Raw genomic sequence first — 110905 nt, 5'->3', positions numbered from 1 at the left:
ACGTCTCTCATGGTGCGGGGGGCGGCAGGAAAGGGCAGGTACGCGGCATGACGATCATCAGCTGGATCATTCTGGGACTGCTGGCCGGAGCGGTGGCGAAGTTCCTGCTGCCCGGCCGCGACCCGGGCGGCCTCATCGGCACGACGCTGATCGGCGTCGCCGGTGCGTTCATCGGCGGCTGGATATCGGCACGTTGGCTCGACCACCCGATCACCAAGGACTTCTACGACGGTGCCACCTGGGCCGCCGCGATCGGCGGCTCGCTGGTCCTCCTGATCGCCTACCGCATCCTGTTCGGCCACTCCCGGAACTGACCGGCCACCGCGCACCGGACCGCGGCCGGCAGGCGAGAAGGGTGGTCACCGCGCGGGTGCCCACCCTCCCCCGTGCCCGTCCGGCACGCCAACGCGCCGGTCCCGGACCGGTCGGCCGGACCTACCGGTAGTTCACGAACTGCAGCGCGAAGTCGAAGTCCTTGCCCTTGAGCAGCGCGATGACGGCCTGCAGGTCGTCACGGCTCTTGGAACTGACCCGCAGTTCGTCGCCCTGCACCTGGGCCTTCACGCCCTTCGGGCCCTCATCGCGGATGATCTTCGCGACCTTCTTCGCGTTCTCCTGGGAGATGCCCTCCTCGATCGACGCGAAGATCTTGTACTCCTTGCCCGAGAGCTGGGGCTCACCCGCGTCCAGGGCCTTCAGGGAGATGCCCCGCTTGATCAGCTTGGACTGGAAGACGTCGAGGACAGCCTTCACCCGGTCCTCGGAGTTCGCCTCCATGAGGATCTTCTCCCCGGACCACGAGATCGAGGCACCCACGCCCTTGAAGTCGTAGCGCTGCGAGATCTCCTTGGCGGTCTGGTTGAGGGCGTTGTCGACCTCCTGCCGCTCGACCTTCGAGACGATGTCGAAACTGGAGTCGGCCATGTCCTGTGGCTCCTTGTATCAGGGTGCGTACCGGGCTGCGCACCGGATGCGTACCGGCGTACGTGAAGCGGCCCCCGAGCCCGGCATCGGTCCCAGGCCGCATCCGGACCAGCCTAGTCACCCCCGGGCCCCCGGGCGGCGATCAATCAGGTGGCGAAGCACCCCTGTCCATCGGGTATTGTTTACGTCGTTGCCAGGGAGCACCGCCGAAAGGCGGTTCGACGGCAGCAACCCCGGCGGTGTGCCCGAGCGGCCAAAGGGAGCAGACTGTAAATCTGCCGGCTCAGCCTTCCCAGGTTCGAATCCTGGCGCCGCCACAAGACCGAAAGGGTCTGTGACCAGCAGCAATGCTGATCGCAGGCCCTTTCGGCGTTCACGGGCGCGATCTGGTCGCTATAGGCGCTTTTTCCCAGTGTGTCTCACCCTGATTCGGGTGCTGACCAGTCCGTGTGGGGCAGGCGTGGGGCAGCCTCGGCCCTCCTAGCCGCCGTTCCTCAGCGCCCGCTCGATCCGGGCGTTCGCCGTGGCCGCACCGCCGTCCAGGCACTTGGCGTACACCCGGAACAGCACGGCCACGCTGTGGCCGGCGCGCGCGGCCACCTCCTGCGGTTCCACACCGGAGCTGAGCCACGTGGACACGGCGGCGTGGCGTAGATCATATGGGCGCTTCGCCAGCAGCGAAGCGCACTGAGCGGGCGTGAGAGCGCGTGTGCGGGCCTCTGCCCACACCTCGCCATATCCGGTGTCTTGGATGAGCCCGCCGCGTTGCGTCCGGAACAGCCGCCCGTCGGGAGCGACGCCGTATGCGGTGACGTGCCACCGGAGCAGGCTCACGAGATCGGGCGGGATCGGCACGGTGCGGACTGCTTTCCGGGGCCGGTGCTTGAGCCCGCGCCGGTCGTGTGCCTCACCGCTGTCCGTCCAGGCTGAACCCGAGCGCGGGCGGGTCTCTCGGAGTCGCAGAGTGCCCCACCCTTGCCGGGGCAGGTCGCAGTCCTGGAGACGGAGACCGATGACTTCCGCTGGCCGTGCCGCCGCGTAGTACATGCAGCCGAAGAACGCGACCAGGCGCCGCCCGCGAGGGCTCTGCGTCCGTACGGCATCGAGCAGCGCGAGAGCCTGCCGGGGGTCTGGCACCGAGGCGGGGTCCAGTTCCTCCGCTACCTGCTCCGGAGCCTTCCACTGCACCTGTGGCAGAGGGTTGTCCGTCAGGCGACCGGCGTCGACGGCGTAGCCGAGGGCGTTGTGGAAGATGGCTCGCTTCCGCCGGATGGTCGACGCGGACGCCGTGGTCCCGTCCAGCTTCTTGGTCAGGGCGTCCAGAGCCGCGCGCACGTGCATCCGGTCGGCCAGAGCGGACGTGGGCAGCGACTTGCGCTCGAACCATGCCAGCACGGCGGCCACGTCGTCCGGGAGTTCCTGATCACGGCGGCTCATGTTGAACGCCCAGCTATAGAGAGCTGTCCGCACGGTCTTGGCGTCGGCCATTCCCTTGGTGTTCGTGACAAGCGCCGGCGTCACCGTGGCCATGGCTTCCGCGAGCGTCCGACGCGTCGAGCCGGGGGAGTGCTGCCACTTCATCTCGATGTATTCACGTGCGTGCTGGTACCAACTCACGTCGTTGCGCTTCCGCAGCTCGGAGACCGGCACCCCGGTGGACTCGTCGAACGGCTCGCCAGCGTGCGCCGCCCGCAGCAGCTCGGCGCGTCGGCCGTCCGCGAGGGTCTTGGTGCGGAACGTCTGAGAGTGCGGAGTCTCGCCCGTCTTCCAGCGGAGTTCTGCAGAGGTCTGTCCGCGGTCCTTCCGTTGCCGGACGGACCAAATCCGAACGTCGTACGTCTTCCCCATCGGAACCTTTCGTGGGAAGGGGCCCAGCATGAGCCGGGCCCCTGGGGTGGTGTCGGTGAGCCGATGTGTTCAGTAGGCGGGGCTGTCCAGGTTGCTGAGCCAGTCGTCTAGGTCGTTGCGGCGAACCCGCAGGTGACCGTTGGGCAGCTTCACCAGCCGCGGCGCCTGCCCGCGGGCACGCATGCGGTAGAAGGCGGCGCGGCTCATGCCGATCTCGGTGAGAACTTCGGGGAGCTTGAGCATCTTGGTGCTGGCCAAGGTGGTGACTCCTTCTCGGGAAAGGGCGTCGGGGGTCCCTCTGAGGGGCGCTACTTCCGCTACCGCCGCTACCTCGCAGTTCAGGGGCCTGTCGGGGGTAGCGGGAAGGGGTAGCGGTAGCGGATAGGTAGCGGCGGGGTAGCGGCACGCGGTGACGTTTGCCGCTACCCCGTTGTGGCTGGTCAGGCGGCGTTTTCGGTGCCCGGTAGCGGAAGTAGCGGACTTTCCGGGGGTGGGGGGCAGTAGCGCTGCCATGCGTCGTGCAGATCGGTGGCGTAGTAGCCCTTGAGCACGCTCCCGGCGGTCTTGATGTTGCGGGAGGCGATCGGCTCGTTGTCGGCCGTCATGTACTCCGCGAGCATCCGCGACAGGCGCCGGTTGTCGAGCGGCTTGCCGTTCAAGTCCGCCCACGGGGCGTCATCGAGGGCGTTGAGCCGGTCCAGGATGGCGACGGTAGGCAGGCGGTCGATACCGACCATGACGTGGTCGCGCAGGTCGGTCAGCAGCCGCACGCCCAGGCTGCCCTTGTCGTTGGCCTTGGACGCCTTGACCAGGGTCACGCACGCTTGGCGAGCCCGTTCGGGCCAGTGGCCACCGACCGCGTCGGCGACGGCGAGGAGGGGTTCCCACACGTCCGCCGGCCGGTCGGTCACCCCGTCCGGCATGTCCGGCCACGCCCCCATGACGTCCCCGCGTGCCTGCTCCGCCCACGCGGCGAGCCGGTCCCGCAGCGCGTTCCCCTCGGCTTCATGGACACGGGCCCGGAACGGCTCCACCTTCTCGTTCCTCGCCCGGCGCCGCATACGGATGACGACGGAACGGCTCAGGATCGTGTCCGGCAGTGAGCCGAGACCGGCGACCGCGATCGCGCAGTACGACGGGAAAGCCTGAACGGTCTGCTGTCCGCCATCGCCGATGCACCGGTACGTGACCCCGGTGCGGCGGTGTCCAGCGTTGAGGAACCCGCGCAACTCCTCGTTGTCCCCCGCCTTCGGTCCGAAGACGGTGTCGATCTCGTCGAACAGGATCGTCGGCTTGCCCGTGCCGGCGGAGACGGACCGGAACAGGGCGGCGGCGGAGGCGTTGACGGCCGTCATGGGCTGCGGCACCAGCGTCTCTACGATCTCCAGCGCCCTCGTCTTGCCGGACCCTGGTTCGGGGGACAGGAAGGCGATGCGCGGGGTGGAGTCGAAACAGTCGAGCAGATGCGCGTGAGCGTCCCACAGCGCGACGGCGACGAACGCGGCCTCGGTGGGAAAGACGTTGAACCGTCGGTGGAAGGCTTCCACCTCGTCCAGCAGCGCGGCCCCATCGATGGTGGTAGGGGTCATGCGGCGTTCCTCCGTTCCGGCGTGGCGGGGGTTCCGGCACAGCCGGAACGGTGGGCGGCGTACTCGGTGACCAGCGCGGCCACGGCGTCCTGTCCGCGGGCGGTGGCGGTCTGTCCGCAGGGGCAGGCGTAGGCGGCGGTGGGGATGCCACCGTGCCGGGTGGACCAGCGGGCCCCGTCGTAGTGGTGGCGGTAGACCGGCGGGGCGTAGATGCGGAGACCGGGCCGCTCCGGCGTCGGGTCGGCACTGGGGTGCGCTCCGTCGGCGGGGAACCGGTTCGAACGAAAAGCAGTGACGACGCCCTGACGGGCGGCGCCTGCCGGCTCGCCCACGGCCGACCGGGCGCTGCTCGGTCCGGCGGCGCGCGGGCCGGTGGTCGGGGCCGGTTGGCCTTCCAAGCGGGGGCGGGGCGGGGTGCTCATGCCGCCTCCCGTGGCCGGGCGGTGCGCAGGGAGCTGTCCAGGGCGCTGCGGATCGTGGTGCGGCACTCGGCAGCGGTGAGTCCCACCGCTTCCCCTGCTGCTTGGAAGGCGTCCTCTGCCACGTTGCGGGGGAGGTCGCCCCATGCGACGAACCGCCCCACCTTGAACGCGCTGCGGTTCAGCGTGGTGTTGCGCAACCCGTCCGGCGCGGCGGCCACGACGGCGCACTCGGCTTCCAGCGCGGCCACGGCCGCCCGGCTGCCGTCGACTGCCGGGCGCCTGAACGGTCCCGTAGGCCGCGCAGGGGCCGGTTGCAGGATGGTGAGCAGCCATCCGGGGAGAGGTGCGGTCACAGAGCCGCTCAGCGCTTCGTACTGTCCGGCGGGGAGGGTGCTGCCCGCGGCGACGACGTAGCCGCCCCACGCACGGGTATCCACGGCGTCCGCGACGGTACCGGCTGTGTTGGGCAGCTGGACGCCGTGCGGGGCGGTGAAGTACAGGTGCGTCCCACCGCTTGCGGTCCGGGTCCGGTAGGTGTCGGGGACGGCGTGGCCGGCGCGCTCGCAGAGCGCTGCGAAGGTTGCCGCGCCGTCAGGCGCGTCCGAACTGCCCTTGTGCTCGGGCGTGTCCAGGTCGACCACGACCAACCCCGACGGGCCGGTGGCGATGCCGACGTTGAACGGCGCCCGAGACCAGGCCGCGCGGATGCGGTCCGGGTCGGTGGTGGCGCGCTGCTCCCACTTCCGATGGCCAGCTGCGCACGGCCCGGTGCCGGTGCACGTCTTCTCACCGTGCAGTGCGGGAACCTTGCTGCCGGGACGAAGCGGGAACACCCGCCAACCTCGCTCGGCAGCGTTCAGAGCGGCGCGCGTCAGGTCCTCGCTCATGCCGCCACCTCCCCCGCCGGCTTGGCCGCAGTCGTGCCGAGCAGCAGGCCGTAGGCGTGGTGGGCCTGGCGGGGCACGACGCCGTTGCCGAGGATCTTGAGTTGTTCCTTGCGGGGGATGCCGGGCACGGCGGTGACCCATCCTTCGGGCAGGCCCATCATCCATTCGGTGAACAGCGGTGACAGGCGCCGGTTGCCGCGGGTGCCCGGTTCGGTCGGGCACGGCGCCGGCCGTCCGGTAATGCGCTCCCACCGACGGACGGCGGGCCCGTAGTCGGTGCCATCGGCGGCCACCCACCGTTCGTCCAGCGGGACCGGCCCGGACGGCGTGGTGTCGACGTTGGCGAGCAGGTTGACGGCCACCTCGTTGAGCGGCCGGGCGTTGCGGTCGAGCAGGTTCGACGCGCCGGACTTCCAGTCGCGGGCCGCTGGTGTGGGCAGCAGGCTCACGACTCCGAGGGCGCCGGGAGCTTCGTCACCGCAGTGCGGAGGTTCATCCCGCCCTTGCGCTTCGGCGAGGTTCCGGGGCCGCCAGTGCCGTCCGAGCTGGTGGGGGTCGGCATCAGCGGGATGGGCAACTGCGAACCAGCGGTCGCGTTCGTGAGGGGCGCCGGTTTCGGGGTCACCAGCGCGTACGCATGTCCACCGGAGGTCATACCGGAGCGCGGCCAGGTCCGCGGCGACGACGTCCAGCCCCCGCGAGCGGAGCGCCGCCACGTTTTCCAGGAAGACGAGGCGCGGTCGAAGGTGGCCCACAGCCTCAGCGACGTTTTTCCAGACCCGCGACCACTGCCCATTGATCCCGTCCCTTCGTCCAGCGTTGGAGGTGTTGCGGCAGGGGAAACCGGCGCCGATCACGTCCGGCCGGAACACGTCCCAGACGCGGTCCCAGTCGACGGCGCGGATGTCCCCGAGGTTGGGCACCCCGGGGTGCCGGTGGGTGAACACGGTCGCGGCGTGCGGGTCGTTCTCGGCGAAGGCGGCGACTTGGCCGCCGATGCGGGCCCGGATCGCCGCTTCCAGTCCGCCGTAGCCGGCACACAGGGCGACGATCGTCGGCGGCGAGCCGGACACTCGCCCGATGGTGGTGGGTTGCGTCATGCTGGGAGACCTCCACAGGTCAGTCGATGGCAGGTGGACAAGGGCGGCCCCGGTTCTTTGGCGAGAGAGGGGCCGCCCTTGGCGTAGCTAGGTGTGCTTGCCCCGGGCGAGCCGGAGACCGATGCCGCCGATGCCGATAGGGCCGGCAGCGGCGCCGATGGCGGCGGCGGTGTGGGCGGCGAAGTCGAGCAGCGCGAGGAACGCGGCCACGAGTCCGAAGATGCCGATCACTCCCGCGCCGGCGACGGCGATCGGGAACAGGTAGTGCCGCAGCGGGCGGCCGGTGCGGTCGGTGTGGTGGACGACGATGACGACCGGGGCGCCGGCGGTTTCGGCGCGGCGGTAGGTGTCGGCGGGGATGTGCGGGGCGATGATCCCCGGCGGGTCGCGGTGGGTCACGTTGGGCTCCCTCGGGTATGCCGCGGGCCCGCACCAGCGTGTGGCGCGGGCCCGTGCGGGTGGAGTGTCAGACGCGGGTGTCAGGGGGTGTCACGGCCGGGTGTCAGGGGCGCATGACAGCGCGTCTGCCTAGGGGTTTGACTGTCAGGCGGCCGTGACGGTGTCAGGTGTCAGGCGGCGGCCATGGTGGGGACGATGCGCCACCGGCCGGTGGTGTTCGTCGGCTCCAAGCGCCCCTCGATGGCGGCTTCCTTGAGCCGCGCGGAGACCCACGGGCGGGAGAGGTGGTGCCGCTCGCACCAGTCCATGAAGTCCTTCGGACCGACGATCATGCGGCCCTCTTCCTCGAACTCCTGAAGCGCGCGGGCGAACAGCTCCCGCGCCTCCTCGGGGGAGGGCTTGTGGCCGCTCTCCTGCCCGAAGATCGGGGCGTCGTCGCCCTCCTCGGCCCCGGGCAGGTCCGCCTCGGGGTCGATTCCGGCGTCCTCGGGGTCGACCAACAGCCCACCGTGGTTCATGTCGTCCTCCTCGCGGACGGCCCGCAGCGCCGCCGGTCCGTCAGCAGTGGTCCGGCCGGTGTAGGCGGTGCCGGCCACGCCCACCGCGGCCCCGGCGGTGATCGGGTCGGCGGTGGCGCCGTTGCGCTGTGCCCAGGTGGCCAGCAGCTCCATGACCGGCACGGCCCGGTGGGTGAAGCGGCGGGTACGTCCCGGGGACGGGTAACGGTCCTCCGGGATACCGGGCGAGACGACGTAGCAGTAACCGGGCCGCCGGTTGCCCCACGCGCCCGGGTGGGCACCCGCGGCCAGCACCTCGTCCGGCAGACAGAACCCCTCATCGCGCGGGTCGCAGCCGAGCGCGATCACGGACGGCAGCGACGCGCGGGTGGAGGTGGACATCTGGTCGTACGAGGGCCGCTGAAGCGACACGATCAGCGAGATTCCCGCGGACCGGGCCTCCTGCGCGATGCCGGTGAACGCATCGTCGCCCAGCGCACGGAGAGTGTTGGCGGCTTCCTCGAACCAGGTGACCAGGAACGGCATCCCCGTACAGCCGCACGCCGTGCCGTCGCTGCGGCAGGTGTGCTCCGGGCCGGTCTGCTGCTCCGCAGCAGCGGGCACCCACTGCCGGTAGCCGTGCGCCCCGAGCCAGCGGGTGCGGGCGGGGATGACCTCCTGGACGGCGGCCACCATGACCTCCGTCTGTGCGCCGCCCTCCGCAGCCCAGTCCAGGCCCGGCCGCAGGGGCGCGAAGTCCTGGAACGCCTTGGGGTCGGAGAACCACACGATCACATCCCGGCGGGACAGGATCTCGGTCAGGAGGTTCAGGGCGGTGTCGCCCTTGCCGGAGCCGGTGCCGCCGGCGATGAGGGCGTGGGTGGAGTTGCGGCCCGCGTCCGGGTCGCCGGGCAGCCACATGACCAGCGGCGCGCCGTCGTCGTACCGGCCGATCACCAGCGGTTCCGCGATCGACCCGCCCAGGTTGGAGGGGCCGTCGTACTCCACCGTCTGGGCCAGCATGTCTTCGGGGACGATGACCAGGTCTCCGCGCCGGTTGGAGTCGGGGTCGGGGGTGTAGCGGACGGCGGAGGTCGGCAGGTCCAGGGCGGAGGCGATGTTGCCCAGTGCCTTGGCCATGTCGTCGTTGGTCTGCTCACCGGGCGCGAGGGCAACCGGTGCGGTGACCCGGTTCGGTTCCACCTTCGCCGCACCGATCTGCGCCCGCGCCAGACCCACCTTCTCCAGCAGGCCCTTGTCCGAGCTTTCGCCGGGGGCGTCGTTGTGGCGCAGGACCATTCGCACGTTCCACGACAGGGCCAGCGCCGGCCCGCCCATCAGATACAGGTCGTCGAGCGGGCCGGCGGTGGGACCGGCCAGGCATGCGGCGGTCACCCACGCGGAGCCGGCGGCCACGGTGATGGCGGAGTGCAGGCGCCGCTGTGAGCTGGTGTTCTTACCGGCCCACCAGGTGACGCCGGTCAAAGCGACCGACGCGAGGGTGAGCCCGACGCCGGCCGCGGAACTGTCGGACCACCGCCAGTTCCCCAGCGCCCCCGCGAGACCGGCGCCGCCGACGGCGAGCCACGGGGGCAGGTGCGGCTTGGCTCGGTTCAGCAGGTACGCCCGGACGGAGCCGCCCGTGCCGGTGTTCGTGTCGGTGGCGAGGGCGAGCGGGTACGCCCGGCCGTCCTGGTCGGTCCACTTGCGTGCCATGGTCGTACCTCCCTTACTGCTGGGCCCAGTTCATGACCGGCTGCTGCGGCTTGCGGGCACGGTGGCGCACCCGGTTGATCTCCTCCTCGTATTCCTGCTGGAAGGCCGCGTAGCAGGCGGCGGCGTTCTTCGCCGCGTCCCGCAGGGCGTCCGCGGACCGCTGCATCTTGCGCGCCACCTTCGCGGCCCGCACCCGGGAGCCGAACGCGCGGCCGTCGGGGTCGGGCACTGCGGCGAGGACGCCCTTGAGGATCTCGGCGCCCATCGCCACCTCGATCGAGAGGGTCACGGCGGCGGCCCGCAGGGTGTTGCAGTAGTTGCGCACCTGCGCCGGCGAGGTGAATTCCGGGGCCGGCAGCAGGGACTCGGCGTGCGTACGGCCACCGCCCCCACGGTTGGCGCCGCGGTTGTTGTTCACGGTCACGTTGACCGGGGGGACGAACGAGCCGCCCAGGGCGCCGACGAAACCGCCCGCGGCGGCGCCGGCGTTGGCGAACTTGTTGCCCTTGTTGCTGGCACCGTTGGTGCCGCGTGTCGGGGTTGCCATCGAAGGTGTCTCCCTCGGGTCAGTGGGTGCGACGGACGATGAGCCAGGCGGTCTGAGTGGTGATCAGGGTGAGCAGCCACCACAGCTCCAGCGCGCCGGCGAGCGGTCCGAAGCCGGCCGCGACGGCGAGCCAGGCGAGCGCGGACGACGTGAGCGCGGCCAGGCCGATGCGCCAGGCGAGGACGGAGCCGGTGGCGGGGCGGCGGCGCTGCGTGATCAGCAGCCAGGCCAGCGGGCCGGCGGCGGTCGGGGCGAGCAGCAGAGCGGACCACCACGCGATGACGTGCAGCAGGGCGGCCACGACCAGCGCGAGGACGGCGAGAGCGGTCGGGGCGAGAGCGCGGCGCGAGCGCCACAGCCACCCACCGACCACGGCGAGCGCCTCACGGGTCAGGGACGGGCGTTCGGGGACCACGACGACGAACGGGGCGGCGCCGCGGCGGCCACGCTGGCGGGGGATACGGACGGTGTGGACACCCGCGGTCGTCTTGGCGCCGCGGGCACGGATACGACTGGACACAGCGAAACTCCCAGGAAGTCGGAGAGGGGTTCAGGCGGCGCGCTGTTCGTCGGGGAAGGCACACGGGGTGCACATGCCGAGCGAGGGCGGGATGACGTACCCGGCATCGAGCCGGCATGCGGGGCAGGTGCGGCGGGCGGCGTTCGCCTTGGCCAGAGCCGCCCACTTCGCCGGCGTCATCGGCCGTACGGGCTTCGCGGCGTCGACGCGGTAGAGGTAGGCGACCAGCGGGCCCCGCCGTCGGCGGGGTCGCTCGATCTGCGCGGCCACGTCCTGCCCGCCGGGCCGCAGCCCAAGGGCGCGCAGTTGCCGGCGGGTGGCCAGACCGTCCGGGGCGAGCCGCCACCGGTAGACCGGGAGGGCGCCCATCACCGGCTCGCGACAGCCAGCTCAGCACCACCAGCGGCGGCCGGCTCGCGGTGTTCGGCGTAGCGGGCGGACACCCACCCCACCGACCAGCCACACAGCTCCGCGGCGGCCCGCACCGGCAGACCGGCATCGAACGCGGCCCGCACGGTCGCCCGGGCCCGGTCCTCGGGGAACTTCTCGGCGGCCGGGCCGGCGGCCAGCAGCGCGGCGCGTTCACGCTCGGCCCGCTCCGCACGTTCCTGCCGTTCGCGCTCGCGCCGCTCGGCTTCCTCGCGCTCGGCGCGTTCACGCTCCAGGCAGATGCGTTCACGCTCACGCTCACGGCGTTCACGCTCCGCCTGCTCGGCCCGCTCCCGGGCCGCCTCCCGCTCGGTCTGCTCACGGGCCAGGCGGGCTTCGTGTTCACGCTGTTCACGCGCCAGCATCGCGGCGTGCTCGCGCTCCTCGCGCGCCAGCCGCTCCATCCGCTCGCGTTCCTCCCGGGCGGCCTGGCGTAGGGCCTCCTGCTCTGCCTGCTGCCGTTCCTCCAGCGCGGTGACGGCGGCGGTGATGGCCCGCCGGTAGGCAAGCCCGGTCTCCGCCGTGACGATGAGCAGCAGCGGAGCGACCGCGTGCACGGCCACGCCCACCAGGTCACCTTTCAGGGCGGAGTCGGCGACGTTCAGGGCCAGGGTCATGCCGCCGGTCATCCAGCGCAGCACCACCGGCCAGCGGCCCCCGTGCCCGCCCAGCCGGGCCAGCACCGCATCCAGGCGGACCACGATGACCACGGCCGCGTCGACCACGAGGGGGAGGATCGGCGCCGTCCAGTCCCACTCATCGGGCGTGTGCTTGGCCGCGAGCGGGGTCACGGTGAGGATGGAGTACAGCATCGCGCCCGCCACGATCAGCCACGTGCCGACCGACAGCGCACGCTCCGCTGAACGGATCTGAACGTCGTTCATGCGGCCACCCCCGTCCGTGAACGCACCCGGATCGCGGCGATCAGCACCACCGGCGACGCCGGGTCGTCAACGTTGTCGCGGTCCTCCGTCCACTGCCACTCAGCGCCCGGTACCGGCTCGAAGCCGAGGACGCTGAGCGCGTTCACGCGCTCGGTGAACGTCGGCACCGGCAGTGCCCGGTCGAAGCCGTACTCGGGCCACCGCTCGGCGGTGTTCAGCAGCACCACGTACAGGCGCCACCGGCCGCGGTGCGTGGACATCTGCGCGGTGAACTCCCGGGCCATCACGCCACCTCGGGCGCGTCGGCGCCGCTCTGGTTGAGCAGCGCGACCCGCGCGGCGAGGGCGCGGCGGCGGGCCCGGCGGATGCGGCGGTTGTCCAGCTCGGTCGGCGTGCGGTCCAGCGTGGTGATGTGCGCGTCCAGCAGGTCGACGTCCGCCAGGATGACGGGCATCTCCTGCTCGATCGCGTCCAGCTCGGCGTTCGTCGGCTCCATGAAGTCGGCGAACGCAGTAACAGCGTCCTGAACAGTGACGATGTGGTTCATGGGTCGTGGTCTCCCTTGCAGGTGAAACGGCCCGAACAGAGCCCCCGGTGTTCGCGCACCGGGGGCTCACGCCGTTGGAGTCGGTTCCGGCTCCCCGCGCCCCCGCCCGTACGTCCTCGCGCGGTGCGCGGAACGGACGGGCGGGAGAGGCAGCCGGCCGCAGCGTCAGCGCTGCGAGACCAGGAAGAGACGGACCGGAAAGTCGAACGGGTGCCGCTGGCCGGTCCAGCCTCCAGCGGCACCCCAGGTATGTCGTCGGTTCACGCCGAACCCCCGTTCATCGCGGGGAATCGGCTTGATCTATCGCGGCTCCGAACTGCGCCTTGCTCCGCCTCCCTTGGCCGGCGCGTCGTTGCCGTGCCGCTCAGTCGTCACTCGCTGAACGGCGCTCCCATCCCTCGCGGGTGTCATGGACCGGGTGCAGCCCAATCACCGGGGTCCCCGTGATCCGGTCCCTGGGTCTACGCCCGAGGGTCAGACCAGCGGCTTAGCCGATGACACCGATCGATCCGTGAAGACGACGGACTTCTACGTCTCCCGTGCCGCGCGGGCCGCGTGTAGGCGGGACCGCCGGGGTCGTTCCACGCACCAGGGACCGGAGCCAGCTCCGTAATCTGGTGCGCACCAGTAGATTGCATCTGGTGCGCACCAGAGTCAAGGTGGTTCGCCGTTTCGGGTGGCGTTCGCTCTCTGTGGTGCCTCTCCAGAAGACCGCTTAGGGCAGGGCTGCCGGTAGCCAACAGCGCTTAACATCCGGCCTGTTAACCCCTGTTGACCTGCGGCAACGTGCGGCATGCTGAGAGAGCCAGTGAGGGCTTTTACCGTCGGACGGTGATCTGTGGGCGCAGGACTTCGAAGCGCGCGGGCGGCGCGAGGCTGGTCTCAGGAGCGATTGGTTCGCGAGATCGAGCAGTACGCCCGGCGGAACGTCACGGACGTGGCCTCAACCGCGAGTCTGCGGGTGTACGTGTCCGAGTGGGAGAACGGGAAGCGCACGCTCTCAGACCGGTATGCGGGCATTCTGCGGAAGCTTCTCGGTGTTACTGACGCGGAGTTGAGAGGCGCTGGACCGGTGCCGGTGGCCGCTTCCGTTGACGGCTACGACGAACTACTCAGCCGGATCGACGCGGCCGGCAGTGTCGGTGAGTCCATGGTTCAGGCGTTCAACGATCAGACGGAGTTACTCCGCACCATGGACAGGCAGAGGGGCGCGGCCGGTCTGGTCGACCAGATGACGGGGCACCTTGCCGCCCTGGAAGACGCACTCAACTTTGCTGTGCTGCCGACCACACGCCGCCCCGTCGCGCTCGCCCTCGCGGGTGCGTCGACCCTCGCAGCGTGGCAGGCCATCGACTCGGGAGCGGTCGAACGGGCGTGGCGGCACTACGAACTCGCGAAGCGAGCTGCGCGTGACGCTGAGGCTCCGATGTACCTCGCCCACGCCATGGCGGAACAGGCGTACGTGCTCTGTGAGGCCGGTCGGCCCGCCCTCGGGGTCGACCTCGTACGGGACGCGCGGCGCACCGTTGGCCAGTCGGGTTCCGCCCGGTTGCGGGCGTGGCTGTATGCAGCCGAAGCGGAGATGTGTGCGTACGCCAGCATGCCGGATGACTCTCGACGCGCGCTCGATGCGGCTCTGGCCGCCATCCCACCGGGCCCGGAGGACAGGGACCCGGACATGCTGAGCATCTTCCTAAACGGCACCCACCTTGCGCGGTGGCAAGGCAACGTGCTCGCCATGCTTGGTGACGGCGACGCGGTCACGAGTCTGTACGGAGCGCTGGAAGACATGGACCCGTCATTCGTCCGGGCGCGCGCTGGACTGCACACGGACTTGGCGCACGCGCACTTGACGCGAGCCGAGTACGACGACGCCCACACCCATCTGAGGCAGGCCCGGCTACTGGCGGGCCGCACCGGTTCGGTGCGGCAACGCCGTCGCGTCGACATGCTCAGTGCGCGGCTGTGACCCCCTGCGCGCGCCGGTTGGCCAGGATGTGCAGCAGGGCAACGAGGGTGCCGGAGCCCATCAGCTCACCGCGGGCCATAAGCCCTGGAATGTCGGCGAGGGGAACCCACTCAATGTGGCCCGCTTCCTCCAAGTCGGTCGGTTCACCGACCCTTTCCGCCCCGTAGCCGACGAAGATGTCGTGGGGTGAGTCGACCATGCCGACCATGGGCTGATAGGTCACAACGTGTTCCAGCGCCTTCGGGCGCCACCCGGTCTCTTCGACCACTTCCCGCAGTGCCGTGTCCACCGGTTCCTCGCCAGCGTCGACGATGCCGCCCGGGAGTTCCCAGCCGAACTGTCGGGGCACGAAGCGGTAGCGCCACATCATGAGCACGCGATCTTGGTCATCCAGAACAGCGGTGACGGCCACGTGGTGCAGCTTCACCACGTGATGCTCAAAGGACTTCATGCCGGGCGGCTCCACATCCCAGAGCTGAAGCTTCACCCATCGGTTGTCGTACAGGTCGCGCTCACCGTGGATACGCCACGGCTCTACCCCTTCCGGCTGCCTGACGCTCACAGCGCCCGGGACCCGGTACGAACTACGGCCGCGTACCTCCAACGCACCTTCGGTAACGAGGCGGGCCAGCACTTGCCGTAGCGCCGTCCGTCCGATGCCGAGTTCTTCGACCAGTGCGCGTTCCGAAGGGAGCTTGTCGCCGGCGGCGTACTCGCCGGCGGCGAGCCGCTTTCGAAGCGTCTCGTATACCTTGGTCGTCTTCGGTCCCATCCGCGGAGCACTCTCCGTTCTGCCGTGGTGCGTACCAGCGTAGCGGGCGGTCCTCTAAGTTCCTACTGCGAGTGCGTACGCGCGATAAGGGGTCACTTAGGTTGTTTTGTCTGTGCGCGTCTGGATTCGTTATCCTCGATAATCCGTTGAATTCGGGGGTCTGAGGCGAGATGCGCCGGAAGCTTCGTGCTGCGATAGATGAATGCGTCTGCGAGTTGTTCGACTGTCAGTCCTTGTGCGTCTCCGAGGCCAGCATCCTCCTGGCGTTCTTCTGCCGACTGTGTCATCCAGCTCCCAGCTTGAGTCTCCGTGAAGTTAGTGTTGGCCAGTTCGGCCCATACGAGATCCGCTCCGGTCAAGTCGGCTCCCTTAAGCGTAGCGCCGCTGAGGTCGGTGCCGCTGAGGTCGGAGTTTACGAGGTTGGCGCCGGTGAGATTGGCGTTAACTAGCTGCGCAGAACTCAGCTTCGCTTGTTCTAGGTTCGTTCGTCGCAGATTAACTCCCCTGCTCTTCACTCCGCTTAGGTCTGCTTCCCTGAAGTCTGCCTTGGTAAATTCGGCGTAGGTTAGATCTGCGTAGCGGAACTTCGCCCTTCTGAAGGATGCTTTGGGAAGAGTAATCCGCTGAAGCCTTAGGCCGTAAACTCGGTTATTTATGACCGTCGGAACTGCCAGGTTAGTGAGGGGGGCATCGCTGATTTCAGGGCGCCTCCCGAGTACCGAGATGGCAGCCTGAATATCTTCGCTTGGGTGAGTGGTCAGGGGGTCTGCATCGGCAGGAATCGAAGGCCTAGCCCGATCTCGAATGAAGGCCGTTAGGACTTCCGTCACAGTCGGGTGATCCTTCTCGCTGTCGCGCATGATGCGTTCGAGTGAGTAGATGCCACCCAGTCGTTCTGTAAGATTATCGGATCCCAGAAGCTTGATGGCTTGTACGTATCTTTCCGTAACCTGTCCTTCTCGGCTTATCTCGGCCTGTTCTCGGTCCTTTTCTCGCGTGTGGTCAAACAGCTTTTCCGTGTGCTGATGATTCTTGTGTGTGTAGTAAAGGCCAAGTGCTGCAACGAATCCAGCCCCGAGCGCGACCAGCATTGTCCTGAAACCCGTGATCACGACGCCATCTGCGGGCTGAAGATCATTTCGCCTCAGGTGGGCACCATCGAACCACCATGGTCCCTGCCAGAGGAGCAGGCCGTACACCGCGAACGACAGGGCGAGGCAGCCGGTGAGCGCTATCCGCTTTATTTTTGGCGTCATGCCGACAGGATGCTCACCCGGGGTGGGTGAGGTCTTCGGACTTCCCACTTGCAGAGGGAGATTTGAGGTTCCGGTGCGGGCATCCCCCGTCGTACGGGCGTAGCAGTCATAGGTGTCCGGTATGCCAGCTCTGGGGCATCCGTGGGGTGTTGAGCCGTCATTCAACTGGACTTCGAGGTCAGGTGCCATCCACCGCGCGGACTGTAAATCTGCCGGCTCAGCCTTCCCAGGTTCGAATCCTGGCGCCGCCACACTGGGGAAGACCCCCTCCGAACTGCGGAAACGCAGAACGGAGGGGGTCTCTTCATGTCCGTGGGCGCTTCCTGCCCGTGAGCGGGGGCCCCGGGGCACACTGGCTCCATGTCGTCCCGTCGCCGCCCCTGCCCCGAGTGCCGTCGTGAGATCGCCGTCGTCGCCGGGCGGTACGCGCGCCACGATCCGCCCGGCGCCCGGGGGAGCGGGGAACTGACCTCGTGCCCCGGGTCGCGCAGGCACGCCCCGCTCGGTGCGGAACAGCCGTCGCTGGACGGCTACGCGGTCCCGGAGTTCCCCGGGCAGATGCCCCTCTTCTAGCCCGGCCGGCTCAGTTGCCGGCCACCGACTTCACGGCCACCGACACCGGCGCGGGACCGCTGATCAGCTCCAGGGTCAGACCGGCCGTCGCGGGGGTGTCCACCAACTCCGCCAGTACGGCGGCCACGTCGTCGCGCGGGATCGGGCCGCGGCCCGTGTGGGCCTCCAGGCGGACCAGGCCGGTGCCGGCGTCATTGATGAGCTGGCCGGGCCGCAGGATCGTCCAGTCCAGGGCGTCCAGACCGCGTACGTGGGCGTCCGCCTCGCCCTTGGCGCGCAGGTACGCGTCGAAGACCTCGTCGCCCTCGTGGGCCGGGTCCGCGCCCATGGACGACACGATCACGAAACGCCGTACGCCCGCGCGGACGGCCGCGTCGGCGAAGAGGACCGCCGCCGCCTTGTCCACCGTCTCCTTGCGGTCCACCCCGCTGCCCGGACCGGCGCCCGCCGCGAACACCGCGGCGTCCGCGCCCTCCAGCCGCTCCGCGACCTCCTCCACCGAGGCCGACTCCAGGTCGAGGACGACCGGTTCGGCACCCAGTCGCCGCAGTTCGTCGGCCTGTTCGGGTTTGCGGATGATGCCCGCCACCTCGTCCCCGCGCGCGGCGAGCAGCCGCTCCAGCCGCAGCGCGATCTGACCATGACCACCAGCGATGACAATGCGCATGCCTCCGACCGTACGCCGGGGCGACCGCATCCGCCGAACAACGCCCCGGGGCCCCGTCCGGCCCTACCCGCCGCCCCGGCCCTGCCTGGGCAGTCCCGATTCCGCCTCCGCCGCCGACGCCGCCGGACCGCAGTACTCCCGCACCGCGCTCGTCCGCGCCACCACCCGCCCCCCGTGCACCACGATCCGGCCGTACCCCAGCGACAGCGCCCCCGGGAGCCCGTCCCCGCGGACCGCCAGCAGCTCGGCCGGGAAACCCGCCTCCACGCGCACCTCGGGCAGTCCCAGGGCCGCCCGCGCCGACCCGCTCACCGCGGCGTAGGCGTCCTCGGCGGACAGCCCGTGGCGGGAGGCCAGCAGGTACGCGGCCTCCAGCGGGTCGCCGCGGCCCACCGGGTTCGACACGTCCCGCAGGGCACCGCTCCCGGCGGCCACCCGCACCCCCGCCGACCGCAGCAGCCGTACCGGCGCCGTGCCCCGGCGGTCCACGGCGCCGCAGCCGCCCTGCGGCAGGCACACCACCGTCACCCCGGCCGCCGCGAGCCGGTCCGCGGTCCGCGCGGCCGGCTCGGCGTCCAGCCGGGCGAGACCGCCGCACGGGCCGAGGACGACCCCCGGCCGCAGTCCGCCCGCCATGGCCGCGAACCGGGCCAGACGGGCGGGGTCGGCGGCGTCCGTGTGCAGGTCGACGGGGCAGCCGTGTTCGGCGGCGACCTCCAGGACCGCCTCCACGTACCCCGTGGGATCCGGGTCGAGGTCGGGGCAGCCGCCCACCACGGACGCCCCCATCTTCACCGCGTCCCGCAGCACCGCGAGCCCGTTCGCCCCGGCCACCCCGGTCAGCACCCGCGGCACCGCCACCGTCGTCAGCTCGGCCAGCCCGCGCAGCGAGCGCTCCGCCCGCAGCACGGCGGTCAGCGCGCCGAGCCCGGCCACGTCGCCCACGCGCACGTGCGCCCGCAGCGCCGTCGCGCCGTGCCCGAGCTGGAGCAGCGCCGCCTCCGTCGCGCGGCGCTGGACGTCCCGGGGGTCGTACGAGACGGGGCCGCCGTCGTCGGCGGACAGGGCCGTGTCCGCGTGGGCGTGGGGCTCCGCGGGGGCCGGCAGGAGCAGATAGCCGGTGAGATCGACCTGCGCGCCGCACGCGCGCGTGCCGTCCGCCGCCAGGCTGCCGGCCGTACCGACCGCCTCGATGCGTCCGCCGCCCAGCCGTACGTCCACGGTCCGGCCGTCGGTGAGACGCGCGCCGCACAGCAGCAGCGGGGCCGGATCGACCGGAACCGGGACCGGCCCCGAGGACGCGGGCGGGCGGGGAGGCGGCTGCGGCCGGGTGTCGGGCATCGCGTTCCAGGGGCTCGGGCTGCGCACGGAGGGGAAGGGCACGCAGGCAAGATCACGCAAAGTGAGTCGAGCCTAGGCCGGGGGCCCGCCCCCCGCCGGGAGGAGCCCAATAGTCGTACCGGTGTGGTCCGCCCGGGAGAGGGGGGCCGAAACGGATTTGGGCGATCGGCGGCGGACCGTGTAATGTCTTCATCGCTCGCCCCAATAGCTCAGTCGGCAGAGCGTCTCCATGGTAAGGAGAAGGTCAACGGTTCGATTCCGTTTTGGGGCTCTGGTGTGTGAGGTTCCCGCCGCGAGGCGGGGCCCGATCGCATCAAAGCGGTGTAGCTCAGTCGGTAGAGCAAGCGGCTCATAATCGCTGTGTCACCGGTTCAAGTCCGGTCACCGCTACAGACAGTAGCCGATTGCGGGGTCGGTCCTTCGATCGGCTACTCTTCTTGCGTAAATACAGTCAATCCGTTCGTCAAGGAGCACTCACGTGGCTGCCACCGACGTCCGCCCGAAGATCACGCTGGCCTGCGTGGAGTGCAAGGAGCGGAACTACATCACCAAGAAGAACCGGCGTAACAACCCGGACCGTCTTGAGATGAAGAAGCACTGCCCGCGTTGCAATGCGCACACCGCGCACCGCGAAACGCGATAAAACAGGCTCGTACACGAGGCCGTCCCCCCAGCCAGGGGGGCGGCCTCGTGTCGTTTTCCCACCGGTCGGACACGGTCAGGACCGGCCGACCGCAGCTCAGACACAGGAGGTGCCGCGCGCATGGCGCTCGACCAGTCCTTCGTGGGGCGGACCTACCCGCCCACCGAGCCCTACGAGGTGGGCCGGGAGAAGATCCGAGAGTTCGCCGAGGCGGTGGGGGACGCCAACCCGGCGTACACGGACGTGGAGGCCGCCAAGGCGCTCGGCCATCCCGATGTGATCGCCCCGCCCACCTTCGTGTTCGCGATCACCTTCAAGGCCGCCGGGCAGGTCGTCGCCGACCCCCGGCTCGGCCTCGACTACAACCGGGTGGTGCACGGCGACCAGAAGTTCGCCTACGTCCGCCCCGTGCGCGCCGGTGACCGGCTCACCGTCACCTCGACCATCGAGAAGATCAGGTCGATGGCCGGCAACGAGGTGCTGGACATCCGCGGCGAGGTGCACGACCAGGCGGGCGAACACGTCGTGACCGCCTGGACCAAGCTGGTGGCCCGCGCGGCCGAGGAGGCGTGAACAACACCATGACGGCGAAGATCTCCTACGCCGACGTCGAGGTCGGCACCGAGCTGCCCGCACAGACGTTCCCCGTGACCCGCGCCACCCTCGTCCAGTACGCGGGCGCCTCCGGCGACTTCAACCCCATCCACTGGAACGAGAAGTTCGCCAAGGAGGTCGGCCTGCCCGACGTCATCGCGCACGGCATGTTCACCATGGCCGAGGCCATCCGCGTGGTGACCGACTGGGTGGGCGACCCGGGCGCGGTCGTCGAGTACGGCGTCCGCTTCACCCGTCCGGTCGTCGTCCCCAACGACGACCGGGGCGCCACCATCGAGGTCAGCGGCAAGGTCGCCGCCAAGCTGGACGACCACACGGTCCGCGTGGACCTCACCGCGACCCACGGCGGACAGAAGGTCCTGGGAGTGTCGCGGGCGGTCGTCCGGCTGGGCTGACCCGAACCGGCCGGGGGAGCGGGGCCGTCGGTGCCGTCTCGTAGTCTTGGGCCCGTGCAGGAACTCCACGACGCCCCCCTCGCCCCGCTGACCACCTTCCGGCTGGGCGGCCCCGCGACCCGGCTGGTCACCGCGACGACCGACGACGAGGTGATCGCCGTCGTCCGCGAGGCCGACGACAGCGGTACGCCGCTGCTGGTCATCGGCGGCGGCTCCAACCTGGTCATCGGCGACAAGGGCTTCGACGGCACCGCCCTCGTCGTCGCCACCGAGGGCCTCACCCTGGACGGCACGCGACTGGAGCTGGCCGCCGGGGAGGTGTGGAGCGACGCCGTCGCCCGCACCGTGGAGGCGGGCCTCGCCGGCATCGAGTGCCTGGCCGGCATCCCCGGCTCGGCGGGCGCCACCCCGATCCAGAACGTCGGGGCGTACGGCCAGGAGGTCTCCTCCACCGTCACCGAGGTCGTCGCCTACGACCGCCGCGCCCGCGAGACCGTCACGCTGAGCAACGAGGAGTGCGCCTTCTCCTACCGCCACAGCCGCTTCAAGGCCGACCCCGAGCGGTACGTCGTCCTGCGGGTGCGCTTCGCACTGGAGGACGCGGGCGGCCTCTCCGGCCCCGTCAAGTACGCCGAGACGGCCCGCGTCCTCGGGGTCGCGCCGGGCGACCGGGTACCGCTGGCCACGGCCCGCGAGACGGTGCTGAAGCTCCGCGCGGGCAAGGGCATGGTCCTGGACCCCGAGGACCACGACACCTGGTCGGCCGGTTCCTTCTTCACCAACCCGGTCCTCGACGACGAGGCGTTCGCGGCCTTCCACGCGCGTGTGCGGGAGCGGCTCGGCGACGGCGTCGAGCCCCCCGCGTACCCCGCGGGCGAGGGCCGCACCAAGACCTCCGCGGCCTGGCTGATCGACAAGGCCGGCTTCACCAAGGGCTACGGCCGGGGCCCGGCCCGCATCTCCACCAAGCACACCCTCGCCCTCACCAACCGGGGCGAGGCGACCACCGAGGACCTCCTGGCGCTCGCCCGCGAGGTCGTCGCCGGCGTGCGCGAGGCCTTCGGCGTCACGCTGGTCAACGAACCGGTCACGGTGGGCGTCAGCCTGTAGCGGCCGCATCCCCGTGCGGCCCCGGCACCCCTGCGCCGCACCTCACCGCGCGCCCCGGCGGCGGACGCCCCTACCGGGTCCCGGCCCGCTTCACGCCCCGTCCGCCCCGTGCCCGCCTCGAGCGGCCGGGGCGGTGAGCCAGTCGTCCACGCCCGACAGCAGCTTCGCCTTCACGTCCTCCGGGGCCGCCGAGCCCCGTACCGACTGCCGGGCCAGCTCCGCCAGCTCCGCGTCCGTGAAGCCGTGGTGGAGCCGCGCGATCTCGTACTGCGCCGCCAGCCGGGAGCCGAACAGCAGCGGGTCGTCCGCGCCCAGCGCCAGCGGTACGCCCGCCTCGAACAGGGTCCGCAGCGGTACGTCCTCGGGCTTGTCGTACACGCCCAGCGCCACGTTCGACGCCGGGCACACCTCGCACGTCACCTGGCGGTCCGCGAGCCGCCGCATCAGCCGCGGGTCGTCCGCCGCCCGCACGCCGTGACCGATCCGGTGCGCCTCCAGGTCGTCCAGGCAGTCCCGGACCGACGCCGGCCCCGCCAGCTCGCCGCCGTGCGGCGCCGACAGCAGTCCGCCCTCCCGCGCGATCGCGAAGGCCCGGTCGAAGTCGCGGGCCATCCCGCGCCGCTCGTCGTTGGAGAGGCCGAATCCCACGATCCCCCGGTCGGCGTACCGCACCGCCAGCCGGGCCAGCGTGCGCGCGTCCAGGGGGTGCTTCATCCGGTTGGCCGCCACCAGCACCCGCATCCCGATCCCGGTGTCCCGCGCCGCCGCGTCCACCGCGTCCAGGATGATCTCCAGCGCCGGGATCAGCCCGCCCAGCCGGGGCGCGTACGACGTCGGGTCCACCTGGATCTCCAGCCAGCCCGAGCCGTCGCGCAGGTCCTCCTCCGCCGCCTCCCGCACCAGCCGCTGGATGTCCTCGGGCTCCCGCAGACACGAGCGCGCCGCGTCGTACAGCCGCTGGAAGCGGAACCAGCCGCGCTCGTCGGTGGCCCGCAGCTTCGGCGGCTCCCCGCTGGTCAGCGCGTCGGTCAGCGCCTCGGGCAGGCGCACGCCGTGCTTGTCGGCCAGCTCCAGCAGGGTGGTGGGCCGCATGGACCCGGTGAAGTGCAGGTGCAGATGGGCTTTCGGCAGCTCAGAGAGATCACGTACACGCGGGGGGTTCGGGGGGTACCCCCCTGAAGAGCTCAGCATTCGCTGATCCTGCCGCACTGCCCGGCCGTCCCGGTAGCGCTTTCCCCTTTCGTGGTCTTGCTCGCACAAACGAACAGGGGCGCCCGGGGAAACCCGGACGCCCCTGCGGCGGAAGGACGACGTCAGTCGCGCGCCTCCGCCAGCAGCTTCTGGATCCGGCTCACGCCCTCGACGAGGTCCTCGTCGCCCAGCGCGTAGGACAGCCGCAGGTAGCCGGGCGTGCCGAACGCCTCGCCCGGCACCACCGCGACCTCGGCCTCCTCCAGGATGAGCGCCGCCAGCTCGACCGAGTCCTGCGGCCGCTTGCCCCGGATCTCCTTGCCGATCAGCGCCTTCACCGAGGGGTAGGCGTAGAACGCGCCCTCGGGCTCGGGGCAGACCACGCCGTCGATCTCGTTGAGCATCCGGACGATGGTCTTGCGTCGCCGGTCGAAGGCCTCGCGCATGGTCGCGACCGCGTCCAGGTCGCCGGAGACGGCGGCGAGTGCGGCCACCTGGGCGACGTTGGAGACGTTCGACGTGGCGTGCGACTGCAGGTTGGTAGCGGCCTTCACCACGTCCTTCGGGCCGATGATCCAGCCGACCCGCCAGCCCGTCATCGCGTACGTCTTCGCGACGCCGTTGACCACGATGCACTTGTCGCGCAGCTCGGGCAGGAGCGCGGGCAGCGACACCGACACGGCGTCGCCGTAGACCAGGTGCTCGTAGATCTCGTCCGTCAGCACCCACAGGCCGTGCTCCACGGCCCAGCGGCCGATCGCCTCGGTCTCGGCCTCGCCGTAGACCGCGCCGGTCGGGTTCGACGGGGAGACGAAGAGGACGACCTTCGTCTTCTCGGTGCGGGCCGCCTCCAGCTGCTCCACGCTCACGCGGTAACCGGTGGTCTCGTCGGCGACGACCTCGACCGGGACACCGCCGGCCAGCCGGATCGACTCCGGGTACGTCGTCCAGTACGGCGCCGGGACGATCACCTCGTCGCCCGGGTCGAGGATCGCGGCGAAGGCCTCGTAGATGGCCTGCTTGCCGCCGTTGGTGACGAGGATCTGGGAGGGGTCCACCTCGTAGCCGGAGTCGCGCAGCGTCTTGGCGGCGATCGCGGACTTCAGCTCCGGCAGACCGCCGGCCGGCGTGTACCGGTGGTACTTCGGGTTCCTGCAGGCCTCGATCGCGGCCTCGACGATGTAGTCGGGCGTCGGGAAGTCGGGCTCACCGGCGCCGAAGCCGATCACCGGTCGCCCGGCGGCCTTGAGGGCCTTGGCCTTGGCGTCCACGGCGAGGGTGGCGGATTCGGAGATCGCGCCGACTCGGGCGGAGACCCGGCGCTCGGTGGGAGGGGTTGCAGCGCTCATGGGACCCATCGTTCCAGACCGGAAACCCACGCGGCACGGGGGTTTCACGTACTGAACAACACCGGGCAAACCCCTGAACACCAGTCCGGATCGACGCCGCCGGCCCACCGCGGTCGGGACGATCTTCGGCCGGGGCGGTCCTCCCGGGCACTTTCTGTTCGACGCCCGGCCCAGGAACACGTACACTCTCACCTCGTTGGCCTTCAGCGGTCCGCACTCAGCCGGTGCACACCAAGCATCCGGTCGTATGCGGTACGTTGGGGAGCGCACAAAGGGTCGTAGCTCAATTGGTAGAGCACTGGTCTCCAAAACCAGCGGTTGGGGGTTCAAGTCCCTCCGGCCCTGCTACACACACCTTCGCCAGGATGTGTGCGCATGTACGTACAGCAATGCACCGCCGTGCGGGCTCGGACCGGGCGCGGCACGGCCACGACCCGGAATCAGGTGAGGACGAGTGACGGACGCCGTGGGCTCCATCGACATGCCTGATGCCGAGGACGAGGCTCCGGACTCCCAGAAGAAGACCCGCAAGGGCGGCAAGCGGGCCAAGAAGGGTCCGCTGAAGCGCCTCGCGCTCTTCTACCGCCAGATCATCGCGGAACTCCGCAAGGTCGTCTGGCCCACCCGCAACCAGCTGACGTCGTACACGACCGCCGTGATCGTCTTCGTCGTCCTGATGATCGGTCTGATCACCGTGATCGACTATGGCCTCAGTCACGCCGCCAAGTACGTCTTCGGCTGAGCCGAGAGCGAAGAGCGCCGAGGTATCCGGCGCTCCTTTTCGCATGTTCCACCCCTTGTATCCAGGAAGAAGCAGCCACCGTGTCTGACCCGAACGTGAACGACGCCGTTGAGCCTTACGGCGAAGGGGCCGAGTCCGCCGAGGACGCGCCCGTCGCCGCCGAGGGCGCGGACGTCGAGGACACCGAGGCCCCCGACGAGGCCGAGGCTGCCGACACCACCGCGGACGAGACCACCGAGGCCGTGGAAGCGGCCGAGGAGGCCGAAGAGCCCGAGGACGACCGCGACCCGGTCGAGAAGCTCCGCGAGGAACTGCGGACGCTGCCCGGCGAGTGGTACGTCATCCACACGTACGCGGGCTACGAGAACCGGGTGAAGACCAACCTGGAGCAGCGCGCCGTCTCGCTGAACGTCGAGGACTACATCTTCCAGGCCGAGGTGCCGCAGGAAGAGGTCGTCCAGATCAAGAACGGCGACCGCAAGACGATCAAGCAGAACAAGCTCCCGGGCTACGTCCTGGTCCGCATGGACCTGACGAACGAGTCCTGGGGCGTCGTCCGCAACACCCCCGGTGTCACCGGCTTCGTGGGCAACGCCTACGACCCGTACCCGCTGACGCTGGACGAGATCGTCAAGATGCTCGCCCCGGAGGCCGAGGAGAAGGCCGCCCGCGAGGCCGCCGAGGCCGAGGGCAAGCCTGCCCCGCAGCGCAAGGTCGAGGTCCAGGTGCTGGACTTCGAGGTCGGCGACTCGGTCACCGTCACCGACGGCCCGTTCGCCACGCTGCAGGCGACCATCAACGAGATCAACCCCGACTCCAAGAAGGTCAAGGGCCTGGTGGAGATCTTCGGCCGCGAGACGCCGGTCGAGCTCTCCTTCGACCAGATCCAGAAGAACTAGTTCTTCCGGCACACAGCTTCCGGGCAGGTCAGGCAGGCGTGCGAGCGTCCGTCTGACCTGCTCGGTTTTTGGCCGCGCATCCATACCCGTTATCGTTGTGCGGTATGCCTGCGTCCGGGTTGTCCCCATGACGCGGGCAGGACCCGAATCGAAAGGACCCGGAGAGCCATGCCTCCCAAGAAGAAGAAGGTCACGGGGCTCATCAAGCTCCAGATCCAGGCCGGTGCCGCGAACCCGGCTCCGCCGGTCGGCCCCGCGCTGGGTCAGCACGGCGTGAACATCATGGAGTTCTGCAAGGCCTACAACGCCGCGACCGAGTCGCAGCGCGGCTGGGTCATCCCGGTGGAGATCACGGTCTACGAGGACCGTTCCTTCACCTTCGTCACCAAGACCCCGCCGGCCGCCAAGATGATCCTCAAGGCCGCGGGTGTGGAGAAGGGCTCCGGCGAGCCGCACAAGACCAAGGTCGCGAAGATCACGCGTGACCAGGTCCGTGAGATCGCCACCACCAAGATGCCCGACCTCAACGCCAACGACCTGGACGCCGCCGAGAAGATCATCGCCGGCACCGCCCGTTCCATGGGCGTCACGGTCGAGGGCTGACCTCCACCCCCGTAAGCCAAGCAGTAGTGGCAGGGCCTGCTCGGCCCGGACCACGACTCCTCAGATTCCACAGGAGCTTTCAGTGAGCAAGCGCAGCAAGTCTCTCCGCGCTGCGGACGCCAAGATCGACCGGGAGAAGCTGTACGCCCCGCTCGAGGCCGTCCGTCTCGCCAAGGAGACGTCCACGACCAAGTTCGACGGCACCGTCGAGGTCGCCTTCCGTCTGGGTGTCGACCCCCGCAAGGCCGACCAGATGGTCCGTGGCACCGTGAACCTCCCGCACGGCACCGGCAAGACCGCCCGGGTCCTGGTCTTCGCGACCGGTGACCGTGCCGAGGCCGCGCGTGCCGCGGGCGCCGACATCGTCGGCGCCGACGAGCTGATCGACGAGGTGTCGAAGGGCCGTCTGGACTTCGACGCCGTCGTCGCCACCCCGGACCTCATGGGCAAGGTCGGCCGCCTCGGCCGCGTGCTCGGTCCCCGTGGCCTGATGCCGAACCCGAAGACCGGCACCGTGACCCCGGACGTCACCAAGGCCGTCAACGACATCAAGGGCGGCAAGATCGAGTTCCGCGTCGACAAGCACTCGAACCTGCACTTCATCATCGGCAAGACGTCGTTCGACGACAGCAAGCTGGTGGAGAACTACGGTGCGGCGCTGGAGGAGATCCTCCGTCTGAAGCCGTCCGCCGCCAAGGGCCGCTACATCAAGAAGGCCGCCATCACCACCACGATGGGCCCCGGCATTCCGCTCGACCCGAACCGCACCCGCAACCTCCTCGTCGAGGAGGACCCGGCCGCCGTCTGAGCCGGGCGGGCCGGGTGACCGGCCCGTGCACACCGCGAAAAGCCCGTCCCCGCGTCTCGTCCGAGGCGCGGGGACGGGTTTTTTCGTACGACTGTGTCAGTGGCGTGGGTTACCTTTCTTCCGACTTCACAGGTGTGACACAGCGAAACGACCAGGGGTGGGATTCATGGGCATGGCCGCATGGAAGCGCGTGGGTGTCTGTCTGACGGCCGCGGCCGTCGTCGCGGGCGTCGCGGGCTGTCAGGACGGTGACGGGGGCGGGACGAAGAAGAAGGCCGCCGACTCGGCGGAGTCCGGGGTCCAGACGCAGAACGAGATGACCGAGGTCCTCCAGGCCGCCTTCAAGAAGACCTCGGAGGCCAAGTCCTCCAAGGTGCGCATGACCATGTCGATGCCGGCCGCGATGGACGGCGGCGGCACCATGGAGCTCTCCGGCGTGCAGGGCTGGGACCCGGCCGTCATGGACGTCACCATGAAGGGCTCCGTGCTCACGGCGGGAGACCCGGACGCTCCCGAGCAGGTCCGCATGGTCATGCTCGACAACGTCATGTACGTGGACATGGGCGCGAAGCAGGCCGCCGAGATGGACGGCAAGCGCTGGATGAAGATGGACTTCGCCGCCATCGCCGAGGCGTCCGGCGACGCCGAGATCCAGAAGCAGATGACCGGCGGCCTGGAGAACATGAACCAGGACCCGGCGCAGCAGCTCGCCCTGCTGCTGGAGTCGCCGAGCCTGAAGCACGTCGGCCCGGAGAAGGTCGACGGCGCCCGGACGCAGCACTACAAGGGCACGCTGAGCTTCGAGGAGATGCTCGACGCCAACAAGGCGGCGGACGGCCTGCTCTCCGTGAAGGAGCGCGAGGAGCTGATCGCCAACGTCGAGAAGGCGGGGCTGAAGGGCTACGACACCGAGGTCTGGGTCAACGAGGACAACTACCCGGTCAAGATGGCCGTCGGCATGGAGTTCTCCCGGGGCACGATGAACATGACGGCCCACTACTCCGACTACGGCGCCGAGGCCGAGGTCGAGGCCCCGTCGGCGAAGGACACGTTCGACCTCATGGAGATGCTGAAGGAGCTGGAGGACCTCGGGGCGGACTCCGAGGCCGGCATCGCCTCCTGAGGGCCCTGACGCTCCCGATGCCCCCGATCGGCCGATTTGCTTGACGCCGATCCGTTCGCGTACTCTTCCACGGAAGCCAAAGACCGCTGGTCGTTGCCGTGTGCTCGTCGGAGTTCACGGTGGCCGAAGGATCCGCTGAACTGCGGACGACCCGCGCAGGTGTCAGTGGAAGAGTTCCCGGAGTTCGCTGCCGCAAGGACGCGAGTGACCGGTTGAGCTACGCCCCGTGCGCCTGCGCCCGGGGCGTTTCGTTTTCCCCAGTCCTCCTTCGGGTCCGCGCGGTCCGAATCACCCGGAAGGAGGCCGAGGCTCTATGGCGAGGCCCGACAAGGCTGCCGCGGTGGCCGAGTTGACGGACCAGTTCCGCAACTCCAACGCCGCCGTGCTGACCGAGTACCGCGGTCTCACCGTGGCCCAGCTCAAGCAGCTGCGCCGTTCGCTCGGTGAGAACGCCCAGTACGCCGTGGTGAAGAACACGCTGACCAAGATTGCGGCCAACGAGGCCGGGATCTCGACGCTGGACGACCTGTTCAACGGTCCGACGGCAGTCGCCTTCGTCACCGGTGACCCGGTGGAGTCGGCGAAGGGTCTTCGTGACTTCGCCAAGGACAACCCGAATCTCGTCATCAAGGGCGGTGTCCTTGACGGCAAGGCGCTGTCCGCCGACGAGATCAAGAAGCTTGCGGACCTCGAGTCCCGCGAGGTTCTGCTCGCCAAGCTGGCGGGCGCCTTCAAGGGCAAGCAGACGCAGACTGCTCAGCTCTTCCAGGCGCTCCCCTCGAAGCTCGTCCGCACCGTGGACGCGCTCCGTGCCAAGCAGGACGAGCAGGGCGGTGCCGAGTAATTCGGCTCGCTTTCCGATCCTCGCCGCGTGAACCGCACGCGATGAGGGTCGACGCGGGCCCGACGTACGCCCGCCTCACCCCGTACATCCGGCACCTGCCGAATTAGTGGAAGGACCGCCATCATGGCGAAGCTCAGCCAGGAAGACCTGCTCGCGCAGTTCGAGGAGATGACCCTCATCGAGCTCTCCGAGTTCGTGAAGGCCTTCGAGGAGAAGTTCGACGTCACCGCCGCCGCCGCGGTCGCCGTCGCCGGCCCCGCCGGCCCGGCCGCCCCGGCCGAGCAGGCCGAGGAGAAGGACGAGTTCGACGTCATCCTCACCGGTGCCGGCGACAAGAAGATCCAGGTCATCAAGGTCGTGCGTGAGCTGACCTCCCTGGGTCTGAAGGAGGCCAAGGACCTCGTGGACGGCGCCCCGAAGCCCGTCCTCGAGAAGGTCGCCAAGGACGCCGCCGAGAAGGCCGCCGAGTCCCTCAAGGGCGCCGGCGCCTCCGTCGAGGTCAAGTAAGACCTTCCGGGTCCGCCAGGGCCCGCTACGCGTCCCACGGGACGTGTAACGCTCAAGCGCTGAGGAGCGATCATCCATCCGGGTGGTCGCTCTTCGGCGTATGAGGGGTCCGGCGGCGGCTGCCTTGCACCCGTGACGGCGGGGAGTAGGGTGATCTTCGTCGTGCCTCCGGGGGCCACGAGGATGTGCCTGGTGACAGACGGTTCCGGCAAGGAGGGCCTTGACGAACCGCACGCATCGCGCAATTCTCAGGACGCGTCGTCGCAAGGATCCGAATCCGAGGCATGGATCGACGGCAAAGAGGGCAGTATCAACGTGCGTTGAGGGCAGCGCCTTGTCGCAGGAGTTGAGAAGAACGAGGGCCTCCACCGGCTTCGTAAACCGGCATTGGACATCAGTGTGCCAAGTGGCTACACTGACCCTTTGCGCTGCCTGTTAGCTGTCCCCTGCCCGTCACCAGGGGCATGCCCTCGCTCGAGCACCGACGACTAGATCATCTCTGACCTGGGATGTCTGTCTCTCTGCCCAGTGGGGGGCCGGTACGCGCGTAGTGAGTCCGAGCCCTCGGAAGGACCCCCTCTTGGCCGCCTCGCGCAACGCCTCGACCGCGAATACGAACAACGGCGCCAGCACCGCCCCGCTGCGCATCTCCTTTGCAAAGATCAAGGAGCCTCTCGAGGTTCCGAACCTGCTCGCGCTGCAGACCGAGAGCTTCGACTGGCTGCTCGGAAACACCGCCTGGCAGAGTCGGGTCGAGGAGGCTCTCGAGAACGGGCAGGACGTCCCCACCAAGTCCGGTCTGGAGGAGATCTTCGAAGAGATCTCCCCGATCGAGGACTTCTCCGGGTCGATGTCGCTGACCTTCCGCGATCACCGCTTCGAGCCGCCGAAGAACTCCATCGACGAGTGCAAGGAGCGCGACTTCACGTACGCGGCCCCGCTCTTCGTCACCGCCGAGTTCACCAACAACGAGACCGGCGAGATCAAGTCCCAGACCGTCTTCATGGGCGACTTCCCGCTCATGACGAACAAGGGCACGTTCGTCATCAACGGCACCGAGCGTGTCGTGGTGTCCCAGCTGGTCCGTTCGCCCGGTGTCTACTTCGACTCCTCCATCGACAAGACCTCCGACAAGGACATCTTCTCCGCCAAGATCATCCCGTCCCGGGGTGCCTGGCTGGAGATGGAGATCGACAAGCGCGACATGGTCGGTGTCCGCATCGACCGCAAGCGCAAGCAGTCCGTCACCGTCCTCCTGAAGGCGCTCGGCTGGACCACCGAGCAGATCCTCGAGGAGTTCGGCGAGTACGAGTCCATGCGCGCCACCCTGGAGAAGGACCACACCCAGGGCCAGGACGACGCGCTGCTCGACATCTACCGCAAGCTGCGTCCGGGCGAGCCCCCCACGCGTGAGGCCGCGCAGACGCTCCTCGAGAACCTCTACTTCAACCCCAAGCGCTACGACCTCGCCAAGGTCGGCCGCTACAAGGTGAACAAGAAGCTCGGCGGGGACGAGCCGCTGGACGCCGGCGTGCTCACCACCGACGACATCATCGCCACCATCAAGTACCTGGTGAAGCTGCACGCCGGTGAGACCGAGACGGTCGGCGAGTCCGGTCGCTCGATCATGGTCGAGACCGACGACATCGACCACTTCGGCAACCGGCGCATCCGCAACGTCGGCGAGCTGATCCAGAACCAGGTCCGTACGGGTCTCGCCCGTATGGAGCGCGTCGTGCGCGAGCGCATGACCACCCAGGACGTCGAGGCGATCACGCCGCAGACCCTGATCAACATCCGGCCGGTCGTCGCCTCCATCAAGGAGTTCTTCGGCACCAGCCAGCTCTCGCAGTTCATGGACCAGAACAACCCGCTGTCGGGGCTGACGCACAAGCGTCGTCTGAACGCCCTCGGCCCGGGTGGTCTCTCCCGTGAGCGGGCCGGCTTCGAGGTCCGTGACGTGCACCCGTCGCACTACGGCCGCATGTGCCCGATCGAGACGCCGGAAGGCCCGAACATCGGTCTGATCGGTTCGCTCGCCTCGTACGGCCGGATCAACCCGTTCGGCTTCATCGAGACGCCGTACCGCAAGGTCGTCGAGGGCCAGGTCACCGACGAGGTCGACTACCTGACCGCCGACGAGGAGGACCGCTTCGTCATCGCGCAGGCCAACGCCCCGCTCAACGACGAGATGCGGTTCGTCGAGAACCGGATCCTGGTCCGCCGCCGTGGCGGCGAGGTCGACTACGTCCCCGGTGACGACGTCGACTACATGGACGTCTCGCCGCGCCAGATGGTGTCGGTCGCGACCGCCATGATCCCGTTCCTCGAGCACGACGACGCCAACCGCGCCCTCATGGGCGCGAACATGATGCGCCAGGCCGTGCCGCTGATCAAGAGCGAGTCCCCGCTCGTCGGCACCGGCATGGAGTACCGCTCCGCCGTCGACGCCGGCGACGTGGTCAAGGCCGAGAAGGACGGTGTGGTCCAGGAGGTCTCCGCGGACTACATCACCACCGCCAACGACGACGGCACGTACATCACGTACCGGCTGGCCAAGTTCTCGCGCTCCAACCAGGGCACCTCGGTCAACCAGAAGGTCATCGTCAACGAGGGCGACCGGATCATCACCGGCCAGGTCCTCGCCGACGGCCCGGCCACCCAGAACGGCGAGATGGCGCTCGGCAAGAACCTGCTGGTCGCGTTCATGCCGTGGGAGGGTCACAACTACGAGGACGCGATCATCCTGTCGCAGCGCCTCGTGCAGGACGACGTCCTCTCCTCGATCCACATCGAGGAGCACGAGGTCGACGCCCGTGACACCAAGCTCGGCCCCGAGGAGATCACCCGGGACATCCCGAACGTCTCCGAGGAGGTCCTCGCCGACCTCGACGAGCGCGGCATCATCCGCATCGGCGCCGAGGTCATCGCCGGTGACATCCTCGTCGGCAAGGTCACGCCCAAGGGCGAGACCGAGCTGACCCCCGAGGAGCGCCTGCTGCGCGCGATCTTCGGCGAGAAGGCCCGTGAGGTCCGTGACACCTCGCTGAAGGTGCCGCACGGCGAGACCGGCAAGGTCATCGGCGTCCGCGTCTTCGACCGCGAGGAGGGCGACGAGCTTCCCCCCGGTGTCAACCAGCTGGTGCGCGTCTACGTCGCGCAGAAGCGCAAGATCACCGACGGTGACAAGCTCGCCGGCCGCCACGGCAACAAGGGCGTCATCTCCAAGATCAACCCGATCGAGGACATGCCGTTCCTCGAGGACGGCACCCCGGTCGACATCATCCTCAACCCGCTGGGCGTCCCGTCCCGAATGAACCCGGGACAGGTCCTGGAGATCCACCTCGGCTGGCTCGCCAGCCGCGGCTGGGACGTCTCCGGTCTGGCGGAGGAGTGGGCCGAGCGGCTGCAGGCCATCGGCGCCGACAAGGTCGAGCCCGGCACCAACGTCGCCACCCCGGTCTTCGACGGTGCGCGTGAGGACGAGCTCGCGGGTCTGCTCCAGCACACCATCCCGAACCGCGACGGCGAGCGCATGGTGCTCCCGTCCGGCAAGGCGCGGCTGTACGACGGCCGCTCGGGCGAGCCGTTCCCGGAGCCGATCTCGGTCGGCTACATGTACATCCTGAAGCTGCACCACCTGGTCGACGACAAGCTGCACGCGCGTTCGACCGGTCCGTACTCCATGATCACCCAGCAGCCGCTGGGTGGTAAGGCTCAGTTCGGTGGCCAGCGGTTCGGCGAGATGGAGGTGTGGGCACTCGAGGCGTACGGCGCCGCCTACGCGCTCCAGGAGCTGCTGACCATCAAGTCCGACGACGTCACCGGCCGCGTGAAGGTCTACGAGGCCATCGTCAAGGGCGAGAACATCCCCGAGCCCGGCATCCCCGAGTCCTTCAAGGTGCTCATCAAGGAGATGCAGTCCCTGTGCCTGAACGTGGAGGTGCTGTCCAGCGACGGTATGTCCATCGAGATGCGTGACACCGACGAGGACGTCTTCCGCGCTGCGGAGGAGCTCGGCATCGACCTGTCCCGGCGCGAGCCGAGCAGCGTCGAAGAGGTCTGACGGGAGTGGGGCGGCCTTCCCCGTGAAGGCCGCCCGCCCCAGGACCCCCGTTTCAGACCCCAAGACTTACAACCCTGAGAGGGATTGACGCATAGTGCTCGACGTCAACTTCTTCGACGAGCTCCGGATCGGCCTGGCCACCGCTGACGACATCCGTCAGTGGAGCCACGGCGAGGTCAAGAAGCCCGAGACCATCAACTACCGCACCCTCAAGCCCGAGAAGGACGGACTCTTCTGCGAGAAGATCTTCGGTCCGACCCGGGACTGGGAGTGCTACTGCGGCAAGTACAAGCGCGTCCGCTTCAAGGGCATCATCTGCGAGCGCTGTGGTGTCGAGGTCACGCGCGCCAAGGTGCGCCGTGAGCGGATGGGCCACATCGAGCTGGCCGCGCCCGTCACGCACATCTGGTACTTCAAGGGCGTTCCGTCGCGTCTGGGCTACCTGCTCGACCTCGCCCCGAAGGACCTGGAGAAGGTCATCTACTTCGCGGCGTACATGATCACGTACGTCGACGAGGAGCGCCGTACCCGCGACCTGCCCTCGCTGGAGGCCCACGTCTCCGTCGAGCGCCAGCAGATCGAGAACCGCCGCGACGCCGACCTCGAGGCCCGCGCCAAGAAGCTCGAGACCGACCTGGCCGAGCTGGAGGCCGAGGGCGCCAAGGCCGACGTGCGCCGCAAGGTGCGCGAGGGCGCCGAGCGCGAGATGAAGCAGTTGCGCGACCGCGCGCAGCGCGAGATCGACCGCCTCGACGAGGTGTGGACCCGGTTCAAGAACCTCAAGGTCCAGGACCTCGAGGGCGACGAGCTGCTCTACCGCGAGCTGCGTGACCGCTTCGGCACGTACTTCGACGGCTCGATGGGTGCCGCGGCGCTGCAGAAGCGCCTGGAGTCCTTCGACCTCGAGGAGGAGGCCGAGCGTCTCCGCGAGATCATCCGCACCGGCAAGGGCCAGAAGAAGACCCGTGCGCTCAAGCGGCTGAAGGTCGTCTCCGCGTTCCTGCAGACGTCCAACAGCCCCAAGGGCATGGTGCTCGACTGCGTGCCGGTCATCCCGCCGGACCTGCGTCCGATGGTGCAGCTGGACGGTGGCCGCTTCGCGACCTCCGACCTGAACGACCTGTACCGCCGCGTCATCAACCGCAACAACCGCCTGAAGCGGCTTCTCGACCTCGGCGCGCCCGAGATCATCGTGAACAACGAGAAGCGCATGCTCCAGGAGGCCGTCGACGCGCTCTTCGACAACGGCCGTCGCGGCCGCCCGGTGACGGGCCCCGGCAACCGTCCGCTGAAGTCGCTGTCCGACATGCTCAAGGGCAAGCAGGGCCGCTTCCGTCAGAACCTGCTCGGCAAGCGGGTCGACTACTCGGCGCGTTCCGTGATCGTCGTCGGCCCGCAGCTGAAGCTGCACCAGTGCGGTCTGCCGAAGGCCATGGCGCTGGAGCTCTTCAAGCCGTTCGTGATGAAGCGCCTGGTCGACCTGAACCACGCGCAGAACATCAAGTCGGCCAAGCGCATGGTCGAGCGCGGCCGCACGGTCGTGTACGACGTGCTGGAAGAGGTCATCGCGGAGCACCCGGTTCTGCTGAACCGTGCGCCCACGCTGCACCGCCTCGGCATCCAGGCCTTCGAGCCGCAGCTGGTCGAGGGCAAGGCCATCCAGATCCACCCGCTCGTCTGCACCGCGTTCAACGCGGACTTCGACGGTGACCAGATGGCCGTGCACCTGCCGCTCTCCGCGGAGGCGCAGGCCGAGGCCCGCATCCTGATGCTGTCCTCGAACAACATCCTCAAGCCGGCCGACGGCCGTCCGGTGACGATGCCGACCCAGGACATGGTCCTCGGTCTGTTCTTCCTCACCACCGACGGCGAGATGCGCGACCTCAAGGGCGAGGGCCGTTCCTTCGCCTCGGTCGCGGAGGCGATCATGGCCTTCGACGCGGGCGAGCTGTCGCTCCAGTCGAGGATCGACGTCCGCTTCCCGGTCGGCACCATCCCGCCGCGCGGCTGGACCCCGCCGGCGCGCGAGGAGGGCGAGCCCGAGTGGCAGCAGGGTGACAGCTTCCGGCTGAACACCACCCTGGGCCGCGCGCTCTTCAACGAGCTGCTGCCCGAGGACTACCCGTTCGTCGACTACGAGGTCGGCAAGAAGCAGCTCTCCGAGATCGTCAACGACCTCGCCGAGCGCTACCCGAAGGTCATCGTGGCGGCGACGCTCGACAACCTGAAGGCGTCCGGCTTCTTCTGGGCCACCCGCTCCGGTGTCACCGTGGCCATCTCCGACGTCGTCGTTCCCGAGGCGAAGAAGGAGATCGTCAAGGGCTACGAGGCGCAGGACGAGAAGGTCCAGAAGCAGTACGAGCGCGGTCTGATCACCAAGGACGAGCGCACCCAGGAACTGATCAACATCTGGACCAAGGCGACCAACGAGGTCGCCGAGGCGATGAACGACAACTTCCCGAAGACCAACCCGATCTTCATGATGGTGAACTCGGGCGCACGAGGCAACATGATGCAGATGCGTCAGATCGCCGGTATGCGTGGTCTGGTGTCGAACGCGAAGAACGAGACGATCCCGCGGCCCATCAAGGCCTCGTTCCGTGAGGGTCTGTCCGTGCTGGAGTACTTCATCTCCACGCACGGTGCCCGTAAGGGTCTGGCGGACACCGCTCTGCGTACCGCCGACTCGGGTTACCTCACCCGTCGTCTGGTCGACGTCTCCCAGGACGTCATCATCCGCGAGGAGGACTGCGGTACCGACCGCGGTCTGCGTCTCAAGATCGCGAGCCGGGACGCGGAGGGCGTGCTCCGCAAGGAGGGCGACGTCGAGACGTCCGTGTACGCGCGCTGCCTCGCCGAGGACATCGTGGTCGACGGACAGGTGCTGGCCCCGGCCGGCACCGACCTGGGCGACGTCCTCATCGAGGAGCTCGTCTCCCGCGGCGTCGAGGAGGTCAAGACCCGCTCGGTCCTGACCTGCGAGTCCGCCGTCGGCACCTGCGCGATGTGCTACGGCCGCTCGCTGGCCACCGGCAAGCTGGTCGACATCGGTGAGGCGGTCGGCATCATCGCCGCCCAGTCCATCGGTGAGCCCGGTACCCAGCTGACGATGCGTACCTTCCACACCGGTGGTGTGGCCGGTGACGACATCACCCAGGGTCTGCCCCGTGTCGTCGAGCTCTTCGAGGCCCGTACGCCGAAGGGTGTCGCCCCGATCTCCGAGGCCTCCGGCCGCGTGCGGATCGAGGAGACCGAGAAGACCAAGAAGATCGTCGTCACCCCGGACGACGGCAGCGACGAGACGGCGTTCCCGATCTCGAAGCGCGCCAAGGTCCTGGTCTCCGAGGGCGACCACGTCGAGGTGGGCCAGCAGCTCACCGTGGGTGCCACCAACCCGCACGACGTGCTGCGCATCCTGGGTCAGCGTGCCGTCCAGGTCCACCTGGTCGGCGAGGTCCAGAAGGTCTACAACTCGCAGGGTGTGTCGATCCACGACAAGCACATCGAGATCATCATCCGGCAGATGCTGCGCCGCGTGACGATCATCGAGTCCGGCGACGCCGAGCTGCTGCCCGGCGAGCTGGTCGAGCGCTCCAAGTTCGAGACCGAGAACCGTCGTGTGGTCCAGGAGGGCGGTCACCCGGCCTCCGGTCGTCCGCAGCTGATGGGTATCACCAAGGCCTCGCTGGCGACGGAGTCCTGGCTGTCGGCCGCCTCCTTCCAGGAGACGACCCGAGTCCTGACGGACGCGGCGATCAACGCCAAGTCCGACAGCCTCATCGGCCTCAAGGAGAACGTCATCATCGGTAAGCTCATCCCGGCCGGTACGGGCCTGTCCCGCTACCGCAACATCCGGGTCGAGCCGACCGAGGAGGCCAAGGCCGCGATGTACTCGGCCGTCGGCTACGACGACATCGACTACTCGCCGTTCGGCACCGGCTCCGGCCAGGCCGTTCCGCTGGAGGACTACGACTACGGTCCGTACAACCAGTAAGGCGTACGCCTGAAGCACTGAGGGGCGGTCACTCCGTACGGGGTGGCCGCCCCTCGGCGTTGTGCGCCGAACCCGTGCCGGAACGTCTCCCGGAGCGCATCATGGAGGGACCCGGTGCGACGGGAAGGTGGTGCCCGGTGTCGTATGCGCCGTATCCGCAGGGGCAGCCCTGGCAGCAGGGGCAGGGCGTGCCGCAGCCGTGGGGCGGACAGCCGTGGGACGGCCGGGCCGTCCCGCCGATGCTCGCCTCGCACGCCGACCGGGAGCGAGCCGTGGACGTCCTCAGAGCCGGGTACGGGGAGGGGCGGCTGGAGAAGCCCGAGTTCGACCGGAGGGTCGCGCGGGCGTACGCGGCCCGTACGGTGGGGGAGCTGGCGCTGCTGGTGGCCGACCTGCCGCAGGGACCCGTACCGCATGCCGCGCACGCCGTGCCGGCGGTGTTCCTGCCGGCGCCCCGGGCGTGGGTGAACGGCAAGGCGGTCGCCTCCGCCGTCTGCGGCGGGCTCTGCCTGCTCACCTTCGGGTTCACCGGCATCCCGGCGGTGATCCTGGGACACGCGGCGCGGGCCGAGATCAGACGCACGGGGGAGGAGGGCGACGGGCTGGCGCTGACCGGTCTGGCGCTCGGCTGGCTGGCGAACGGGGCGTGGGCGGTCCTGATGGTCCTGTCGTTCGCGCTCGCGCTGGCCTCCGGTTGACAACCGGGGAGGGGCGTGTTCCGCGCGGCGGCGCGGGCCGGGCCCATTTGTTTTGACCGCAGCGAATGCGGTAGGTACGCTCAGACCTTGTGCCTGGGGTGTGCCCTGGCCTTCGTGCGTGCCATCACACCGCACCGGGGGCTGCGAAACGGCCACCGCAATCCACACGTTCTTTCTGCCTTGCGGCGGAAGTCCGCGGGATTCGACACACCCGACCGCGTGGGTCGGTGACGTTCCAGGTTAGCTTCACCATTCGGCACACAGAAACCGGAGAAGTAGTGCCTACGATCCAGCAGCTGGTCCGCAAGGGCCGGCAGGACAAGGTCGAGAAGAACAAGACGCCCGCACTCGAGGGTTCCCCCCAGCGTCGCGGCGTCTGCACGCGTGTGTTCACGACCACCCCGAAGAAGCCGAACTCGGCCCTGCGTAAGGTCGCGCGTGTGCGTCTGACCAGCGGCATCGAGGTCACCGCTTACATTCCGGGTGAGGGACACAACCTGCAGGAGCACTCCATCGTGCTCGTGCGCGGCGGCCGTGTGAAGGACCTGCCGGGTGTTCGCTACAAGATCATCCGCGGTTCCCTCGACACCCAGGGTGTCAAGAACCGCAAGCAGGCTCGCAGCCGTTACGGCGCCAAGAAGGAGAAGTAAGAATGCCTCGTAAGGGCCCCGCCCCGAAGCGCCCGGTCATCATCGACCCGGTCTACGGTTCTCCTCTGGTGACCTCCCTGATCAACAAGGTGCTGCTGAACGGCAAGCGCTCCACCGCCGAGCGCATCGTCTACGGCGCCATGGAGGGTCTGCGTGAGAAGACGGGCAACGACCCGATCATCACGCTGAAGCGCGCGCTGGAGAACATCAAGCCGACCCTCGAGGTCAAGTCCCGCCGTGTCGGTGGTGCGACGTACCAGGTTCCGATCGAGGTCAAGCCCGGTCGTGCCAACACGCTCGCGCTGCGCTGGCTGGTCGGTTACTCCCGCGCCCGTCGCGAGAAGACCATGACCGAGCGTCTGCTCAACGAGCTTCTCGACGCCTCCAACGGCCTCGGCGCCGCTGTGAAGAAGCGCGAGGACACGCACAAGATGGCCGAGTCCAACAAGGCCTTCGCGCACTACCGCTGGTAGTCGCTACCCACATCGAGACCGAGAGAAGACTGAAGCCTCATGGCTACCACTTCACTTGACCTGGCCAGGGTCCGCAACATCGGGATCATGGCCCACATCGACGCGGGCAAGACGACCACCACCGAGCGGATTCTGTTCTACACCGGTGTGTCGTACAAGATCGGTGAGGTCCACGACGGCGCCGCCACCATGGACTGGATGGAGCAGGAGCAGGAGCGTGGCATCACGATCACGTCCGCTGCCACCACCTGCCACTGGCCGCTCGAGGACAACGACTACACGATCAACATCATCGACACCCCGGGGCACGTCGACTTCACCGTCGAGGTGGAGCGTTCCCTGCGTGTGCTCGACGGTGCCGTGACCGTGTTCGACGGTGTCGCCGGTGTCGAGCCGCAGTCCGAGACGGTGTGGCGTCAGGCCGACCGTTACGGCGTTCCGCGCATCTGCTTCGTCAACAAGCTGGACCGTACCGGCGCCGAGTTCCACCGCTGCGTGGAGATGATCTCGGACCGTCTGGGCGCCCAGCCGCTCGTCATGCAGCTCCCGATCGGTGCCGAGGCCGACTTCAAGGGCGTCGTGGACCTGGTCCGCATGAAGGCGCTCGTGTGGTCCGCCGAGGCCGCCAAGGGCGAGATGTACGACGTCGTCGACATCCCGGCCACGCACACCGAGGCCGCCGAGGAGTGGCGCGGCAAGCTGGTCGAGGCCGTCGCCGAGAACGACGAAGAGATCATGGAGCTGTTCCTGGAGGGCCAGGAGCCCACCGAGGAGCAGCTGTACGCCGCGATCCGTCGCATCACCATCGCCTCCGGCAAGTCCAGCGACACCACGGTCACCCCGGTGTTCTGCGGCACCGCGTTCAAGAACAAGGGCGTCCAGCCCCTGCTCGACGCGGTCGTGCGCTACCTGCCGACCCCGCTCGACGTCGAGGCCATCGAGGGTCACGACCCGAAGGACGCCGAGACCGTCGTCAAGCGCAAGCCGTCCGAGGACGAGCCGCTGGCCGCGCTCGCGTTCAAGATCATGAGCGACCCGCACCTCGGCAAGCTCACCTTCGTCCGGGTCTACTCGGGCCGCCTGGAGTCCGGCACCGCCGTGCTGAACTCCGTCAAGGGCAAGAAGGAGCGCATCGGCAAGATCTACCGCATGCACGCCAACAAGCGTGAGGAGATCGAGTCGGTGGGCGCCGGCGACATCGTCGCCGTCATGGGCCTGAAGCAGACCACCACCGGTGAGACGCTGTCCGACGACAAGAACCCGGTCATCCTGGAGTCCATGGACTTCCCGGCGCCGGTCATCCAGGTCGCCATCGAGCCCAAGTCGAAGGGCGACCAGGAGAAGCTGGGCGTCGCGATCCAGCGCCTGGCCGAGGAGGACCCGTCCTTCCAGGTCCACTCGGACGAGGAGACGGGCCAGACCATCATCGGTGGTATGGGCGAGCTGCACCTCGAGGTGCTGGTCGACCGCATGCGCCGTGAGTTCAAGGTCGAGGCCAACGTCGGCAAGCCCCAGGTCGCCTACCGCGAGACGATCCGCAAGGCCGTCGAGCGCGTGGACTACACCCACAAGAAGCAGACCGGTGGTACCGGTCAGTTCGCCAAGGTGCAGATCGCGATCGAGCCGATCGAGGGCGGCGACGCCTCGTACGAGTTCGTGAACAAGGTCACCGGTGGCCGCATCCCGAAGGAGTACATCCCTTCGGTGGACGCCGGTGCGCAGGAGGCCATGCAGTTCGGCATCCTGGCCGGCTACGAGATGACGGGCGTCCGCGTCACGCTCATCGACGGTGGCTACCACGAGGTCGACTCCTCCGAGCTCGCGTTCAAGATCGCCGGTTCGCAGGCCTTCAAGGAGGCCGCGCGCAAGGCTTCGCCCGTGCTCCTGGAGCCGATGATGGCCGTCGAGGTCACCACGCCCGAGGACTACATGGGTGAGGTCATCGGCGACATCAACTCCCGCCGTGGCCAGATCCAGGCCATGGAGGAGCGGGCCGGTGCCCGCGTCGTGAAGGGTCTCGTGCCCCTCTCGGAGATGTTCGGCTACGTCGGCGACCTGCGCAGCAAGACGTCCGGCCGTGCCAGCTACTCCATGCAGTTCGACTCCTACGCCGAGGTTCCGCGGAACGTCGCCGAGGAGATCATCGCGAAGGCCAAGGGCGAGTAACGGACTCCGTTTAACGGAACCCCGTGCACACGCTTTAGGCTTGACCCCGGAGCCTGCAGGGGACATTCCGCCGTCACCCCGGCGGAATGTCCCGGGCCCGGGTTTCCCAGCAAAGATCACCTGGCGCCGATGAGTAAGGCGTACAGAACCACTCCACAGGAGGACCCCAGTGGCGAAGGCGAAGTTCGAGCGGACTAAGCCGCACGTCAACATCGGCACCATCGGTCACATCGACCACGGTAAGACGACCCTCACGGCCGCCATTACCAAGGTGCTGCACGACGCGTACCCGGACCTGAACGAGGCCTCGGCCTTCGACCAGATCGACAAGGCTCCCGAAGAGCGCCAGCGCGGTATCACCATCTCCATCGCGCACGTCGAGTACCAGACCGAGACGCGTCACTACGCCCACGTCGACTGCCCCGGTCACGCGGACTACATCAAGAACATGATCACGGGTGCGGCGCAGATGGACGGCGCCATCCTCGTGGTCGCCGCCACCGACGGCCCGATGCCGCAGACCAAGGAGCACGTGCTCCTGGCCCGCCAGGTCGGCGTTCCGTACATCGTCGTCGCCCTGAACAAGGCCGACATGGTGGACGACGAGGAGATCCTGGAGCTCGTCGAGCTCGAGGTCCGTGAGCTGCTCTCCGAGTACGAGTTCCCGGGCGACGACCTGCCGGTCGTCAAGGTCTCCGCGCTCAAGGCCCTCGAGGGCGACAAGGAGTGGGGTCAGACCGTCCTCGACCTGATGAAGGCCGTCGACGAGAACATCCCGCAGCCCGAGCGTGACGTCGACAAGCCGTTCCTGATGCCGATCGAGGACGTCTTCACGATCACCGGTCGTGGCACCGTCGTCACCGGTCGTATCGAGCGTGGTGTCCTCAAGGTCAACGAGACCGTCGACATCGTGGGCATCAAGCCGGAGAAGACCACCACCACGGTCACCGGCATCGAGATGTTCCGCAAGCTGCTCGACGAGGGCCAGGCCGGTGAGAACGTCGGTCTGCTGCTCCGCGGCATCAAGCGCGAGGACGTCGAGCGCGGCCAGGTCATCATCAAGCCCGGTTCGGTCACCCCGCACACCGAGTTCGAGGCCCAGGCCTACATCCTGTCGAAGGACGAGGGTGGCCGTCACACCCCCTTCTTCAACAACTACCGCCCGCAGTTCTACTTCCGTACGACGGACGTGACCGGCGTCGTGACCCTCCCCGAGGGCACCGAGATGGTCATGCCGGGTGACAACACCGAGATGAAGGTGGAGCTCATCCAGCCCGTCGCCATGGAGGAGGGCCTGAAGTTCGCCATCCGTGAGGGTGGCCGGACCGTGGGCGCCGGCCAGGTCACCAAGATCAACAAGTGAGCTTGCTGATCTGACCTGGTAGCTCCTGCCGCGAGCACCTGAGAGGGCCCGTACGACTTCGGTCGTGCGGGCCCTTTCGCCGTGCGGGCGTCAACTCCGCCGCCGTATCGGTCACTCGATCGCGGGAACGGTGGTGCATGTGTGCATGGCACATGCCGTTCCGCCCGTAGCTTCGCCTCATGGTCAGCTCATCCCATGAGGCCCTGCACCGGATCTTCCAGCAGGAACCGGGCCTCTTCGCACGCGTCGCCAGGAACCTCGGCGTCGCCTTCCCCCCACCCGTGTCCGCCTCCGAACTCTCCACCGACCTCACGGAGACCCGGCCGCTGGAACGGCGGGTGGACACGTTGCTGCGCATGGACACCGAGGACGGCAGTTTCGTCCTGGCCGTCGAGTCGCAGAGCAAGCCGAGCCGGCACAAGCCGGCCAGCTGGGCCTACTACCTCTCCCACGTGTACGCCAAGTACTGCGTTCCGCCGGTACTCCTCGTCGTGTGCCCGGACCGGAAGACGGCTGCCTGGGCGGCCCAGCAGTTCGACATCGGCCCACGCCAGTGGCCCTCGCTCACGCTGCGGCCATTGGTCCTGGGGCCCGACGACCTGCCGGTGATCCACAGTCCCGACGAAGCGGCTCGTGACATCCCGCTCACGATCCTGTCGGCGGCACTTCACCGCTGCGAGCCGGAAGCCGATGCCATACTGAACGCGCTGGCAAAGGCGCTGAAAAGCCTGTCGGCCGACGACGAGAACACCGCAGGCACCTTCATCGAACTCATGGAACAAGGCCTCGGCACGACGCGGGCCGCGGATCTCTGGAGGCATCTCATGGCCGTCGACCTCTCGTTCTTCCAGTCGCAGACCGCCCAGCAGCTTCGGGCCGAGGGCCGGGCCGAGGGTGAGGCGAAGGCCCTTCTGCGTCTGCTGGATCACCGGGGCGTCGAGGTCGGCGAAGAGGACCGGGAGCGGATCGTCGGCTGTGGTGACCCTGACGTACTGGACCTGTGGTTCACGAGGGCCCTCACCGCGACGTCGACGGCGGAGGTCTTCGCGCCGGCCGGGGGAGCCGGAACCGCGGACTGATGGACCTGTCGTGGTTCCAGTCGGAGACCGCTCAGAAGCTCCGCGCGGAGGGGCAGGCGAAGGCCCTGCTGACCCTGCTCGGTCATCGGAGTGTCGAGGTTTCCGAGGAGGACCGGGAGCGCATCGTCGGTTGTGGTGACCCCGGTGTGCTGGATCTCTGGTTCTCCAAGGCCCTTACCGCCACGTCGATGGCGGAGGTGTTCGCGTCGGCGGGGGAGACCGAGGCCGCGGACTGACGGACCCGTCCTGGTTCCCGTCGTAGACGGCTCGGCCGATCCGGCCGGTGACACCGCTGCCCTGCCCGGTGTCGAATCCCGGCACAGGAAGCGGTACCGGACTCCGCCCGGCGCGGTGGTCCGTGCCGCGTACCGATCCGTTCGAACAGTTCGCCGTTCAGAGCGCGTTCGGTTCATCCGCGCCTCGTCCCGGTCCGTACCGGGGCGAGGCGCGTCGGCGTGCGGACCTTCGCACGGGTATTGACGCGCCGTTCGGCCAGACCTTAACGTCCGCCCATCCCTTATGTTTCGGATCCAGTTTCGAAACATTCGAGAACGACGATGGGAATGAGACTCCCCGCATGAGATCCATTCGTTTCGCCACCGTGGCCCTCGCCACCACCGCCCTGGCCCTGCCGCTCATGACGGGCACGGCCACCGCCGGCCCGGCGGGCGGCGAGAAGGCCGCGCCGCACTCCCACGCCGCGCCCGACCGGCTGCGCTCGGCCGCTCCCGAGGGCTTCGTCGTGGGGACCGCCGTGGCAGGCGGCGGCCACCACCTGGAGCAGGACTACCCGGACCCGTTCACCTACGACAGGGAGTACCGGAAGATCCTGGGGCGCCAGTTCAGCTCGGTCTCCCCCGAGAACCAGATGAAGTGGGACCACATCCACCCCGAGCGGGACCGCTACGACTTCGCGCAGGCCGACGCCATCGTCGAGTTCGCCAAGCGCAACAAGCAGGTCGTACGCGGCCACACCCTGCTGTGGCACAGCCAGAACCCGGCGTGGCTGGAGGAGGGCGACTTCTCGAAGGAGGAACTGCGCGCCATCCTGCGCGAGCACGTCACCACCGTCGTCGGCCGCTACGCTGGCCGGATCCAGCAGTGGGACGTCGCCAACGAGATCTTCGACGACCAGGGCAACCTGCGCACCCAAGACAACATCTGGATCCGCGAGCTGGGCCCCGGCATCGTCGCGGACGTCTTCCGGTGGGTCCACGCGATCGACCCGAAGGCGAAGCTGTTCTTCAACGACTACAACGTCGAGAGCGTCAACGCGAAGAGCGACGCCTACTACGCCCTCGTCCAGGACCTGCTCGAACAGGGCGTCCCGGTGCACGGCTTCTCCGTCCAGGGCCACCTGAGCACGCGGTACGGCTTCCCCAGTGACCTGGAGGACAACCTGAGCCGGTTCGACGCGCTCGGCCTGGAGACCGCCGTCACCGAGCTGGACGTCCGCATGGACGTCCCGGAGGGCGGCGCGCCCACCGAGGCGCAGGAGCGGAAGCAGGCCGACTACTACCGGCGGACCCTGGAGGCGTGCCTGGCCGTCGACGGCTGCAACTCGTTCACCATCTGGGGCTTCACCGACAAGTACTCGTGGGTGCCGGTGTTCTTCGAGGGCGAGGGCTTCGCGAACGTCATGACCGCCGACTTCGCCCGCAAGCCCGCCTTCTACGCGCTGCGGGACACGCTGAGGGAGGCGGCCCGGGAGGAGGACTGCAAGGAGGACCGCAAGCACCGGAAGGGCTGAGTACGCCCGGCGGGGCCGCCCCGGGCGGGACGCCGTTGGCGCATCCCGTCACCGTTCGGTGAGGGGAGCGTCTCTCCCGGCCCGACGCCGCTTGCGCGGTGTTTCGCTGGGAGGAACGCTCCCCTCATGGTGCCGGGACGGGTGCCCGGCGGCCGTCCGACGGATCCGCCAACGGCATCCGGTCGGGGGCGGCCCCGCCGGCCCGCTCCGCGAGGCGAGGGCTCATACCTTGCGGGCCACCGCCACGTACGCCCCGCTGTGGACGCCCTCCTGCCCGGGGACCGGCTCACCGAGCTCCGGGTGCCACTCCTCGGCCGCCACGATGCCGGGGGTGACGATCTCCAGGCCCTCGAAGAAGCGGGCGAACCGGTCCCGGCTGCGCATGTCCATGGTGAGCCCGCCCGCCCGGTAGAGGTCGATCACCTTCCGCGAGGCCTCTTCCGGGTGGAAGTCGGGGGTGAGGTGGGACATGACCAGGTAACTGCCCGGCGCCAGCGCCTCCTTGAGCCGCTCCACCAGCTCGTACGCCCCGTCCTCGTCGCCGATGAAGTGCAGCAGCGCGATCAGGGAGAGCGCGACCGGCCGCTCGAAGTCCAGCGTCCCGCGGGCCCGCTCGACGATCGCGGCGGTGTCACGGGCGTCCGCCTGCACGTAGTCGACGGCCCCCTCGGAGGTGCCCCGCAGCAGCGCCTCGGCGTGGACCAGGACGATCGGGTCGTTGTCGCAGTACACGACCCGTGCGTCGGCGGCGATCCCCTGAGCCACCTGGTGCAGGTTCGGCTCCGTCGGGATACCGGTCCCAATGTCGAGGAACTGGCGCACCCCCTGGCCGGCCACCCAGCGGGTGGCACGGTGCATGAACGCCCGGTTCATCCGCGCCATGACCGGGATGGGCGGCGCGAACCCCACGAGCTGCCTGCCCAGCTCCTCGTCCACCGGGTAGTTGTCCTTGCCGCCGAGGAACCAGTCGTACATCCGCGCGGGATGCGGCTTGCTGGTGTCGATCCGTACGGGAGCGGCCATGCCGGAGTTCTGCTGATCCACGTCGATTCCCCTTGCCACGCGCGGCAGTTGACCTTATTCAGTCGTGATCGCCACGATAACCGCGCCCCGGCCGGCGCGATGCGCCGGGCGCCCGTTGTCCCGGGCTCCCCTTCAGCGGGGAGGAGGGCGGGGCGGTGCGGGCGGCTTCCTCGTCGTCGGCGCGGGCTGTCGCGATGACGCCCCGCCCGCGTCCGCGGCTCCGGAAACGGCACGCGCCCCGCGCCTTCGCCTGACGGGCGGCAGCTCCCCGGACCCCGTACGTCCTGCTCACACAGCGGATGATCCGACCTGCCTCTTGGTATCGCGTTAACACAGGGGTAACACTGGGAGGGTCGGCCGACCCGTCGTATACGACCGGGGCGGCCGCCGTCCTGCGCGCGGCAACGGCGCCGAGCGCCCATCACCGGCTATACGTATCGGTGTCAGCCGCGCCAGAAAGGGACCCCGTGACCTCACGACCCGACCCCAAGGCCTCGCTCGACCTGCTCCGTGCCGAGATCGAGCGCCGCAACCCGGCGGAGCCCGAGTTCCACCAGGCCGCGCGCGAGGTGCTGGACACCCTCGCCCCGGTGCTCGCGGCGCGCCCCGAGTACGCCGAGCCGGGGCTCGTCGCGCGGCTGGTCGAGCCGGAGCGGCAGATCATGTTCCGGGTGCCGTGGCAGGACGACCGGGGCCGGGTCCACGTCAACCGGGGCTTCCGGGTCGAATACAACAGCGCCCTCGGCCCCTACAAGGGCGGCCTGCGCTTCCACCCCTCGGTGAACCTCGGCATCATCAAGTTCCTCGGCTTCGAGCAGATCTTCAAGAACGCCCTGACCGGCCTCGGCATCGGCGGCGGCAAGGGCGGCAGCGACTTCGACCCGCAGGGCCGCAGCGACGCCGAGGTCATGCGCTTCTGCCAGTCCTTCATGACCGAGCTGTACCGGCACATCGGTGAGTACACCGACATCCCGGCCGGCGACATCGGCGTCGGCGCCCGAGAGATCGGCTACCTGTTCGGCCAGTACCGGCGGATCACCAACCGCTGGGAGGGCGGCGTGCTCACCGGCAAGAGCGCCGGCTGGGGCGGCTCGCTGATCCGCCCGGAGGCGACCGGATACGGCAACGTGCTCTTCGCGGAGGCCATGCTGCGCGCCCGCGGCGAGGACCTCGAGGGGCAGACCGCGGTCGTCTCCGGCTCCGGCAACGTCGCGATCTACACCATCCAGAAGCTGACCGCCCTCGGCGCCAACCCGGTCACCTGCTCCGACTCCGGCGGCTACGTCGTCGACGAGAAGGGCATCGACCTGGAGCTGCTGCGCCGGATCAAGGAGGTCGAGCGCGGCCGGGTGAGCGACTACGCGGAGCGCCGGGGCGCCTCCGCGCGGTTCGTGCCGGGCGGGCGGGTCTGGGAGGTCCCCGCCGACGTCGCCCTGCCGTCGGCGACCCAGAACGAGCTGAACGCCGTCGACGCCGACGCACTCATCCGCAACGGCGTGAAGGCGGTCTCCGAGGGCGCGAACATGCCGACCACGCCGGAGGCCGTGCAGCTGTTCCAGCGGGCCGGCGTCGCCTTCGGCCCCGGCAAGGCGGCCAACGCGGGCGGGGTCGCGGTGAGCGCGCTGGAGATGACGCAGAACGCGTCGCGCACGTCGTGGAAGGCCGGCCAGGTCGAGGACGAGCTGGCCCGCATCATGACCGACATCCACACCACCTGCGCCGAGACCGCCGAGCGCTACGGCGCCCCCGGCGACTACGTGACCGGCGCGAACATCGCCGGCTTCGAGCGGGTGGCGGACGCGATGCTCGCGCAGGGCGTCATCTGACACACGGGTGGGCCCGCCGCCGGCCCCGTGCGGGGCGCGGGCGGCGGGTACCGGGACGAGCGGCGGGACGGTCGAAGCAGCCGCTTCCGCCGCCGGCCCGGGCCCTGTGGGCCGGCGCCGTCCCGCGGCCGTGCGCCACCGCACCGGCGCCCGGCGGCCGGCCGACCGGGGACCGTCCGGTCTCCGACGGTGGGGCGCGCGGGGAAGGGCGCGCGTGGAGGGACGCACGGGGAAGGGCGTCAGCCCGACGGCTCGACGACCTCCTGTGTCCCGACCACCGACAGCAGATCCAGCAGCCCCGCGCTGTCCGTCCCGACGGCCGGGGTGAACCAGAGCAGCCGCTGACGCCCGTCCTCGCTGAACAGGTGCAGACAGTTGACCTCGATCAGACCCAGCGTGGGGTGGACGAGCCGCTTCCGGTCGTCCCGCCGGAAGGCCACGTCGTGGTCGGCCCACAGCGCGGCGAACTCCGGTGAGACGTCGAGCAGCGTCCGTATCATCGCCCCGGCCTGCGGGTCCTTCGCGTCCCTGCGGGCGACGGCGGCCCGCAGGTCCGCGACGAAGGAGCGGGAGTGCCTCTCGTGGTCGGCCTCGGGGTACAGGTCCCGGGCCGCGGGCTCGGTGAACCACCGGTGGACGAAGCTGGCCCGGGGGCCCCGGAAACGGGACTGGTCCCCGAGCAGCGCCACCGCGAGCGGATTCTGCACGAGGGTGACGTGCAGGTCGGTGATCACCTGCGCCGGCGTCGAGGCCAGGCGGCCGAGCAGGTCCAGCATGCCGGGGTGGACGTGCGAGGCGGCCCCGCCCTGCACCGGCACCGGGCGGTCCGCCAGGCGGTACAGGTAGTCGCGCTCGTCGGCGCTCAGCCGCAGCGCCCTCGCCAGCGCGGCGATCATCTGCTCGGACGGCTGGGATCCGGCCCCGCGCTCCAGCTCGTTGTAGTAGTCCACCGACGCTCCGGCGAGCTGGGCCACCTCCTCGCGGCGCAGCCCGGGCACCCGACGCCTGGGCCCGGCCGGCAGACCGACGTCGGCCGGCCGGATGCGTTCCCGCCGCGAACGCAGGAACGTCCCCAGCTCGGCGTACTTCGCAGCGCTCATGACGCCCATTGTGCGTCCGGCCGGGCCGCCGACCCAGGGGATGACATCCCCTGGCTGCGCCGGCCGCCGCCGCGCAGGGTGGAGGCATGACCACGAACCAGCACCGCAGTCAGGACACTTCCGCACCGGCAGCCGTACGCGTCGCCGTCGTCACCGGCGGATCGCGTGGCATCGGCCGGGCGGTCTCGCGCAAGCTCGCCGAGGACGGCCTGGCCGTCGTCGTGAACTACACCCGTGACGAGGCCTCCGCCGAGGAGACGGTGGCGGCGATCACCGAGGCCGGCGGACGGGCGGTCGCCGTACGGGCGGACGTGGCGGAGGAGAAGGAGGTCGCCGCGCTGTTCGACCGGGCGGAGGAGGAGTTCGGCGGCGTCGACGTGGTCGTGAACTCGGCCGGGCGGATGGTCCTGTCGCCCATCGCCGACCTGGACCTGGCGGCACTCGACGCCATGCACCGCACCAACATCCGGGGCACCTTCGTGGTCGCCCAGCAGGCGGCCCGGCGGCTGCGCGCGGGTGGCTCGTTCGTGGCGTTCTCGACCTCCGTGGTCGGCACGCAGTTCCCGGCGTACGGGGCGTACGCGGCGAGCAAGGGCGCCGTGGAGGCGATGACGCTCATCCTGGCGCGCGAGCTGCGCGGACGGGACGTCACGGTGAACACCGTGGCCCCCGGCCCGACGGCCACGGACATGTTCCTCACGGGCAAGACCCCCGATCAGGTCGACCGGCTGGCCAAGACGCCGCCGCTGGAGCGACTGGGCACGCCCGACGACATCGCCGCCGTGGTCGCCTTCCTCGGCAGCCCCGCGGGGCACTGGGTGAACGGCCAGGTCCTGCGCGCCAACGGCGGCATGGTCTGACGACGGCGCGACCGCACGACAACGAACCCATCACCACCCCCTGTCAGGAGACACCCATGCCTTTCGCCCAGTTCAAGGTCCCCGCGGGCACCCTCACCGCCGAGGACAAGAGGAAGCTCGTCGAGCGCACCACCGACCTCTACGCGGAGATCTACGGGGAACGGGCCCGCCCCACCACCGTCGTCCTCGTCGACGAGGTCCCCGACGGCGGCTGGGGCGTCGCCGGCAACGTCCTCACGGCCGCGATGCTGAACGGCGCCGCCTGACCGCCCCCGAGGCCGCGGACTCAGGTCCGGCACGCCGTCACGGCGTGGGGATGCCGGCCGGCCGGGCCGGGCGTCCGAAGCGGGCGGGGACGCCCGGTGAGTACAGCACGCTCACCGGCTCCCCGGCCGGCCTCGGCAGCCCGGCCGCGGTGACCAGGTCCTCCTCGCACTCCAGCAGCTCGGCCCGGTGCAGCGGCCAGCGCGGATGGGCGTTGGGCAGGTACATCGACCGCCCGAAGAAGACGCCGTGCATGCCCCAGCGGGCGGTGAGGAAGTGCTCCAGCTCGGTCGGCTCCTCGATCGGCTCGCCCCTGCGCACGGTGATGCGTCCGCCGGCGCCCCGCGGCCCGGGCCAGCGCCGGCTGCCGGTGTACGTCACCGTGTCGCTGCCAAGGTGCTCCACGCGCATCCGGGACCAGAGGTACGGCATCCGGAACCCGAGGCGGGCGACCACCACCGGGATCAGCCGGGAGGCGTCCAGGGAGAGGAAGACGACCCCGCGCCGCCCGTGTGCGTCCACCGAGTACAGGCGGACGTTGGTCTCCGGGAAGTTCCCGAGGTACGGGACGCCCGGCAGGCGCAGCCACCCCACCCGGTGCATCCGGAAGGCGACGAGACCGACGTACGTGACACCGTCCAGGGTGTCGGGCACGATGCCCGGCGGCAGCAGGGGGGCCACGTCGGCCGGGTCCACCGCCCAGTGCAGGAACGTCAGGTCCAGCCACGACTGGGTGAGCAGCGGACGCGCGATCGCCTCCGGCGGCTCGGGCGTGATGGGCTGGGAGAACGGCGGTGTCGGCGGCACCGCGCCAGTATCGCCGAGGGCACGGACCATCCGCACGGCGCCACGGGTGGACGCGGCGGACACCACGACGTACCCCATACGGCCCTGGCGACCGCGAGACCCCTCGGGAAAGCTCGGTGCCATGCAGAAGCTCTCCCTCGACGCCCTCACCCGCGAACACCTGGAACGCGCCGCCGCCACCGCCAGCGGCCGCAGCGCCACCACCGTCCACGGCGGCCACGGGCACGCCCTGCGCCAGACCCTCCTCGCACTGACCGCCGGCACCGCCCTCGCCGACCACGAGAGCCCCGGCGAGGCCACCCTGCTGGTCCTGCGCGGACGCGTCCGCCTCACCAGCGGCGGCACCGAGTGGGAGGGCCGCACGGGCGACCTGATCGACATCCCGCCCGCCCGCCACGGTCTGGAGGCCCTGGAGGACGCGGCGGTCCTGCTCACGGTCGCCACGACGGGCTGACGGGGGCCGCCCGGCCGAACGGGACGGTGTCGCCCAGTGGCACGATGTCGGAACAGACGATCGAGCGATCGAGTCGTCGAGTCGTCGAGTCATCGAGTCATCGAGCGAAGGGGGACGCCGGCGTCATGGCCCGTTACATGGAGGCGCTGACCGTCGAACGGGGCGGTTTCCGGATCAAGGTGCCGGAGTCGTGGTGGGAGTTCGACGTGCGGCCGGAGTCGCGGGACGACTCGATCCACCGGATGGTGAACGAACGCCTGCGTGCACACCCGGAGTTGGCCCCGCACCGGGACACGTACGTCTCCTTCCTGCGGAAGGCCGCCGCGGACGCCTGGAAGTCGGGCGCGCTGTACTGCGGCTGCATGGCGGAGAGCTTCGGCGGTGACACCCCGATCACCGGCTCGGTGACGGTGTCCCTGGTCGGCGGCCGGACGGGCAAGGGCGACCCACTCCCCACCGATCCGGCCGCTATCGCCGCCCAGCTCGCCGTGAAGGAGGCGAGGAAGGCGGGCGACTCCTGGCGCAAGGTCACCACCGTCGACCTCCCCGGCGTCGGCCCGGCCGCGCGGACGTACGGCATCGAGGACATCCCGGTCCCCGGTGACGAACTGAACCGGACCGTCCGCGCGGTGCTCATGCAGACCTTCGTCCCGGTGCCCGGCCAGGAGGGCAAGGTCGCCCTGGTCGCCGGCAGCAGCCAGGTCCTGGACCTCGCGGACTCCTTCTTCGACATCTTCGACGCGATCACGTCGACGTTCAGGTTCGCGGACTGAGGGCCGTGGCGGCCGGGTGGGACTGGGAGACCGGCGAGGGGTTGCTGGGTCTCGACGACCCCGCGGACTGGGACGCCGCGTTCGAGCGGGGTGAGAACCGTCTCGGTACGGCGGCGATCGGGCTGGCCTTCAACTGTCCGCTGGAGGAGGCGTCGCCCCGGATCGTCAGGGCGACGCGGTTGCCGGACGTCGCTCAGCGGGGGTTCGCGTTCACGGCGGTGGGCACCGCGGCCCGGCTCAACGGGGCGTTGACGCCGGAGCTGTACGCCGTGCTGCGGGCGGAAGGGCTCGTGGGCACCGCTGAGGACGCCGTCAGGGACACGCTGACCTTCGTACCGTTCCGGGATCTGCCGCCCTGGTTCAAGCGGCGGTCGGTGTACCTGACGGTGCGGGACACACTGGAGGGCTGGTGGCTGCGGGCCGAGGACACGGCGGGGGACGCCTGGTGGGCCCTGCGACGGCGACGGTCCTGAGGCAGAGCAGGCCGGGCTGCCCGGCGAACTGCTCCACCTTGTAAGTTCACATGTGCATACGGGTGTTGACGATGTACGGGTGACGGGGGGCGCGGGATGGTGGGTCATCGGCCGAGTGATTGGCATGTCCTTGACCTGGACAAGGACCCGACCCCCGGCGACCCGCAGCGGGTGCGCACCCTCGCCAGGGTCCTGCACGGCTTCGCCGACGACGTCTCCGAGGCGCTGCGCCTGGTGAAGGGGATGGCCGGTGAGGGGGCGCTGGCGGAGTGGGCGGGCAAGTCGGCCGAGGTGTTCAAGGAGGAGTTCTCCGGGGTTCCGAAGAACCTGCGGAAGCTGGAGAAGTCGTACGCGCTGTGCGGGGACGCGCTCGCGGACTACTGGCCGAAGCTGGAGCGCGCCCAGGCCCTCGCGGACAGGGCGCTGGCGAAGGCGCGCGAGGCGCGGGCCGACCTCACCTCGGCGCAGTCGAGGCTGGCCTCGGCGGAGTCGTGGGTCGGGCGGGCGACGAAGGAGGCGGACAAGTACAAGGACGACCCCACCGGGTCGAAGTCGGACGCGGACCAGCCGGACGAGGCGAAGGTGCGGGCCGCGACCCGGGACGTGCGGAGCGCCAGGTCCGCCCAGGACAAGGCCCAGTCGGACGTGAGCGAGGCGCAGGGCGCGCTGGCCGCGGCGAAGAAGATGGCCGCCGACGCGCGCACGATGCGTGAGGAGGCCGCGCGGGACGCCAGGTCGAAGATCGACGAGGCCTCCGACGCCGGCATCCGGAACCGCTCCTGGTGGGAGGAGATCGGCGACTGGTTCACCGACAACTGGGACACCATCGTCGCCGCCTGCAAGATCGTCGTCGCGGTCGTCGGCATCGTCGCCCTGATCATCGGCGGGCCCATCCTCGGCGCGATCGTCCTCATCGCCGCACTCGTCGTCCTCGCCGACACCCTCTACAAATACTCCAAAGGCCAGGCGTCCCTGTGGGACGTGGGACTGGCCGCGCTGGACTGCATCCCCGGCATGAAGGGACTCACCACCCTCGGCGGACTCGCCAAAGGCCTCAAGGCCCTCGGCAAGACCGGCCTTAAGGGTATGGCCGCCGGGGTCAAAGGGCTCGGTCCGCGTCTCAAGGGCCTGGGCCGGCAGATGAAGAACCTCTTCACCTGTGGTGACCCCATCGACATGGCCACCGGCCAGATGGTGATGTCGATCGACGACTTCTCCTTGCCGGGTGTGCTCCCCCTGGTGGTCGGACGCAGCCACCGAACCGGTGTCAGAGCCGGACGCTGGTTCGGCCCCGGCTGGACGACCGGTTTCGATCAGCGTCTGCTGCTCGACGACGACGGCATCCGCTTCGTCAGTGCCGACGGGACCGTGCTCCATTACGCGGTCCCGGAGCCGGGTGAGCCCATGAGACCGCTGGTAGGACCCGACTGGTCGCTCAGCTGGAGCGGTGCGCCGGACGCCGGGATGACAGTCTCCCAGCCCGAGACCGGCGTGACACTGCACTTCCGGCGTACGCCCGGTGGCCGTGCGGCGGAGCTCCCGCTCGTCGCTGTGAAGGATCGCAACGGGAACACCATGGAGTTGCTCCGCGACGTGGACGGCGCGCCGTGCGAGCTGGTCCATCACGGTGGATACCGCCTCGGCGTCACCACCGCGTCGGGGCGGGTGACGGGCCTTTCCCTGCTCAGTGCTCCCGGCCGGCCGCAGCTCCTGTCGTACGAGTACGACGGTCGTGGACGCCTCGTCGGAGTGATCGACTCCTCGGGCGCCGCGCAGCGGTACAGCTACGACGACCAGGACCGGATCACCGGCTGGCAGAGCCGGAACGGGTACTGGTACCACTACGCCTACGACCTCGCCGGCCGCTGCGTACGAACGACCGGTGAGGGCGGCGTGCTCGCGTACACCTACGCGTACGACGAGGACACGCGTACCAGCGTGGCGACGGACTCGCTCGGCCACTCGGTCACGTACGCATTCAACGAGGACTACCTGCCTCTCCGGGAGACCGACCCGTTGGGGCATGTGGTCACCCGGAACTGGGACGAAGACGGGCGTCTTGTCGCGCTCGTCGACCCACTCGGCCGCACCACCGGCTTCAGCCACGACGCCCGCGGCAACGTCACACACCTCACCCGCCCCGACGGCGGCGTAGTGCGCAGGGAGTACGACGAACACGACCGTGTGACGAAGGTGGTGCAACCGGACGGCAGCACATGGGAGTCGGCCTACGACGACCGCGGCAATCGTGTCGCGATCGTCGATCCACTGGGCGCGACCACGTCCTTCACGTTCGGTTCCAACGGAGCGCTCACCGGCATCACCGACGCCCTGGGCGTCCGTCAGCGAACCCTCGTCAACAATGACGCGGGCCTTGTCGTCGGACAGACGGACCCGCTGGGTGCCACCAGCACGTTCACACGGGACGCGTGGGGCCGCATCACCGAACTCACCGACACATTCGGGCAGACCACACGGGTCGGCTGGACCCTGGAAGGACGCATCTCCTGGCGTCACCTCCCCAACGGGACGTCGGAGCACTGGTCCTACGACCCCGAGGGAAACCCGCTGGAGTACCGTTCCTCGGACGGCCGTCGCACGAGCTACGCGAACACTCACTTCGACCTCTGCACGCTGAGGGAGAGCGAGGACGGGAGTCTCGAGCGCTACGAGTACGACACCGAACTGAGGCTGCGGCGTGTCACCAACGCTGTCGGCCAGAACTGGACCTACGGGTACGACGGCGCCGGCAGGCTCATCTCGGAGACCGACTACAACGGCCGTACGCTCACCTACCGTTACGATGCCGCGGGACAACTGGTCGAGCGGACCAACGGGGCCGGCGAGACCACCCGCTTCCGTCACGACGTGCTCGGCAACGTCGTCGCCATGGAGACGGACGACAGCACCACGACCTACGAGTACGACCTGCTCGGCCGGCTGGCCCGGGCCCGCAGCGGGGACGTCGAACTCACCCGGGAGCACGACGCCGCCGGCCGGCTGCTCGCCGAGTCCTGGAATGGCCGGGAAGTGCGGTCCGAGTACGACATCGCCGGACGCCGTACCGGCCGCAGGACCCCCAGCGGCGCCACGACCAGATGGACGTACGATCTCCAGCGGCGCTCGGTGCTGCAGGGCATCGGCGGCCACGAGGTCGCTTTCCGCTATGACGTCGTCGGCCGCGAGATCGAGCGGGTCCTCGGCGAGTCCACGCGCGTGACCCATGAGTGGGACGTGGACCGGCTGCGCACGACCCAGAGAGTGGTGACCAGCGGCGGGGAGACCAGCAAGCGCGTCTTCCAGCACCGGGCGGACGGTCTGATGACGTCGGTGACGGACGCCGCCCATGGCGAACGGGTCTTCGAGTTCGACCGTGCGGGGCGGGTGACGGCCGCGCGGGGCGGGGCCGGACGCGACGAGGACTATCAGTACGACGCCCTGGGCAACCTGACCGCGTTCAGTACCTCGGCACCGCTGGGTGACGAGGAGAACGGGCCCGGTGACCGGACGTACTCGGGCACCGTCATCGAACGGGCCGGCCGCACGTTCTACCGGCACGACGGGCAGGGACGGGTCGTCCGTCGGGTGACCAAGCTGCTCTCCGGTGGCAGACGTGAGTGGCGCTACGCCTGGAACGCCGAGGACCAGCTGACGGACGTGATGACTCCGGACGGTCGCCATTGGCACTACGTCTACGACCCCGTCGGCCGCCGGATCGCGAAGCAGATGCTGGCCGGGGACGGTGCGACGGTCCTGGAACAGGTGTCCTTCTTCTGGGACGGGGACGGCCTGGCGGAGCAGACGGACGGGGCGGTCAGCCTGTCATGGGACTGGACCGACGGGCAGGTCCCGATCAGCCAGCGGGTACGGGGGACCGGTCCAATCGGGCCGGACACCCCGCAGGACCGGATCGACGAGCGCTTCTACGCGATCGTCACCGACCTTCTGGGCACTCCCACGGAACTGGTGGACGCTGAGGGGGACGTGGTCTGGACGCAGTCGACCACACTGTGGGGCGTGCGCGTCGCAGCGTCCGGCGGCAGCGGCATCGAGTGCCCGCTGAGGTTCCCGGGTCAGTACTTCGACGTGGAAACCGGGCTGCACTACAACCATCACCGCTATTACGAGCCCGGCACGGCACGCTATCTGAGCCCGGACCCCCTCGGCCGTACGCCGGCGCCGAACCACTACGCTTACGTCAAGAATCCGCTGCAGTGGAAGGATCCACTCGGGCTGAAAGCCCCCTGCACGGTAGATCTGTACCATGGCACCTTCGGAAGCGCCGCCGACAATATCATCGCCAACGGGATCAATCCCAATATCTCCCCCCGGGAGATGGATTTCGGATTCGGTGGGTTCTATGTGACGAACGACCCGCGGCAGGCTCTGGACTGGGCGCATCGGCTGGCGAGAAAGAACAATGATGTTCCGGCTGTGCTGCACTTCCGAGTGCCCAAGAGTGAGCTGGACAAGCTGAACAGTAAAATTTTCGATGGTCCGAGTGATGAACTTTCCGAATTCATCAGGCGCCACCGACTGGACCGCACCGGTGCCGACATGCACGGCTACGAGATGGTCGAAGGGCCGATGCTCCGAAATGTGATTCCCTTCAAGAAGGGGGCGGACGGCGTTTTCAACGGACACCAGATAGCGATCTACTCCGATCGCGCTGCCCAATTGTTCGACAATTCCCTACTGCGGAGACTGGGTCCATGACGAGGACGGAAGAGTTCCTTACGGAACTTGACGAAGGAATGCTTCACTATTTTCGGGAAATTGCCGACGAGTTGGTCGGACGATTCGGCATGTCCCGGGCCGAGGCTGTTGCGCGTATCAATGCGGCATACGAAGGAGCCGATATCGAGCCTTATCCGGACCTCATGTGCCATGAAGAGCCGGATTACTGGGCGTACGGCCTCTACTTCCTGCCCAAGGACGGGAGGACCCCGCACCGTGGATCTGTCGAGGACCTCACGCAGTGGGAAACGCGGCCGGCCCCTCCAAAGGGCTCACACGTCTGGACGCTCACCGGGTGAACGCTTCAGGTTGAACTTCGGTCTCCGTGAGGGGTCTGCCGACGTGTTCGACGCGAACATTCTCAGAAAGGCACACGAACTGCTCCGACCGTGCACCAGCGCACCAGCAGGGTTGTCGGGACCGAGATCAGGAGAGCGACGCACATGCCGGACGACACGGTGGAAGCGAAGGCGCTGACGGAACGGGCGGACTCTCTCATCGCCGGCCGCGGATACGTGGGACGGGAGTGCGCCGAGGACGTCGCGGCGGAGATCCCCGAGGTGCGTTCCCGGGTTCTCGGCTGGTTGCGGACGGTGGCGGAGGCGGGGGACTGGCGCCGGTTCGAACGGCTTGCGGGTGTGGCGGTCCACCTGCGTCCCGACGGCCTCGCCCCGCTGCTGGCTTCGGTGCTCGTCTCACGCCCTTCGGGGGTGAACACCGAGGACCTGGTCGACATGCTCGGTGAGTTGCGGGCCCCGGAGGGGGTGGAGCCGATCTCCTCACTCGTCCGGGAGGGGAAGGACACGGACGGGCCCTTCCTCTCCTTCTGCGTCAAGGGCATCCAGGCGCTGGGGGAGATCGGTGGTGCCGAAGCCGAGCGGTTCCTGCGGAGCGTCGCCGTGAGCGAGCCGGGCACCTGGCCGGATCCCCTGCGTTGGCACGCGGCGGAAGAACTGGGCATCGAGGACGAGCTCGGATTCGATGAGGACGACGTGCTCGGCGGGGCATAGGCACCATGGGTGTGGCGCGTCAGGGCGCTGCACCGGCGGACCTGGGGCGGCTCCTTCCTCACCTCGCTCTGTGACGGCGGTACCACAGGCATGGACCTGACCACGCACGCCGTACGACAGCAGCTGGGCACCGGCGACCTGAGCATCGTCTCCGAGCGGGATCTGTACGCGGCCCGGGCGAGGGCCGAGGTCCGCATCTGGACGCTGGAGGCCACGACGGGGACGTGGGCCGAGCTGCCCTGAACCCGGCCCGTACGTCCGTTTCATCATGCGCCGAGCCGCGTCACCGGTCACCGGGGCGGGACGCCGGGCCGGGAACCGGCGGACCCGGTCCCCACCTCGGCCCAGACGGTCTTGAGCGGGGGCGGGCCGGGGACGACTCCCCAACGGTCGGCGAGGGCGTCCACGAGCAGCAGGCCGCGGCCGGATTCGGCGTCGGTGGCAGAGTGCTGGGGGCACGGCAGCCGGTCACCGCGCGTGTCGGTGACCTCGATGCGGAGGGTGTCGCCGACGACGTACAGCAGCAGCCGGAAGTCACGGCCGGGGACGCGGCCGTGGGTGACGGCGTTGGCCGCCAGCTCCGCGACGATGAGTTCCGCCGGGTGCGACGGCAGTCCTCACGTGCGCAGTTGCTCGGTGACGAGCAGCCGGGCGAGACGGGCGCCGCGAGGTGTGGAGGACAGCTGGAGGCTGAAGTTACGGACGGGGACGGCAGCAAGTCGGGGCGCGAGGTCACTGATTTCCTGGTTCACGTCACTCAGCGTGGCGGAACCCGCTTCCGTGGATGAGTGACAACGCCTGCACGTACCGTCACTGTCCCGGCTTTTGTCTCGGCTGTCTCGGCTGTCCCGGGCGTTGTCACGAGTACGAGTACGCGTACGCGCCGGAGGAGGAGCCGTGGACGAGGGTGTCGACGAGGCGGGCTGGGACGTCGAGCCGGGCGACGAGATCGAGCCGGTGGTGCAGGCGGTGGGCCGCCTGCTCAAGGTCTGCCGGGAGGCCGCCGGGATGAGCGTGTCCGAGCTGGCAGACGCCCTCAGGTACGGCGAGGACATGATCCGCAAGATCGAACGCGGGGCCCGCATCCCCCGGCCGGAGTGCCTGGACAGGGCGGACCAGATCCTGAAGGCGCAGGGGCATCTGAGGGCCTTCATGGAGGACATGCGCAAGGCGCGGTACCCGAAGAAGGTGCGGCAACTGGCCGAGCTGGAGGAACGCTCGGTGGAGATGCTGCTGTACAGCAACCACAACATCCATGGGCTGTTGCAGACGGAGGAGTACGCACGAGCGCTACTTCGCACCTGGCGTCCGGCCTACTCGCCGGACGAGCTGGAACGCATGACGGCCGCTCGCATGGCCCGGAAGTCCGTCTTCGGGCGCTCACCCGCGCCGGAGTTCAGCTTCGTCCTGGAAGAGGTGACGCTGCGCCGTCCGATCGGGGACACAATGGTGCTGCGCCGACAGCTCGAACACATGCTGGACGTGGCGAAGTTGCCGTTCGTGGAGCTTCAGGTGATGCCGACCGCCCGCCCGAATCACCCTGGAACCGGCGGCCGGATCCAAGTGCTGAAGTTCGCGGACGGTACGGGCATGGGGCGTACCGACGGTGACTTCGGAGGCCGCCCGGTTTCGCACCCCCGGCAGCTCCGCGTCCTCGATCTGCGCTATGGCATCATCCGGGCTCAGGCGCTCACGCCAGAGGAGTCTCTGGTCTTCATCGAGCAAACGCTGGGAGAGCTATGAGCACGCTAGAACTCCACTGGTTCAAGAGCAGCTACAGCGACAGCAGCAACGGCAACGACTGCGTCGAAATCGCCCCCACCCCCACCACCATCCACGTCCGCGACTCCAAGAACGCCTCCGGCCCGCGACTCGCGCTCACGCCGGGGGCGTGGACCGCGTTCGTCGCGCCGTTCGGCTCGGCGCGTACACCCGACTGATCACGACGGCGCAAGCTCCACGCCCTCCGTGACCCCATGTTTCCCGTAAGGGGCGGTTTGCTCCGTCATGCCGTGCTGAGTGCTGCGACTCGGTGAGATCGACCGGCAGGGGATGATCTCTGGCGCTCAGGGGATTCGCGGGGTGCCCGGCAACGCGTCCCAGAGCGGCGAACCGCGATTTCGGCGTTCCCGCGTTTGATCCCCGCCACCTTCCGGGTAATCTCTTCCGCCCGATTGGCCAGCACCCCGTCCCCTGTGGCAGACTGTCCGAGTTGCTCGGTCGAGTGTTGATGCTGCGCGCCTCCCGCCGGGAGGACTGGAAGCGAGTCCCACAGTACTCGTCGTCCCTGATCAGGGGCGGACGTACGGGAATCTTCCGGGAAGCGTGGGCGCGGCGCCGGCCAGGCGCCCGGTGGGCCTTTCGCCCCCGGTCCGCGGTTCTGGTAGGGCCGTGTCAATCCCGCAGGGATGTTCGAACAAGGGACATTCATGTCAGCGGGAGTGCGACACGCCCGACCGCGTGGGTCGGAGGACGAGACCTGGAGCATCGGGTTCCGGAGCGTAAAGAGAGACAGGACTACGAAGTAGCCATGGCGGGACAGAAGATCCGCATCCGGCTCAAGGCCTACGACCACGAGGTCATCGACTCCTCGGCGAAGAAGATCGTCGAGACGGTGACCCGCACTGGTGCGTCGGTCGCGGGCCCGGTGCCGCTGCCCACTGAGAAGAACGTGTACTGCGTCATCAAGTCGCCGCACAAGTACAAGGACTCGCGCGAGCACTTCGAGATGCGCACGCACAAGCGCCTGATCGACATCCTCGACCCGACCCCCAAGACCGTTGACTCTCTGATGCGACTCGACCTCCCGGCCGGTGTCGACATCGAGATCAAGCTCTGAGGCCGGTGATCTGAGAGATGGCAAAGCAGATCAAGGGCATCCTGGGCGAGAAGCTCGGCATGACGCAGGTGTGGGACGAGAACAACCGTGTTGTTCCGGTCACCGTCGTCAAGGCCGGCCCCAACGTCGTCACCCAGGTCCGTACGAACGATGTCGACGGCTACGAGTCGGTCCAGATCGCCTTCGGCGAGATCGACCCGCGCAAGGTGAACAAGCCCCTCAAGGGCCACTTCGCCAAGGCCGACGTCACCCCCCGTCGTCACCTCGTCGAGATCCGCACCGCGGACGCCTCCGAGTACACGCTGGGCCAGGAAGTCACCGCCGAGGTGTTCGAGGCCGGCGTGAAGGTCGACGTGACCGGCAAGAGCAAGGGCAAGGGCTTCGCCGGTGTCATGAAGCGTCACAACTTCAAGGGCCTCGGCGCCGGACACGGCACCCAGCGCAAGCACCGCTCGCCCGGTTCCATCGGCGGCTGCGCCACCCCGGGTCGCGTGTTCAAGGGCCTGCGCATGGCGGGTCGCATGGGCAACGAGCGGGTCACCACCCAGAACCTGACCGTCCACGCCGTTGACGCGGAGAAGGGTCTGCTGCTCATCAAGGGCGCGGTTCCCGGTCCGAACGGCGGCCTCGTCCTGGTCCGCACCGCGGCCAAGGGGGCCTGAGGTAACCGATGAGCACTGTTGACATCCTTTCGCCGGCGGGCGACAAGGCCGGTACCGTCGAGCTCCCCGCGGAGATCTTCGGCGTTGAGAAGGTCAGCATCCCGCTGATCCACCAGGTCGTCGTCGCGCAGCTGGCCGCTGCCCGCCAGGGCACCCACAAGACCAAGACCCGCGGCGAAGTCCGTGGCGGTGGCAAGAAGCCGTACCGCCAGAAGGGCACCGGTCGCGCCCGTCAGGGTTCGACCCGCGCGCCGCAGTTCGCCGGTGGTGGCGTCGTGCACGGTCCCGTGCCGCGCGACTACTCCCAGCGCACCCCCAAGAAGATGAAGGCTGCCGCCCTGCGTCACGCCCTCACCGACCGGGCGCGCCACAACCGCATTCACGTCGTCTCCGGCGTGATCGAGGGCGAGACCCCCTCCACGAAGGCCGCCAGGACGCTGTTCGGCAAGATCTCGGAGCGCAAGAACCTGCTCCTGGTCGTCGACCGCGCCGACGAGGCCGCGTGGCTGTCCGCCCGCAACCTGCCCCAGGTCCACATCCTGGAGCCGGGCCAGCTGAACACGTACGACGTTCTCGTCTCGGACGACGTGGTCTTCACCAAGGCCGCTTTCGAGTCCTTCGTCGCCGGCCCGAACAAGGCCAACGACAACGAAGGGAGCGAGGTCTGATGGCTGCCCGTCACCCCTCGATCGCCTCGAAGGCCGCCAAGGCGGCCAAGGCTGCGCGCGTCGCCAAGGCGCGTCGTCACGCCTCCGAGGGCAAGAACACCGTCGTCACCCCGGCGAGCAAGGCGTTCACGGACCCCCGTGACGTCCTGCTGAAGCCGGTCGTGTCCGAGAAGAGCTACGCGCTCATCGACGAGAACAAGTACACGTTCATCGTCGCGCCGGGCTCCAACAAGACCCAGATCAAGGAGGCCGTCCAGGCGGTCTTCGAGGTCAAGGTCACCGGGGTCAACACGATCAACCGCGTCGGCAAGCGCAAGCGCACCCGCACCGGCTTCGGCCAGCGCGCGGCGACCAAGCGCGCGATCGTGACCCTCGCTGAGGGCGACCGTATCGACATCTTCGGCGGTCCGACCGCGTAAGCGGTCAGGATCGTTCGATATCGGACGAGGACTGAGAAATGGGTATCCGCAAGTACAAGCCGACGACTCCGGGCCGTCGTGGCTCCAGCGTCGCCGACTTCGTCGAGGTCACGCGGTCCACGCCGGAGAAGTCGCTGGTCCGTCCCCTGCACAGCAAGGGCGGCCGTAACAATTCCGGACGTGTGACCGTCCGCCACCAGGGTGGTGGCCACAAGCGCGCCTACCGCGTGATCGACTTCCGTCGTCACGACAAGGACGGCGTGCCGGCGAAGGTCGCGCACATCGAGTACGACCCCAACCGCACCGCGCGCATCGCGCTGCTGCACTACGCCGACGGCGAGAAGCGCTACATCCTCGCCCCGCGCAACCTGCAGCAGGGCGACCGCGTCGAGAACGGTCCCGGGGCCGACATCAAGCCGGGCAACAACCTGGCCCTCCGCAACATCCCGGTCGGTACCACGATCCACGCGATCGAGCTCCGTCCCGGTGGCGGTGCCAAGTTCGCCCGCTCCGCCGGCGCCTCCGTGCAGCTGCTCGCGAAGGAGGGCTCGATGGCCCACCTCCGCATGCCGTCCGGGGAGATCCGCCTGGTCGACCAGCGCTGCCGCGCCACGGTCGGCGAGGTCGGCAACGCCGAGCAGTCGAACATCAACTGGGGCAAGGCCGGCCGCAAGCGGTGGCTGGGCGTTCGCCCGACCGTCCGTGGTGTCGTGATGAACCCGGTCGACCACCCGCACGGTGGTGGTGAGGGCCGGACCTCCGGTGGCCGCCACCCCGTGTCCCCGTGGGGCAAGAAGGAAGGCCGTACTCGTTCGCCCAAGAAGGCGTCGAACAAGTACATCGTCCGCCGCCGCAAGACGAACAAGAAGCGCTAAGGACGGGTTGAGATGCCTCGTAGCTTGAAGAAGGGACCCTTCGTCGACGACCACCTGATGAAGAAGGTGGACGTCCAGAACGAAGCCGGTACCAAGAACGTCATCAAGACCTGGTCCCGCCGCTCGATGATCGTCCCGGCGATGCTGGGCCACACGATCGCGGTGCACAACGGCAAGACCCACATCCCGGTGTTTGTCACCGAGTCCATGGTCGGCCACAAGCTCGGCGAGTTCTCGCCGACGCGCACCTTCCGGGGTCACGTCAAGGACGACCGGAAGTCGAAGCGCCGCTAGTCAGCGGGGTGAAAGACCATGACAAACACTGAAGGGACAACCATGGAAGCCAGGGCCCAGGCGCGGTACATCCGCGTCACGCCCATGAAGGCCCGCCGCGTGGTGGACCTCATCCGTGGCATGGACGCCACGGAGGCTCAGGCGGTCCTGCGTTTCGCCCCGCAGGCCGCGAGCGTGCCGGTCGGCAAGGTGCTGGACAGCGCCATCGCCAACGCCGCGCACAACTACGACCACACCGATGTCGACAGCCTCTTCATCTCCGAGGCCTACGTCGACGAGGGCCCGACCCTGAAGCGGTTCCGGCCGCGCGCCCAGGGCCGTGCCTACCGGATCCGCAAGCGGACCAGCCACATCACCGTGGTCGTCAGCAGCAAGGAAGGAACCCGGTAATGGGCCAGAAGGTAAACCCGCACGGGTTCCGGCTCGGTGTCACGACCGACTTCAAGTCGCGTTGGTACGCCGACAAGCTGTACAAGGACTACGTCAAGGAAGACGTCGCCATCCGCCGGATGATGACGTCCGGCATGGAGCGCGCCGGCATCTCCAAGGTCGAGATCGAGCGCACCCGTGACCGTGTGCGGGTGGACATCCACACCGCGCGTCCGGGCATCGTCATCGGCCGCCGCGGCGCCGAGGCCGACCGCATCCGCGGCGACCTCGAGAAGCTCACCGGCAAGCAGGTCCAGCTGAACATCCTCGAGGTCAAGAACCCCGAGACGGACGCTCAGCTCGTGGCCCAGGCCGTCGCCGAGCAGCTCTCCTCCCGCGTCTCCTTCCGCCGCGCCATGCGCAAGAGCATGCAGTCGGCGATGAAGGCGGGCGCCAAGGGCATCAAGATCCAGTGCGGTGGCCGCCTCGGCGGCGCCGAGATGTCCCGCTCGGAGTTCTACCGCGAGGGCCGCGTGCCCCTGCACACGCTCCGCGCGAACGTGGACTACGGCTTCTTCGAGGCCAAGACGACCTTCGGCCGCATCGGCGTGAAGGTCTGGATCTACAAGGGCGACGTCAAGAACATCGCCGAGGTCCGCGCCGAGAACGCCGCTGCCCGTGCGGGTAACCGCCCGGCCCGCGGTGGCGCCGACCGCCCGGCCCGTGGTGGCCGTGGTGGCGAGCGTGGCGGTCGCGGCCGCAAGCCGCAGCAGGCTCCCGCTGCCGAGGCCCCCAAGGCCGAGGCTCCGGCTGCCGCTCCGGCTGAGAGCACCGGAACGGAGGCCTGACCGACATGCTGATCCCCCGTAGGGTCAAGCACCGCAAGCAGCACCACCCGAAGCGCCGCGGTATGGCCAAGGGCGGTACGACGGTCGCGTTCGGCGAGTACGGCATTCAGGCCCTCACGCCGGCGTACGTGACCAACCGCCAGATCGAGGCGGCCCGTATCGCGATGACCCGCCACATCAAGCGTGGCGGCAAGGTCTGGATCAACATCTACCCGGACCGCCCGCTCACGAAGAAGCCGGCCGAGACCCGCATGGGTTCCGGTAAGGGTTCGCCGGAGTGGTGGATCGCGAACGTGCACCCGGGCCGGGTCATGTTCGAGCTGTCCTACCCCAACGAGAAGATCGCCCGTGAGGCGCTGACGCGTGCGGCCCACAAGCTGCCGATGAAGTGCCGGATCGTCAAGCGCGAGGCAGGTGAAGCGTGATGTCGGCCGGTACCAAGGCGTCCGAGCTGCGCGAGCTGGGCAACGAGGAGCTTCTCGCGAAGCTCCGCGAGGCCAAGGAAGAGCTGTTCAACCTCCGCTTCCAGGCGGCGACCGGACAGCTCGAGAACCATGGCCGTCTGAAGGCGGTCCGCAAGGACATCGCGCGGATCTACACCCTGATGCGCGAGCGTGAGCTGGGCATCGAAACGGTGGAGAACGCCTGATGAGCGAGAACAACGTGACTGAGACGAACACTGAGGCGCGGGGCGACCGCAAGACCCGTGAGGGCATCGTCGTCAGCGACAAGATGGACAAGACCGTCGTCGTCGCCGTCGAGGACCGCAAGAAGCACGCGCTGTACGGCAAGGTCATCCGCAGCACCAGCAAGCTCAAGGCCCACGACGAGCAGAACGCCGCCGGCGTCGGCGACCGCGTCCTCCTGATGGAGACCCGGCCGCTGTCCGCGACGAAGCACTGGCGCGTCGTCGAGATCCTCGAGAAGGCCAAGTAGGTAATTCCCGCGAGGGAATTCCCACACGTACGTTCCTGCGGGGCATCCCTCGCAGGACAGTTCCGCCAGGCTCCGACGGGGCTGATCACTCAGCCCCGTCGGGGAACCGGCAGACAAACAGGAGATAGACGTGATCCAGCAGGAGTCGCGACTGCGTGTCGCCGACAACACGGGTGCGAAGGAAGTCCTCTGCATCCGTGTGCTCGGTGGCTCCGGTCGCCGCTACGCGGGCATCGGTGACGTCATCGTCGCCACCGTCAAGGACGCGATCCCCGGTGGCAACGTGAAGAAGGGTGACGTCGTCAAGGCGGTCATCGTTCGCACCGTCAAGGAGCGCCGCCGTCCGGACGGCTCGTACATCCGCTTCGACGAGAACGCCGCCGTCATTCTGAAGAACGACGGCGACCCTCGTGGCACCCGTATCTTCGGCCCCGTGGGCCGTGAGCTGCGCGAGAAGAAGTTCATGAAGATCATCTCCCTCGCGCCGGAGGTGCTGTGAGCATGAAGATCAAGAAGGGCGACCTGGTCCAGGTCATCACGGGTAAGGACAAGGGCAAGCAGGGCAAGGTCATCGCGGCCTACCCCCGCGAGGACCGTGTCCTGGTCGAGGGTGTCAACCGGGTCAAGAAGCACACCAAGGCCGGCCCGACCGCAGGCGGTTCGCAGGCCGGCGGCATCGTGACCACCGAGGCCCCGGTCCACGTCTCCAACGTCCAGCTGGTCGTGGAGAAGGACGGCAAGAAGGTCGTCACGCGCGTCGGTTACCGCTTCGACGACGAAGGCAACAAGATCCGCGTTGCCAAGCGGACGGGTGAGGACATCTGATGGCTACCACCACCACTCCGCGTCTGAAGACGAAGTACCGCGAGGAGATCGCGGGCAAGCTGCGCGAGCAGTTCTCCTACGAGAACGTCATGCAGGTTCCCGGCCTCGTCAAGATCGTGGTCAACATGGGTGTGGGCGACGCCGCCCGCGACTCCAAGCTGATCGAGGGCGCCATCCGCGACCTCACCACGATCACCGGTCAGAAGCCGGCCGTCACCAAGGCCCGCAAGTCCATCGCGCAGTTCAAGCTGCGTGAGGGCCAGCCGATCGGTGCCCACGTCACGCTCCGTGGCGACCGCATGTGGGAGTTCCTGGACCGCACCCTGTCGCTCGCGCTGCCGCGCATCCGCGACTTCCGCGGCCTGTCCCCCAAGCAGTTCGACGGCCGTGGCAACTACACCTTCGGTCTCACGGAGCAGGTCATGTTCCACGAGATCGACCAGGACAAGATCGACCGTGTCCGGGGTATGGACATCACCGTGGTCACCACGGCGACCAACGACGAAGAGGGCCGCGCCCTTCTCCGTCACCTCGGCTTCCCGTTCAAGGAGGCGTGAGCGAGATGGCGAAGAAGGCTCTCATCGCGAAGGCTGCTCGCAAGCCCAAGTTCGGAGTGCGCGGCTACACCCGCTGCCAGCGCTGCGGTCGTCCGCACTCCGTGTACCGCAAGTTCGGCCTCTGCCGCGTGTGCCTTCGTGAGATGGCTCACCGTGGCGAGCTGCCGGGCGTGACCAAGAGCTCCTGGTAGTCCGGTAATTCCGGATTCCCAAGGCTCTCGGTAAGCAATGGGAACGGCAGGGGGCCCGCCCCGCATGGCTTAGGCTTGTGGGGTTGGGCACCTGCCGTGCCCGTACGACTTACTACGCCGTAGGTCCACCGCGCCGCACCCGTCCCGTCTCGGATCGGGGAGAGGGATGGCGCACCAGGAAACCCCGGCGAGAGAGGCCGAAGGCCAATTCATGACCATGACTGATCCGATCGCAGACATGCTCACGCGTCTGCGGAACGCGAACTCGGCGTACCACGACTCCGTGGCGATGCCGCACTCGAAGATCAAGTCGCACATCGCGGAGATCCTCCAGCAGGAGGGCTTCATCACGGGCTGGAAGACCGAGGACGCCGAGGTCGGCAAGAACCTCGTCCTCGAGCTGAAGTTCGGCCCGAACCGTGAGCGCTCCATCGCGGGCATCAAGCGGATCTCCAAGCCCGGTCTCCGGGTGTACGCGAAGTCCACCAACCTGCCGAAGGTGCTCGGCGGCCTCGGCGTGGCGATCATCTCCACGTCGCACGGGCTCCTCACCGACAAGCAGGCCGGCAAGAAGGGCGTGGGTGGGGAAGTCCTCGCCTACGTCTGGTAGCGGAAGGGAACGGAGGAAACAGCTATGTCGCGCATCGGCAAGCTCCCCATCGCGGTTCCCGCCGGCGTGGACGTCACCATCGACGGCCAGACGGTCTCGGTCAAGGGCCCCAAGGGCACGCTGACCCACACCGTCGTGGCGCCGATCGAGATCGCCAAGGGTGAGGACGGCGTCCTGAACGTCACCCGCCCCAACGACGAGCGTCAGAACAAGGCCCTGCACGGCCTGTCCCGCACGCTGGTGGCGAACATGATCACCGGCGTGACCCAGGGTTACGTGAAGAAGCTCGAGATCAGCGGTGTCGGTTACCGCGTTGTCGCCAAGGGTTCGAACCTGGAGTTCTCCCTCGGTTACAGCCACCCGATCACGGTCGAGGCGCCCGAGGGCATCACCTTCAAGGTCGAGGCCCCGACCCGTTTCTCGGTCGAGGGCATCGACAAGCAGAAGGTCGGCGAGGTTGCGGCCAACATCCGCAAGCTGCGCAAGCCCGACCCGTACAAGGCCAAGGGCGTCAAGTACGAGGGCGAAGTCATCCGCCGCAAGGTCGGAAAGGCGGGTAAGTAAGCCATGGCATACGGGCAGAAGATCCTCAAGGGCGACGCCTACAAGCGTGCTGCTATCAAGCGTCGTCACATCCGGATCCGCAAGAAGGTCGCCGGCACCGCCGAGCGTCCTCGCCTGGTCGTGACTCGTTCCAACCGCCACATCGTGGCGCAGGTGATCGACGACCTGAAGGGTCACACCCTGGCGTCGGCGTCCACCCTGGACGCGTCGGTCCGCGGTGGCGAGGGCGACAAGTCCGCGCAGGCCAAGCAGGTCGGCGCCCTGGTCGCCGAGCGCGCCAAGGCCGCCGGTGTCGAGGCCGTCGTGTTCGACCGTGGTGGCAACCAGTACGCCGGGCGCATCGCCGCTCTGGCGGACGCCGCCCGCGAAGCCGGTCTGAAGTTCTGAGCCGGTTCCGTAGCTAGCGGAAACAGAGAGAGGTAATTCCAATGGCTGGACCCCAGCGCCGCGGTGGCGGTGCCGGTGGCGGCGAGCGGCGGGACCGGAAGGGCCGTGACGGCGGCGCAGCTGCCGCCGAGAAGACCGCGTACGTCGAGCGCGTCGTCGCGATCAACCGCGTCGCCAAGGTTGTGAAGGGTGGTCGTCGCTTCAGCTTCACCGCGCTGGTCGTGGTGGGCGACGGTGACGGCACCGTGGGTGTCGGATACGGCAAGGCCAAGGAGGTGCCGGCCGCCATCGCCAAGGGCGTTGAGGAGGCCAAGAAGCACTTCTTCAAGGTCCCCCGCATCCAGGGCACCATCCCGCACCCCATCCAGGGTGAGAAGGCTGCCGGCGTCGTGCTGCTCAAGCCCGCGTCGCCCGGTACCGGTGTGATCGCCGGTGGTCCGGTGCGCGCCGTGCTCGAGTGCGCCGGCATCCACGACGTGCTGTCGAAGTCGCTCGGCTCCGACAACGCGATCAACATCGTGCACGCGACCGTGGCGGCCCTGAAGGGCCTGCAGCGTCCCGAGGAGATCGCGGCCCGCCGTGGTCTGCCGCTCGAGGACGTCGCCCCCGCGGCTCTTCTCCGTGCGCGTGCCGGGGCGGGTGTGTGATCATGGCGCAGCTCAAGATCACGCAGGTCAAGTCCTACATCGGTAGCAAGCAGAACCACCGCGACACCCTGCGTTCGCTTGGCCTGAAGAAGGTCAACGACGTGGTCGTCAAGGAGGACCGCCCCGAGTTCCGCGGCATGGTGCACACCGTCCGCCACCTCGTGACGGTCGAGGAGGTCGACTGATCATGGCGGAGAACAACCCGCTCAAGATCCACAACCTCCGTCCCGCCCCCGGCGCCAAGACCGCCAAGACCCGTGTCGGTCGTGGTGAGGCGTCGAAGGGTAAGACGGCCGGTCGTGGTACGAAGGGCACCAAGGCCCGTTACCAGGTTCCGGAGCGCTTCGAGGGTGGCCAGATGCCGCTCCACATGCGCCTCCCGAAGCTGAAGGGCTTCAAGAACCCGTTCAAGACCGAGTACCAGGTCGTGAACCTCGACAAGCTGGCCGCGCTCTACCCCGAGGGTGGCGAGGTGACCGTCGAGGGTCTCGTGGCCAAGGGTGCCGTGCGCAAGAACAGCCTCGTCAAGGTCCTCGGCCAGGGCGAGATCTCCGTGGCGCTGCAGGTGACGGTCGACGCCGTCTCCGGCTCCGCCAAGGAGAAGATCACCGCCGCCGGCGGTACCGTCACCGAGCTCGTCTGATCCCTTCGGGTGTCTCGATGACGTAGAGCGATCCCTACCGGGGATACCCCACATTTGGGGTATCCCCGGTTGGTCGTTCCTAGGGCGGCATGGTCGCCGGTAAGGTGGCCTGCGCTGCCCATTGACCCCGGGCGCCCCAACGGGGCACTCGGGGCGGCAGTTGACCGTTACGTATTCGTCCTTAGTCGGAATCTCAAGACCGTCACCCTTGACGCAGTTGCGCGGGGGGTCGCAGGAGGCACCGTGCTCACCGCGTTCGCCCGGGCGTTCAAGACGCCCGACCTGCGCAAGAAGCTGCTCTTCACGCTCGGCATCATCGTGGTGTACCGCGTCGGTACGCACGTACCCATTCCGGGTGTCGACTACAAGAACGTCCAGACCTGTATCGACGCCGCCGAGGCGAACCAGGGCCTGTTCGGTCTGGTGAACATGTTCAGCGGCGGCGCGCTGCTCCAGATCACGGTCTTCGCGCTGGGCATCATGCCGTACATCACGGCGAGCATCATTCTGCAGCTGCTGACCGTGGTGATCCCGCGTCTGGAAGCCCTCAAGAAGGAGGGCCAGGCCGGTACGGCGAAGATCACGCAGTACACCCGTTATCTGACGGTCGCGCTGGCCATCCTGCAGGGCACCGGCCTGGTGGCCACCGCCCGCAGCGGCGCCCTGTTCCAGGGCTGCCCGGTCGCGAGCGAGATCGTCCCGGACCAGTCGATCTTCGTGACCATCACCATGGTCATCACCATGACCGCCGGTACGGCCCTCGTCATGTGGCTCGGTGAGCTCATCACCGACCGCGGCATCGGCAACGGCATGTCGATCCTGATGTTCATCTCGATCGCCGCGACCTTCCCCTCCGCCCTGTGGGCCATCAAGGAGCAGGGCAGCCTGGCGGACGGCTGGATCGAGTTCGGCACGGTCATCGCCGTGGGTCTGGTCATGGTCGGCCTGGTCGTCTTCGTCGAGCAGGCCCAGCGCCGGATCCCCGTCCAGTACGCCAAGCGCATGATCGGCCGGCGTTCCTACGGCGGTACGTCGACCTACATCCCGCTGAAGGTGAACCAGGCGGGCGTCATCCCCGTCATCTTCGCCTCGTCGCTGCTCTACATCCCGGCCCTGATCGCGCAGTTCTCGAGCGGGACCTCCGGGTGGAAGACCTGGATCGAGTCGCATCTGGTCACGGGCAACCACCCGATCTACGTGAGCCTGTACTTCTTGCTCATCGTGTTCTTCGCGTTCTTCTACGTGGCGATCTCCTTCAACCCCGAGGAAGTCGCGGACAACATGAAGAAGTATGGTGGCTTCATCCCGGGCATCCGGGCTGGCCGACCGACCGCTGAGTACCTGAGCTACGTACTCAACCGGATCACCTGGCCGGGTTCGCTGTACTTGGGTCTGATCGCTCTCGTACCGACGATGGCGTTGGTTGGTTTCGGGGCAAACCAGAACTTCCCGTTCGGCGGGACCAGCATCCTGATCATCGTGGGTGTGGGTCTCGAGACCGTGAAGCAGATCGAGAGCCAGCTCCAGCAGCGCAATTACGAAGGGTTCCTCCGCTGATGCGAATCGTCCTCGTCGGGCCGCCGGGTGCCGGTAAGGGTACGCAGGCCACCCGCCTTGCCGAGAAACTGCGCATCCCGCACATCTCCACGGGCGACCTGTTCCGCGCCAACATCAGCCGGCAGACCGAGCTCGGGAAGCTCGCCAAGTCCTACATGGACGCGGGCAACCTCGTTCCCGACGAGGTCACCATCGCCATGGCCAAGGACCGCATGGAGCAGCCCGACGCCGAGGGCGGCTTCCTGCTGGACGGCTTCCCGCGCAACGTGTCGCAGGCCGAGGCGCTGGACGAGCTGCTGCAGACCGAGGGCATCAAGCTGGACGCGGTCCTCGACCTCGAAGCCCCCGAGGACGAGGTCGTCAAGCGGATCGCCGGGCGGCGGATCTGCCGCAACGACTCCGCGCACGTGTTCCACGTGACGTACAGCCGGCCGAAGCAGGAGGGCGTGTGCGACGTCTGTGGCGGTGAGCTGTACCAGCGGGACGACGACTCCGAGGAGACCGTGCGGACCCGGCTGGAGGTCTACCACACGCAGACCGAGCCGATCATCGACTACTACCGGGCGCAGGGTCTGGTGGTGACCATCTCCGCGATGGGGCCCGTGGACGAGGTCACGGGGCGTGCGCTGGAGGCGCTGAAGAGCGCGGAGTAGTTCTTGTCCGTCGGTCGCAGCCGCGGTTCCTTTGCACAAGGGGCCGCGGCTGTGGCTTGGCGGGGGTGTGTGCGCGGGCCCGGCGCTTGCGGGGCGCCTCCCCCAGAGGGGGTACCCCCATCGCCCTGGGGGCACCACGGCTGTCCGCGGGAGCGGGGGCGGTGGCTGCCTGTGGTGGCGGGGGTGCGGCCCCGTATCGTTGGACGTGTTCCCACTCCCTTCTGGTCCAGGAAAGGCCGTCGTCCCCATGGTGCAGATCAAGAGCCCTGAGCAGATCGCCAAGATGCGTGAGGCGGGGCTGGTCGTCGCCGCCATTCACGCGGCCACCCGTGAGGCCGCCGTGCCCGGGGCCACGACGAAGGACCTGGACCAGGTCGCCCGCAAGGTGCTCGCGGAGCACAACGCCAAGCCGAACTTCCTCGGCTACGGCGGCTTCCCCGCGACGATCTGCACCTCGGTGAACGACGTCGTCGTCCACGGCATCCCCTCCGACGACGTCGTCCTCAAGGACGGCGACATCATCTCCATCGACTGCGGCGCGATCATCGACGGCTGGCACGGCGACGCCGCGTACACCGCGTTCGTCGGGTCCGGCCACTCCCCGGAGCTGGTCGAGCTGTCCCGGGTGACCGAGGAGTCGATGTGGGCCGGCATCGCGGCCATGAAGCAGGGCAACCGGCTCGTCGACATCTCCCGCGCCGTCGAGACGTACATCCGGCGCCAGCCCAAGCCGGGCGGCGGCAAGTACGGGATCATCGAGGACTACGGCGGCCACGGCATCGGCACCGAGATGCACATGGACCCGCACCTGCTGAACTACGTCGACCGCAAGCGGGGCAAGGGCCCCAAGCTGGTCCCGGGCTTCTGCCTCGCCATCGAGCCGATGGTCTCCCTGGGCACCCCGAAGACGAAGGTCCTCTCCGACGACTGGACGGTCATCACCACCGACGGCACCTGGTCCTCCCACTGGGAGCACTCGGTCGCCCTGACCGCCGAGGGGCCCCTCGTCCTGACGGCCCCCGACGGCGGCAAGGCCAAGCTCGCCGAGCTGGGCATCACGGCGGCGCCGGATCCGCTCGGCTGACGACGGACCCCGGGCGGCCTCGCCGGCCGGGGAGGCCGGCGCAGCCGTCCGGAGCTTGTGCGGCGCCCCGGCGCCGAGCCCGCGAGAGCGGCGTCAAGGACGGGCTCCGCCCGGTTAGGGATCTCCAGAGCGGGGCAGGATCTCTCGATTCGTGTTTCCGGGTGCGCTGACGTAGACTGACTCGTCGGCTCTTGTGCACCCGCATGCCTGCATGTACTCCACACGGTGCACGCCAGAGTCGATCAAGGTAGTCGATTCGAAGGGCGAAGCGTGGCCAAGAAGCAAGGTGCCATCGAGATCGAGGGCACTGTCGTCGAGTCTCTTCCGAACGCCATGTTCAAGGTCGAGCTCCAGAACGGCCACCAGGTCCTGGCACACATCAGCGGCAAGATGCGCATGCACTACATCCGCATCCTCCCTGACGACCGGGTCGTGGTGGAGCTGTCTCCGTACGACCTGACGCGTGGCCGGATCGTCTACCGCTACAAGTAGATCTTGCCCGCTCCCCGGCCCGCCGGGGTGATGGCACTGACCCGGAGAACCTCACACCCATGAAGGTCAAGCCGAGCGTCAAGAAGATCTGCGACAAGTGCAGGGTGATCCGCCGTCACGGCCGGGTCATGGTCATCTGCGAGAACCCGCGCCACAAGCAGCGCCAGGGCTGACCGCAGCACGATCGACCCTCTGCGACTTCCGCAGAACTTCGCGCGACGCGAGCAACACATGTTCATACGCAGGTCCCGAGCCGCACGGCTCGACACCCCCGGCTCGGAGGCCGGGGACCCGGTCCGTACCTGGTACGGCGGGCTGGGATCCGGTCCTGTGGAAGACCTCCGACAATCAACTGGAGCCATTGAATGGCACGCGTTTCCGGTGTTGACATCCCGCGCGAAAAGCGCGTGGAGATCGCCCTCACCTACGTGTTCGGCATCGGCCGGACCCTTTCGCAGCAGACGCTGGCCGCCACCGGCGTCGACCCGAACACCCGCGTTCGCGACCTCTCCGAGGAGCAGCTCGTCGCGATCCGCGAGTACGTCGACAACAACATCAAGACCGAGGGTGACCTCCGTCGCGAGATCCAGGCCGACATCCGCCGCAAGGTCGAGATCGGCACCTACCAGGGTCTGCGCCACCGTCGCGGCCTGCCCGTCCGCGGTCAGCGCACCAGCACCAACGCGCGTACCCGCAAGGGCCCGCGTCGCGCCATCGCCGGCAAGAAGAAGCCGGGCAAGAAGTAGTCCGCAGCGGACCTCCGTCCACGGTCTTCGCTGTAGGACCGACCACCTCCCGTAGGAGAACGACATGCCCCCCAAGGGTCGTCAGGGCGCTGCCAAGAAGGTGCGCCGCAAGGAAAAGAAGAACGTCGCTCACGGCCACGCGCACATCAAGAGCACGTTCAACAACACGATCGTGTCGATCACGGACCCGTCCGGCAACGTGATCTCCTGGGCCTCCGCCGGCCACGTCGGCTTCAAGGGCTCCCGGAAGTCCACGCCGTTCGCCGCGCAGATGGCCGCCGAGTCGGCCGCCCGCCGCGCCCAGGAGCACGGCATGCGCAAGGTCGACGTGTTCGTCAAGGGCCCGGGCTCCGGTCGTGAGACCGCGATCCGCTCCCTGCAGGCCACGGGCCTCGAGGTCGGCTCCATCCAGGACGTCACCCCGACCCCGCACAACGGCTGCCGTCCGCCGAAGCGCCGTCGCGTCTGACGCACGGCCGCCTCGATCGGCTTCGGGTTCCGGGCGGTACGGCTCATCAGGGCCGTATCGCCCGTACCCTTGCAGTACCCGCACTTTTCACCGGGTGCGGTCTCCGTCGGGCGTCAAATAGCGGGCGTCCACGAAAGAAGGATCTGATCCACACATGCTGATCGCTCAGCGTCCCTCGTTGACCGAAGAGGTCGTCGACGAATTCCGCTCCCGGTTCGTGATCGAGCCGCTGGAGCCGGGCTTCGGCTACACCCTCGGCAACTCCCTCCGCCGCACCCTCCTGTCGTCGATCCCCGGCGCCGCTGTCACCAGCATCCGCATCGACGGCGTCCTGCACGAGTTCACCACCGTGCCGGGCGTCAAGGAGGACGTCACCGACCTGATCCTCAACATCAAGCAGCTGGTCGTCTCCTCGGAGCACGACGAGCCGGTCGTGATGTACCTGCGCAAGCAGGGCCCGGGTCTGGTCACCGCCGCCGACATCGCGCCCCCGGCCGGTGTCGAGGTGCACAACCCCGACCTCGTCCTCGCCACGCTCAACGGCAAGGGCAAGCTGGAGATGGAGCTGACCGTCGAGCGCGGTCGCGGCTACGTCTCCGCCGTGCAGAACAAGCAGGTGGGCCAGGAGATCGGCCGTATCCCGGTCGACTCCATCTACTCGCCGGTTCTCAAGGTCACCTACAAGGTCGAGGCGACCCGTGTCGAGCAGCGCACCGACTTCGACAAGCTGATCGTCGACGTCGAGACCAAGCAGGCGATGCGTCCGCGCGACGCCATGGCCTCCGCCGGCAAGACCCTGGTCGAGCTGTTCGGTCTCGCCCGCGAGCTGAACATCGACGCCGAGGGCATCGACATGGGCCCGTCCCCCACGGACGCCGCCCTCGCCGCCGACCTGGCGCTGCCGATCGAGGAGCTGGAGCTCACCGTTCGGTCGTACAACTGCCTCAAGCGCGAGGGCATCCACTCCGTGGGTGAGCTCGTCGCCCGCTCGGAGGCGGACCTCCTGGACATCCGCAACTTCGGTGCGAAGTCCATCGACGAGGTCAAGGCGAAGCTGGCCGGCATGGGCCTGGCCCTGAAGGACAGCCCGCCCGGATTCGACCCGACCGCGGCCGCGGACGCGTTCGGCGCGGACGACGACGCGGACGCGGGCTTCGTCGAGACCGAGCAGTACTGAGCTCGGGCTCGACCGGTTCGCTTTTGGCTGCGGGCCCGTTGTGGCCGGTCGCGCCCACGCGACGGAGTCGCATGTCGACACCGCCCCGCGCCCCTTCGGGGCGCGGATTCTCCGGGGCGCCTGAAAAGGCGCCCCGGATCTCCGACGGGCGACCGCCCGCTCGGATACTGACCCCGGTACCTGATACGGCCGGGGCAGACACCTAGGAGAAACACCATGCCGAGGCCCACCAAGGGTGCCCGTATGGGCGGCAGCGCCGCGCACGAGAAGCTCCTCCTCGCGAACCTCGCGAAGGCGCTGTTCGAGCACGGCCGCATCACCACCACCGAGGCGAAGGCGCGCAAGCTGCGCCCGTACGCCGAGCGTCTGGTCACCAAGGCGAAGAAGGGCGACCTTCACAACCGCCGCCAGGTGCTCCAGGTCATCACGGACAAGAGCATCGTCCACACGCTCTTCACCGAGATCGGCCCGCGGTACGAGAACCGTCCCGGTGGCTACACCCGCATCACCAAGATCGGCAACCGCCGTGGCGACAACGCGCCCATGGCCGTCATCGAGCTGGTCGAGGCGCTGACGGTGCAGCAGGAGGCCACCGGCGAGGCCGAGGCCGCGACCAAGCGCGCGGTCAAGGAAGACGCCCTCAAGAAGGACGAGGCCGCCGAGGCCAAGACCGACGAGGCCGCTGAGGCTCCCGCCGAGGAGTCGAAGGACGCGTAAGCGTTCTGCCGGGGGCTGTGTGACGGCGGCTGCGGCATCGTTGTGGCTTGTCGCGCCCACGCGGCGGAGCCGCATATCGAGCACAGCCCCGCGCCCCTTCAGGGCGTTGTTGCGGGCCCGTTCCTTTCGAGGAACGGGCCCGCTTCCGTGTGGTGAGAGGATTTCCGTGTGAGTGACGAAGTGCAGCCCGGGTTCGTGCGGGTGCGGCTGGACCTTTCCTACGACGGGACCGGGTTCTCCGGCTGGGCCAGGCAGGCCGGGGGCAGGCGGACCGTGCAGGGCGAGATCGAGGACGCGCTGCGGACGGTGACACGGTCCGGCGGGACCGCGTACGAGCTGACCGTGGCGGGGCGGACCGACGCCGGGGTGCACGCACGGGGTCAGGTCGCGCACGTCGATCTGCCCCGGGAGGTGTGGGCCGAGCACCACACGAAGCTGCTCAAGCGGCTCGCCGGGCGGCTGCCGAGGGACGTACGGGTGTGGGCGCTCAGGGAGGCGCCCAGCGGTTTCAACGCCCGGTTCTCCGCGATCTGGCGGCGCTACGCCTACCGCGTCACCGACAACCCCGGCGGGGTGGACCCGCTGCTGCGCGGGCACGTGCTGTGGCACGACTGGCCGCTCGACGTCGACGCCATGAACGAGGCGGCCCGCGGGCTGCTGGGGGAGCACGACTTCGCCGCGTACTGCAAGCGGCGCGAGGGCGCGACGACCATCCGTACGCTCCAGGAGCTGAGCCTGGTGCGGGGCGAGGACGGGATCGTCACGGCGACCGTCCGGGCCGACGCCTTCTGCCACAACATGGTCCGCTCGCTGATCGGCGCACTGCTGTTCGTCGGTGACGGCCACCGCCCGCCGGACTGGCCGGGCAAGGTACTGGCGGCGGGCGTACGGGACTCGGCCGTCCACGTCGTACGCCCGCACGGCCTGACGCTGGAGGAGGTCGGCTACCCGGCCGACGAACTCCTCGCGGCCCGCAGCAAGGAGGCCCGCAACAAGCGGACCCTGCCGACGGCCGGCTGCTGCTGACCCCGCCGGGCGGCGGCGCTACCCGGCGGCCGCCGCCGACGCCTGGGCCTGGCCCCTGCGGTGGATCTGACGGACCGTGAAGGTCTGCAGGTCGTCGCCGGTGGAGAAGACGGCCGTGTCCTTCGTCGTCACGTCCTTGCCGTTCGTGAAGCCGGCGATGGTGAAGTAGGCGTAGCGGCCGTAGGAGTTGGTGGTGGTGCGGCAGATCGCGCCGGAGCAGAAGTCCTTGACCCCGCCGCCCGACAGCGACTTGACGATGCTCTTCTTGTCGGCCTGCTGCTTGGCCCCGGTCGCCTGGGCCTCGGTGTCGAAGACGGCCACGCCGACCGTCACCGCCACGTCGTCCTTGGTGTAGGTGACCCGGATCAGACGGGTGCAGCCGTTGTCGTCCAGGACCTTCGGGAGCGTGGACTTCGCGGCCGAGGCGCAGTTCCCGGTGTCCGCCGTCGGGCCCTTCCGGTACACCGTCTCACCCATGGTCAGCTGGGTGCCGGGGAAGAGGACGTCGGGGCTCAGCGGGGCCTTGTCCTTCTTCGCGCTGGCGATGAAGTCCTTCGGGTCCAGCGGCGGTGGGGCGCTCGTCGGGGCGAATGACGGGACCGTGCCCGTGGGGCTCGGTATGTCGATGTCGGAGCCCCCCGGCAGCTGGGAGGAGGCGCCCGGGGAGGCCTCGGTGCCGCTGCCGTTCGCCGAGACGACGGCGACCGCCACGGCCGTGCCTATCGCGACGGTGGCGAGCGCCCCGCCGCCGATGAACAGCAGCCGGCGCCGCTTGGCGCGGGCCTCGGAGGCGTCGGCGAGCGCGGCCCAGTCGGGTGACTGGCCGGAGCCGCCGCTGTTCCAGGGCTGCTGGGAATTCGGTTTCCAGGGATCCCACTGCGGTTGAGGTCCCCCCTGCCCAAAACTCATGGGGCGCATCTTAGACGGGGCTCGGGGTGTGCTGGTCCGTCCCAACGGGGGCCGCAGGCCCTAGCGTTGCCGCCATGGTGACGGGCAAAAGCGACATCTCCGGGTGGTTGGTGCGCCCCGCGGGCGGGCCCCTGTGGGCCGGACTCGCGGCGGTGCTGGGGGCTCTGACGGTGCATACGGTGCTGGTGACCTCGGGCGGAGGGATGGACAACGCGATCGTCGTGGACGCCGGGCGGACCTGGCTGGACGGTGGATCGCCCTACGACGACCGGCACTTCCTCTATTTTCCGAGCGCGGTCGTGGCCGCCGCCCCGCAGGCGCTGCTGCCGCGGTCCGTGCTCGACGTGGCCGTGCCGGTGGCGGTGGTCCTCGCCCTCGTGCTGGGCTGGGCCTGCGCCCTGCGGCTGCACAGGGTGCCGCTGTGCAGCAGGCTCGCCGTCCTCGGGCTGCTGGGCCTCGCGGCCGGCTTCGCGCCGTTCGGACAGCTGGTGCGGCTGGGGAACTGGACGGTGACGGCCGTGCTGGCGCTGCCGCTCTGTCTGCTGCTGGCGGGCCGGGGCCGGTGGGTCGCGGCGGGTGCCGTGGTCGGGGTGGCGGTGGCGCTGAAGCCGCTGCTCGCGCCGATGGCGCTGTTGTTCCTCTTCGCGCGCCGCTGGGGGGCGCTGGCGGTGCTGGTGCTGGTCCCGGCGGGCGCCTCGGTGGTGGCGGCGCTGTTCCTGCCGGACCCCACGGGCTTCCTCACCCGCACCCTGCCGTTCCTGCTGAGCGGCGACGACGCCTTCGTACGGCTCTACGAGGCCTCGCCGGCGGCGGTGCTGCCCCGGCTCGGCGTGCCGCGGGCCGTGGCCACGCCGCTCGCGCTGCTCGCGGCCGCCGCGGGAGTGGTGTGCGCGTACCGGCGCTGGCGCGGGCCGGGCCCGGTGGAGCTGCGGCTGGCGGAGACGTCCGCGGGGCTGATGCTCTCGGCGTTCCTGGTGTCGCGGCCCTCCTACAACCACTACCTCCTGGTCGTCCTGCCGCTGCTGCTCGCCGGTCTGCCGTACGCCGGGGCGGTGGCGCGGCGGCCCTGGTTCTGGCTCGCCCTGGTGCCGCAGCTGCCGGGGGTGACCTGGCCGTGGCTGGAGTCGGGGAGGCGCCGGGCCTTCCGGGACTCCTTCACGCTGTGCGTCCTGGCGGTGACGGTCGTGTACCACTGCGCACGGGGGGCGCGGGAGACGGACGACCCGAGCGGTACGCCGGGGGAGCGGCGCACCGCCGTGGAACCGGCGTAGCCCGCCGGGGGCGGGGCCGTTTTGACCCGCCCGGCCGGGGGCGGGTATCCTGCGTGTTCGTTGTGTGTAGTGGCTTGCTCATTCTCACGTGGGGGGCCCTTACACCGGTCCACCGGACCGATGACCAGCGACCAGCACGCGGTTTGCGTCACCGTGGTGCGGTCAAGGCTGTCGTGATCGTCTTCGGTGACCTTGTCAGGACCATTCACTGAAGAAGCGAAGGCTACGAACCGTGCGTACGTACAGCCCCAAGCCCGGCGATGTGACGCGCCAGTGGCACGTCATCGACGCTCAGGACGTCGTCCTGGGGCGTCTGGCCTCCACTGCGGCCTCCATCCTGCGCGGCAAGCACAAGCCGATCTACGCCCCTCACGTCGACACCGGTGACTTCGTCATCATCATCAACGCCGACAAGGTGCACCTCTCCGGCAACAAGCGGACCCAGAAGATGGCGTACCGCCACTCGGGCTACCCGGGTGGTCTGCGCTCCGTCCGCTACGACGAGCTGCTGGCGAAGAACCCCGAGAAGGCCATCGAGAAGGCCGTCAAGGGCATGCTCCCCAAGAACACCCTGGGCCGTCAGATGCTCTCGAAGCTGAAGGTCTACTCGGGCGACCAGCACCCGCACGCTGCCCAGCAGCCGGTGCCGTTCGAGATCACCCAGGTCGCGCAGTAAGTCCGGCCACCCCCTAAGACTGAAGAGAATCTGAGGAGAATCGTGGCCGAGACCACTGCCGAGCAGCCGCTCGAAGAGCTTGACATCGACAGCTACACCACCGAGTCCGAGGTGCCCGTCGAGGGCGAGTACACCTCGGAGTCCATGGCCTCCCGCTTCGGCGAGCCCCAGCCGGCCGCCGGCCTGGGCCGCCGCAAGAACGCCATCGCCCGCGTCCGGATCGTCCCGGGCACCGGCAAGTGGAAGATCAACGGTCGCACCCTCGAGGACTACTTCCCGAACAAGGTGCACCAGCAGGAAGTCAACGAGCCCTTCAAGGTGCTCGAGCTCGAGGGCCGTTACGACGTCATCGCCCGCATCGCGGGTGGCGGTGTCTCCGGTCAGGCCGGTGCGCTCCGTCTGGGTGTCGCCCGTGCGCTGAACGAGGCGGACGTCGACAACAACCGCGGCCCGCTGAAGAAGGCCGGCTTCCTCAAGCGCGACGACCGTGCGGTCGAGCGCAAGAAGGCCGGTCTGAAGAAGGCCCGTAAGGCCCCGCAGTACAGCAAGCGCTAATCGCAGGCGCTCGCGCGTACTCCGAACGCCCCGGCGGCACGCCACAGTGCTGTCGGGGCGTTCGTTTATTCATTGCTGTGGGCGTATAACGGCACAAGGCGCTCAAAGGCTAATGTGATCGGATGGTCGGACATCGTCGCTATGGCGCGTGTCCGTGGATGCGGAGCCGCACACGCATCGCGACCGTCGAACACATCACCGGCACCGCCAGCGGCACCACCGTCGACCGCGCGGACGGGTCCGACGCCTCGGCACGACCTCGGCGACGGCTTTCGATACTGACGCACCCTCAGGAGGACAAGTGGGACGACTCTTCGGCACGGACGGCGTGCGCGGTGTCGCCAACGCTGACCTGACGGCGGAGATGGCGCTCGGCCTGTCCGTCGCCGCCGCGCACGTACTGGCCGAGGCGGGCACGTTCGAAGGCCACCGGCCCACCGCCGTGGTCGGACGTGACCCACGCGCGTCCGGGGAGTTCCTGGAGGCCGCCGTCGTCGCGGGCCTCGCCAGCGCGGGCGTGGACGTCCTGCGGGTCGGCGTGCTGCCGACGCCGGCGGTCGCGTACCTCACCGGCGTGCTCGGCGCCGACCTCGGCGTCATGCTCTCCGCGAGCCACAACGCCATGCCGGACAACGGCATCAAGTTCTTCGCCCGCGGCGGTCACAAGCTCGCCGACGAGCTGGAGGACCGGATCGAGTCCGTGTACGAGGAGCACCGCACCGGCGCCCCCTGGGACCGCCCGACCGGCGCCGGCGTCGGCCGCGTGCGCGACTACGAGGAAGGGCCCGACAGGTACGTCGCCCACCTCGTCGGCGTTCTCCCGAACCGGCTGGACGGTCTGCGGATCGTCCTCGACGAGGCGCACGGCGCCGCCGCGAAGGTCTCGCCGGAGGCGTTCACCCGGGCCGGTGCCGAGGTCGTCACCATCGGCGCCGACCCGGACGGGCTCAACATCAACGACGGCTGCGGCTCGACCCACCTCGACCGGCTGAAGGCCGCGGTCGTCGAGCACGGGGCCGCGCTGGGCATCGCCCACGACGGCGACGCCGACCGGTGCCTGGCCGTGGACCACACCGGTGCGGAGGTCGACGGCGACCAGATCCTCGCCGTGCTCGCGCTGGCGATGCGGGAGCGTTCCGCACTGCGCTCCGACACCGTCGTCGCGACCGTGATGTCCAACCTCGGCTTCAAGCTCGCCATGGAACGCGAGGGCATCCGGCTCGTGCAGACCGCGGTCGGCGACCGCTACGTGCTGGAGGAGATGAAGGACAAGGACTACGCCCTCGGCGGCGAGCAGTCCGGCCACGTCATCGTCCTCGACCACGCGACGACCGGCGACGGCACGCTCACCGGCCTGCTGCTCGCGGCGCGGGTCGCCCAGACCGGCCGTACGCTGCGGGACCTGGCCTCGGTGATGGAGCGCCTCCCGCAGGTCCTCGTCAACGTGCCGGACGTGGACAAGTCCCGGGTGAAGACCTCCGCGGAACTCGCCACGGCCGTCGCCGAGGCCGAGCGCGAGCTGGGGGAGACGGGCCGCGTGCTCCTCCGCCCCTCGGGCACGGAACCGCTGGTCCGCGTCATGGTCGAGGCAGCCGACATCGACCAGGCCCGCTCGGTGGCGAGCCGCCTGGCGGACGCGGTGAAGTCGGCGCTGGGGTAGGTGCGGCGGACTTCGCACGGCGAAGGCCCGTACCCCTGACGACAGGGGTACGGGCCTTTTGCAGAGCGGCGCGCCGCGTCCGTCAGAACGTGTCGGGAACGGACTGCAGCGTCCCGTCGTCGACCACGAGCTCGTGGTAGCCGAAGCGCTCACCGAGCTCGTGGTACCGCAGGTACCGCGATTCCGTGACCGGGACCAGGTGCGCCTTCAGGACCCGCAGGAAAAGCCGGAACCCGAGGTCGGGATCGACCTCCACGACCACCTGCTCCAGCGCGGTCACCACCTCGGCCCCGTCGGCGCGGACGGCGGCCGCCACGGCCGGTGCGGCCTCGCGGATCTCCGCCAGGACCGCCTCCCTGAGCGGTCCGTCCACCGGAGGCTCCGGCGGTCCGGGAGTGAAGGACGGATCGTCGCGGCGTATCCGTTCGGCGCAGATCCGGACGACGTCGCCCAGCCATGTGCGCCCGTCCGGCCCCAGGGCGTGGCCGTCCGGGAGCCCGGTCGCCACACGCCACAGGAGGTCGGTCACCCGGGTGGGCACCGGCGACTCCAGCAGACGCAGGGCATCCTCCAGGAGCGTTGCCGCGTAGGCCCCGTCCCCCCAGTCCGCCGCGCCGGCGACGATCTCCTCCGGAGTGGCCTCGCCGGCCCAGGGACCGGCGAACCACTTGGTGAGCCCGCTGAGCCCGAAGTCGACCCAGATGTCCTGTCGTCCCGTCGTCATCTCACGGCCTCTCGCCCTTGGGGTACGCGGTGTACACCATGTAACCGGGTTTGTGCGGAGATCTCTTCAGCGTGATGGACACGACGTTCTGGGCGGCCCAACTGTCTCCGGTGTGGTGGTAGACGGTCCCCAGGGACGCCGTGCTGTCCAGCGTCACGTCGAACGAGAAGAGGTCCGTCGGGCTCTCGGAGTTCTTCGGGGTCCTCTGGATCCAGTTCTTCAGTCGGTCCTGGTTCTTCTTGTTCTGAGTCGTGGACATGCCCGTCAGCCACTTCCGCATGGCCTCGTCCACAGCGGCCTGGGCCGTGTCCAGATCCTTCCAGACACCGGTCACACCAGGGTGATTCGGGTTCTTCTCCAGTTCCTTCTTGGCCTTGTCCGCCGCCTGCTGCGGAGTGGTGTCGACGTGGTCGTCGATCGTGTGGGCCCCGCGGTCCCCCTCGTGCAGGCGCAGGTTCAGGCAGTTGTGGACGAGGACGTCCCTCGTCGGGGTGCCCGCCGTGCCCTCCGTACCCACGTAGAAGGTGTGTGGTCCGTCGACGGTCAGGTCGTACACCGCGCGCGGGGCCAGACCCGACCGGTCGTGCAACGCGCCGACGACACGGGACGTGCCGTCCGGCCCGCGCAGCCGGTCTCCGGTCCGCAGATCGGCCGTGAACGTCCAGCCGCGCTCCTCCACGTAGACCCGGTGCCAGGCCGTGCTGGTCAGGCGGGTCCCGTCGGCGAAGGAGATGTCGACGAGCCGCTGCGTGTCGTGCCGGAACGTGTCCGTGACCGGCTGAGCCGTCTGGACACCGGTCTCGAGGTCCGTCGTAAGGACCAGGTCGCCCTCGTGTACCGAGCCGATCGGCCGGCGCGTACCGTCCGCCATCAGTACCGGCGTGTCGGCCGGGAAACTGTTGACGCGGCAACTCGTCAAGGCGTCCTCGACGATGTTGACGTGCTGCTGGAGGGCCGCCAGCGTGCTCGGATCGATGTCCAGGTTCTTCAGGGCCTTGTACGCGTCGGCGACCCCGATCCCGGTCTTCAGTGCGGCGTCCAGGGCGTTGAGCGCCTCGGCGATTTTGGCGAACGCCTTGCCCGGGATGAAGTTGCTCGCGGCCCAGGCGCAGCCGCTGACGCTGCCGTGCCAGCAGTCGACGAAGTCCTGGACCAGGGCCGCCTTCAGGATCTGGTAGACGAGGGTCTGCTTGATCAGGTCGAGCTTGCTGAAGTACTGGGTGACGTCCTTCTTCAGCCCGGTGAAGCGCTCGGTCTTGATCAGCACCGTGTCCGCCGCCGGGCAGCCGGAAGACGTGGCCGGCACGTCGGGGGCGGTGCAGAGGAAGAAGTCGACCGTGGCGTCGAACGTGACCGCGAACGTGACCGTGCAGCCCTCGAACCCGATCTCGATGACGCAGTCGTTCTTCTGCTGGGCGTCGGTGACCGTGACGCTGTCCTCGTCGACGACGTAGAACGTGCCGCCGATGCCCGTGCCGGCGCCCGACGAGACCTGTTGGTTGGCCTCGTTGCGTTCGGCGGACTCCGCGGCCTCCTGGGCCTCCTCCGCGTACTTCTGGGCGTCCTTCGCGGCCTCCTCCGCCTCGGTGGCGGCGACGTCCGCGCGTTCGGCCGCCGACCGGGCGTCCCTGGCGGCCTCCTCGGCCTCCGAGGCGGCCGTGCGGGCGGCTTCCGCGTCGAGGGCGGCCTCGTCGGCGGAGTCGCGGGCGTCCTTGGCGTGGCTCTCGGCGCGGCCCGCCGCCTTGTCGGCGGCCTCCGCGTCCTCGGTGGCCTGGCGGTCGTACTCGACCGTGCGGGCCAGTGAGGCGGCGGCCTTGGACGCGGCGGTGGCGGCGTCGGCAGCGTAGCCGAGGGCCTCCTCGGCGTAGCCACGGGCGTCGGCGGCGTGGCCGGCGGCGTTGGCGGCGTGGACGTAGGCCTGCTTCGAGTCGCCGACGGCCTGGTCGGCGAGGTTCTTCGCGGCGGAGGCCTCCGCCTGCGCGTTCTTGGCGTGGGCCTCGGCGACGGCCTTCTGCTGCTCGGCGATCGACTTCGACGCCTGGCCCGTCAGCACCACCAGGCCGGCGGCCGAGTCGGTGTCGACGTAGGGGGAGCCGAGCTGGATCGCGTCGTTGGCGGGCTTGGCGACCTGGGCTGCGGCGTTGCCGGCGTCCACCGCGGCCTGGGCGGTGACGTGGGCGAAGCCCGCCGCCTTCGCCGACGCGGCCAGGGCCTTGCCGGCCTCCTTGGTCGCCTCGTCCGCGTGGGTCTTGGCGGTCTTGGCCTCCTGTTCCGCCTCGTCGGCCAGTTCGACGGCCGCCTTCGCCTCGGACGCGGCGTGCTTCGCCGCCTGGATGGCGTCCGCCGCGGCGCTGGTCGCGGTCCTCACCGCGGCGTCGGCCTTCAGCTTCGCCGCCTGGGCGTCGTCCGCGTGCGCGCGGGCCCGTTTGGCGGCGGCCTCGGCGCGGGTCGCGGCGGCGTCCGCCTCCGCGGCCGCCTGCGTCGCGGCGTCGGCCGCGGAGCGGGCCCTGGTCGCGGCGGCCTCGGCGTCGGCGGCGTGCCCGGCGGCCGCGTCGGCAGCGGCCCTCGCCTCCTGGGCGTTGCCGTCGGACTCGTGGGCCTGGGCGTACGCCTCCTTCGCGTCGGCCTTGGCGCGTGCGGCGTCGGCCTTCTGCTCGGCGTCCCAGGCGTCGTCGCGCAGGTCGCGGGCCTTGTCCCTGGCCTTGACCGCGGCGTCGCGCTTGTCGGCCGCCGTGCCCTCGGCCGCCTCGGCCTTGTCCTTGGCGTCCTTGGCCCTCGTCGCCTCGGTCTCGGCGGTCTTCCGGTGCCCGGCCGCCTCGGCCTGCTTGGCGTCGGCCTTCTTCTTCTCCGCCTCGGCGGTCTTCTCCTCGGCCTCGGCGGCCAGACGTTCGGCGTGGGCCTCGGCGGCGGCGGTCTTGGCCTCGCCCTCGGCCTTCAGGGCCTCGGTGAGCTTGGCCTCCGCGGTCTCCTTGTCCTTCTTGGCGTTGTCCCGGTGCAGCTTGGCGGCGTCGGCGGAGGCCTTCGCCTGCAGCTCGGCCTGGTACGCGGCCTCCTTGCGGAATTCCGCGTTGACCTGCGCGGCCTGGGCCAGTGCCCGCTGGGTGATGGTCTTGCTGTCACCCGCGGAGGCCCTGGTCGCGGCCTCGGCGGTCTCGGCGGCCTTGACCATGGCCGTCAGCGCCGCCACGGACCCCTTGGTGACCTGCGCCTTCTGCTGACCGGCCAGCAGACCGCGGCCTCGCGGCGCACCGGCGGCATCCGCGATCCCGTACGCGGCCTGCTCGGCCGTGTCGGACGCGGTGGCCGACTTCTTGGCGCTGTCCAGCTGGGCCCTGAGCGAGGCCAGCTGCTTCTTCGCCGCCGCCTGGGCGTCGGTGACGACCTTCTTCGCCTTGTCGAACTCCGTCTTCTCCGGGTACAGGGGACTGTCCGTGCCCTGGTGACCGGACGGCTTGATCAGGAACTTCTGCGAACCGGCGTTCTTGCAGTCCCACAGGCGCGCGTCCGTGCTCTTGGTGAACGCGCTGAGGTCCAGGCACTTGCCCGTGCTCACGCTCTTCAGGGGCGCGGTGGCACGGGGGTCGCCCTGCCAGGACTGCCCCTCGGACTTGTAGCAGTCATAGATCTGGATCTTCGTGCCGTTCGCCGACGCGTTCCCGGCGACGTCCAGGCACTTCTGCGAGCCGACGTTGCGCAGGTGGAGGTCGTCCTCACTGCCCTCGAGCGTCCACTGCTGGGCCGCGCCGCCGCTGCAGGTGTAGATCTGGACGGGCGTGCCGTTGGTCTTGCCGCCGCCCGCGACGTCCAGGCAGCTGCCCTGCGCGCCCGGCACCTCGATGGTCACCTGGCTGTCGCCGATCCAGCCCACCCCGCCGGCGGACCAGTAGTCCTGCCAGCGGGTGGCGTAGTCCGCGAGCCACGACTGGCCGAGGACCTGCCCCAGGATGAACGTTCCGTCCTGCAACGCCTTCGTGGCGGTGACGTTGGCGGAGAGGATCTGCTGCCGCTGCGTGGCCTGCGAGGCGATCTCCTGCTGCCACTCGGCGGACGCCTGCGCCACCTCCTCGCCGAGCACCCGGTTCGGGTCGATCGGGGCGTGCCACGCGCAGGACGCGAAGCGGGCCTTCAGATCCTCGACCGCGATCCGGAACTCCGGTGTGCCGGGGGACGGTGCCGTACGGGGAAAGCCGCCCGAGGCCAGGAAGATGCGGGCGTCATCGGCGAACACCCGAGGAACGAACAACTCGTTGGGTTCGATCTTCCCCGAGTTCTTCTTCCACAGCTTCCACGCCGCCTGCTCCTGCGGCGTGCCCCCGGTGGTGTACAGCGGGTCGCCGACCGCGAGCGCGGCGGCCTTGGTCTTGTCGTCGGCGGTGGGCGACGGATCGTAGAACGGGGAGAACAGGTCGATCGACTTGGCGTACGACTGGTACAGCCAGGGAAGCAGGCCGGTCTTGTCGTAGATCTCGTTCGCGCCGTCCGGTTCACCGGGGTAGGACGTCAGGCCGCTGACCGTGCCCGCCCACGCATGCTCCTGGTCGTTCGCCTTCTTGACCCACTGGTCGCTGAAGTCGCTGTCCGCGTAGGCGGCCTGATGCAGGGGGCTGTTGTTGTCGAAGAGGTCCCGCTTGAGCTTCTGGTGGAGCTGGTCGGCCGGCAGTCCGAGGGCGTTCTGCGCGAGGGCGAACAGGTTGGGTCCACCCTTGCGCAGGGCGTCGACGGCCACGCACTGGTCCTCGCGCAGCTGCTCGGCGGCCTTGCTGTCGAAGCCGTCGTACGAGTCGCTCGTCGCGGCCACGGGCTGCGGCGTGTCCTGGCCCGGTGGGCCGGGCTGGACGGCCAGGCCGGCGAGGACGGCCAGGGCGGCGACGGATGTGACGGCAGAGGTGAACGCTGCGGATGGTCGTAATCTGGGGTCGAACAACCCCGGTTTGAATCGCAAAAGGGGCATCCTTGGTCGCGAGCGTGGGCAGGCGGGGGTGACCGCCGTCCGAAAGGCGGTGGGAAACGCGGAGGTCAGCCCGCCGTCCCCGGGCGGAAAGAGACGCAGCCGACAGCAGCGTCCAAGCAGGCGTTCACAACGAGCCGATATTCCGGCATGACGAAACAAACCTCCCCGTGGCGGCACTGTTCCCCCGGCCGCTGATGGATGTGCGCGGGACGGGCTGGTCGGGTCCGGCCGCGCGGGGCGTAACACTAGACAGGAGCCCAGGTAGGGGGAAGAGAGGCCGGTTCCGCTGCCGGGGGGCGGTTGGCGAGATCTGGGCTACCGGTCGGTAGCCGTTCTCGTTCTCCGTTTCTCCCCGTTTCCTCACTCCGCAAGGGGCGCTTGTGGAGTTCCGGTGTTCGACTGGTGATCGAAGTGGTCGAATACCGAACCAAGTTGGCCGATAATCGGCAACGGTTGCTCGGGGTCCGTCAGGCGTGCGTCCGCCTGCGCAGGCGCTGGTGCTGGCCGGCCCAGAAGTACTTCTGGGCCAGCAGGGTGAGGGTGCCCGCCAGGACGATGCCGAACAGGTTGAGCAGGAGCTGTTCGGTGGAGCCCCAGGTCTGGACGGTGTCGCCGTAGCTCAGCGCCACGGCGGCGTTCGCCGCGGCCGGGACCGTCGTCACCGAGATGGCGACGCCGACCAGGGCGCCCGACTTCGCCGACGTCAGCGAGAGCGTCCCGGCCGCTCCGGCCAGGACCGCCACCACGAAGGAGAACCAGTCGGGGGCGTACACGAAGCCGGTCTGCGGCCGTTCGCCCTCCAGCTGCTCCTTGGTGAACAGCCCCACCGCGTCCATGAAGAGGCTGAACCCCACCGTCACCGCCATCGCCACCGCGAAGCCCACCAGCAGGGCGAGTGCGGAGCGCAGCGCGAGACGGGGCCGGCGCTGCACCGCCGCCGTGCAGATGCCCGCCAGCGGCCCGAACTCCGGGCCCACCGCCATCGCGCCCACGATCAGGATCGCGTTGTCCAGCACCACGCCGCAGGCCGCGATCATCGTGGCCAGGGTGAGGAACGCGAGGTAGGTGACCGAGAGGGTCGACTCCTCGTGGGTGGCCTCGGTCAGGTGCTCCCACAGCACCGCGTCCGCGCTCTCGCCCGGCGCGTCCTTCTCCGCCTTCTCGGCCCGCTCCGACAGCGTCAGGTCGATGTTCTCCACGGCGATGGAACCGCTCGTGTCCAGCCCCAGCCGCTGCAGCCCGCTGAGCAGGTCGTCGCCCGCCTCCCGCGCCACGTCGCACAGCACGACGTCCCCGGCGGGATCGCGGGCGGCGCCGGGCAGCACGCACAGGTGCGTGGTGCCCGTCGTCCCTTCTATCAGTCGGATCACGTCGTCGGTCTTCTCGGCCGGTGTGATCAGGCGCAGGTGCAGCATGGCGGCAGCGTAGCGGTCAGAGTTTGCGCAGGCTGAGGCGCTGGACCTTGTGGTCGGGGCCCTTGCGCAGCACCAGGGTGGCCCGGCCCCGGGTCGGGGCGATGTTCTCCACGAGGTTCGGCTTGTTGACGGTCCGCCACATCGTGCGGGCGTAGTCGAGGGCCTCCTCCTCGGAGACCTGGGTGTACCTGCGGAAGTACGACGACGGGTCCTGGAACGCGGTCTCGCGCAGCCGCTTGAAGCGGTTGAGGTACCAGTGCTCGATGTCCTCCGTGCGGGCGTCCACGTACACGCTGAAGTCGAAGTAGTCGGCGAGCCCGACCCGGGTGCGGCCGTCCTGGCCGGGCAGCGCGGGCTGGAGGACGTTGAGCCCCTCGACGATCAGGATGTCCGGCCGGCGCACGGTGAGCTTCTCGCCCGGGACGATGTCGTAGATCAGGTGCGAGTAGACGGGGGCGGTGACCTCCTCCTTGCCCGCCTTGACGTCGGCGACGAAACGGGTCAGCGCACGGCGGTCGTACGACTCGGGGAAACCTTTCCGCGACATCAGGCCCCGCTCCTGGAGCTCCTTCGTCGGCAGCAGGAACCCGTCCGTCGTCACCAGCTCCACGCGCGGGTGCTCGGGCCAGCGGGACAGCAGCGCGCGGAGCAGCCGGGCCACCGTGGACTTGCCGACGGCGACGGAACCGGCGACCCCTATGACGAAGGGCGTGCCCGACTGGGAGCCCTGCTCGCCGAGGAACGTGTTCAGCGCGCCCCGCAGCCCGTCGGTGGCGCCGACGTAGAGGTTGAGCAGCCGGGACAGCGGGAGGTAGATGTCCCGCACCTCGTCGAGGTCGATGACGTCACCGAGGCCGCGCAGCCGCTCGACCTCCGCCGCCGACAGGGGCAGCGGGGTCTTGTCGCGCAGCGCGCTCCATTCGGCGCGGGTGAGGTCCACGTAGGGAGTCGCCTCCGGCCGCTGCCGGTGGGCGCTCCGGGGCATCGGGGAGACCGGAGAGATCACAGTCCATTGTTAACGGAGTTCGAACACCGTGGCAGGTGGGCTGTGTCACGCCGCCCCGCCGCTGCGGCGGCCGTCCGGGATCACGCGGGGGTCACGGTCGCATACCGGCTGATCGTCTGATGATCATCTGTGCGGCGGCTGTGTTCACGATCCGTTTAAATTGCGCGCAATGCGTTGCGGAGTCCTCCGCGCCTTCGAGAAAGAGTTCCCCCGTGAGAACCACCGCCGTCCGCCGTACCGTGCTCGCCGCCTCCGCCGCCGCGCTCGCCCTGCTCGTCACCGCCTGCGGCGGCTCCGGCGACGAGGACAAGGCCGGCGACGGCAAGGGCAAGGGCGACTCGACCGCCTCCGCCGCGCCGGCGGCCAAGGCGCTCACCGCCGCCGAGCTGGAGAAGGCGGGGCTGGCGCAGGCGGACGTCAAGGACGGCAAGGTGGCGACGAAGCTGCCCGCCACGGACGACGTCGCCGCCGACCAGGTCAAGGCGGAGGACGCGGCCTGTCAGCCGCTCGCCAACGTCCAGTCGGGTGTGCCCGTGGGCTCGCCGGCCGCCACGGTGAAGCGGTCCTGGACGGGTGAGCCGCAGAAGCCGGCCGGGGACGCCGACCCCGAGGAGGCCCTGCTCGCCGGACTCGACGCGGAGAAGATGCTGATCACGCTCGCCTCCTACGAGGACGGCGGCGCCGAGCAGGTCATCAAGGACGTGGACGCGGCCGCCGGCAAGTGCGCCGGGGGCTTCGCCTTCGAGGCCGCGGGCGAGCCGCTCGAGATCCTGAAGGTCGAGAAGACCCAGGCCCCCGGCGGCGCCGACGAGGCGCTCGCGATCACGGCGGTCCTGTCCGTGGAGGAGGGCGTGGAGGCGCCCATGAAGATGGTCGTCGCCCGCAAGGGCGCCACCATCGCCTCCTTCTCCGCCGTCAACCTGGCCTCCGCGGCCACCGGCGAGGACTTCGACTTCCCGACGGCGGTCTCCGACGCCCAGCTCGGCAAGCTCGCCTGACGCCTGACACCCTCCGTTCCCACCGGTGCTTCGTGCACCGGTGGGAATTTCCGATTCCGGGCAGGCAAAGGCCTTTTCCGGCGGCTGACGGACCGTAGGCTGCCGGGCATGTGCGGAATCGTGGGATACGTGGGGCCGCAGTCGGCGCTGAGCGTCGTGACGGCCGGACTGAAGCGACTGGAGTACCGGGGATACGACTCGGCGGGCGTCGCGGTGCTGGCCGACGGCGGTCTGGCCACCGCCAAGCGGGCCGGGAAACTCGTCAACCTGGAGAAGGAGTTGGCCGAGCGGCCGCTGCCGACCGGGACCACCGGCATCGGGCACACCCGCTGGGCCACGCACGGCGGCCCGACGGACGCCAACGCGCACCCGCACCTCGACAACGCGGGCCGGGTCGCCGTCGTCCACAACGGCATCATCGAGAACTTCGCCGCCCTGCGCGCGGAGTTGACGGAGCGCGGCCACGATCTCGCCTCCGAGACGGACACCGAGGTCGTCGCGCACCTGCTCGCCGAGGAGTTCTCCGCCTGCGCCGACCTCGCGGAGGCGATGCGGCTGGTCTGCCGGCGCCTGGAGGGCGCGTTCACGCTGGTCGCCGTGCACGCGGACGAGCCGGACGTGGTGGTCGGGGCGAGGCGCAACTCACCGCTGGTGGTGGGCGTGGGCGAGGGGGAGGCGTTCCTCGCCTCGGACGTGGCCGCCTTCATCGCGCACACCCGCGACGCCGTCGAGCTGGGGCAGGACCAGGTGGTCGAGCTGCGCCGGGACGCGGTGACGGTCACCGACTTCGACGGCGGCCCGGCCGACGTCCGCGCGTACCACGTCGACTGGGACGCCTCCGCCGCCGAGAAGGACGGCTACGCCTCCTTCATGCTCAAGGAGATCGCCGAGCAGCCGAAGGCGGTCGCGGACACGCTGCTGGGCCGCATCGACGGGGCGGGCTCGCTCACCCTGGACGAGGTCCGCATCCCGGCGAACGTCCTGCGCGAGGTCGACAAGGTCGTCATCGTCGCCTGCGGTACGGCCTTCCACGCCGGGCTGATCGCCAAGTACGCCATCGAGCACTGGACCCGGCTCCCCTGCGAGGTGGAACTGGCCAGCGAGTTCCGCTACCGGGACCCGATCCTCGACCAGCAGACCCTCGTCGTCGCCATCTCCCAGTCCGGCGAGACCATGGACACGCTGATGGCCCTGCGCCACGCCCGCGAACAGGGCGCCAGGGTCCTCGCGATCTGCAACACCAACGGCTCCACCATCCCGCGCGAGTCCGACGCCGTGCTGTACACGCACGCCGGGCCGGAGGTCGCGGTCGCCTCGACCAAGGCCTTCCTGACCCAGTTGGTCGCCTGCTACCTGGTCGCGCTGTACCTGGGCCAGGTGCGGGGCACCAAGTGGGCCGACGAGATCCGCGCGGTGGTACGGGACCTGTCCTCGGTCCCCGGCGCGGTGGAGCGCGTCCTGGAGACGATGGAGCCGGTGCGGGAGCTGGCGCGGTCGCTGGCCGCCAAGAGCACGGTGCTCTTCCTGGGGCGGCACGTGGGCTACCCGGTGGCGCTGGAGGGGGCCCTGAAGCTGAAGGAGCTCGCGTACATGCACGCGGAGGGCTTCGCGGCGGGCGAGCTGAAGCACGGGCCGATCGCGCTGGTCGAGGACGACCTGCCGGTGGTCGTGGTCGTGCCGTCGCCGCGCGGCCGGTCCGTCCTCCACGACAAGATCGTCTCCAACATCCAGGAGATCCGGGCGCGGGGCGCGCGGACGATCGTCGTCGCGGAGGAGGGGGACGAGACGGTGGCGCCGTACGCGGACCACCTGATCCGGATCCCGGTCACCCCGACGCTGCTGCAGCCGCTGGTGGCGACGGTGCCCCTGCAGGTGTTCGCCTGCGAGCTGGCGACGGCGCGGGGCAACGAGGTGGACCAGCCCCGGAACCTGGCGAAGTCGGTGACGGTGGAGTAGGACCCCGCACCGTCCAAGAACGCCGCCGGGGCTCCGGTCGGGAAGGCGCCGCACCAACGGGGAGGCGCCGCAATAAGGTGCCCGCATGAGCATCATCGGAGTCGGGATCGACGTGGCCGAGATCGAGAGGTTCGCGGAGTCGCTGGAGCGGACGCCCGCGCTGGCCCAGCGGCTCTTCCTGGAGAGCGAGCTGCTGCTGCCCAGCGGGGAGCGGCGCGGCGTCGCCTCGCTCGCCGCGCGGTTCGCGGCCAAGGAGGCGCTCGCCAAGGCGCTCGGCGCGCCCGCGGGGCTGTACTGGACCGACGCCGAGGTGTGGTGCGAGGACAGCGGGCAGCCGCGGCTGCGGGTGAAGGGGACGGTGGCCGCGCGCGCCGCCGAGCTGGGCGTGCGGTCCTGGCACGTGTCGCTCAGCCACGACGCCGGGGTGGCCTCGGCGGTCGTGATCGCGGAGGGGTGAGGCCGTCGCCCGTCCTCGCCTTCCCCGGGACCGGGATCGACCTGCCGGTTTGGGGCGACGCGTTCCTCGTCGTCGCCGCCGTGCTCACCGTCGTCTCCGCCCTCGTGCGGCTGCTTCGCCGTCGCCGCCGACGATGAGATGTGAAAAGAGGGTGCGTGTATCGCGTGGACCGGGGTAGACGCGGTTGAGCCGGTGCCGGAAGTGGGGCCGATCGACCAGGGAGGGCGAACAGTGACGTCGACGATGGCGCGGACCGACCGAGCTCAGACGGTGACCGAACTGCCGGAGGTCGTCGATCCCGGCCAGGTGGCACCGAAGGACGCCCGCGAGCTGTCCAAGCAGTTCTTCCGCCGGCTGGCGGAGCTGGAGGAGGGCACGCACGAGTACCAGTACGCGCGCAACACGCTGATCGAGATGAACATGTCCCTGGTCCGCTTCGCGGCCGGCCGGTTCCGCAGCCGCGGTCCGGAGGAGATGGAGGACATCGTCCAGGTCGGCATGATCGGGCTGATCAAGGCGATCGACCGGTTCGAGCTCTCCCGCGAGGTGGAGTTCACCTCCTTCGCGATCCCCTACATCGTCGGCGAGATCAAGCGGTTCTTCCGGGACACGTCGTGGTCCGTGCACGTGCCCCGCCGGCTCCAGGAGGCCCGGGTGCAGCTCGCCCGCGCCACCGAGGAACTGCGCAGCCGGCTGGGCCGCACGCCCACGACCGCCGAGCTCGCGCAGCTGATGAGCCTGACCGAGGACGAGGTCAACGAGGCCCGGATCGCGTCCAACGGCTACAACTCCGCGTCGCTGGACGCCGCCATCGGCAGCGAGCCCGACGGGGAGAGCGTGCTCGCGGACTTCATCGGGGCCGAGGACGCCGCGCTGGAACTGGTCGAGGACTTCCACGCGCTCGCGCCGATGATCGCCGAGCTCGACGAGCGCGAGCGCAAGATCGTGCACTGGCGGTTCGTGGAGGAGCTGACGCAGGCGGAGATCGGTGAGCGGCTCGGCTGCTCCCAGATGCACGTCTCGCGGCTGCTGTCCCGCACGCTGAAGCGGCTGCGCGCGGGGATGCTGACCACGAGCTGAGGAGACGGCGGGCGCGGGGCACGCGCGGGGTGCGGCGACAGGGAGCGCCGCACCCCGCGTGTGTGTCAGCAGATCGACTGACCGCTGTTCACGAGCCGGTTGTTGCGGAACGTCGTGTTCTCTCCGCAGGGGCTCTCACGGATCGACGAGTTCGTCACCGTGAGGTTCTGGACGGTGATGTCCCGGTTGTTCGCGAACTCCGTCCGCGCCGCCAGACGGATCTCGCCGCCGCCGGTGACGGTGCCGCTCTGGGCGGCGAGGTTCACGTTGTAGCAGTTCTCGATGAGTACCGCGTTGTTGCCGGTGTTCGAGAGCGTGATCCTGTCGATGGTCGCGCCGCCGCTCTCCGACACGCAGAACACGCCCCGTCCGCCGCCGCGCGCGACGACCTCGCCGACGCGGACGTTGGTGGGGTAGGAGTCGCCGACGCGGCCGTTGCGGTTGGCCATCCGGAAGGCGGCGTACCCGGTGCCGGTGCCGGCGTTCTCCGCGTCCACCCTGGTGACGGTGGCGTTGATCGTCTGGTTCAGCAGCAGGCCCGACTCGCCCACGTTGCGGGCGGTCACCGTGCCGACGGTGAGGCCGTCGACGCCGTAGGTCTCCACGGCGTGGCTGGACGCGCCGGAGACGTACACGTTGTCGACGCGCACGTTGCGCGTCCACTGGCTGGTGTCGCCGCGGTTGTCGATGCGCACGCCGAGGCCGCGCGTCAGCCGCATGTCGATCTGGCCGAGGACGACGTTCTGCACGTTGCGCAGGAAGATGCCGTACAGCGGGGCGCCGGTGACGTTGAGGTGCTGCACCTCGATGTCGCGGGTGCCGCGGGAGTAGACCGGGGCCTGGTCGCCGGAGCCGCTGCCGGTGACGTCGATGGTGCCGCAGACGTCCAGGACCGTGTAGCTCGGCAGGGAGATGCGGGAACCGGCGGAGACGGAGCCCGAGCCGCGGACCACGACCCGTTCCTTGCTGGTGCGGCCGGAGGTCAGGCTGTTGATGGCCGCCTGTACGGCCGCGCGCATGTCGGTGCCGGTGTGGACCGTGCTGCCGCCGCGCCGGGCGGTCCAGGTGCTGCCGCTCAGTACGGCCTCGGCCTGGTAGGAGCCGTCGCCGCAGGCCGCGGCACGGGCGGGGGCCGGGGCCGCGGCGGTCGTGGGGGAGGTGGCGGTGGCCGCGGCGGTCGTGGGGGAGGTGGCGGCGGTCGCCGGGGCCGTCAGGGTGCCGGCGGCGGTGAGGAGTGCGGTGGCGCCGACTGCTGCGAGGAGTGCGGCTCTGCGTCCCATGGGTCCTCTGCTTCCGTCGTCGAACCGATTCGACTGAATCGATTCATCCTGTGGGGGGCGGCGAGTTTGGCAAGGGCATGGCAAGTAGTCAAGTGGTTGGTTCCGCCGCCGCGGGAGTCGACGGGCCGTCTGCGGGAGACTCGGACGCATGCGTACTGCGTACAGCGTGGAGACGGTCAGGACGGCGGAACGGGAACTGATGGCACGGCTGCCGGAGGGGGCGCTGATGCAGCGCGCCGCCGCCGGGCTGGCCGCGGCCTGTGCGGACGTGCTGGGGCGGGTGTACGGCAGCAGGGTCGTCCTGCTGGTCGGCAGCGGGGACAACGGCGGTGACGCCCTGTACGCCGGTGCCCGGCTCGCCCGGCGCGGCGCGGGCGTGAGCGCGGTGCTGCTCGCGCCGGAGCGCGCCCACGCCGGGGGGCTCGCGGCGCTGCGCCGGGCGGGCGGGCGGACCACGGGCACGGACGGCGCCGAAGGGCTGATCGAGCGGGCCGACCTCGTCGTCGACGGCATCGTCGGGATCGGCGGCAAGGGCGGGCTGCGTCCGGAGGCGGTGCCGCTCGCCGACGCGGCCGGGCGGGCGCGGGCGGCCGTGGTCGCCGTCGACCTGCCGAGCGGGGTCGAGGCCGACACGGGGGAGGTGCGGGGAGCGGCGGTCCGCGCCGACCTCACGGTGACCTTCGGGACGCACAAACCGGGGCTGCTGATCGACCCGGCGCGGGAGTACGCGGGGTCGGTGCGGCTGGTCGACATCGGGCTGTCGCTCCCGCGGGAGCCGGAACTGCGGGCGTTGCAGCACGCGGACGTGGCCCGGCTGCTGCCGGTGCCGGCCGCGGAGAGCGACAAGTACCGGCGGGGCGTCGTCGGGATCGCGGCCGGGTCCGCCCGCTATCCGGGGGCCGCGGTGCTCGCGGTGGCGGGAGCGCTGCGGGGCGGTGCGGGGGCCGTACGGTACGTCGGCCCCGCGGGGCGGGCCGTGATCGCCCGCTTCCCCGAGACGCTGGTGTCGGACGGGGGGCCGAAGCGCGCGGGGCGGGTCCAGGCGTGGGTGGTCGGGCCGGGCGCCGGGGACGACGCGGCGACGGTCGCGGAGGTGCTGGCGACGGACGTACCGGTGCTGATCGACGCGGACGGGCTGCGGCTGGCGGAGGCGTCGGCGGTACGGGAGCGGCGTGCGCCGACGCTGATGACCCCGCACGCGGGGGAGGCCGCGGCGCTGCTCGGGGTCGAGCGGGGGGAGGTCGAGGCCAGCCGGCTCGCCGCGGTGCGGGAGCTGGCGGGGCGGTACGGGGCGACGGTGCTGCTGAAGGGGTCCACGACCCTGATCGCGGGGCCGGGCGGCGGTGCGGTGCGGGTGAACCCCACGGGTACGTCGTGGCTGGCCACGGCCGGCAGCGGGGACGTGCTGTCGGGGCTGGCGGGGTCGTTGCTGGCGGCGGGGCTGTCGGCGGTGGACGCGGCGAGCGCGGGGGCGTACCTGCACGGGCTGGCGGGGCGGTTCGCGGCGGACGGGGCGCCGATGGGGGCGCACGACGTGGCGGAGGGGATCGCGGGGGCGTGGCGGAGTGTGGTGCGGGGGTGAGGTGGGTGCTCGGCGTGGGGGCGGGGGTGGGATGCGCGGCCCGGCGCTTACGGGGTGCCTCCCCCCCCAGAGGGGGACCCCCGGCGCCCACCCTCCCCCACTCTCGGCTCCTCCCCCACTCTCGGCTTCGCTCGAGCGGGGGGATCCCCATGAGCGGGGGGACCCCCATCGCCCCTGTGGCACGACTGCCCGCGGCCTGCGGGGGCGGCGGGGGGCTCTGAGAGACTGGGACGGATGAACGAGACAGTTGCCCCGGGGGGTGCGGAGCTGCGGGCCCGTGCCGAGATCGACCTGGCTGCCGTACGGGCCAATGTGCGGACCCTGCGCGAGCGCGCGCCCGGTGCCGCCTTCATGGCCGTGGTCAAGGCCGACGGGTACGGGCACGGCGCCGTCGCGTGCGCCCGGGCGGCCGTCGAGGCCGGGGCGACCTGGCTGGGCACCGCCACCCCGCAGGAGGCGCTCGCGCTGCGCGCGCCCGGTGCCGGGCTGCCGGACGGCGTACGGATCATGTGCTGGCTGTGGACGCCCGGCGGGCCCTGGCGGGAGGCGATCGAGGCCGGCCTCGACGTGTCCCTGAGCGGCATGTGGGCGCTGGACGAGGTCACCCGGGCGGCCCGGCTCGCGGGGCGGCCCGCGCGGGTGCAGCTCAAGGCCGACACCGGGCTCGGGCGGGGCGGCTGCCAGCCCGGTGACGACTGGGCGGAGCTGGTCGCGGGGGCGCTGCGCGCCGAGGCCGAGGGGCTGCTGCGGGTCACCGGCCTGTGGTCGCACTTCGCCCGCGCCGACGAGCCGGGGCACCCCTCCGTCGCCGCCCAGCTGACCCGGTTCCGGGAGATGACCGCGTACGCCGAGGGGCGGGGAGTCGACCCCGAGGTGCGGCACATCGCCAACTCGCCCGCCACCCTCACCCTTCCCGAGAGCCACTTCGACCTCGTCCGCCCCGGCATCGCGATGTACGGCGTCTCGCCCAGCCCCGAGGTCGGCACCCCCGCCGACCTCGGACTGCGTCCGGCGATGACCCTGTCCGCCTCGTTGGCCCTGGTCAAGCACGTCCCCGGCGGGCACGGCGTCAGCTACGGCCACCACTACGTCACCCCGGGCGCCACCACCCTCGGCCTCGTCCCGCTCGGCTACGCGGACGGCGTCCCGCGCCACGCCTCCTCCACCGGGCCGGTGCTGGTCGAGGGCAAGTGGCGCACGGTCGCCGGGCGGGTCGCGATGGACCAGTTCGTCGTCGACCTGGGCGGGGACGAGCCGGAGCCGGGCGCCGAGGCCGTCCTCTTCGGGCCCGGCGACCGCGGTGAGCCCACCGCCGAGGACTGGGCGCAGGCGGCCGGGACCATCGCGTACGAGATCGTCACCCGGATCGGAACCCGCGTCCCGCGCGTCTACGTCAACGACGGGAACGAGGGGAGCGGTACGTGAGCGAGGGCATCGCGGAGGCCGCCGCCTCCGCAGCCTCCTCCGCGGCCGGCGGAGGCTGGCGCCGGGCCACCGGCGTCGCGGGGGTCGCGATAGGCGTGCTCGCCACCGGGGCCGCCGCGGGCGTCGCGATAGAGCGGATGACGGTCGGCCGGGGCATGCGCCAGAAGGCCCGGCTCGCCCTCGACTCCGCGGGACCGTACGGCGCGCTGCGCGGCACCCCCGGCAAGGCGTACGCCGACGACGGCACCGAGCTGTACTACGAGGCCGACGACGTCGACCCCGCCCCGACCCCCGAGCGCCGGCGCCGGCTGTTCGGCCGCAAGGCCCCAGCCCCGGTCACCGTCGTCTTCAGCCACGGCTACTGCCTCAGCCAGGACTCCTGGCACTTCCAGCGGGCCGCGCTGCGGGGCGTCGTGCGGACCGTGCACTGGGACCAGCGCAGCCACGGCCGCTCGGCGCGGGGCGCGGCGCAGGTGGAGCGGGGCGAGCCGGTCACCATCGAGCAGCTGGGGCGGGACCTGAAGGCCGTCATCGACGCGGCGGCCCCCGAGGGCCCGCTCGTGCTGGTCGGTCACTCCATGGGCGGGATGACGGTGATGGCCCTCGCCGACCAGTACCCGGAGCTGGTTCGGGAGCGGGTGGTGGGCGTCGCCCTGGTCGGTACGTCGTCGGGGCGGCTCGGCGAGGTCAACTTCGGGCTGCCGGTGGCCGGCGTCAACGCGGTGCGGCGGGTGCTGCCGGGGGTGCTGAGGGCGCTGGGGCAGCGGGCCGAGCTGGTGGAGCGGGGGCGCCGGGCGACGGCGGACCTGTTCGCCGGGGTGATCAAGCGGTACTCGTTCGCGTCCCGTGACGTGGACCCGGCGATCGCCCGGTTCGCCGAGCGGATGATCGAGGGCACGCCGATCGACGTGGTCGCCGAGTACTACCCGGCGTTCAACGACCACGACAAGACCGAGGCCCTCGCCCACTTCGCCGGCCTGCCGGTGCTGGTGCTGGCCGGGGTGGGGGACCTGGTGACGCCGAGCGAGCACAGCGAGGCGATCGCCGGTCTGCTGCCCGACGCGGAACTGGTGCTGGTCCCGGACGCCGGGCACCTGGTGATGCTGGAGCACCCGGAGGTGGTCACCGACCGCCTCGCCGACCTGCTCACCCGCGTGGGCGCGGTGCCCGCAGGGGCTACCGTTGACGGCTATGGAAGCAGCAGCACCGCACGACCCGGCTGAGCCGACCCCGACCGCGAACCCCGTCGGACTGACCGTCACCTCCCCCGAACAGATGCGCGAGCTGGGGCGCAGGCTCGCCAAACTGCTGCGCGCCGGTGATCTGGTCCTGCTCTCGGGCGAGCTCGGCGCGGGCAAGACGACGCTGACCCGGGGGCTCGGCGAGGGGCTCGGCGTACGGGGCGCGGTCACCTCGCCGACGTTCGTGATCGCCCGGGTGCACCCGTCGCTGGGGGACGGTCCGCCGCTGGTCCACGTCGACGCGTACCGGCTCTCCGGCGGTCTGGACGAGATGGAGGACCTCGATCTCGACGTCTCGCTGCCGGAGTCGGTGATCGTCGTGGAGTGGGGCGAGGGCAAGGTCGAGGAGCTGACCGAGGACCGTCTCCAGGTCGTCATCCACCGGGCGGTCGGCGACACCACCGACGAGGTGCGCCGGGTGACCGTGACCGGCCTGGGCGCCCGCTGGGCGGTGGCCGACCTGACCGTGCTGTCGGTCTGACGGTGTCGTCCGGGCGTCCCACCGGCCCGGCCGTGCCGTCGGCCCGAGGGGTCGTCCGGGTGTCCTGCCGACCTGACTGTGCTGTTGGCCCGGCGGTGCCCGCCCGGGCGTCCCACCGGCCCGGCCGTGCTGTTGGCCCGGCGGTGCCCGCCCGGGTGTCCTGTCGGCCCGGCCGTGCCGTCGGCCCGAGGGGTTACGCGGCCTCGCGGTGGTCCTTCGCCGGTTCGCAGGGCCGGGGTTCCGGCGCGCGGGGCGGGGTGGAGACCGCGGCGGCCGCGGCGCAGGCCGCCAGCAGGTCGCGCATCGGTATCGCGGGGACCGGCTGGGGCCGCGACTGCGCCGTGGTGCGACGGGCGCTCTGGTGGGCCGGCATGGACGCCTCCTGAAGGACGGGGGCGGGCGTGGTTAGGTAGACCTAACCACGGGCTGGATACCATGTGACCACGCCCGGGAGGCCGAACGCAACATCTTGCCGACGTCTTGTCGGAACGTACGGGCCCCGTTCACGGGATCCGGCCGGAACGCGCACACCGGGACTCACCGCACGACGACGACCTTCCGCCCGATCGTCGCGAACTCCCACATCGCCGCGCCGTCCTCGCGGGTCTGGCGGACGCCGCCCGTCGGCTCCTCCGGGTCGAGCCGCGGCGCCGAGCCGTCGACCGCCGCGCTGAACCCGATCGACGTGCCGTCGACGGAGGCGAACCGCACCACGTGCTCGACCGGGACGCCGTCCGATCCGGTGACCGTGCCGGTCCGGGACGTGACCCGGTAGGTGCCCGGCGCCGGGTCCACCGTGCTGGGGCTGACCCCGTAGGTGCGCCGCACCTCGCCGCCCTCCCCGACCAGCCACACCCGGTCGACGTCCAGCGCGTACACGACCCGCTCGCCCGTCCCCGACCGTACGGGCAGGGCGGCGGGGTGGTTCCCCTCCCGGAGGGTCTCGTGGACGGCCGCCGCGGTGCCGGGCGCCGGAGGGCGCAGCTCGGCCGGGACGGTCACCGCCGCCCGGTGGCCGAGGTAGCCGACCGTCGCGAGGGCCGCCGCGGTCAGCCCCGCCACGATCACCGAACTGGTGCCTGCCACCGCCGTCACCTCTGTCCCGTTCTGCCCCGCTATCCACGTACGCCGTCGTGACCGTAGCAGCACGTGACCGGCCGGCCCGTGCGGCCGTGGCCGGGGCGCGGGAGCCGTAGGCTGTTTGCGTGCTCTTGCTCGCTCTGGATACCGCCACCCCCGCCGTCACCGTCGCGCTGCACGACGGTCACGACGTCATCGCCTCGTCGAGCCAGGTGGACGCCCGCCGCCACGGCGAACTGCTGCTCCCGGCGATCGACCGGGTGCTCGCCGAGGCAGGCCTGCGGCTGGACGCCGTCACCGGGATCGTCGTCGGCATCGGCCCCGGCCCGTACACCGGGCTGCGCGTCGGCCTGATGACCGCGGACACCTTCGGGCTCGCGCTGGGCGTGCCCGTGCACGGTGTGTGCACGCTGGACGGCCTGGCCTGCGCGGCCGACCTGGAGGGCCCCTTCGTCGTGGCGACCGACGCCCGGCGCAAGGAGGTCTACTGGGCCCGCTACGCCGACTCCCGAACCCGCCTCACCGAGCCCGCCGTGGACCGGCCCGCCGACATCGCCGAGGAGGTCGCGGGCCTGCCCGCGGTCGGCGCCGGCGCGCTGCTGTACCCGGACACCTTCCCCAAGGCGCACGAGCCCGAGCACGTGTCCGCCGCCGCCCTGGCCCGGCTGGCCGCCGAGCGGCTGGCGGCGGGCGAGGAGCTGCCCGCGCCCCGGCCGCTGTACCTGCGCCGGCCCGACGCCCAGGTCCCCAAGAACTACAAGGTGGTCACCCCCAAGTGACCGGATCCGAGACTGCCGTGCTGCGCGAGATGCGCTGGTGGGACATCGACTCCGTACTGGAGCTGGAGCGGGACCTGTTCCCCGAGGACGCCTGGTCGCGCGGGATGTTCTGGTCCGAGCTGGCCCATGCGCGCGGGCCCGGGGCGACCCGGTGCTACGTCGTCGCCGAGGAGGGCGGCCGGATCGTCGGCTACGCGGGCCTCACCACCTCCGGTGCGGAGTCCGACGGCGACGGCGGCCGGGGCGGCGACAGCGTCGCGGCGGCCGACGTGCAGACCATCGCCGTCACCCGGGACCACTGGGGCACCGGCCTCGGCTCGCGGCTGCTGACCGAGCTGCTGCGGGCGGCGACCGCCTTCGAATGCGCCGAGGTGCTGCTGGAGTGCCGGGTGGACAACGTCCGCGCCCAGAAGCTCTACGAGCGCTTCGGCTTCGAGACCATCGGCGTCCGGCGCGGCTACTACCAGCCGGGGAACGTGGACGCCCTGGTGATGCGACTGACCGATCCGTCCACCTCCGTGAACCCGGCGAGTCCCGTCGACGGGAACGGCGTACAAGGAACCGAGACCCATGGCTGACGAACCCCTGGTACTGGGGATCGAGACCTCCTGCGACGAGACCGGTGTCGGTGTCGTGCGCGGGACCACCCTGCTGGCGGACGCCGTCGCCTCCAGCGTCGACGAGCACGCCCGCTTCGGCGGCGTCGTCCCGGAGGTGGCGAGCCGCGCCCACCTGGAGGCGATGGTCCCCACCATCGAGCGCGCGCTGAGGGAGGCGGGCGTCGGCGCCCGCGACCTCGACGGCATCGCCGTCACCGCCGGACCCGGGCTCGCCGGCGCGCTGCTGGTCGGCGTCTCGGCGGCCAAGGCGTACGCCTACGCCCTCGGCAAGCCGCTCTACGGCGTCAACCACCTCGCCTCGCACATCTGCGTCGACCAGCTGGAGCACGGCTCGCTGCCCGAGCCCACGATGGCCCTCCTGGTCTCCGGCGGGCACTCCTCGCTCCTGCTCTCCACGGACATCACCTCCGACGTCCGTCCCCTCGGCGCGACCATCGACGACGCGGCCGGCGAGGCCTTCGACAAGATCGCCCGCGTGCTGAACCTCGGCTTCCCCGGCGGTCCGGTCATCGACCGGTACGCGCGCGAGGGCGACCCGGAGGCGATCGCGTTCCCGCGCGGTCTGACCGGCCCGCGCGACCCGGCGTACGACTTCTCCTTCTCCGGGCTGAAGACGGCCGTGGCCCGCTGGATCGAGGCCAAGCGGGCGGCGGGCGAGGAGGTGCCGGTGCGCGACGTGTCGGCGTCCTTCCAGGAGGCGGTGGTGGACGTGCTCACCCGCAAGGCCGTACGGGCCTGCAAGGACGAGGGCGTCGACCACCTGATGATCGGCGGCGGTGTGGCCGCCAACTCCCGGCTGCGGGCCCTGGCCCAGGAGCGCTGCGAGGCGGCCGGCATCCGGCTGCGCGTGCCGCGCCCCAAGCTGTGCACGGACAACGGCGCGATGGTGGCGGCGCTGGGCGCGGAGATGGTCGCCCGGAACCGTCCGGCCTCCGACTGGGACCTGTCGGCCGACTCCTCGCTCCCGGTGACGGACCCGCACGTGCCCGGACACGGCCACGTCCACGAGGTCGGCGAGGAGAACCTGTACTCGTGACCGTCGCGCTGATGTGGGAGGCCCGGGCGGTCCCCGGCCGGGGCGCGGACCTGGTGGCCTGGACCGAGGAGCACGCGCGGGAGCTCGCCCGCCGCCCCCTGCGCCGCGAGACCTTCCGCGCCCCGCAGGACCGGGTCCTGGTCATCACCTGGTGGGACGCCCCCTACGACGCGGACCTCCCCGAACTCCCGGATCCGGACGGGGACCTGGTCACCCGTCCGGTGCACCGGTGGCGGTTCGAGTCGCTCGGGGGCGTCTGACCCGGCACCCTCACGCCCCGGCCTCCGCCGGTGCCGGTGTGGCGGATGCCCGCGCCGGAGGCCGCGAGACGTGATTCCCGCGCGCCGGGTTCGACGGTCCCGCGGCCGGAGCGAGTGGTGCACGACGACACAGGTCCGCAGGAAAGCGGAACGCCGGGCGAGGCGGCCACGGAGTTCTTGCCGGGTGAACGGACGGCCCCACACGCACGATCCTGGGCGAATGTTTCGGATGCTAAATCGAATGTTCAGGGGTTCCGTGGTCTCCCGAAGGCTTCGTCAAGCGGCCCCGCAGGGTTACGATCGCCGCCATGACTTCCTCGCAGCCCGCCGAAACCCGGACGCAAGGGCGTAGCGCCCGGACGGCGACCCTCGCCGAGATCGCCCGCGAGGCCGGCGTCTCCGCCCCGACTGTTTCGAAGGTGCTCAACGGTCGTGCCGACGTCGCTCCCGCCACCCGGAGCCGGGTCGAGGGGCTGCTGCGCGCCCACGGCTACCGGCGCCGGCGCGCCGAGGCCACCCGCTCGCCCTTGATCGACCTGGTCTTCCACGAGCTGGAGAGCGCCTGGGCGATGGAGGTCATCCGGGGCGTGGAGAACGTGGCCCGGGACGCGGGCCTGAGCGTCGTCCTCTCCGAGAGCGCGGGCCGGCTCACCCCCGGACGCACCTGGGCCGACCAGGTCGCCGCCCGCCGCCCGCACGGTGTCATCCTGGTGCTGTCCGGCCTCGACGAGTCCGGGCGGGCCCTGCTGACCGGCCGTTCCATCCCGTTCGTGGTGATGGACCCGGCCGGCGACCCGGGCACCGACGTGCCCTCCATCGGCGCGACCAACTGGCAGGGCGGGCTCGCCGCGACCCGGCACCTGGTCGAACTGGGCCACACCCGGATCGGCGCGATCAGCGGGCCCACGCGGATGATGTGCAGCCGTGCCCGCGTCGACGGCTACCGGGCCGCCCTGGAGACCGCCGGACTGCCGGTCGACCCCGGGCTGATCGTGACCGGCGACTTCCACCACGAGGCCGGCTACCGGCAGGGACTCGCGCTGCTGCGCCGCGAGGACCGGCCCACCGCGGTCTTCGCCGGCAACGACCTCCAGGCCCTCGGGCTGTACGAGGCCGCGCGCGAGCTGGGGCTGCGGATCCCGGAGGACCTGAGCGTGGTCGGGTTCGACGACCTGCCGGTGGCCCGCTGGGTGGGACCGCCGCTGACGACCGTACGGCAGCCGCTGACGGAGATGGCGGAGGCGGCGGCCAAGCTGGTCCTCGATCTGGGCAGGGACGAGAACCCGGCGGCGGCGACCCGGGTGGAGCTGGCGACCAGCCTGGTGGTGCGGAGCAGTACGGCGGCGCCGGCGGGGGCGTGAGCCGCTCCGAAAGTTTCGGGCGGCCGGAAGTCTGAGAATTTCACAAGAAAGCTGTCCGGAGGTCGTTGCTCGTCATAATTCGGACTTACGTTCCTGCTCGTGAGGGGACATGAGAAGAGCGGCGGGACCGGGGACGACGGGGCCGGACACGACGGGGACGAGGCCGGGGAAGCGGGCATACGGCCGGGCCGGCGGACGAGGACGCCGAGGATCGCGGGGCTCACGCTGGCGGGCCTGCTGGTCCTGGGCGCCGGAGCCGCCGGCTGGGCGTACTGGCAGCTCAACGACAACATCAACAGCGTCGACATCGACAGCGCCCTGGGCGACGACCGCCCCGCCGGGGCCGCCGCCACCCCGTCCCCGGACGCGTCGGCCACGGTTCCGTCCCTGCCGACCGGGTCCCTGAACATCCTGGTGCTCGGCTCCGACTCGCGCAGCGGCGAGGAGAACCGGGAGCTCGGCGGCGGCGACAGCGGCGGCGCCCGCTCCGACACCGCCATGGTCGTCCACCTCGACGCCGGCCGGACCGCCGCGACGGTGGTCAGCATCCCCCGCGACACCCTCGTCGACCGGCCGGCCTGCCCCCTGGAGGACGGGGAGTCGACCCGTGCGGCCTCCGGCGTGATGTTCAACAGCGCGTACGAGGTGGGCGGGCCGGTGTGCGCGGTGAAGACCGTCGAGTCGCTCACGGACGTCCGCATGGACCACTACGTCGAGATCGACTTCGCCGGTTTCGCCCGCCTGGTCGACGCGCTCGGCGGGGTCACCGTCACCACCGAGGAGGACATCGACGACGACCGCAGCCACCTCACCCTGGACGCCGGCACCCACCACCTCGACGGCACGGACGCCCTCGCCCTGGCCCGCACCCGGTACGACATCGGCGACGGCAGCGACCTCGGCCGCATAGGGCTCCAGCACCAACTGGTGAAGGCGCTGCTGGAGCAGATCGCGGACGAGGACCTGCTGACCAGCCCCGCCCGGCTGTACCGGGTCGCCGACACCGTCACCGGCAGCCTCACCACCGACACCGGCCTGGACTCGCTGGGCGAGCTGACGCGCCTCGCCCAGAGCCTGCGGGACCTCCCCTCCGACGGCGTCACCACCCTCACCGTGCCGGTCGTCCCGGCCCCCTGGGACCGTAACCGCGTGGTCCAGGACGAGCCGGAGGCGGGGGAGCTGTGGGCGTCGCTGAGATGAGGTGATCACCCGTTCGGCTGATCGGTGCCGATTCCGGAGCAGTGCGACTCCCGAACTCGTAGCGTCACCGTGTCGCTTGTGCCGCAGTGGCGCCCGCGCCCACACTTGAAGGAGGAGGTGCTTCTCGATGACCGCTCTCGCAGAAGAGGTGGCCCCGGTGGTGGTGGACAAGCCCGTTTCCGAGCAGGGTTCCGATCTGGACGAGGTCCTGTGGCAGGCGTGGAAGGCCATGGATCTCCCCGAGGGCTACCGGGCCGAGATCATCGAAGGGGCCATCGAGGTGTCACCTACCGGTCGCCGTCGTCACACCGTACTCATCGGCCGTCTCCGCAGAGCGCTGGACGCGCATCTGGCAGGCAGTGGTTACGCAGCACACCACGACGGCAACGTCATCCACCGTCAGAAAGCCTGGATCCCCGACCTCTTCGTGGCCCCGCTCGACCTCGACGAAATCCCGGACGAGGACGGTCTCGGCGTCGACGCCGACGGAGTCAAGATGGTCGTCGAGGTCGCCTCGCCGGGCCACCGCAACCTCCAGCGCGACCGCGTCCGCAAACGCCGGGAGTACGCGAGGGCCGGAATTCCGGTGTACGTGATCGTCGACGACTTCGACGACGAGGGGGCCGTGCTCGTCCTGACGTCGCCCGACCGGAAGAAGGGCAAGTACGCGGACGAGCACCGGGTCCCCTACGGCACCGACGCGGTGATCCCCGAGGGGCCGGCCAAGGGTTTCGCGATCGGCAAGGCGATCGTCGCGTCCTGAGGCGGCCCGGCCCGGTGCCTCACCGCACCGGGTGCCCCAGCAGCATCGTCGGGGCGCCGGCGACCCGGGTCAGGAAGACCGTGACGGACCCGCGGCCGTGCGGCTTGGGCAGGACCTTGCGGCGGAGTTCCTCCGGCTCGACGGCCGAGCCGCGCTTCTTCACCGTCAGCGTGCCCACCTCACGCTCCCGCAGCAGCGCCTTCAGCTTCTTGACGTTGAACGGCAGCCGGTCGGTGATCTCGTAGGCGGTGGCGTACGGCGTGTTGTGCGGTTCGTCGGCGGTGACGTAGGCGATGGTCGGGTCGATCAGCCCACCCTGCACTTCCTCGGCCACCTCGGCGACCAGGTGGGCGCGGATGACGGCGCCGTCCGGCTCGTACAGGTACCGCCCCACCGGCCGGACCTCGGGGTCCGGGAGCGCGGTCTCGGGCGTCGCGTGGATGCCGGCTCCGGCGGGCAGCAGCGTCGCCCGCCGCGCCCCCGGCGCCACGTCCGGGCCGAACCACAGCATGGCCTCCTTGACGTCCCCGCCGTCCGAGACCCACTCGGCCGTCGCTTCCGGGGGGATCGCCTCGTGCGGAATGCCGGGCGCGATCTTCAGC

120 protein-coding genes, 4 tRNA genes and 1 pseudogene (1 of these 125 running past the window's edge) are annotated in these 110905 nt (G+C 69.9%); 91 read left to right on the top strand and 34 right to left on the bottom strand.

Going from position 1 to position 110905, the window contains the following annotated elements:
- The first annotated feature begins 47 nt into the window (after window positions 1–47).
- Window positions 48–314 (top strand): GlsB/YeaQ/YmgE family stress response membrane protein, encoded by a 267-nt coding sequence (locus ACFY3N_RS03800; RefSeq protein ID WP_390814992.1) that lies wholly within the window; start codon window positions 48–50, stop codon window positions 312–314.
- 121 nt (window positions 315–435) lie between these two features.
- Here ACFY3N_RS03800 and ACFY3N_RS03795 read toward each other — a convergent pair whose 3' ends face one another.
- On the bottom strand, window positions 436–924 hold the full coding sequence (locus ACFY3N_RS03795; protein WP_108708220.1) for a YajQ family cyclic di-GMP-binding protein: 489 nt from the start codon (window positions 922–924) through the stop codon (window positions 436–438).
- Between the two features lie 235 nt (window positions 925–1159).
- Here ACFY3N_RS03795 and ACFY3N_RS03790 point away from each other — a divergent pair.
- Window positions 1160–1241 (top strand) — tRNA-Tyr (locus tag ACFY3N_RS03790).
- A 163-nt stretch (window positions 1242–1404) separates the two neighbouring features.
- On the opposite strand, the gene ACFY3N_RS03785 is transcribed toward ACFY3N_RS03790, so the two are convergent.
- The 14 genes from ACFY3N_RS03785 to ACFY3N_RS03720 all read right to left on the bottom strand — a co-directional run bounded on the left by ACFY3N_RS03785 (window position 1405) and on the right by ACFY3N_RS03720 (window position 12309).
- On the bottom strand, window positions 1405–2772 hold the full coding sequence (locus ACFY3N_RS03785) for a tyrosine-type recombinase/integrase (RefSeq protein WP_390814991.1): 1368 nt from the start codon (window positions 2770–2772) through the stop codon (window positions 1405–1407).
- Between the two features lie 69 nt (window positions 2773–2841).
- A complete protein-coding gene (locus tag ACFY3N_RS03780) occupies window positions 2842–3030 on the bottom strand; it encodes a helix-turn-helix transcriptional regulator (RefSeq protein WP_390814990.1) in 189 nt (62 codons plus the stop codon).
- A 182-nt stretch (window positions 3031–3212) separates the two neighbouring features.
- On the bottom strand, window positions 3213–4361 hold the full coding sequence (locus tag ACFY3N_RS03775; protein WP_390814989.1) for a DUF3631 domain-containing protein: 1149 nt from the start codon (window positions 4359–4361) through the stop codon (window positions 3213–3215).
- Complete coding sequence (locus ACFY3N_RS03770; protein ID WP_390814988.1) at window positions 4358–4783, bottom strand: hypothetical protein; 426 nt, start codon at window positions 4781–4783, stop codon at window positions 4358–4360. The genes ACFY3N_RS03775 and ACFY3N_RS03770 overlap by 4 nt, the downstream gene beginning before the upstream one ends.
- A complete protein-coding gene (locus ACFY3N_RS03765) occupies window positions 4780–5670 on the bottom strand; it encodes a bifunctional DNA primase/polymerase (protein WP_390814987.1) in 891 nt (296 codons plus the stop codon). Before ACFY3N_RS03765 ends, ACFY3N_RS03770 begins: the two co-directional genes overlap by 4 nt.
- The gene (locus tag ACFY3N_RS03760; RefSeq protein ID WP_390814986.1) at window positions 5667–6770 is read right to left on the bottom strand and encodes a DNA cytosine methyltransferase; all 1104 of its coding nucleotides are present in this window, start codon (window positions 6768–6770) and stop codon (window positions 5667–5669) included. Before ACFY3N_RS03760 ends, ACFY3N_RS03765 begins: the two co-directional genes overlap by 4 nt.
- 87 nt (window positions 6771–6857) lie before the next feature.
- Window positions 6858–7169 carry a hypothetical protein gene (locus tag ACFY3N_RS03755; protein ID WP_390814985.1) on the bottom strand — a complete coding sequence of 104 codons (312 nt, stop codon included), beginning with the start codon at window positions 7167–7169 and terminating at the stop codon, window positions 6858–6860.
- Window positions 7170–7339: 170 nt separating this feature from the next.
- Window positions 7340–9382: a plasmid transfer protein TraB gene (gene traB / locus ACFY3N_RS03750; protein ID WP_390814984.1), complete on the bottom strand. Its 2043-nt coding sequence runs from the start codon at window positions 9380–9382 to the stop codon at window positions 7340–7342.
- A gap of 13 nt (window positions 9383–9395) precedes the next feature.
- Window positions 9396–9929 (bottom strand): plasmid transfer protein TraA, encoded by a 534-nt coding sequence (traA, locus tag ACFY3N_RS03745; RefSeq protein ID WP_390814983.1) that lies wholly within the window; start codon window positions 9927–9929, stop codon window positions 9396–9398.
- A 19-nt stretch (window positions 9930–9948) separates the two neighbouring features.
- Window positions 9949–10449, bottom strand: coding sequence for a hypothetical protein (locus ACFY3N_RS03740; RefSeq protein WP_390814982.1), 501 nt, complete (start codon window positions 10447–10449; stop codon window positions 9949–9951).
- A gap of 30 nt (window positions 10450–10479) precedes the next feature.
- Window positions 10480–10818 (bottom strand): RRQRL motif-containing zinc-binding protein, encoded by a 339-nt coding sequence (locus ACFY3N_RS03735; RefSeq protein ID WP_390814981.1) that lies wholly within the window; start codon window positions 10816–10818, stop codon window positions 10480–10482.
- The gene (locus tag ACFY3N_RS03730; protein WP_390814980.1) at window positions 10818–11762 is read right to left on the bottom strand and encodes a DUF2637 domain-containing protein; all 945 of its coding nucleotides are present in this window, start codon (window positions 11760–11762) and stop codon (window positions 10818–10820) included. The genes ACFY3N_RS03735 and ACFY3N_RS03730 overlap by 1 nt, the downstream gene beginning before the upstream one ends.
- Window positions 11759–12046 carry a DUF6303 family protein gene (locus ACFY3N_RS03725; protein ID WP_390814979.1) on the bottom strand — a complete coding sequence of 96 codons (288 nt, stop codon included), beginning with the start codon at window positions 12044–12046 and terminating at the stop codon, window positions 11759–11761. Before ACFY3N_RS03725 ends, ACFY3N_RS03730 begins: the two co-directional genes overlap by 4 nt.
- A complete protein-coding gene (locus ACFY3N_RS03720) occupies window positions 12046–12309 on the bottom strand; it encodes a DUF6284 family protein (protein ID WP_390814978.1) in 264 nt (87 codons plus the stop codon). The genes ACFY3N_RS03725 and ACFY3N_RS03720 overlap by 1 nt, the downstream gene beginning before the upstream one ends.
- Before the next feature lie 961 nt (window positions 12310–13270).
- Here ACFY3N_RS03720 and ACFY3N_RS03715 point away from each other — a divergent pair.
- The gene (locus tag ACFY3N_RS03715; RefSeq protein ID WP_390815039.1) at window positions 13271–14278 is read left to right on the top strand and encodes an XRE family transcriptional regulator; all 1008 of its coding nucleotides are present in this window, start codon (window positions 13271–13273) and stop codon (window positions 14276–14278) included.
- On the opposite strand, the gene ACFY3N_RS03710 is transcribed toward ACFY3N_RS03715, so the two are convergent.
- On the bottom strand, window positions 14262–15050 hold the full coding sequence (locus ACFY3N_RS03710; protein WP_390814977.1) for an NUDIX domain-containing protein: 789 nt from the start codon (window positions 15048–15050) through the stop codon (window positions 14262–14264). The genes ACFY3N_RS03715 and ACFY3N_RS03710 overlap by 17 nt on opposite strands.
- A gap of 92 nt (window positions 15051–15142) precedes the next feature.
- Window positions 15143–16306 carry a pentapeptide repeat-containing protein gene (locus tag ACFY3N_RS03705; protein ID WP_390814976.1) on the bottom strand — a complete coding sequence of 388 codons (1164 nt, stop codon included), beginning with the start codon at window positions 16304–16306 and terminating at the stop codon, window positions 15143–15145.
- A gap of 360 nt (window positions 16307–16666) precedes the next feature.
- Between ACFY3N_RS03705 and ACFY3N_RS03700 the strand changes: the two genes are divergently transcribed.
- Complete coding sequence (locus tag ACFY3N_RS03700) at window positions 16667–16879, top strand: hypothetical protein (protein ID WP_217128220.1); 213 nt, start codon at window positions 16667–16669, stop codon at window positions 16877–16879.
- A 10-nt stretch (window positions 16880–16889) separates the two neighbouring features.
- On the opposite strand, the gene ACFY3N_RS03695 is transcribed toward ACFY3N_RS03700, so the two are convergent.
- Together ACFY3N_RS03695 and ACFY3N_RS03690 are read right to left on the bottom strand one after the other, a co-directional pair.
- Window positions 16890–17546 (bottom strand): NAD(P)H-binding protein, encoded by a 657-nt coding sequence (locus tag ACFY3N_RS03695; protein ID WP_390814975.1) that lies wholly within the window; start codon window positions 17544–17546, stop codon window positions 16890–16892.
- Window positions 17547–17609: 63 nt separating this feature from the next.
- Window positions 17610–18887: an amidohydrolase family protein gene (locus ACFY3N_RS03690; protein WP_390815038.1), complete on the bottom strand. Its 1278-nt coding sequence runs from the start codon at window positions 18885–18887 to the stop codon at window positions 17610–17612.
- A 198-nt stretch (window positions 18888–19085) separates the two neighbouring features.
- Here ACFY3N_RS03690 and ACFY3N_RS03685 point away from each other — a divergent pair.
- From ACFY3N_RS03685 to ACFY3N_RS03660, 6 genes are all read left to right on the top strand, one after another.
- A tRNA-Thr gene (locus ACFY3N_RS03685) sits at window positions 19086–19158 on the top strand.
- A 46-nt stretch (window positions 19159–19204) separates the two neighbouring features.
- Window positions 19205–19277, top strand: a tRNA-Met gene (locus ACFY3N_RS03680).
- Window positions 19278–19365: 88 nt separating this feature from the next.
- Entirely contained in the window at window positions 19366–19530 is a 165-nt protein-coding gene (rpmG, locus tag ACFY3N_RS03675; RefSeq protein WP_003948671.1) for a 50S ribosomal protein L33, read from the top strand.
- A gap of 120 nt (window positions 19531–19650) precedes the next feature.
- Window positions 19651–20103, top strand: a complete 453-nt coding sequence (locus ACFY3N_RS03670; protein ID WP_390814974.1) for a MaoC family dehydratase N-terminal domain-containing protein — start codon at window positions 19651–19653, stop codon at window positions 20101–20103.
- Window positions 20104–20111: 8 nt separating this feature from the next.
- Window positions 20112–20540: a MaoC family dehydratase gene (locus ACFY3N_RS03665; RefSeq protein ID WP_390815037.1), complete on the top strand. Its 429-nt coding sequence runs from the start codon at window positions 20112–20114 to the stop codon at window positions 20538–20540.
- A 54-nt stretch (window positions 20541–20594) separates the two neighbouring features.
- On the top strand, window positions 20595–21650 hold the full coding sequence (locus ACFY3N_RS03660; RefSeq protein WP_390814973.1) for a UDP-N-acetylmuramate dehydrogenase: 1056 nt from the start codon (window positions 20595–20597) through the stop codon (window positions 21648–21650).
- 90 nt (window positions 21651–21740) lie between these two features.
- Here ACFY3N_RS03660 and ACFY3N_RS03655 read toward each other — a convergent pair whose 3' ends face one another.
- Together ACFY3N_RS03655 and ACFY3N_RS03650 are read right to left on the bottom strand one after the other, a co-directional pair.
- The gene (locus ACFY3N_RS03655; protein ID WP_390814972.1) at window positions 21741–22841 is read right to left on the bottom strand and encodes an adenosine deaminase; all 1101 of its coding nucleotides are present in this window, start codon (window positions 22839–22841) and stop codon (window positions 21741–21743) included.
- Window positions 22842–22963: 122 nt separating this feature from the next.
- Window positions 22964–24190, bottom strand: coding sequence for a pyridoxal phosphate-dependent aminotransferase (locus tag ACFY3N_RS03650; RefSeq protein ID WP_390814971.1), 1227 nt, complete (start codon window positions 24188–24190; stop codon window positions 22964–22966).
- A gap of 272 nt (window positions 24191–24462) precedes the next feature.
- On the opposite strand from ACFY3N_RS03650, the gene ACFY3N_RS03645 reads away from it, so the two are divergent.
- The 18 genes from ACFY3N_RS03645 to ACFY3N_RS03560 all read left to right on the top strand — a co-directional run bounded on the left by ACFY3N_RS03645 (window position 24463) and on the right by ACFY3N_RS03560 (window position 45955).
- Window positions 24463–24535, top strand: a tRNA-Trp gene (locus tag ACFY3N_RS03645).
- A gap of 109 nt (window positions 24536–24644) precedes the next feature.
- Window positions 24645–24932: a preprotein translocase subunit SecE gene (gene secE / locus ACFY3N_RS03640; protein ID WP_390814970.1), complete on the top strand. Its 288-nt coding sequence runs from the start codon at window positions 24645–24647 to the stop codon at window positions 24930–24932.
- Between the two features lie 80 nt (window positions 24933–25012).
- Window positions 25013–25831 carry a transcription termination/antitermination protein NusG gene (gene nusG, locus ACFY3N_RS03635; RefSeq protein WP_390814969.1) on the top strand — a complete coding sequence of 273 codons (819 nt, stop codon included), beginning with the start codon at window positions 25013–25015 and terminating at the stop codon, window positions 25829–25831.
- A gap of 168 nt (window positions 25832–25999) precedes the next feature.
- On the top strand, window positions 26000–26434 hold the full coding sequence (gene rplK, locus ACFY3N_RS03630) for a 50S ribosomal protein L11 (RefSeq protein ID WP_004927359.1): 435 nt from the start codon (window positions 26000–26002) through the stop codon (window positions 26432–26434).
- 82 nt (window positions 26435–26516) lie between these two features.
- Window positions 26517–27242, top strand: a complete 726-nt coding sequence (rplA, locus tag ACFY3N_RS03625; RefSeq protein WP_390814968.1) for a 50S ribosomal protein L1 — start codon at window positions 26517–26519, stop codon at window positions 27240–27242.
- A gap of 166 nt (window positions 27243–27408) precedes the next feature.
- Window positions 27409–28365: a hypothetical protein gene (locus tag ACFY3N_RS03620; protein ID WP_390814967.1), complete on the top strand. Its 957-nt coding sequence runs from the start codon at window positions 27409–27411 to the stop codon at window positions 28363–28365.
- Between the two features lie 313 nt (window positions 28366–28678).
- A complete protein-coding gene (gene rplJ, locus ACFY3N_RS03615; RefSeq protein WP_073932786.1) occupies window positions 28679–29209 on the top strand; it encodes a 50S ribosomal protein L10 in 531 nt (176 codons plus the stop codon).
- A 123-nt stretch (window positions 29210–29332) separates the two neighbouring features.
- Entirely contained in the window at window positions 29333–29716 is a 384-nt protein-coding gene (gene rplL / locus ACFY3N_RS03610; protein WP_358656822.1) for a 50S ribosomal protein L7/L12, read from the top strand.
- A 580-nt stretch (window positions 29717–30296) separates the two neighbouring features.
- Window positions 30297–33782 (top strand): DNA-directed RNA polymerase subunit beta, encoded by a 3486-nt coding sequence (gene rpoB / locus ACFY3N_RS03605; protein ID WP_390814966.1) that lies wholly within the window; start codon window positions 30297–30299, stop codon window positions 33780–33782.
- Between the two features lie 94 nt (window positions 33783–33876).
- A complete protein-coding gene (locus ACFY3N_RS03600; protein WP_390814965.1) occupies window positions 33877–37776 on the top strand; it encodes a DNA-directed RNA polymerase subunit beta' in 3900 nt (1299 codons plus the stop codon).
- 137 nt (window positions 37777–37913) lie between these two features.
- Complete coding sequence (locus ACFY3N_RS03595; protein WP_390814964.1) at window positions 37914–38474, top strand: DUF1707 and DUF4190 domain-containing protein; 561 nt, start codon at window positions 37914–37916, stop codon at window positions 38472–38474.
- A gap of 278 nt (window positions 38475–38752) precedes the next feature.
- Complete coding sequence (gene rpsL, locus ACFY3N_RS03590; RefSeq protein WP_003948652.1) at window positions 38753–39124, top strand: 30S ribosomal protein S12; 372 nt, start codon at window positions 38753–38755, stop codon at window positions 39122–39124.
- A 2-nt stretch (window positions 39125–39126) separates the two neighbouring features.
- On the top strand, window positions 39127–39597 hold the full coding sequence (gene rpsG / locus ACFY3N_RS03585) for a 30S ribosomal protein S7 (protein ID WP_003992340.1): 471 nt from the start codon (window positions 39127–39129) through the stop codon (window positions 39595–39597).
- 39 nt (window positions 39598–39636) lie between these two features.
- The gene (fusA, locus tag ACFY3N_RS03580) at window positions 39637–41763 is read left to right on the top strand and encodes an elongation factor G (RefSeq protein ID WP_390814963.1); all 2127 of its coding nucleotides are present in this window, start codon (window positions 39637–39639) and stop codon (window positions 41761–41763) included.
- Between the two features lie 169 nt (window positions 41764–41932).
- On the top strand, window positions 41933–43126 hold the full coding sequence (gene tuf, locus ACFY3N_RS03575; protein WP_361348290.1) for an elongation factor Tu: 1194 nt from the start codon (window positions 41933–41935) through the stop codon (window positions 43124–43126).
- A gap of 179 nt (window positions 43127–43305) precedes the next feature.
- Window positions 43306–44205, top strand: a complete 900-nt coding sequence (locus ACFY3N_RS03570; protein WP_390814962.1) for a hypothetical protein — start codon at window positions 43306–43308, stop codon at window positions 44203–44205.
- The gene (locus ACFY3N_RS03565) at window positions 44205–44441 is read left to right on the top strand and encodes a hypothetical protein (protein ID WP_390814961.1); all 237 of its coding nucleotides are present in this window, start codon (window positions 44205–44207) and stop codon (window positions 44439–44441) included. Before ACFY3N_RS03570 ends, ACFY3N_RS03565 begins: the two co-directional genes overlap by 1 nt.
- Before the next feature lie 341 nt (window positions 44442–44782).
- Window positions 44783–45955 (top strand): endo-1,4-beta-xylanase, encoded by a 1173-nt coding sequence (locus tag ACFY3N_RS03560; RefSeq protein WP_390814960.1) that lies wholly within the window; start codon window positions 44783–44785, stop codon window positions 45953–45955.
- A 222-nt stretch (window positions 45956–46177) separates the two neighbouring features.
- Here ACFY3N_RS03560 and ACFY3N_RS03555 read toward each other — a convergent pair whose 3' ends face one another.
- Complete coding sequence (locus ACFY3N_RS03555; protein WP_390814959.1) at window positions 46178–46999, bottom strand: SAM-dependent methyltransferase; 822 nt, start codon at window positions 46997–46999, stop codon at window positions 46178–46180.
- A gap of 446 nt (window positions 47000–47445) precedes the next feature.
- On the opposite strand from ACFY3N_RS03555, the gene gdhA reads away from it, so the two are divergent.
- Window positions 47446–48804, top strand: coding sequence for an NADP-specific glutamate dehydrogenase (gdhA, locus tag ACFY3N_RS03550; RefSeq protein ID WP_390814958.1), 1359 nt, complete (start codon window positions 47446–47448; stop codon window positions 48802–48804).
- A 239-nt stretch (window positions 48805–49043) separates the two neighbouring features.
- Here gdhA and ACFY3N_RS03545 read toward each other — a convergent pair whose 3' ends face one another.
- Window positions 49044–49904, bottom strand: a complete 861-nt coding sequence (locus ACFY3N_RS03545) for a helix-turn-helix transcriptional regulator (protein ID WP_390814957.1) — start codon at window positions 49902–49904, stop codon at window positions 49044–49046.
- Window positions 49905–49990: 86 nt separating this feature from the next.
- Here ACFY3N_RS03545 and ACFY3N_RS03540 point away from each other — a divergent pair, with 86 nt between their 5' ends.
- Window positions 49991–50764 carry an SDR family oxidoreductase gene (locus ACFY3N_RS03540; protein WP_390814956.1) on the top strand — a complete coding sequence of 258 codons (774 nt, stop codon included), beginning with the start codon at window positions 49991–49993 and terminating at the stop codon, window positions 50762–50764.
- 56 nt (window positions 50765–50820) lie between these two features.
- On the top strand, window positions 50821–51030 hold the full coding sequence (locus ACFY3N_RS03535) for a 4-oxalocrotonate tautomerase family protein (protein ID WP_390814955.1): 210 nt from the start codon (window positions 50821–50823) through the stop codon (window positions 51028–51030).
- Between the two features lie 37 nt (window positions 51031–51067).
- On the opposite strand, the gene ACFY3N_RS03530 is transcribed toward ACFY3N_RS03535, so the two are convergent.
- Window positions 51068–51835 (bottom strand): YqjF family protein, encoded by a 768-nt coding sequence (locus ACFY3N_RS03530; protein ID WP_390814954.1) that lies wholly within the window; start codon window positions 51833–51835, stop codon window positions 51068–51070.
- Between the two features lie 121 nt (window positions 51836–51956).
- On the opposite strand from ACFY3N_RS03530, the gene ACFY3N_RS03525 reads away from it, so the two are divergent.
- The 7 genes from ACFY3N_RS03525 to ACFY3N_RS03495 all read left to right on the top strand — a co-directional run bounded on the left by ACFY3N_RS03525 (window position 51957) and on the right by ACFY3N_RS03495 (window position 59525).
- Entirely contained in the window at window positions 51957–52289 is a 333-nt protein-coding gene (locus tag ACFY3N_RS03525; protein ID WP_390814953.1) for a cupin domain-containing protein, read from the top strand.
- A 125-nt stretch (window positions 52290–52414) separates the two neighbouring features.
- Window positions 52415–53062, top strand: a complete 648-nt coding sequence (locus ACFY3N_RS03520; RefSeq protein ID WP_390814952.1) for a hypothetical protein — start codon at window positions 52415–52417, stop codon at window positions 53060–53062.
- 5 nt (window positions 53063–53067) lie between these two features.
- Window positions 53068–53535, top strand: a complete 468-nt coding sequence (locus ACFY3N_RS03515) for a hypothetical protein (RefSeq protein ID WP_390814951.1) — start codon at window positions 53068–53070, stop codon at window positions 53533–53535.
- 96 nt (window positions 53536–53631) lie between these two features.
- On the top strand, window positions 53632–58251 hold the full coding sequence (locus tag ACFY3N_RS03510; protein ID WP_390814950.1) for an RHS repeat-associated core domain-containing protein: 4620 nt from the start codon (window positions 53632–53634) through the stop codon (window positions 58249–58251).
- Complete coding sequence (locus ACFY3N_RS03505; protein WP_390814949.1) at window positions 58248–58571, top strand: hypothetical protein; 324 nt, start codon at window positions 58248–58250, stop codon at window positions 58569–58571. Before ACFY3N_RS03510 ends, ACFY3N_RS03505 begins: the two co-directional genes overlap by 4 nt.
- Window positions 58572–58715: 144 nt before the next feature.
- A complete protein-coding gene (locus tag ACFY3N_RS03500; protein WP_390814948.1) occupies window positions 58716–59282 on the top strand; it encodes a hypothetical protein in 567 nt (188 codons plus the stop codon).
- 9 nt (window positions 59283–59291) lie between these two features.
- Complete coding sequence (locus ACFY3N_RS03495; RefSeq protein WP_390814947.1) at window positions 59292–59525, top strand: hypothetical protein; 234 nt, start codon at window positions 59292–59294, stop codon at window positions 59523–59525.
- Between the two features lie 47 nt (window positions 59526–59572).
- Here ACFY3N_RS03495 and ACFY3N_RS03490 read toward each other — a convergent pair.
- Window positions 59573–60034: pseudogene (locus ACFY3N_RS03490) on the bottom strand (ATP-binding protein).
- A 145-nt stretch (window positions 60035–60179) separates the two neighbouring features.
- Here ACFY3N_RS03490 and ACFY3N_RS03485 point away from each other — a divergent pair.
- From ACFY3N_RS03485 to truA, 33 genes are all read left to right on the top strand, one after another.
- Complete coding sequence (locus ACFY3N_RS03485; RefSeq protein WP_390814946.1) at window positions 60180–61025, top strand: Scr1 family TA system antitoxin-like transcriptional regulator; 846 nt, start codon at window positions 60180–60182, stop codon at window positions 61023–61025.
- Window positions 61022–61222 carry a DUF397 domain-containing protein gene (locus tag ACFY3N_RS03480; RefSeq protein WP_390814945.1) on the top strand — a complete coding sequence of 67 codons (201 nt, stop codon included), beginning with the start codon at window positions 61022–61024 and terminating at the stop codon, window positions 61220–61222. The genes ACFY3N_RS03485 and ACFY3N_RS03480 overlap by 4 nt, the downstream gene beginning before the upstream one ends.
- Window positions 61223–61812: 590 nt before the next feature.
- Window positions 61813–62121: a 30S ribosomal protein S10 gene (gene rpsJ, locus ACFY3N_RS03475; protein ID WP_003948644.1), complete on the top strand. Its 309-nt coding sequence runs from the start codon at window positions 61813–61815 to the stop codon at window positions 62119–62121.
- A gap of 17 nt (window positions 62122–62138) precedes the next feature.
- Window positions 62139–62783, top strand: a complete 645-nt coding sequence (rplC, locus tag ACFY3N_RS03470; RefSeq protein WP_062706771.1) for a 50S ribosomal protein L3 — start codon at window positions 62139–62141, stop codon at window positions 62781–62783.
- Window positions 62784–62791: 8 nt separating this feature from the next.
- Window positions 62792–63451: a 50S ribosomal protein L4 gene (rplD, locus tag ACFY3N_RS03465; RefSeq protein ID WP_361736921.1), complete on the top strand. Its 660-nt coding sequence runs from the start codon at window positions 62792–62794 to the stop codon at window positions 63449–63451.
- Window positions 63451–63870 carry a 50S ribosomal protein L23 gene (rplW, locus tag ACFY3N_RS03460; RefSeq protein ID WP_390814944.1) on the top strand — a complete coding sequence of 140 codons (420 nt, stop codon included), beginning with the start codon at window positions 63451–63453 and terminating at the stop codon, window positions 63868–63870. Before rplD ends, rplW begins: the two co-directional genes overlap by 1 nt.
- A gap of 38 nt (window positions 63871–63908) precedes the next feature.
- Window positions 63909–64745: a 50S ribosomal protein L2 gene (gene rplB, locus ACFY3N_RS03455; protein WP_004927281.1), complete on the top strand. Its 837-nt coding sequence runs from the start codon at window positions 63909–63911 to the stop codon at window positions 64743–64745.
- 12 nt (window positions 64746–64757) lie between these two features.
- Window positions 64758–65039: a 30S ribosomal protein S19 gene (rpsS, locus tag ACFY3N_RS03450; protein ID WP_108954814.1), complete on the top strand. Its 282-nt coding sequence runs from the start codon at window positions 64758–64760 to the stop codon at window positions 65037–65039.
- 42 nt (window positions 65040–65081) lie between these two features.
- Window positions 65082–65429: a 50S ribosomal protein L22 gene (gene rplV, locus ACFY3N_RS03445; protein ID WP_006130776.1), complete on the top strand. Its 348-nt coding sequence runs from the start codon at window positions 65082–65084 to the stop codon at window positions 65427–65429.
- Complete coding sequence (gene rpsC, locus ACFY3N_RS03440) at window positions 65429–66256, top strand: 30S ribosomal protein S3 (protein ID WP_004927271.1); 828 nt, start codon at window positions 65429–65431, stop codon at window positions 66254–66256. The genes rplV and rpsC overlap by 1 nt, the downstream gene beginning before the upstream one ends.
- A gap of 5 nt (window positions 66257–66261) precedes the next feature.
- Window positions 66262–66681, top strand: coding sequence for a 50S ribosomal protein L16 (gene rplP, locus ACFY3N_RS03435; protein WP_007443989.1), 420 nt, complete (start codon window positions 66262–66264; stop codon window positions 66679–66681).
- Window positions 66681–66905, top strand: coding sequence for a 50S ribosomal protein L29 (gene rpmC / locus ACFY3N_RS03430; protein ID WP_007494763.1), 225 nt, complete (start codon window positions 66681–66683; stop codon window positions 66903–66905). The genes rplP and rpmC overlap by 1 nt, the downstream gene beginning before the upstream one ends.
- Window positions 66905–67192 carry a 30S ribosomal protein S17 gene (gene rpsQ, locus ACFY3N_RS03425; protein WP_149551599.1) on the top strand — a complete coding sequence of 96 codons (288 nt, stop codon included), beginning with the start codon at window positions 66905–66907 and terminating at the stop codon, window positions 67190–67192. The genes rpmC and rpsQ overlap by 1 nt, the downstream gene beginning before the upstream one ends.
- 130 nt (window positions 67193–67322) lie before the next feature.
- Entirely contained in the window at window positions 67323–67691 is a 369-nt protein-coding gene (rplN, locus tag ACFY3N_RS03420; protein WP_030831680.1) for a 50S ribosomal protein L14, read from the top strand.
- A gap of 2 nt (window positions 67692–67693) precedes the next feature.
- Window positions 67694–68017: a 50S ribosomal protein L24 gene (gene rplX, locus ACFY3N_RS03415; RefSeq protein ID WP_030860979.1), complete on the top strand. Its 324-nt coding sequence runs from the start codon at window positions 67694–67696 to the stop codon at window positions 68015–68017.
- Window positions 68017–68574 (top strand): 50S ribosomal protein L5, encoded by a 558-nt coding sequence (gene rplE / locus ACFY3N_RS03410; protein ID WP_004927250.1) that lies wholly within the window; start codon window positions 68017–68019, stop codon window positions 68572–68574. The genes rplX and rplE overlap by 1 nt, the downstream gene beginning before the upstream one ends.
- Window positions 68575–68579: 5 nt before the next feature.
- On the top strand, window positions 68580–68765 hold the full coding sequence (locus tag ACFY3N_RS03405; protein WP_003948630.1) for a type Z 30S ribosomal protein S14: 186 nt from the start codon (window positions 68580–68582) through the stop codon (window positions 68763–68765).
- A gap of 211 nt (window positions 68766–68976) precedes the next feature.
- Window positions 68977–69375 carry a 30S ribosomal protein S8 gene (gene rpsH / locus ACFY3N_RS03400; RefSeq protein ID WP_030831671.1) on the top strand — a complete coding sequence of 133 codons (399 nt, stop codon included), beginning with the start codon at window positions 68977–68979 and terminating at the stop codon, window positions 69373–69375.
- Window positions 69376–69399: 24 nt separating this feature from the next.
- A complete protein-coding gene (gene rplF, locus ACFY3N_RS03395) occupies window positions 69400–69939 on the top strand; it encodes a 50S ribosomal protein L6 (protein ID WP_390814943.1) in 540 nt (179 codons plus the stop codon).
- A gap of 3 nt (window positions 69940–69942) precedes the next feature.
- Window positions 69943–70326 (top strand): 50S ribosomal protein L18, encoded by a 384-nt coding sequence (rplR, locus tag ACFY3N_RS03390; RefSeq protein WP_004927235.1) that lies wholly within the window; start codon window positions 69943–69945, stop codon window positions 70324–70326.
- Window positions 70327–70367: 41 nt separating this feature from the next.
- Window positions 70368–70973, top strand: coding sequence for a 30S ribosomal protein S5 (rpsE, locus tag ACFY3N_RS03385; RefSeq protein WP_030860989.1), 606 nt, complete (start codon window positions 70368–70370; stop codon window positions 70971–70973).
- Window positions 70974–70975: 2 nt separating this feature from the next.
- A complete protein-coding gene (gene rpmD / locus ACFY3N_RS03380) occupies window positions 70976–71158 on the top strand; it encodes a 50S ribosomal protein L30 (protein WP_004984515.1) in 183 nt (60 codons plus the stop codon).
- Between the two features lie 2 nt (window positions 71159–71160).
- Complete coding sequence (gene rplO / locus ACFY3N_RS03375) at window positions 71161–71616, top strand: 50S ribosomal protein L15 (protein ID WP_067018996.1); 456 nt, start codon at window positions 71161–71163, stop codon at window positions 71614–71616.
- Window positions 71617–71859: 243 nt separating this feature from the next.
- A complete protein-coding gene (secY, locus tag ACFY3N_RS03370; RefSeq protein ID WP_390814942.1) occupies window positions 71860–73173 on the top strand; it encodes a preprotein translocase subunit SecY in 1314 nt (437 codons plus the stop codon).
- Window positions 73173–73826, top strand: coding sequence for an adenylate kinase (locus ACFY3N_RS03365; RefSeq protein WP_390814941.1), 654 nt, complete (start codon window positions 73173–73175; stop codon window positions 73824–73826). The genes secY and ACFY3N_RS03365 overlap by 1 nt, the downstream gene beginning before the upstream one ends.
- 247 nt (window positions 73827–74073) lie before the next feature.
- Entirely contained in the window at window positions 74074–74910 is an 837-nt protein-coding gene (gene map, locus ACFY3N_RS03360) for a type I methionyl aminopeptidase (RefSeq protein ID WP_390814940.1), read from the top strand.
- A gap of 270 nt (window positions 74911–75180) precedes the next feature.
- Window positions 75181–75402: a translation initiation factor IF-1 gene (infA, locus tag ACFY3N_RS03355; protein WP_003948620.1), complete on the top strand. Its 222-nt coding sequence runs from the start codon at window positions 75181–75183 to the stop codon at window positions 75400–75402.
- Window positions 75403–75461: 59 nt separating this feature from the next.
- On the top strand, window positions 75462–75575 hold the full coding sequence (rpmJ, locus tag ACFY3N_RS03350; protein ID WP_003998809.1) for a 50S ribosomal protein L36: 114 nt from the start codon (window positions 75462–75464) through the stop codon (window positions 75573–75575).
- A 192-nt stretch (window positions 75576–75767) separates the two neighbouring features.
- On the top strand, window positions 75768–76148 hold the full coding sequence (gene rpsM, locus ACFY3N_RS03345; RefSeq protein WP_004984507.1) for a 30S ribosomal protein S13: 381 nt from the start codon (window positions 75768–75770) through the stop codon (window positions 76146–76148).
- 64 nt (window positions 76149–76212) lie between these two features.
- Window positions 76213–76617: a 30S ribosomal protein S11 gene (gene rpsK, locus ACFY3N_RS03340; protein WP_003956432.1), complete on the top strand. Its 405-nt coding sequence runs from the start codon at window positions 76213–76215 to the stop codon at window positions 76615–76617.
- A gap of 154 nt (window positions 76618–76771) precedes the next feature.
- Window positions 76772–77794, top strand: a complete 1023-nt coding sequence (locus tag ACFY3N_RS03335; RefSeq protein WP_003966937.1) for a DNA-directed RNA polymerase subunit alpha — start codon at window positions 76772–76774, stop codon at window positions 77792–77794.
- A 216-nt stretch (window positions 77795–78010) separates the two neighbouring features.
- A complete protein-coding gene (rplQ, locus tag ACFY3N_RS03330) occupies window positions 78011–78511 on the top strand; it encodes a 50S ribosomal protein L17 (protein ID WP_390814939.1) in 501 nt (166 codons plus the stop codon).
- Window positions 78512–78679: 168 nt separating this feature from the next.
- Window positions 78680–79537, top strand: a complete 858-nt coding sequence (gene truA / locus ACFY3N_RS03325; protein ID WP_390814938.1) for a tRNA pseudouridine(38-40) synthase TruA — start codon at window positions 78680–78682, stop codon at window positions 79535–79537.
- Window positions 79538–79555: 18 nt separating this feature from the next.
- On the opposite strand, the gene ACFY3N_RS03320 is transcribed toward truA, so the two are convergent.
- Window positions 79556–80446 (bottom strand): hypothetical protein, encoded by an 891-nt coding sequence (locus tag ACFY3N_RS03320; protein ID WP_390814937.1) that lies wholly within the window; start codon window positions 80444–80446, stop codon window positions 79556–79558.
- A gap of 74 nt (window positions 80447–80520) precedes the next feature.
- On the opposite strand from ACFY3N_RS03320, the gene ACFY3N_RS03315 reads away from it, so the two are divergent.
- From ACFY3N_RS03315 to glmM, 4 genes are all read left to right on the top strand, one after another.
- The gene (locus ACFY3N_RS03315; protein WP_390814936.1) at window positions 80521–81717 is read left to right on the top strand and encodes a glycosyltransferase 87 family protein; all 1197 of its coding nucleotides are present in this window, start codon (window positions 80521–80523) and stop codon (window positions 81715–81717) included.
- A 232-nt stretch (window positions 81718–81949) separates the two neighbouring features.
- Window positions 81950–82393: a 50S ribosomal protein L13 gene (rplM, locus tag ACFY3N_RS03310; protein ID WP_019526965.1), complete on the top strand. Its 444-nt coding sequence runs from the start codon at window positions 81950–81952 to the stop codon at window positions 82391–82393.
- Window positions 82394–82435: 42 nt separating this feature from the next.
- Complete coding sequence (gene rpsI, locus ACFY3N_RS03305; protein ID WP_004927169.1) at window positions 82436–82948, top strand: 30S ribosomal protein S9; 513 nt, start codon at window positions 82436–82438, stop codon at window positions 82946–82948.
- A 301-nt stretch (window positions 82949–83249) separates the two neighbouring features.
- Window positions 83250–84608, top strand: a complete 1359-nt coding sequence (gene glmM, locus ACFY3N_RS03300; RefSeq protein ID WP_390814935.1) for a phosphoglucosamine mutase — start codon at window positions 83250–83252, stop codon at window positions 84606–84608.
- A gap of 82 nt (window positions 84609–84690) precedes the next feature.
- Here glmM and ACFY3N_RS03295 read toward each other — a convergent pair whose 3' ends face one another.
- From ACFY3N_RS03295 to coaA, 4 genes are all read right to left on the bottom strand, one after another.
- Window positions 84691–85332, bottom strand: coding sequence for a hypothetical protein (locus tag ACFY3N_RS03295; protein WP_390814934.1), 642 nt, complete (start codon window positions 85330–85332; stop codon window positions 84691–84693).
- Window position 85333: 1 nt separating this feature from the next.
- Entirely contained in the window at window positions 85334–90283 is a 4950-nt protein-coding gene (locus ACFY3N_RS03290) for a ricin-type beta-trefoil lectin domain protein (protein ID WP_390814933.1), read from the bottom strand.
- Between the two features lie 467 nt (window positions 90284–90750).
- Window positions 90751–91698, bottom strand: a complete 948-nt coding sequence (locus ACFY3N_RS03285; RefSeq protein ID WP_390814932.1) for a DUF389 domain-containing protein — start codon at window positions 91696–91698, stop codon at window positions 90751–90753.
- Window positions 91699–91714: 16 nt separating this feature from the next.
- Entirely contained in the window at window positions 91715–92683 is a 969-nt protein-coding gene (coaA, locus tag ACFY3N_RS03280; RefSeq protein WP_390814931.1) for a type I pantothenate kinase, read from the bottom strand.
- Window positions 92684–92916: 233 nt separating this feature from the next.
- Between coaA and ACFY3N_RS03275 the strand changes: the two genes are divergently transcribed.
- From ACFY3N_RS03275 to ACFY3N_RS03255, 5 genes are all read left to right on the top strand, one after another.
- On the top strand, window positions 92917–93702 hold the full coding sequence (locus ACFY3N_RS03275; protein WP_390814930.1) for a hypothetical protein: 786 nt from the start codon (window positions 92917–92919) through the stop codon (window positions 93700–93702).
- Between the two features lie 108 nt (window positions 93703–93810).
- The gene (glmS, locus tag ACFY3N_RS03270; protein WP_390814929.1) at window positions 93811–95658 is read left to right on the top strand and encodes a glutamine--fructose-6-phosphate transaminase (isomerizing); all 1848 of its coding nucleotides are present in this window, start codon (window positions 93811–93813) and stop codon (window positions 95656–95658) included.
- An 85-nt stretch (window positions 95659–95743) separates the two neighbouring features.
- Window positions 95744–96115: a holo-ACP synthase gene (locus ACFY3N_RS03265; protein ID WP_073932735.1), complete on the top strand. Its 372-nt coding sequence runs from the start codon at window positions 95744–95746 to the stop codon at window positions 96113–96115.
- Window positions 96112–96252, top strand: coding sequence for a hypothetical protein (locus ACFY3N_RS03260; protein WP_390814928.1), 141 nt, complete (start codon window positions 96112–96114; stop codon window positions 96250–96252). The genes ACFY3N_RS03265 and ACFY3N_RS03260 overlap by 4 nt, the downstream gene beginning before the upstream one ends.
- 106 nt (window positions 96253–96358) lie before the next feature.
- Window positions 96359–97195 (top strand): RNA polymerase sigma factor SigF, encoded by an 837-nt coding sequence (locus ACFY3N_RS03255; protein WP_390815036.1) that lies wholly within the window; start codon window positions 96359–96361, stop codon window positions 97193–97195.
- Window positions 97196–97260: 65 nt separating this feature from the next.
- Here the strand turns inward: ACFY3N_RS03255 and ACFY3N_RS03250 are convergent, their stop codons facing one another.
- Window positions 97261–98475 (bottom strand): hypothetical protein, encoded by a 1215-nt coding sequence (locus tag ACFY3N_RS03250; RefSeq protein WP_390814927.1) that lies wholly within the window; start codon window positions 98473–98475, stop codon window positions 97261–97263.
- Between the two features lie 148 nt (window positions 98476–98623).
- On the opposite strand from ACFY3N_RS03250, the gene ACFY3N_RS03245 reads away from it, so the two are divergent.
- The 4 genes from ACFY3N_RS03245 (at window position 98624) to tsaE (ending at window position 103204) form a co-directional block, all read left to right on the top strand.
- Entirely contained in the window at window positions 98624–100057 is a 1434-nt protein-coding gene (locus ACFY3N_RS03245) for an NAD(P)H-hydrate dehydratase (RefSeq protein WP_390814926.1), read from the top strand.
- A gap of 234 nt (window positions 100058–100291) precedes the next feature.
- Entirely contained in the window at window positions 100292–101482 is a 1191-nt protein-coding gene (alr, locus tag ACFY3N_RS03240) for an alanine racemase (RefSeq protein ID WP_390814925.1), read from the top strand.
- Window positions 101479–102705, top strand: coding sequence for an alpha/beta fold hydrolase (locus ACFY3N_RS03235; protein ID WP_390814924.1), 1227 nt, complete (start codon window positions 101479–101481; stop codon window positions 102703–102705). Before alr ends, ACFY3N_RS03235 begins: the two co-directional genes overlap by 4 nt.
- Window positions 102674–103204, top strand: coding sequence for a tRNA (adenosine(37)-N6)-threonylcarbamoyltransferase complex ATPase subunit type 1 TsaE (gene tsaE, locus ACFY3N_RS03230; RefSeq protein WP_390814923.1), 531 nt, complete (start codon window positions 102674–102676; stop codon window positions 103202–103204). Before ACFY3N_RS03235 ends, tsaE begins: the two co-directional genes overlap by 32 nt.
- A 193-nt stretch (window positions 103205–103397) precedes the next feature.
- Here tsaE and ACFY3N_RS03225 read toward each other — a convergent pair whose 3' ends face one another.
- Together ACFY3N_RS03225 and ACFY3N_RS03220 are read right to left on the bottom strand one after the other, a co-directional pair.
- Entirely contained in the window at window positions 103398–103577 is a 180-nt protein-coding gene (locus tag ACFY3N_RS03225) for a hypothetical protein (RefSeq protein ID WP_390814922.1), read from the bottom strand.
- 164 nt (window positions 103578–103741) lie between these two features.
- Window positions 103742–104290: a hypothetical protein gene (locus ACFY3N_RS03220; RefSeq protein ID WP_390814921.1), complete on the bottom strand. Its 549-nt coding sequence runs from the start codon at window positions 104288–104290 to the stop codon at window positions 103742–103744.
- A 119-nt stretch (window positions 104291–104409) separates the two neighbouring features.
- On the opposite strand from ACFY3N_RS03220, the gene tsaB reads away from it, so the two are divergent.
- The 7 genes from tsaB to ACFY3N_RS03185 all read left to right on the top strand — a co-directional run bounded on the left by tsaB (window position 104410) and on the right by ACFY3N_RS03185 (window position 110303).
- Window positions 104410–105063, top strand: coding sequence for a tRNA (adenosine(37)-N6)-threonylcarbamoyltransferase complex dimerization subunit type 1 TsaB (gene tsaB / locus ACFY3N_RS03215; RefSeq protein ID WP_390814920.1), 654 nt, complete (start codon window positions 104410–104412; stop codon window positions 105061–105063).
- Window positions 105060–105641: a ribosomal protein S18-alanine N-acetyltransferase gene (rimI, locus tag ACFY3N_RS03210; protein ID WP_390814919.1), complete on the top strand. Its 582-nt coding sequence runs from the start codon at window positions 105060–105062 to the stop codon at window positions 105639–105641. The genes tsaB and rimI overlap by 4 nt, the downstream gene beginning before the upstream one ends.
- On the top strand, window positions 105634–106719 hold the full coding sequence (gene tsaD / locus ACFY3N_RS03205) for a tRNA (adenosine(37)-N6)-threonylcarbamoyltransferase complex transferase subunit TsaD (protein ID WP_390814918.1): 1086 nt from the start codon (window positions 105634–105636) through the stop codon (window positions 106717–106719). The genes rimI and tsaD overlap by 8 nt, the downstream gene beginning before the upstream one ends.
- Window positions 106716–106979, top strand: coding sequence for a hypothetical protein (locus tag ACFY3N_RS03200; RefSeq protein ID WP_390814917.1), 264 nt, complete (start codon window positions 106716–106718; stop codon window positions 106977–106979). The genes tsaD and ACFY3N_RS03200 overlap by 4 nt, the downstream gene beginning before the upstream one ends.
- A 308-nt stretch (window positions 106980–107287) precedes the next feature.
- Window positions 107288–108340, top strand: coding sequence for a LacI family DNA-binding transcriptional regulator (locus tag ACFY3N_RS03195; protein WP_390814916.1), 1053 nt, complete (start codon window positions 107288–107290; stop codon window positions 108338–108340).
- Window positions 108341–108517: 177 nt separating this feature from the next.
- Window positions 108518–109540 carry an LCP family protein gene (locus ACFY3N_RS03190; RefSeq protein WP_390815035.1) on the top strand — a complete coding sequence of 341 codons (1023 nt, stop codon included), beginning with the start codon at window positions 108518–108520 and terminating at the stop codon, window positions 109538–109540.
- Between the two features lie 127 nt (window positions 109541–109667).
- Window positions 109668–110303 (top strand): Uma2 family endonuclease, encoded by a 636-nt coding sequence (locus ACFY3N_RS03185; RefSeq protein WP_228967117.1) that lies wholly within the window; start codon window positions 109668–109670, stop codon window positions 110301–110303.
- 19 nt (window positions 110304–110322) lie between these two features.
- Here the strand turns inward: ACFY3N_RS03185 and ACFY3N_RS03180 are convergent, their stop codons facing one another.
- A protein-coding gene (locus ACFY3N_RS03180) for a methyltransferase domain-containing protein (protein ID WP_390814915.1) crosses the window boundary here: on the bottom strand, window positions 110323–110905 show its end. 605 nt of this gene lie beyond the right edge of the window; 583 of the gene's 1188 nt are visible here — the last part of the coding sequence; its start codon lies beyond the right edge, outside the window; it ends in the stop codon at window positions 110323–110325.

The organism is Streptomyces sp. NPDC000348, assembly GCF_042898795.1.
Taxonomy (GTDB): Bacteria; Actinomycetota; Actinomycetes; order Streptomycetales; family Streptomycetaceae; genus Streptomyces.
Note: the sequence above shows the minus strand (reverse complement) of the source record. Positions and strands in the feature narration are given on the sequence as shown.

Coding starts and splice junctions, on each gene's coding strand:
- ACFY3N_RS03535 (WP_390814955.1), top strand. CDS start 50,821: ATGCCTTTCGCCCAGTTCAAGGTCCCCGCGGGCACCCTCACCGCCGAG.
- rplO (WP_067018996.1), top strand. CDS start 71,161: ATGGCGGAGAACAACCCGCTCAAGATCCACAACCTCCGTCCCGCCCCC.
- ACFY3N_RS03225 (WP_390814922.1), bottom strand. CDS start 103,577: ATGCCGGCCCACCAGAGCGCCCGTCGCACCACGGCGCAGTCGCGGCCC.
- rplK (WP_004927359.1), top strand. CDS start 26,000: ATGCCTCCCAAGAAGAAGAAGGTCACGGGGCTCATCAAGCTCCAGATC.
- rplJ (WP_073932786.1), top strand. CDS start 28,679: ATGGCGAGGCCCGACAAGGCTGCCGCGGTGGCCGAGTTGACGGACCAG.
- ACFY3N_RS03545 (WP_390814957.1), bottom strand. CDS start 49,904: ATGAGCGCTGCGAAGTACGCCGAGCTGGGGACGTTCCTGCGTTCGCGG.
- ACFY3N_RS03185 (WP_228967117.1), top strand. CDS start 109,668: ATGACCGCTCTCGCAGAAGAGGTGGCCCCGGTGGTGGTGGACAAGCCC.
- ACFY3N_RS03735 (WP_390814981.1), bottom strand. CDS start 10,818: ATGGGCGCCCTCCCGGTCTACCGGTGGCGGCTCGCCCCGGACGGTCTG.
- ACFY3N_RS03765 (WP_390814987.1), bottom strand. CDS start 5,670: ATGAGCGAGGACCTGACGCGCGCCGCTCTGAACGCTGCCGAGCGAGGT.
- ACFY3N_RS03405 (WP_003948630.1), top strand. CDS start 68,580: ATGGCGAAGAAGGCTCTCATCGCGAAGGCTGCTCGCAAGCCCAAGTTC.
- ACFY3N_RS03295 (WP_390814934.1), bottom strand. CDS start 85,332: ATGACGACGGGACGACAGGACATCTGGGTCGACTTCGGGCTCAGCGGG.
- rplC (WP_062706771.1), top strand. CDS start 62,139: ATGGCAAAGCAGATCAAGGGCATCCTGGGCGAGAAGCTCGGCATGACG.
- ACFY3N_RS03335 (WP_003966937.1), top strand. CDS start 76,772: ATGCTGATCGCTCAGCGTCCCTCGTTGACCGAAGAGGTCGTCGACGAA.
- rpsM (WP_004984507.1), top strand. CDS start 75,768: ATGGCACGCGTTTCCGGTGTTGACATCCCGCGCGAAAAGCGCGTGGAG.
- fusA (WP_390814963.1), top strand. CDS start 39,637: ATGGCTACCACTTCACTTGACCTGGCCAGGGTCCGCAACATCGGGATC.
- ACFY3N_RS03770 (WP_390814988.1), bottom strand. CDS start 4,783: ATGAGCACCCCGCCCCGCCCCCGCTTGGAAGGCCAACCGGCCCCGACC.
- ACFY3N_RS03570 (WP_390814962.1), top strand. CDS start 43,306: ATGGTCAGCTCATCCCATGAGGCCCTGCACCGGATCTTCCAGCAGGAA.
- coaA (WP_390814931.1), bottom strand. CDS start 92,683: ATGCCCCGGAGCGCCCACCGGCAGCGGCCGGAGGCGACTCCCTACGTG.
- ACFY3N_RS03250 (WP_390814927.1), bottom strand. CDS start 98,475: ATGGGACGCAGAGCCGCACTCCTCGCAGCAGTCGGCGCCACCGCACTC.
- rplD (WP_361736921.1), top strand. CDS start 62,792: ATGAGCACTGTTGACATCCTTTCGCCGGCGGGCGACAAGGCCGGTACC.
- ACFY3N_RS03265 (WP_073932735.1), top strand. CDS start 95,744: ATGAGCATCATCGGAGTCGGGATCGACGTGGCCGAGATCGAGAGGTTC.
- rplP (WP_007443989.1), top strand. CDS start 66,262: ATGCTGATCCCCCGTAGGGTCAAGCACCGCAAGCAGCACCACCCGAAG.
- rpmJ (WP_003998809.1), top strand. CDS start 75,462: ATGAAGGTCAAGCCGAGCGTCAAGAAGATCTGCGACAAGTGCAGGGTG.
- rpsC (WP_004927271.1), top strand. CDS start 65,429: ATGGGCCAGAAGGTAAACCCGCACGGGTTCCGGCTCGGTGTCACGACC.
- ACFY3N_RS03670 (WP_390814974.1), top strand. CDS start 19,651: ATGGCGCTCGACCAGTCCTTCGTGGGGCGGACCTACCCGCCCACCGAG.
- ACFY3N_RS03505 (WP_390814949.1), top strand. CDS start 58,248: ATGACGAGGACGGAAGAGTTCCTTACGGAACTTGACGAAGGAATGCTT.
- ACFY3N_RS03695 (WP_390814975.1), bottom strand. CDS start 17,546: ATGCGCATTGTCATCGCTGGTGGTCATGGTCAGATCGCGCTGCGGCTG.
- ACFY3N_RS03785 (WP_390814991.1), bottom strand. CDS start 2,772: ATGGGGAAGACGTACGACGTTCGGATTTGGTCCGTCCGGCAACGGAAG.
- traA (WP_390814983.1), bottom strand. CDS start 9,929: ATGGCAACCCCGACACGCGGCACCAACGGTGCCAGCAACAAGGGCAAC.
- alr (WP_390814925.1), top strand. CDS start 100,292: ATGAACGAGACAGTTGCCCCGGGGGGTGCGGAGCTGCGGGCCCGTGCC.
- ACFY3N_RS03245 (WP_390814926.1), top strand. CDS start 98,624: ATGCGTACTGCGTACAGCGTGGAGACGGTCAGGACGGCGGAACGGGAA.
- ACFY3N_RS03800 (WP_390814992.1), top strand. CDS start 48: ATGACGATCATCAGCTGGATCATTCTGGGACTGCTGGCCGGAGCGGTG.
- ACFY3N_RS03290 (WP_390814933.1), bottom strand. CDS start 90,283: ATGCCCCTTTTGCGATTCAAACCGGGGTTGTTCGACCCCAGATTACGA.
- rplV (WP_006130776.1), top strand. CDS start 65,082: ATGGAAGCCAGGGCCCAGGCGCGGTACATCCGCGTCACGCCCATGAAG.
- ACFY3N_RS03795 (WP_108708220.1), bottom strand. CDS start 924: ATGGCCGACTCCAGTTTCGACATCGTCTCGAAGGTCGAGCGGCAGGAG.
- ACFY3N_RS03775 (WP_390814989.1), bottom strand. CDS start 4,361: ATGACCCCTACCACCATCGATGGGGCCGCGCTGCTGGACGAGGTGGAA.
- ACFY3N_RS03195 (WP_390814916.1), top strand. CDS start 107,288: ATGACTTCCTCGCAGCCCGCCGAAACCCGGACGCAAGGGCGTAGCGCC.
- rpmC (WP_007494763.1), top strand. CDS start 66,681: ATGTCGGCCGGTACCAAGGCGTCCGAGCTGCGCGAGCTGGGCAACGAG.
- rplQ (WP_390814939.1), top strand. CDS start 78,011: ATGCCGAGGCCCACCAAGGGTGCCCGTATGGGCGGCAGCGCCGCGCAC.
- rpsE (WP_030860989.1), top strand. CDS start 70,368: ATGGCTGGACCCCAGCGCCGCGGTGGCGGTGCCGGTGGCGGCGAGCGG.
- ACFY3N_RS03510 (WP_390814950.1), top strand. CDS start 53,632: ATGGTGGGTCATCGGCCGAGTGATTGGCATGTCCTTGACCTGGACAAG.
- ACFY3N_RS03690 (WP_390815038.1), bottom strand. CDS start 18,887: ATGCCCGACACCCGGCCGCAGCCGCCTCCCCGCCCGCCCGCGTCCTCG.
- ACFY3N_RS03565 (WP_390814961.1), top strand. CDS start 44,205: ATGGACCTGTCGTGGTTCCAGTCGGAGACCGCTCAGAAGCTCCGCGCG.
- ACFY3N_RS03655 (WP_390814972.1), bottom strand. CDS start 22,841: ATGCTGAGCTCTTCAGGGGGGTACCCCCCGAACCCCCCGCGTGTACGT.
- ACFY3N_RS03620 (WP_390814967.1), top strand. CDS start 27,409: ATGGGCATGGCCGCATGGAAGCGCGTGGGTGTCTGTCTGACGGCCGCG.
- ACFY3N_RS03665 (WP_390815037.1), top strand. CDS start 20,112: ATGACGGCGAAGATCTCCTACGCCGACGTCGAGGTCGGCACCGAGCTG.
- ACFY3N_RS03725 (WP_390814979.1), bottom strand. CDS start 12,046: ATGGCCCGGGAGTTCACCGCGCAGATGTCCACGCACCGCGGCCGGTGG.
- rplW (WP_390814944.1), top strand. CDS start 63,451: ATGGCTGCCCGTCACCCCTCGATCGCCTCGAAGGCCGCCAAGGCGGCC.
- ACFY3N_RS03255 (WP_390815036.1), top strand. CDS start 96,359: ATGGCGCGGACCGACCGAGCTCAGACGGTGACCGAACTGCCGGAGGTC.
- ACFY3N_RS03700 (WP_217128220.1), top strand. CDS start 16,667: ATGTCGTCCCGTCGCCGCCCCTGCCCCGAGTGCCGTCGTGAGATCGCC.
- ACFY3N_RS03540 (WP_390814956.1), top strand. CDS start 49,991: ATGACCACGAACCAGCACCGCAGTCAGGACACTTCCGCACCGGCAGCC.
- ACFY3N_RS03710 (WP_390814977.1), bottom strand. CDS start 15,050: ATGGGACCGAAGACGACCAAGGTATACGAGACGCTTCGAAAGCGGCTC.
- glmS (WP_390814929.1), top strand. CDS start 93,811: ATGTGCGGAATCGTGGGATACGTGGGGCCGCAGTCGGCGCTGAGCGTC.
- ACFY3N_RS03650 (WP_390814971.1), bottom strand. CDS start 24,190: ATGAGCGCTGCAACCCCTCCCACCGAGCGCCGGGTCTCCGCCCGAGTC.
- rplX (WP_030860979.1), top strand. CDS start 67,694: ATGAAGATCAAGAAGGGCGACCTGGTCCAGGTCATCACGGGTAAGGAC.
- rplE (WP_004927250.1), top strand. CDS start 68,017: ATGGCTACCACCACCACTCCGCGTCTGAAGACGAAGTACCGCGAGGAG.
- ACFY3N_RS03500 (WP_390814948.1), top strand. CDS start 58,716: ATGCCGGACGACACGGTGGAAGCGAAGGCGCTGACGGAACGGGCGGAC.
- ACFY3N_RS03320 (WP_390814937.1), bottom strand. CDS start 80,446: ATGAGTTTTGGGCAGGGGGGACCTCAACCGCAGTGGGATCCCTGGAAA.
- rpsH (WP_030831671.1), top strand. CDS start 68,977: ATGACCATGACTGATCCGATCGCAGACATGCTCACGCGTCTGCGGAAC.
- rplR (WP_004927235.1), top strand. CDS start 69,943: ATGGCATACGGGCAGAAGATCCTCAAGGGCGACGCCTACAAGCGTGCT.
- rpsS (WP_108954814.1), top strand. CDS start 64,758: ATGCCTCGTAGCTTGAAGAAGGGACCCTTCGTCGACGACCACCTGATG.
- ACFY3N_RS03365 (WP_390814941.1), top strand. CDS start 73,173: ATGCGAATCGTCCTCGTCGGGCCGCCGGGTGCCGGTAAGGGTACGCAG.
- ACFY3N_RS03480 (WP_390814945.1), top strand. CDS start 61,022: ATGAGCACGCTAGAACTCCACTGGTTCAAGAGCAGCTACAGCGACAGC.
- ACFY3N_RS03560 (WP_390814960.1), top strand. CDS start 44,783: ATGAGATCCATTCGTTTCGCCACCGTGGCCCTCGCCACCACCGCCCTG.
- rpmD (WP_004984515.1), top strand. CDS start 70,976: ATGGCGCAGCTCAAGATCACGCAGGTCAAGTCCTACATCGGTAGCAAG.
- rplL (WP_358656822.1), top strand. CDS start 29,333: ATGGCGAAGCTCAGCCAGGAAGACCTGCTCGCGCAGTTCGAGGAGATG.
- ACFY3N_RS03285 (WP_390814932.1), bottom strand. CDS start 91,698: ATGCTGCACCTGCGCCTGATCACACCGGCCGAGAAGACCGACGACGTG.
- ACFY3N_RS03730 (WP_390814980.1), bottom strand. CDS start 11,762: ATGAACGACGTTCAGATCCGTTCAGCGGAGCGTGCGCTGTCGGTCGGC.
- rpsK (WP_003956432.1), top strand. CDS start 76,213: ATGCCCCCCAAGGGTCGTCAGGGCGCTGCCAAGAAGGTGCGCCGCAAG.
- rpsJ (WP_003948644.1), top strand. CDS start 61,813: ATGGCGGGACAGAAGATCCGCATCCGGCTCAAGGCCTACGACCACGAG.
- tsaE (WP_390814923.1), top strand. CDS start 102,674: ATGGAAGCAGCAGCACCGCACGACCCGGCTGAGCCGACCCCGACCGCG.
- rplF (WP_390814943.1), top strand. CDS start 69,400: ATGTCGCGCATCGGCAAGCTCCCCATCGCGGTTCCCGCCGGCGTGGAC.
- ACFY3N_RS03315 (WP_390814936.1), top strand. CDS start 80,521: ATGGTGACGGGCAAAAGCGACATCTCCGGGTGGTTGGTGCGCCCCGCG.
- map (WP_390814940.1), top strand. CDS start 74,074: ATGGTGCAGATCAAGAGCCCTGAGCAGATCGCCAAGATGCGTGAGGCG.
- rpsQ (WP_149551599.1), top strand. CDS start 66,905: ATGAGCGAGAACAACGTGACTGAGACGAACACTGAGGCGCGGGGCGAC.
- ACFY3N_RS03525 (WP_390814953.1), top strand. CDS start 51,957: ATGCAGAAGCTCTCCCTCGACGCCCTCACCCGCGAACACCTGGAACGC.
- ACFY3N_RS03720 (WP_390814978.1), bottom strand. CDS start 12,309: ATGAACCACATCGTCACTGTTCAGGACGCTGTTACTGCGTTCGCCGAC.
- rpsG (WP_003992340.1), top strand. CDS start 39,127: ATGCCTCGTAAGGGCCCCGCCCCGAAGCGCCCGGTCATCATCGACCCG.
- ACFY3N_RS03520 (WP_390814952.1), top strand. CDS start 52,415: ATGGCCCGTTACATGGAGGCGCTGACCGTCGAACGGGGCGGTTTCCGG.
- ACFY3N_RS03705 (WP_390814976.1), bottom strand. CDS start 16,306: ATGACGCCAAAAATAAAGCGGATAGCGCTCACCGGCTGCCTCGCCCTG.
- rplB (WP_004927281.1), top strand. CDS start 63,909: ATGGGTATCCGCAAGTACAAGCCGACGACTCCGGGCCGTCGTGGCTCC.
- traB (WP_390814984.1), bottom strand. CDS start 9,382: ATGGCACGCAAGTGGACCGACCAGGACGGCCGGGCGTACCCGCTCGCC.
- tsaD (WP_390814918.1), top strand. CDS start 105,634: ATGGCTGACGAACCCCTGGTACTGGGGATCGAGACCTCCTGCGACGAG.
- ACFY3N_RS03760 (WP_390814986.1), bottom strand. CDS start 6,770: ATGACGCAACCCACCACCATCGGGCGAGTGTCCGGCTCGCCGCCGACG.